The 115,343-nt window shown below is 48.5% G+C and carries 89 protein-coding genes and 1 tRNA gene (1 of these 90 running past the window's edge); 52 read left to right on the forward strand and 38 right to left on the reverse strand.

All coding sequences use genetic code 11. The features are described 5' to 3' along the window. Window positions 1–78 precede the first annotated feature (78 nt). Both FD07_RS00620 and FD07_RS00625 read left to right on the forward strand, forming a co-directional pair. A complete protein-coding gene (locus tag FD07_RS00620; protein WP_020089086.1) occupies window positions 79–1,410 on the forward strand; it encodes a GHKL domain-containing protein in 1,332 nt (443 codons plus the stop codon). 4 nt (window positions 1,411–1,414) lie between these two features. Continuing rightward, a complete protein-coding gene (locus FD07_RS00625) occupies window positions 1,415–2,737 on the forward strand; it encodes a hypothetical protein (RefSeq protein ID WP_020089087.1) in 1,323 nt (440 codons plus the stop codon). A 1,412-nt stretch (window positions 2,738–4,149) separates the two neighbouring features. On the opposite strand, the gene FD07_RS00630 is transcribed toward FD07_RS00625, so the two are convergent. From FD07_RS00630 to FD07_RS00670, 9 genes are all read right to left on the reverse strand, one after another. After that, window positions 4,150–5,040: an RluA family pseudouridine synthase gene (locus tag FD07_RS00630; RefSeq protein WP_020089088.1), complete on the reverse strand. Its 891-nt coding sequence runs from the start codon at window positions 5,038–5,040 to the stop codon at window positions 4,150–4,152. Window positions 5,041–5,138: 98 nt separating this feature from the next. Next, window positions 5,139–5,594, reverse strand: a complete 456-nt coding sequence (locus FD07_RS00635) for a universal stress protein (RefSeq protein ID WP_020089089.1) — start codon at window positions 5,592–5,594, stop codon at window positions 5,139–5,141. A 155-nt stretch (window positions 5,595–5,749) separates the two neighbouring features. Beyond that, window positions 5,750–6,508: a CPBP family intramembrane glutamic endopeptidase gene (locus FD07_RS00640; protein ID WP_020089090.1), complete on the reverse strand. Its 759-nt coding sequence runs from the start codon at window positions 6,506–6,508 to the stop codon at window positions 5,750–5,752. Between the two features lie 26 nt (window positions 6,509–6,534). Then, entirely contained in the window at window positions 6,535–7,500 is a 966-nt protein-coding gene (locus tag FD07_RS00645) for a cation diffusion facilitator family transporter (RefSeq protein WP_020089091.1), read from the reverse strand. 672 nt (window positions 7,501–8,172) lie between these two features. Further along, window positions 8,173–9,999, reverse strand: a complete 1,827-nt coding sequence (locus FD07_RS00650; RefSeq protein ID WP_020089092.1) for an oligopeptide ABC transporter substrate-binding protein — start codon at window positions 9,997–9,999, stop codon at window positions 8,173–8,175. Between the two features lie 144 nt (window positions 10,000–10,143). Next, window positions 10,144–11,094 carry an ABC transporter permease gene (locus tag FD07_RS00655; RefSeq protein WP_020089093.1) on the reverse strand — a complete coding sequence of 317 codons (951 nt, stop codon included), beginning with the start codon at window positions 11,092–11,094 and terminating at the stop codon, window positions 10,144–10,146. A 16-nt stretch (window positions 11,095–11,110) separates the two neighbouring features. After that, window positions 11,111–12,070: an ABC transporter permease gene (locus FD07_RS00660; RefSeq protein WP_020089094.1), complete on the reverse strand. Its 960-nt coding sequence runs from the start codon at window positions 12,068–12,070 to the stop codon at window positions 11,111–11,113. Beyond that, entirely contained in the window at window positions 12,070–13,044 is a 975-nt protein-coding gene (locus FD07_RS00665) for an ATP-binding cassette domain-containing protein (protein ID WP_020089095.1), read from the reverse strand. Before FD07_RS00665 ends, FD07_RS00660 begins: the two co-directional genes overlap by 1 nt. Then, window positions 13,041–14,054, reverse strand: coding sequence for an ABC transporter ATP-binding protein (locus tag FD07_RS00670; RefSeq protein ID WP_020089096.1), 1,014 nt, complete (start codon window positions 14,052–14,054; stop codon window positions 13,041–13,043). The genes FD07_RS00665 and FD07_RS00670 overlap by 4 nt, the downstream gene beginning before the upstream one ends. A gap of 433 nt (window positions 14,055–14,487) precedes the next feature. On the opposite strand from FD07_RS00670, the gene FD07_RS00675 reads away from it, so the two are divergent. The 11 genes from FD07_RS00675 to FD07_RS00725 all read left to right on the forward strand — a co-directional run bounded on the left by FD07_RS00675 (window position 14,488) and on the right by FD07_RS00725 (window position 24,558). Further along, complete coding sequence (locus FD07_RS00675; protein ID WP_020089097.1) at window positions 14,488–14,949, forward strand: RrF2 family transcriptional regulator; 462 nt, start codon at window positions 14,488–14,490, stop codon at window positions 14,947–14,949. Between the two features lie 950 nt (window positions 14,950–15,899). Further along, entirely contained in the window at window positions 15,900–16,913 is a 1,014-nt protein-coding gene (locus tag FD07_RS00680; protein WP_020089098.1) for a lipoate--protein ligase, read from the forward strand. A 135-nt stretch (window positions 16,914–17,048) separates the two neighbouring features. Next, window positions 17,049–17,474 (forward strand): hypothetical protein, encoded by a 426-nt coding sequence (locus tag FD07_RS00685; RefSeq protein ID WP_020089099.1) that lies wholly within the window; start codon window positions 17,049–17,051, stop codon window positions 17,472–17,474. Beyond that, window positions 17,471–17,953, forward strand: a complete 483-nt coding sequence (locus tag FD07_RS00690) for a hypothetical protein (RefSeq protein WP_020089100.1) — start codon at window positions 17,471–17,473, stop codon at window positions 17,951–17,953. Before FD07_RS00685 ends, FD07_RS00690 begins: the two co-directional genes overlap by 4 nt. Before the next feature lie 550 nt (window positions 17,954–18,503). After that, window positions 18,504–18,938: a DUF5776 domain-containing protein gene (locus tag FD07_RS00695; protein ID WP_020089101.1), complete on the forward strand. Its 435-nt coding sequence runs from the start codon at window positions 18,504–18,506 to the stop codon at window positions 18,936–18,938. Between the two features lie 135 nt (window positions 18,939–19,073). Next, entirely contained in the window at window positions 19,074–19,628 is a 555-nt protein-coding gene (locus FD07_RS00700; protein WP_020089103.1) for a TetR-like C-terminal domain-containing protein, read from the forward strand. A gap of 190 nt (window positions 19,629–19,818) precedes the next feature. Then, on the forward strand, window positions 19,819–21,618 hold the full coding sequence (locus FD07_RS00705; RefSeq protein ID WP_020089104.1) for an oleate hydratase: 1,800 nt from the start codon (window positions 19,819–19,821) through the stop codon (window positions 21,616–21,618). A gap of 403 nt (window positions 21,619–22,021) precedes the next feature. Next, complete coding sequence (locus FD07_RS00710) at window positions 22,022–22,606, forward strand: TMEM175 family protein (RefSeq protein WP_235804770.1); 585 nt, start codon at window positions 22,022–22,024, stop codon at window positions 22,604–22,606. 94 nt (window positions 22,607–22,700) lie between these two features. After that, a complete protein-coding gene (locus tag FD07_RS00715) occupies window positions 22,701–22,991 on the forward strand; it encodes a type II toxin-antitoxin system RelB/DinJ family antitoxin (protein WP_020089106.1) in 291 nt (96 codons plus the stop codon). 160 nt (window positions 22,992–23,151) lie between these two features. Then, entirely contained in the window at window positions 23,152–24,219 is a 1,068-nt protein-coding gene (locus tag FD07_RS00720; RefSeq protein WP_020089107.1) for a YdcF family protein, read from the forward strand. A 69-nt stretch (window positions 24,220–24,288) separates the two neighbouring features. After that, window positions 24,289–24,558 (forward strand): hypothetical protein, encoded by a 270-nt coding sequence (locus FD07_RS00725; RefSeq protein WP_020089108.1) that lies wholly within the window; start codon window positions 24,289–24,291, stop codon window positions 24,556–24,558. Between the two features lie 335 nt (window positions 24,559–24,893). Here FD07_RS00725 and FD07_RS00730 read toward each other — a convergent pair whose 3' ends face one another. The 3 genes from FD07_RS00730 to FD07_RS00745 all read right to left on the reverse strand — a co-directional run bounded on the left by FD07_RS00730 (window position 24,894) and on the right by FD07_RS00745 (window position 28,541). Further along, a complete protein-coding gene (locus FD07_RS00730; RefSeq protein WP_020089110.1) occupies window positions 24,894–25,745 on the reverse strand; it encodes a hypothetical protein in 852 nt (283 codons plus the stop codon). A gap of 488 nt (window positions 25,746–26,233) precedes the next feature. After that, on the reverse strand, window positions 26,234–26,659 hold the full coding sequence (locus FD07_RS00740; RefSeq protein WP_020089112.1) for a helix-turn-helix domain-containing protein: 426 nt from the start codon (window positions 26,657–26,659) through the stop codon (window positions 26,234–26,236). A 73-nt stretch (window positions 26,660–26,732) separates the two neighbouring features. Continuing rightward, on the reverse strand, window positions 26,733–28,541 hold the full coding sequence (locus tag FD07_RS00745; protein WP_020089113.1) for a M3 family oligoendopeptidase: 1,809 nt from the start codon (window positions 28,539–28,541) through the stop codon (window positions 26,733–26,735). Window positions 28,542–28,743: 202 nt separating this feature from the next. Here FD07_RS00745 and FD07_RS00750 point away from each other — a divergent pair, with 202 nt between their 5' ends. The 3 genes from FD07_RS00750 (at window position 28,744) to rny (ending at window position 32,114) form a co-directional block, all read left to right on the forward strand. Next, the gene (locus tag FD07_RS00750) at window positions 28,744–29,688 is read left to right on the forward strand and encodes an alpha/beta hydrolase (protein ID WP_020089114.1); all 945 of its coding nucleotides are present in this window, start codon (window positions 28,744–28,746) and stop codon (window positions 29,686–29,688) included. Between the two features lie 30 nt (window positions 29,689–29,718). Continuing rightward, entirely contained in the window at window positions 29,719–30,411 is a 693-nt protein-coding gene (locus FD07_RS00755; RefSeq protein ID WP_020089115.1) for a YoaK family protein, read from the forward strand. 98 nt (window positions 30,412–30,509) lie between these two features. Beyond that, a complete protein-coding gene (gene rny / locus FD07_RS00760) occupies window positions 30,510–32,114 on the forward strand; it encodes a ribonuclease Y (protein WP_020089116.1) in 1,605 nt (534 codons plus the stop codon). Window positions 32,115–32,558: 444 nt separating this feature from the next. Here rny and FD07_RS00765 read toward each other — a convergent pair whose 3' ends face one another. Both FD07_RS00765 and FD07_RS00770 read right to left on the reverse strand, forming a co-directional pair. Then, a complete protein-coding gene (locus FD07_RS00765; RefSeq protein WP_020089117.1) occupies window positions 32,559–34,133 on the reverse strand; it encodes a bifunctional metallophosphatase/5'-nucleotidase in 1,575 nt (524 codons plus the stop codon). 1,004 nt (window positions 34,134–35,137) lie between these two features. Next, window positions 35,138–37,093 (reverse strand): Na+/H+ antiporter, encoded by a 1,956-nt coding sequence (locus tag FD07_RS00770; RefSeq protein ID WP_020089120.1) that lies wholly within the window; start codon window positions 37,091–37,093, stop codon window positions 35,138–35,140. Window positions 37,094–37,637: 544 nt separating this feature from the next. On the opposite strand from FD07_RS00770, the gene spx reads away from it, so the two are divergent. Next, entirely contained in the window at window positions 37,638–38,036 is a 399-nt protein-coding gene (gene spx, locus FD07_RS00775; RefSeq protein WP_020089121.1) for a transcriptional regulator Spx, read from the forward strand. 126 nt (window positions 38,037–38,162) lie between these two features. Here spx and FD07_RS00780 read toward each other — a convergent pair whose 3' ends face one another. The 3 genes from FD07_RS00780 to FD07_RS00790 form a co-directional block, all read right to left on the reverse strand. Next, window positions 38,163–39,023 carry a Fic family protein gene (locus FD07_RS00780; protein ID WP_020089122.1) on the reverse strand — a complete coding sequence of 287 codons (861 nt, stop codon included), beginning with the start codon at window positions 39,021–39,023 and terminating at the stop codon, window positions 38,163–38,165. Window positions 39,024–39,167: 144 nt separating this feature from the next. After that, on the reverse strand, window positions 39,168–39,455 hold the full coding sequence (locus FD07_RS00785) for a hypothetical protein (protein ID WP_020089123.1): 288 nt from the start codon (window positions 39,453–39,455) through the stop codon (window positions 39,168–39,170). Window positions 39,456–39,636: 181 nt separating this feature from the next. Then, window positions 39,637–40,569: a ketopantoate reductase family protein gene (locus tag FD07_RS00790; protein ID WP_020089124.1), complete on the reverse strand. Its 933-nt coding sequence runs from the start codon at window positions 40,567–40,569 to the stop codon at window positions 39,637–39,639. A gap of 171 nt (window positions 40,570–40,740) precedes the next feature. Here FD07_RS00790 and FD07_RS00795 point away from each other — a divergent pair, with 171 nt between their 5' ends. The 3 genes from FD07_RS00795 (at window position 40,741) to FD07_RS00805 (ending at window position 45,488) form a co-directional block, all read left to right on the forward strand. Beyond that, window positions 40,741–42,714, forward strand: coding sequence for a S9 family peptidase (locus FD07_RS00795; protein ID WP_020089125.1), 1,974 nt, complete (start codon window positions 40,741–40,743; stop codon window positions 42,712–42,714). 261 nt (window positions 42,715–42,975) lie between these two features. Then, window positions 42,976–44,586 (forward strand): oligosaccharide flippase family protein, encoded by a 1,611-nt coding sequence (locus tag FD07_RS00800; protein ID WP_020089126.1) that lies wholly within the window; start codon window positions 42,976–42,978, stop codon window positions 44,584–44,586. A 545-nt stretch (window positions 44,587–45,131) separates the two neighbouring features. After that, entirely contained in the window at window positions 45,132–45,488 is a 357-nt protein-coding gene (locus tag FD07_RS00805) for a helix-turn-helix domain-containing protein (protein WP_020089128.1), read from the forward strand. 507 nt (window positions 45,489–45,995) lie between these two features. Here FD07_RS00805 and FD07_RS00810 read toward each other — a convergent pair. Both FD07_RS00810 and FD07_RS00815 read right to left on the reverse strand, forming a co-directional pair. Continuing rightward, window positions 45,996–46,472 carry a C40 family peptidase gene (locus FD07_RS00810; RefSeq protein WP_020089129.1) on the reverse strand — a complete coding sequence of 159 codons (477 nt, stop codon included), beginning with the start codon at window positions 46,470–46,472 and terminating at the stop codon, window positions 45,996–45,998. Between the two features lie 158 nt (window positions 46,473–46,630). Continuing rightward, window positions 46,631–47,587 (reverse strand): linear amide C-N hydrolase, encoded by a 957-nt coding sequence (locus FD07_RS00815; RefSeq protein ID WP_020089130.1) that lies wholly within the window; start codon window positions 47,585–47,587, stop codon window positions 46,631–46,633. Window positions 47,588–47,824: 237 nt separating this feature from the next. Here FD07_RS00815 and FD07_RS00820 point away from each other — a divergent pair, with 237 nt between their 5' ends. Beyond that, window positions 47,825–48,469: an LVIS_2131 family protein gene (locus FD07_RS00820; RefSeq protein WP_020089131.1), complete on the forward strand. Its 645-nt coding sequence runs from the start codon at window positions 47,825–47,827 to the stop codon at window positions 48,467–48,469. A 122-nt stretch (window positions 48,470–48,591) separates the two neighbouring features. On the opposite strand, the gene FD07_RS00825 is transcribed toward FD07_RS00820, so the two are convergent. The 3 genes from FD07_RS00825 to FD07_RS00840 form a co-directional block, all read right to left on the reverse strand. Further along, on the reverse strand, window positions 48,592–49,164 hold the full coding sequence (locus FD07_RS00825; protein WP_020089132.1) for a M15 family metallopeptidase: 573 nt from the start codon (window positions 49,162–49,164) through the stop codon (window positions 48,592–48,594). 609 nt (window positions 49,165–49,773) lie between these two features. After that, complete coding sequence (locus FD07_RS00835; RefSeq protein ID WP_027825942.1) at window positions 49,774–50,424, reverse strand: NAD(P)H-hydrate epimerase; 651 nt, start codon at window positions 50,422–50,424, stop codon at window positions 49,774–49,776. A gap of 33 nt (window positions 50,425–50,457) precedes the next feature. Then, window positions 50,458–50,910: a MarR family winged helix-turn-helix transcriptional regulator gene (locus tag FD07_RS00840; protein WP_020089135.1), complete on the reverse strand. Its 453-nt coding sequence runs from the start codon at window positions 50,908–50,910 to the stop codon at window positions 50,458–50,460. A 136-nt stretch (window positions 50,911–51,046) separates the two neighbouring features. Here FD07_RS00840 and FD07_RS00845 point away from each other — a divergent pair, with 136 nt between their 5' ends. Both FD07_RS00845 and FD07_RS00850 read left to right on the forward strand, forming a co-directional pair. Next, window positions 51,047–51,373, forward strand: coding sequence for a hypothetical protein (locus tag FD07_RS00845; RefSeq protein WP_020089136.1), 327 nt, complete (start codon window positions 51,047–51,049; stop codon window positions 51,371–51,373). Window positions 51,374–51,419: 46 nt separating this feature from the next. Then, window positions 51,420–51,491: transfer RNA gene (locus FD07_RS00850), tRNA-Arg, on the forward strand. 114 nt (window positions 51,492–51,605) lie between these two features. On the opposite strand, the gene FD07_RS00855 is transcribed toward FD07_RS00850, so the two are convergent. Continuing rightward, window positions 51,606–52,787: a GGDEF domain-containing protein gene (locus FD07_RS00855; RefSeq protein WP_020089137.1), complete on the reverse strand. Its 1,182-nt coding sequence runs from the start codon at window positions 52,785–52,787 to the stop codon at window positions 51,606–51,608. 202 nt (window positions 52,788–52,989) lie between these two features. Then, on the reverse strand, window positions 52,990–53,259 hold the full coding sequence (locus tag FD07_RS00860; protein ID WP_020089138.1) for a type II toxin-antitoxin system HicB family antitoxin: 270 nt from the start codon (window positions 53,257–53,259) through the stop codon (window positions 52,990–52,992). 445 nt (window positions 53,260–53,704) lie between these two features. Between FD07_RS00860 and brnQ (FD07_RS00865) the strand changes: the two genes are divergently transcribed. After that, window positions 53,705–55,078: a branched-chain amino acid transport system II carrier protein gene (gene brnQ, locus FD07_RS00865; RefSeq protein ID WP_373879001.1), complete on the forward strand. Its 1,374-nt coding sequence runs from the start codon at window positions 53,705–53,707 to the stop codon at window positions 55,076–55,078. 186 nt (window positions 55,079–55,264) lie between these two features. Here brnQ (FD07_RS00865) and FD07_RS00870 read toward each other — a convergent pair whose 3' ends face one another. After that, on the reverse strand, window positions 55,265–56,188 hold the full coding sequence (locus tag FD07_RS00870) for an exonuclease domain-containing protein (RefSeq protein WP_020089140.1): 924 nt from the start codon (window positions 56,186–56,188) through the stop codon (window positions 55,265–55,267). Between the two features lie 478 nt (window positions 56,189–56,666). On the opposite strand from FD07_RS00870, the gene FD07_RS00875 reads away from it, so the two are divergent. Genes FD07_RS00875 through pglX (FD07_RS00890) form a run of 4 tightly spaced genes read left to right on the forward strand, consistent with a single transcriptional unit; the run spans window position 56,667 to window position 65,123 of the window. Then, a complete protein-coding gene (locus FD07_RS00875; protein ID WP_020089141.1) occupies window positions 56,667–57,260 on the forward strand; it encodes a DUF1819 family protein in 594 nt (197 codons plus the stop codon). Window position 57,261: 1 nt separating this feature from the next. Beyond that, window positions 57,262–57,840, forward strand: coding sequence for a DUF1788 domain-containing protein (locus FD07_RS00880; RefSeq protein WP_020089142.1), 579 nt, complete (start codon window positions 57,262–57,264; stop codon window positions 57,838–57,840). Window positions 57,841–57,852: 12 nt separating this feature from the next. Then, window positions 57,853–61,524 (forward strand): BREX system P-loop protein BrxC, encoded by a 3,672-nt coding sequence (gene brxC / locus FD07_RS00885; RefSeq protein WP_020089143.1) that lies wholly within the window; start codon window positions 57,853–57,855, stop codon window positions 61,522–61,524. Window positions 61,525–61,556: 32 nt separating this feature from the next. Beyond that, window positions 61,557–65,123, forward strand: coding sequence for a BREX-1 system adenine-specific DNA-methyltransferase PglX (gene pglX / locus FD07_RS00890; RefSeq protein ID WP_057161927.1), 3,567 nt, complete (start codon window positions 61,557–61,559; stop codon window positions 65,121–65,123). A gap of 58 nt (window positions 65,124–65,181) precedes the next feature. On the opposite strand, the gene FD07_RS00895 is transcribed toward pglX (FD07_RS00890), so the two are convergent. Both FD07_RS00895 and pglX (FD07_RS00900) read right to left on the reverse strand, forming a co-directional pair. After that, entirely contained in the window at window positions 65,182–66,270 is a 1,089-nt protein-coding gene (locus tag FD07_RS00895) for a tyrosine-type recombinase/integrase (RefSeq protein ID WP_020090501.1), read from the reverse strand. A 53-nt stretch (window positions 66,271–66,323) separates the two neighbouring features. Further along, window positions 66,324–68,471, reverse strand: a complete 2,148-nt coding sequence (pglX, locus tag FD07_RS00900) for a BREX-1 system adenine-specific DNA-methyltransferase PglX (protein ID WP_156403277.1) — start codon at window positions 68,469–68,471, stop codon at window positions 66,324–66,326. An 88-nt stretch (window positions 68,472–68,559) separates the two neighbouring features. Here pglX (FD07_RS00900) and pglZ point away from each other — a divergent pair, with 88 nt between their 5' ends. From pglZ to FD07_RS00925, 5 genes are all read left to right on the forward strand, one after another. Continuing rightward, window positions 68,560–71,100, forward strand: a complete 2,541-nt coding sequence (gene pglZ / locus FD07_RS00905; protein ID WP_020089478.1) for a BREX-1 system phosphatase PglZ type A — start codon at window positions 68,560–68,562, stop codon at window positions 71,098–71,100. Between the two features lie 43 nt (window positions 71,101–71,143). Next, on the forward strand, window positions 71,144–72,472 hold the full coding sequence (locus FD07_RS00910) for a replication-associated recombination protein A (RefSeq protein ID WP_020089477.1): 1,329 nt from the start codon (window positions 71,144–71,146) through the stop codon (window positions 72,470–72,472). An 812-nt stretch (window positions 72,473–73,284) separates the two neighbouring features. Continuing rightward, window positions 73,285–74,664: a branched-chain amino acid transport system II carrier protein gene (gene brnQ / locus FD07_RS00915; RefSeq protein ID WP_020089476.1), complete on the forward strand. Its 1,380-nt coding sequence runs from the start codon at window positions 73,285–73,287 to the stop codon at window positions 74,662–74,664. A gap of 212 nt (window positions 74,665–74,876) precedes the next feature. Next, complete coding sequence (gene arsC, locus FD07_RS00920; RefSeq protein ID WP_020089475.1) at window positions 74,877–75,290, forward strand: arsenate reductase (thioredoxin); 414 nt, start codon at window positions 74,877–74,879, stop codon at window positions 75,288–75,290. Between the two features lie 350 nt (window positions 75,291–75,640). Further along, complete coding sequence (locus tag FD07_RS00925) at window positions 75,641–76,840, forward strand: ROK family transcriptional regulator (RefSeq protein ID WP_020089474.1); 1,200 nt, start codon at window positions 75,641–75,643, stop codon at window positions 76,838–76,840. 79 nt (window positions 76,841–76,919) lie between these two features. Here the strand turns inward: FD07_RS00925 and FD07_RS00930 are convergent, their stop codons facing one another. Then, window positions 76,920–79,181, reverse strand: a complete 2,262-nt coding sequence (locus FD07_RS00930; RefSeq protein ID WP_020089473.1) for a MucBP domain-containing protein — start codon at window positions 79,179–79,181, stop codon at window positions 76,920–76,922. Window positions 79,182–79,818: 637 nt separating this feature from the next. Between FD07_RS00930 and xylA the strand changes: the two genes are divergently transcribed. The 8 genes from xylA to FD07_RS00970 all read left to right on the forward strand — a co-directional run bounded on the left by xylA (window position 79,819) and on the right by FD07_RS00970 (window position 93,874). Further along, the gene (gene xylA, locus FD07_RS00935) at window positions 79,819–81,168 is read left to right on the forward strand and encodes a xylose isomerase (protein WP_020089472.1); all 1,350 of its coding nucleotides are present in this window, start codon (window positions 79,819–79,821) and stop codon (window positions 81,166–81,168) included. Between the two features lie 423 nt (window positions 81,169–81,591). Then, window positions 81,592–83,100, forward strand: a complete 1,509-nt coding sequence (gene xylB, locus FD07_RS00940) for a xylulokinase (RefSeq protein ID WP_020089471.1) — start codon at window positions 81,592–81,594, stop codon at window positions 83,098–83,100. A gap of 399 nt (window positions 83,101–83,499) precedes the next feature. Beyond that, the gene (locus tag FD07_RS00945) at window positions 83,500–84,873 is read left to right on the forward strand and encodes a sugar porter family MFS transporter (protein ID WP_020089470.1); all 1,374 of its coding nucleotides are present in this window, start codon (window positions 83,500–83,502) and stop codon (window positions 84,871–84,873) included. Window positions 84,874–85,193: 320 nt separating this feature from the next. Further along, on the forward strand, window positions 85,194–87,227 hold the full coding sequence (locus FD07_RS00950; protein WP_020089469.1) for a right-handed parallel beta-helix repeat-containing protein: 2,034 nt from the start codon (window positions 85,194–85,196) through the stop codon (window positions 87,225–87,227). Window positions 87,228–87,398: 171 nt separating this feature from the next. Next, window positions 87,399–88,640 (forward strand): MFS transporter, encoded by a 1,242-nt coding sequence (locus FD07_RS00955; RefSeq protein ID WP_020089468.1) that lies wholly within the window; start codon window positions 87,399–87,401, stop codon window positions 88,638–88,640. A gap of 445 nt (window positions 88,641–89,085) precedes the next feature. After that, window positions 89,086–90,456, forward strand: coding sequence for a sugar porter family MFS transporter (locus FD07_RS00960; RefSeq protein ID WP_020089467.1), 1,371 nt, complete (start codon window positions 89,086–89,088; stop codon window positions 90,454–90,456). A 227-nt stretch (window positions 90,457–90,683) separates the two neighbouring features. Beyond that, window positions 90,684–91,058 carry an iron chaperone gene (locus FD07_RS00965; protein WP_020089466.1) on the forward strand — a complete coding sequence of 125 codons (375 nt, stop codon included), beginning with the start codon at window positions 90,684–90,686 and terminating at the stop codon, window positions 91,056–91,058. A gap of 254 nt (window positions 91,059–91,312) precedes the next feature. Next, a complete protein-coding gene (locus FD07_RS00970) occupies window positions 91,313–93,874 on the forward strand; it encodes a YfhO family protein (protein WP_020089465.1) in 2,562 nt (853 codons plus the stop codon). Window positions 93,875–93,973: 99 nt separating this feature from the next. On the opposite strand, the gene FD07_RS00975 is transcribed toward FD07_RS00970, so the two are convergent. Continuing rightward, window positions 93,974–94,486: a universal stress protein gene (locus FD07_RS00975; RefSeq protein ID WP_020089464.1), complete on the reverse strand. Its 513-nt coding sequence runs from the start codon at window positions 94,484–94,486 to the stop codon at window positions 93,974–93,976. Window positions 94,487–94,515: 29 nt separating this feature from the next. Beyond that, window positions 94,516–95,028, reverse strand: a complete 513-nt coding sequence (locus tag FD07_RS00980) for a YbhB/YbcL family Raf kinase inhibitor-like protein (RefSeq protein ID WP_020089463.1) — start codon at window positions 95,026–95,028, stop codon at window positions 94,516–94,518. 193 nt (window positions 95,029–95,221) lie between these two features. Here FD07_RS00980 and FD07_RS00985 point away from each other — a divergent pair, with 193 nt between their 5' ends. After that, the gene (locus FD07_RS00985) at window positions 95,222–96,394 is read left to right on the forward strand and encodes an ArgE/DapE family deacylase (protein WP_020089462.1); all 1,173 of its coding nucleotides are present in this window, start codon (window positions 95,222–95,224) and stop codon (window positions 96,392–96,394) included. 203 nt (window positions 96,395–96,597) lie between these two features. Next, a complete protein-coding gene (locus FD07_RS00990; protein ID WP_020089461.1) occupies window positions 96,598–97,356 on the forward strand; it encodes a potassium channel family protein in 759 nt (252 codons plus the stop codon). Between the two features lie 73 nt (window positions 97,357–97,429). Here the strand turns inward: FD07_RS00990 and FD07_RS00995 are convergent, their stop codons facing one another. Beyond that, the gene (locus FD07_RS00995; RefSeq protein WP_020089460.1) at window positions 97,430–98,044 is read right to left on the reverse strand and encodes a hypothetical protein; all 615 of its coding nucleotides are present in this window, start codon (window positions 98,042–98,044) and stop codon (window positions 97,430–97,432) included. Between the two features lie 206 nt (window positions 98,045–98,250). Between FD07_RS00995 and FD07_RS01000 the strand changes: the two genes are divergently transcribed. Continuing rightward, window positions 98,251–99,114 carry an aldo/keto reductase gene (locus FD07_RS01000; RefSeq protein WP_020089459.1) on the forward strand — a complete coding sequence of 288 codons (864 nt, stop codon included), beginning with the start codon at window positions 98,251–98,253 and terminating at the stop codon, window positions 99,112–99,114. On the opposite strand, the gene FD07_RS01005 is transcribed toward FD07_RS01000, so the two are convergent. Then, complete coding sequence (locus FD07_RS01005; protein ID WP_020089458.1) at window positions 99,115–99,504, reverse strand: hypothetical protein; 390 nt, start codon at window positions 99,502–99,504, stop codon at window positions 99,115–99,117. It lies immediately after the preceding gene. A gap of 550 nt (window positions 99,505–100,054) precedes the next feature. Here FD07_RS01005 and FD07_RS01010 point away from each other — a divergent pair. Both FD07_RS01010 and nhaC read left to right on the forward strand, forming a co-directional pair. Further along, the gene (locus FD07_RS01010; RefSeq protein ID WP_020089457.1) at window positions 100,055–100,585 is read left to right on the forward strand and encodes a GNAT family N-acetyltransferase; all 531 of its coding nucleotides are present in this window, start codon (window positions 100,055–100,057) and stop codon (window positions 100,583–100,585) included. 354 nt (window positions 100,586–100,939) lie between these two features. Next, entirely contained in the window at window positions 100,940–102,397 is a 1,458-nt protein-coding gene (gene nhaC, locus FD07_RS01015; protein WP_020089456.1) for a Na+/H+ antiporter NhaC, read from the forward strand. 476 nt (window positions 102,398–102,873) lie between these two features. On the opposite strand, the gene FD07_RS01020 is transcribed toward nhaC, so the two are convergent. Then, window positions 102,874–103,521, reverse strand: a complete 648-nt coding sequence (locus FD07_RS01020; RefSeq protein WP_020089455.1) for a metal-dependent transcriptional regulator — start codon at window positions 103,519–103,521, stop codon at window positions 102,874–102,876. Window positions 103,522–103,918: 397 nt separating this feature from the next. Here FD07_RS01020 and FD07_RS01025 point away from each other — a divergent pair, with 397 nt between their 5' ends. From FD07_RS01025 to FD07_RS01035, 3 genes are all read left to right on the forward strand, one after another. Beyond that, window positions 103,919–105,502, forward strand: a complete 1,584-nt coding sequence (locus FD07_RS01025; protein ID WP_020089454.1) for an Nramp family divalent metal transporter — start codon at window positions 103,919–103,921, stop codon at window positions 105,500–105,502. A gap of 3 nt (window positions 105,503–105,505) precedes the next feature. Beyond that, window positions 105,506–105,937: a universal stress protein gene (locus FD07_RS01030; protein WP_020089453.1), complete on the forward strand. Its 432-nt coding sequence runs from the start codon at window positions 105,506–105,508 to the stop codon at window positions 105,935–105,937. A 179-nt stretch (window positions 105,938–106,116) separates the two neighbouring features. After that, window positions 106,117–106,548: a universal stress protein gene (locus tag FD07_RS01035; RefSeq protein ID WP_020089452.1), complete on the forward strand. Its 432-nt coding sequence runs from the start codon at window positions 106,117–106,119 to the stop codon at window positions 106,546–106,548. Window positions 106,549–106,944: 396 nt separating this feature from the next. Here the strand turns inward: FD07_RS01035 and FD07_RS01040 are convergent, their stop codons facing one another. Further along, entirely contained in the window at window positions 106,945–107,931 is a 987-nt protein-coding gene (locus FD07_RS01040) for a GMP reductase (protein ID WP_020089451.1), read from the reverse strand. Window positions 107,932–107,955: 24 nt separating this feature from the next. Beyond that, a complete protein-coding gene (locus tag FD07_RS01045) occupies window positions 107,956–109,242 on the reverse strand; it encodes an adenylosuccinate synthase (RefSeq protein WP_020089450.1) in 1,287 nt (428 codons plus the stop codon). A 273-nt stretch (window positions 109,243–109,515) separates the two neighbouring features. Here FD07_RS01045 and purB point away from each other — a divergent pair, with 273 nt between their 5' ends. Both purB and FD07_RS01055 read left to right on the forward strand, forming a co-directional pair. Further along, window positions 109,516–110,811: an adenylosuccinate lyase gene (purB, locus tag FD07_RS01050; RefSeq protein WP_020089449.1), complete on the forward strand. Its 1,296-nt coding sequence runs from the start codon at window positions 109,516–109,518 to the stop codon at window positions 110,809–110,811. Window positions 110,812–110,837: 26 nt separating this feature from the next. Then, the gene (locus tag FD07_RS01055) at window positions 110,838–111,068 is read left to right on the forward strand and encodes a type II toxin-antitoxin system Phd/YefM family antitoxin (RefSeq protein WP_020089448.1); all 231 of its coding nucleotides are present in this window, start codon (window positions 110,838–110,840) and stop codon (window positions 111,066–111,068) included. A 318-nt stretch (window positions 111,069–111,386) separates the two neighbouring features. On the opposite strand, the gene FD07_RS01060 is transcribed toward FD07_RS01055, so the two are convergent. Together FD07_RS01060 and FD07_RS01065 are read right to left on the reverse strand one after the other, a co-directional pair. Beyond that, window positions 111,387–112,328: an alpha/beta hydrolase gene (locus FD07_RS01060; protein ID WP_020089447.1), complete on the reverse strand. Its 942-nt coding sequence runs from the start codon at window positions 112,326–112,328 to the stop codon at window positions 111,387–111,389. Between the two features lie 214 nt (window positions 112,329–112,542). Beyond that, window positions 112,543–113,337 (reverse strand): tyrosine-protein phosphatase, encoded by a 795-nt coding sequence (locus tag FD07_RS01065; protein WP_020089446.1) that lies wholly within the window; start codon window positions 113,335–113,337, stop codon window positions 112,543–112,545. A gap of 163 nt (window positions 113,338–113,500) precedes the next feature. Between FD07_RS01065 and FD07_RS01070 the strand changes: the two genes are divergently transcribed. Beyond that, window positions 113,501–114,388, forward strand: a complete 888-nt coding sequence (locus tag FD07_RS01070; protein ID WP_020089445.1) for an alpha/beta hydrolase fold domain-containing protein — start codon at window positions 113,501–113,503, stop codon at window positions 114,386–114,388. Window positions 114,389–114,499: 111 nt separating this feature from the next. On the opposite strand, the gene FD07_RS01075 is transcribed toward FD07_RS01070, so the two are convergent. Then, window positions 114,500–115,343, reverse strand: partial view of a DUF5776 domain-containing protein gene (locus tag FD07_RS01075; protein ID WP_162254214.1) — the final stretch only. It continues 980 nt past the right edge of the window; the window shows 844 of its 1,824 coding nt (coding positions 981–1,824); its start codon lies beyond the right edge, outside the window; it ends in the stop codon at window positions 114,500–114,502.

Below are 115,343 nucleotides of genomic sequence, written 5' to 3' on the forward strand. Positions count from 1 at the left end.
CATGCTATGGAGTGTGGTTCTCACAGGCGTCTGTTTTTAAACGGGCGTGGTTGACAGTCCTAAGAAGGTGCACAAAAAATGATGGTGGACTTACTTCAAATATTTGGTCGGCATTTCTGGGTAAACTTAGTCTTGGCCGTGGCCATGCAGTGGTTCATCACGCTGTGGGTCGGGGTCATTCGGCCACAGAACTGGAAACTGCCACTCAAGTGGATCGGGTGGGGGCTGATTCCAGCCTTCATCGGGGAGTTGTGGGCGCTGCTGATTCCACCAATTAGTGCGCTAACGTACCTGATTCGTCACCGCCGCAAATCAACGCTGATTTTCGTCAACGCCACCATCGTTATCTTCCTCGTGGTGGTATTGATCAACGACGTGTGCCGTCAGGTCTTCATTGAGTTGTGGGGTCTGACCTTTACGGATAGCGTTTCCGGTGTAGCGGCACGCCTGATTTTTCAATTCTTTATTTACTTATTAGTCTCGGTCGGGGTCTCCGGGATGCGAATCCAACCCGGGAATCTGGACGCACTGGAATTCAGCCGCAAAGAACAGTGGACCGTAATGGCGCTACTGGGTAGCCTTGCCGTGTTGGCTGAAATGTCCTCACTGATCATTCACCACCTGCAGATTACGCACGCCATGCTGACCTTTGCCCTGAGTATTGAGCTGGTGATGATCCTGCTAATTACGGTCAGCTTATTTGCCTTTTTACAGAGTTTCTTTCACCGTCAACGGGTGCGCGCCAACTATCAAGAGAGCCTGCTTAAGACGCGCTATGACCGGCGCATGTCTAATCAGGTACGGGCCATTCGGCAATTTAAGCAAAACTATCAAGGGCAGATGCTACGACTCGGCGATTATCTGGAGGCTGAAGACTACGAGGGCTTGGCGGACTATTACCAAACGTTGAGTTCGCGCTGGTCGGCTACCCATCATTTGGTCGGTATCGAAGCCGATGGGTTGCAGCGGTTGAGTGATCCACCGTTAAAGAGTTTGTTGTTTCAGAAACTATTGGCAGCGCAAAATAAAGAGCGCGAAATTCGCCTGGAGATTCCCACGCCCATCAAAACGTTACCCATGAATAGTATTGAACTTTTGCGAATTATGGGAATTCTGCTGGATAACGCGATCGAAGCACCAATTGTTGGCGACAATCCCACAATTTACTGTGCCATTCTGGACTATCCCGATGCCGTCGAGTTGGCCGTTGCCAATCCTGTCTCGCAGGATAATCCGCCGCAGATCAATGCGTTCATGCGAGCGGGTTATACCACTAAGGGGGGCAGTCACGGTCTAGGATTGAGCACGGTCCACGAGATTATCGACCGTACGGAGAATGCCGCGCTACAGATTGCCATTAAGCGCGGTCGGTTGTATTTCACAGTGATTCTGACGAAGCCGGGGAGGTGAGCGCGTGATTACGGTAAATGCAGTTAGTTTTGGCTTGGCAGATTTCTCGCTAGTTTTTTGGTTTGTTTACTTTCAGTATTACTGGTTCCCGCGGTTACACGTGAAGAACTTCCTGCTTTACTGTTCAGTGATGGCTTTAGGCTTCACGGCGATTGATCTGTTGAATCCCTTCACGGCGACTAGTAAAATTCTTGGCATGTTGCCGATCATCGTGCTCTTGGTCTTAGAGGTCGGCCTACTGGCTTTTCAGAATAATTGGCAGTTTTTGCCCGCATTCATTGACGTTTCGATTCTGGCCTATTTATTGACGGAATTCGTGGATATGCTGGTCATTGCCGGCACCATTCGATTGACCAGCGTCCGGTTTGCGGCTAGCGTCTGGGGAACTCTCACGGAAATGACCATCGACAGCGTGATTTTTACGATGGTGGCAATGGGGATCTTGCTCACGCGGGCGCCGATGGAAAACTTGATTCAGTCCATGCTGGGGCGCACCCCAGAGTACCTCTTCCTCATTTTTATGACGGTCCTGGGACTGATATACATTCTCTTCGAATATTCCCTACAGAGTCTAGCGGATTCCGATCATTACCTAATTTTTCTGGCGGGAATTTCTGGGACGCTGCTGGTTGGCTTAACATTGAGTACATACATGCTGATGCAGACCCATTTGCAAGAGGAGCACACACAGCTTCAGACGCAGCAACAGGCCTTTCGGGAGCAGTATACGACCGAACTCAACCGGCAATTGGCCACCGTACGTAAATTCAGTCACGACTACCAAAACATGCTGCTGGGATTGGGCGGCTACTTGGAGGATAAGGACTATGAGGGTTTTCGCCAGCTCTATATCGATATTCGCTCGGGGTGGGAAACCAGCAATGCGGCCGAATTGACGATTGATGACTTGTCCAACATTCCCAGTTCGAGCCTTCGCTACGGACTTTATCACAATTACCTAATGGCACGTGACCAGGGAGTGCAGCTCTTCGTGAAGGTCCCGGAACCGCTGACGGCCACTGTGGCAACGCTTAAGGAAATGACCGCGGCGATCGACAAAACATTGCCACCGATTATTCCGTCGATTAGCCACATCACGCCGTCAATGATCACGTTAGAGTTGGCGGAGACTACGCAGTCGTTGCACCTATCACTGACGTTTCCAGTCCCATTGGACGCCAAGGTCGATGGTAAGAACCGCGTAGTTGCCGAGCGGGGGATGCTAGATTTCTCCAAACTTCAGCGCTCGTTACCGCAAGCCGCGACCTGTACGTTAAAAACCAAGTTGCACTGGGGTCAGTTGCTTATTGCGTTGCCGAAAGGGTAGTTCAACCATTGGAAGTTTCACAAAGTTTGTTTGATGAAAAAATTAACTAAAAAGTAATGTTAGTAATAAGGCTCGTCCTGAAAACGCTTGCAATTCTACTGCCATCTGATATACTGGGACATGTAATACCAATCAATCTTTCAGAGAAGCCCGAATAATCCGGCAGTTTGACGGGTTCTCGACTTTGTGAAAGTAGCTCTTATCGTAAGGATTAGAGTTACCTTTACAGACTGAGCTGGTGTCCAAAACTGGCCCAATCAGGTTGCTCAATAACTACATATTGAGATTATGGCTAAGCTGAGTGAACAGCGTTTTCCTGACTACACCTCGAGGATGTTGCAAAACTCAATGATGCTAGTGGGAACCGGAGTTGGTTACTCCGGTTTTTTTGTATAGAGAGTGGAGCAAACCGTTTAGACTCTGAGCATTAGGGAGCTAAGGGGCTTCTGTTCGGCTTCGCCGGACAGGAGTCACTTAGCTTTCTAAGCGCAGGAGTCTGGTTTGCGGAACTCGTTTCCAAGGCTGCAAATTTCCGGATATTAGGGCGAGAGAAAATCTAGTGAACTAAACCAAAGTGGTAATTAACAAGCTTCGCCGGACAGAAGGCCTTAGATTTCTAAGCGGAAGAACCTGCCTTGCGGAACTCGTTTCCAATCAGAGTGTGAAAGAGGGCGATAGGTCCTGAGCATTAACGTAGATAAGCTCCCGCTTGGCGGAGCCGAGCCGGTGCTTANAATCAGAGTGTGAAAGAGGGCGATAGGTCCTGAGCATTAACGTAGATAAGCTCCCGCTTGGCGGAGCCGAGCCGGTGCTTATCTGGGTTAAGCGCAGGGACCTGCCCGACTGAACACGTTTCGGAGGCCGCAAGTTTTCGGACATCTTGGCGAGAGCCAATTCAATGCTCCAAACTAGAGTGATCACTAGTAGTTACACCAAAATAGTCAGTAATCTCAGTAGTCCCGGTCAACAGGTTTTCAATCCGCAAAGTCAAATCCATGCTGTACGTGTCAACTCCCGCTAACGGAGAACATCCCTACACTTACTACTAATGTAAAAATCCCCAAATGAGTCGCACAAATCCGCCAAATCCAATAAAATCTTAAACATTCCCAATAGTCTCAACCAGCTTACACATCTCTAGGCAAAAAACATCGCGTAACCCCGGCCGCATCCGGAGTTACGCGATGTTTAACTTTATCAAACAATACTAACTTAAGTTGACTACTCCCCAAATCAATAAGATGGCCAACATCCCCGCAAGAATGATTAGGGCTAGTTTTTGTTGCCAGCGCATCAAATCCCCCCTAGCCATATCAACTGACTACAGTATAGCTGGATTCAATGATTAACAACCACAATCGTCCTTATCGTGGAAAAATTGACGTTTACGATTTTGACGATTTAAGGAAGGGTTACTTCCCTGAGAACACGCCGAAATCGGCCGGTATAGGAGCCGTCACGGTCGTTAAAGGGCCATCCATGGCAAATGGCTGTGGGAAGGTCAAACGCCAACAGTGAAGCCGTAAGCGGTCCTGACTGATGGCGGCGTACAGCGGGTCGCCAATCAAGGGATGTCCCGCGGCCGCCAGGTGGACGCGCAGCTGGTGCGTTCGGCCAGTTTCCAGCCAGAGTTTGACCAGTGTGGCGTTGGCTTGGTGATCGACGGCTTCGTAGTGGGTTACGGCGGATTGGGCGTTCAGTCCGTTCACTTGGCGCTTGCGTTTATCCTGAGGATCACGGCCGATGGGGTCGGTAAAGGTGCCACTCCCAGTGAGCTGACCGTGAACCCAGGCCAGATAGGTCCGTTGCACGCGCTTCTCAGCAATGTTACGGACCATGATGGGAACCACGGCAGGCGTCTTGGTCATCATCAGCGCGCCAGTGGTCTCCTGGTCCAATCGACTCAGAATGTAAGGCCCCGGCTGATCATCGCCCAGGTAAGCGGCCACGTGATTCAGGGTGGTTCCGCGCTCACCGGGTTGATTGGGATGGGTCTTACTGCCGCGAGTCTTATTGATGATGAGCAGGTCGGTTGTCTCATAGAGAACCGCGACCGTCGCCGCACTATCTGGGTCTACATCGGGGAAAGGCTCGGCGAAGTCGGCCGGTAGAAAGGTCAGGTGAACGGTGTCGCCGGCTGTGACCAGTTGATTCATCGAGCGGTAGGCACCGTTCACCAGCACGCGTTGGCTGATTCGCAGGTCGTGAATCAAGTGTTTGGGAATCAGCCATGTGCTCAGGAGCTGTCGCAGGGGTAGTGGTGCTTGACTGCTGGGAATGGTGATGGTATAAGTCCAGTCCATGGAAAGCTCCTTTCCAAAAAGTAGGGGTGACTTGAAAATACAGCCTGACCAGACAAAATGACCCACCGCAAAAGCGGCGGGCCATTTTAAGTTAGCTGTTATTTCGTAAGTTCTGGTTTGACAATCAGCACGTCGCAGATAGCGGAACGGCTGACGTAGTTGGTAACTGAGCCGACCATTAACCGTTCAACGGCGGTCAGACCAGTTGAGCCGATCACGATTAATTCTGAACCGTGGTCCGCAGGAAATTCCCGCGCAATAACTGGCTTAGGGTTTCCGAAACGCACGTGAATGCTGACATCGGGAACACCGGCGTTGATGGCCTGTTGCTTCAAGCTTTCCAGCCGGTCTTGAACGTCTTGTGAGAGCTTGTAAATGACATCGCCGCTCACAGCGCCACCATAAGTATCGCTGAATTGGTTAACTTCGAGGACGTTTAAGATATCAAGATGTGTTTGGTTACGTTTAGCGACTTCGATTGCTTTTTCTAAAACTGGTTGGGTTGCCTTAGAACCGTCAACGGGAACCAGAATGTTCTTGTATTGTTGTAACATAAAGAATGCCACCCCTTCACGAGACATGTTGATACTTTACCTATACTATATCATTTATTGGCGAATGTGTAAGCACTTAATTGCACGTCCCGCAGTTAAAGGACGTGAAAAAGCCGCAATTAAGGGGGTTGACGGATTGTAAAAAAATCTGCCGCTCACAATTGAAAATGCGTGGCGATACTTTTTCGCTGATTTGGCCGTAATAGCCAGAAGACGGTAGCCAGTTCGGTGAGGAATTCGATGGTACTAAAACTGATAGTAAATAGGTTGGGTGCAGCCTGAACAACAGAGCCCGTTCCAGCTATGACGATGAAATCATTAGCAAAATGAAGGACAATCGGCCACCATAAGCTACCCGTCCGTAAGTAGATGGCTGCGTACAGGGCACCGAGGGCAAAGGTAAAGCCAACTTGATACAGCGTGGTGGGGAGATCTTGCCGGGCAAGATTCATCAGGTGAGAGAGCCCAAAGAGTAGGCTACTCCAGAAGACGGCGGGTAGGACGTTACCGAATTTGCTCAGGCGAAGGAAACTTTCCAGAATGTAACCACGAATGAGTGTTTCCTCGAAAAGAGCCACGACGGGGGCAACGGCGAGGTCCGTCAGCGTGTGTTGTAGAGACAAGGGCCCCCTGAGCGAGACGGCAAGGGCTAAAAAAGCGAGGTAGAACAACGGCAGGAGGCTGACGCGTAACTGACGGGGAAAGGGTATCCGTGGTCGCCAGAAGAGAGGAGTGTCCAGCCAGAATTGAAGGAGGCCCGCCAATACGAGTAGTGAGAGGCCATCCTCCAGAACATTCTGGAGGTTCGTGTTGAGGTGGTAGGATACCAGGATTCGACGCATAAGCAACATGAAGCCTAGCATACCGATCCATACAAGGAGCGTGGTGAAAATTGACGCACGTTTTATCTTCATCCGGGACAGCTTCTTTCGTTACAGAGTTAGACGCGGTCACGTGGTACGACCATCAGGGCCGTTGCGGCTACGTTGAAGCGGTGTTGCATGACACTGTCGATCTGGCGGGTCAGGTCGTAAATCGTAGCGGCCGTCATCTGCGGATCAACGGCGACAGTGACACTGACCATGATGAGGTTACCGTCGTAGTAGGCTTTAAGGAAGACTACCGAGCGGACTCCTGGGAAGGCGGCAATCTGTTGGCGGTAGCGGTGTTCCAGCTGGGGATCAAAGTAATCGACGAGGTTTAGGCTGCTAGTCCGAAAGATTTTGATCCCGGTATAGAGAATGTAGCAGCCTAGAATCAGACTGGCCAGGCCATCGAGCCAGGTCGCCCGCAACCAAGCTACGCTAATGATGGTCAGAACGGTCACGGCGCTAGTCAACGCATCCGTCAGGGAGTCCCGCGCGGCCGCAGTCAGCGCGGTATTGGCGAGCACCTTAGCCCAGTGGCGGTTGGAGAGCCACAACCCGGTCAGAAGAAACCCGGAAATCAGGGCGCCAACGACAGCAACGCCTTGTTCCAGGTGATAGGTCGGCCGCTGAATCAGGACGAGCAGGGCCTTGTAGATGATATCGGCGGCGATGATCACCATAACCAGGCCGGCAATCAGCGTGTAGATCGTTTCAAAGCGAAAGCGGGATTGCTGGATGCGGGGCCCCAGGGTGGCCTGTTCCTCTTTGGAAATGGGCGCGCCCCAGAGGTCATCGTCCTTGGTTTTGGCGGCAATGTACAGCCCAGTCATGAGGAGACCCGTGGAAAAGATGCCGGAGAGGTTATTGAAGGCGTCGGCTTGGAGTACCTGTGAGTGGCCAACTTGTGCGCAGAAAAACTCCACGGTGAAGAGGCCGAGGTAAATGCTGACGTTTTCCCAGAGGTGATGGTGGGCGCGGCGTAAACGGTCAACGGCGGCGTGTTGAATTTGGTCCCAGTGGGGATTGGCAGTGGTCATGGTAACATCTCCCGTTTAGTTAAAAGTAGCCCTAGTATTGAGCCTAACGGGGGTTAGTGCCATTCTAACGACTAGGTTGGGGAGGTAGGTTAACCGATGGCAGGTGCTATAACAAAATAAATATCGGGGTGGTGTTTCAGCGAAGGAATTTGGTGTCTGGTGGCTAGTGTCCCATGACCTTCAGCGTTATTAAAATGCTTATAAAGGCTGATGTGGCGGGGATTTAATGCTTGGTGTTTGTCAGGCATTCGCGTATAGTGGCGAATACAGAAACTGAAATGGAAGAGAGGGTAGTTGTGGCAGCAGGTATGGCGATTGTGATAGCTGAGGGGGGGAGTGTATCGGCATAGAGATGGCCTGTGTGGTGCTGTTGTCTTACTTAGGGTTAAAGCTAGCGTAGCCGGAGGAGGTCAGGGATGCAGTCAGCTGTGGCGACGGTGTTAGGCCGGGCGGTTGGTTCTCCCCGGTCTTACAACATGGGATGACCTTGAAGACACGTGGGTTTTGCGTGGCTTCAAGGCAAGCCGGAAGCCCGTACTCTGGCTGAAGGCGGTCCCCACAGCAGACGGAATCCCTGGCAGCCGCAGGCGAAAGGCTTTTAACCGTAAGGACAACAAAACCGCCGCCTCCCGAAGGAAGCGACGGTTCCAGTGAACCTAACGCTACATCAGCTTACTTCATGCTTGAAGAAGTTAATGACAGGTTAGTCCAGAAGTTGTTGTTAGCAGCGCCCATGTCAAAGCCCTTAACCCGCTTGTTGACAGGACCCCAGTTGTAACTGAAGGAACCTGGGGCAACGGCAGCTTGTTCGTTCATGTACTTCTGCCATTGCTTGAAGGCCTTAGCACGGTAAGCATCGTTCCAAGCCTTGCTGTTGTTCATGTTAGCCATCAATTGCGTATTCTTCTTGGATACGAAGTGACCCATGTTGTAGGTAGCGTCTTCACCGTACATTTGCGTAGGGGTAGGTTCGGATGATAAGCCCCAGGCAGCGGCGTAGACATCAACCTTGCTTTGCTTTGGTGATTGCAGAGTGGAGTAGAAACTGTTCATTTCCATCGTCTTACCACCGGTAAACTTAACGTTCAAGCCAACCTTGTGCCATTGTTGCAGGTAGTCTTGGTATTCAGCGGCTTGGGCGGAAGTTCCGGTCATGGCACCGAAGTAGATGGTTAACTTCTTGCCATTAGGATCAGTACGCCACTTGCTACCGTCGCGCTTCTTGTAGCCGGCGTCAGTCAGTAACTTGTTAGCCTTCTTGATGTTCAGAGGGTAACCCTTGGCTGAAGAATCCCAGTACTTGCCGAAAATTGGTGGAATCAAGGTGTTGGCACGCCAAGTAACCCCGTTCCCGAACTTCTTGCTGATAGCATCGAGGTTCAAGGCGTACATCATAGCTTGACGCAAGCTCTTGTTGGCCATCTTGCTGTTCTTGTCCATGACGTTCTTTTGCGTCTTGGTGTCGTAGTGACCGACGTTAAAGCCAAAGTAGTCGTATGCCAAGGCTGGTTGACCGACAATCTTGTAGTTCTTGACGTTCTTCAATTGCTTGTAGTCGGTTCCGTGCATGACACTGTTAGGCACCGTGAAGTCGTACTTGTTGGATTGGATAGCCTTGTCGATGTTGTTGGAAGAAACCACGTTGATCGAGATGTGCTTGATTTGTGGTGTCTTGCCATAGTAGTACTTGTTAGGTGACCAAGTCGTGGATTCACCTTCGACCACCTTATCCAGCTTGTAAGGACCCGTGAAGAGGGGGTTCTTCCGAATTTGCTTGGATGAAGCTAACTTAGCAATTGGCACGTTCTTGATGTATTCATAAGGTTCAACAGAACTCCAGATAAATGAGTTACCAACGTACTTCATGGCAGGGGTAACCTTGGTTAAGTGAATAACGGCAGTCCGGCCCTTTTGACCGTCGGGGAAGGTGATCCCAGAGATGGTCTTGGCGTTACCAGTATGGTAGGCAGCCATCCCCTTGATGGCGTTGTAGTCAGCAGAATATTGTTGAGAAGTCGTGTTCTTGTTGGCAATAACTTCGTATGGATATTCAATATCCTTTGCGGTTACAGCGGAACCGTTTGACCACTTGGCATCTTTACGCAAAGTAATCGTAACGGTCTTAGCTTTCCGGTTGATGGTTTCGTTAGCTAACCCACCCTTGATAATCTTGAAGTTCTTGTCGGTATGGAACAGGCTGTTGGTGTTGCCGGGTTGGTCACCACCAGGTGAGAAGACGTCAGCATCTTCAGCGTTGGTCGACAGAACGGGATCGGCAATCCCTTGGAATGGCGCGTCGTTTGGTTCGGCAAGCTTTAATGTACTGTTCTTTGTCGCAGTCTTGTCGGTTGCCTTGGTGTTCTTGTAGGCAGCCTTTAATTGAACGGAAGCACCACTGGTTCCGCTCTTAGAACTGGATGAACTTTTGCTGGAACATGCTGCGAGACTAACGGTTGCGAGGACCGCCATCGCAGACAATGCGAGCTTTTTCTTATCCATACTATGTTTCCCCCTTGATTTTAAAAATCCTCTTATGAGACGGGCGGGTAATTCTCCTCAGGATCACTCGTCATTACTACGCTAGGCTGAAAAGCTACTGTTTGAGTGGCCACCATCTCCTCAAATGGGTTATGACTTTTAAGACTAGTTGACGGAACCTTGCCGTTGTGAGGAATCCGCAGCGCGACGCAGAACTTGGCCAACGTAACTAATTGATAAACAAAGAATAATGATTTCGAGTGCGGCCGGTAACCACGTCCACCAGTACTGCGTGATGTTGTTCGGGTCGTTGGCGTTGGCAATCATGGTCCCTAGGGAAGGCGTCTGACTTGGTAGCCCGAAGCCCAGGTAGGAAAGCCCAGTTTCAACCCCGATGTTCTCGGCGAAGGACAGGGTACAATCCACGATGATCAACGACGAAATGTTGGGCATGATTTCTCTAAAGATGATCTTCCAATGACTGGTCCCGGAAGCTTTAGAGGCGGCCACGTAATCCTTTTCCGACTCGGCTAAGGTCCGTGATCGAATCAGCCGTGATGTTCCTTCCCAGTAGAAGATGGAGAAGATGAACGTTAAGGTGACGGAGTTGTAGTGTGGGATGATGGTAACCAGAACAATGATCATCATGGTCATTGGTAACATCATCATGAAGTCGTAGATCCGTTGCATCCCCCAGTCGATGTAGCCGTTGAAGTACCCGGAAATCAGGCCCCAACAGATCCCGAAGGTGGATGAGATGACCGTCAAGCCAATGGCGATCCCAATTGAGTTCCGTGAACCGACAATCAATTGCTTAGCAACCGAACGGCCAGCGGAATCGGCACCGAGCCAGAAGTCTGCGGTAAAGGGTTGGTTGAAATAACCCATGATGTTGGTTTCCATCATTTTCGGGGTGTTGATGAACAAGGCCCCAATCATCACGAAGAGAATGAAACCGACGATAATAATGAGTGCTGCCATGGCGGGTTTGTCCGCCTTGAATTCACTCCAGATGATTTTAGCCGTCGAAGGGGTGGCTTCCGCCTGAGCCTCTTGAGTCAGCCGGGCTAAATCAGCTGCGGAAATGTCTGAGTGTTGTTCGAAATTTTCTGCCATTCTGTTTTAGCCTCCTTTACTGGATTCGAATTCGTGGATCGACAATGCTGAGAATAATATCTGAAAGTAACGTCCCAATCAGGTTCAAAATCCCGTAAATCAGGACCAGTGCGGTAATAACCGTGTAGTCCCGGAAGCTGATGGAATTCACAAAGAGTAAACCCATCCCGGGGTAAGAGAAGACCGTTTCGGTAAAGATCGATCCGTTTAACAAACCGGTGATCGAGTAACCAGCGAAAGCGGCGATTGGAAGCAAGGAGTTCCGGAAGATGTGGTGACGGTAGATGTCCTTGCTTGGGACCCCCTTGGAACGCGCCGTCCGCACATAGTCGGAATGCTTGGAATCAATCACTTCGGAACGTAAGTACTGGACGATGTTGACGGTCCCGAACAAGGCTCCGAGAAGACCAGGTAATAGAATATGGTAGAAACGCGACCCGAAGGTATGTAGCCAACCGCTTGCGTCTGACGATATTGATCCGGTCGTAGGGAACCAACCCAGAACGTAACCAAAGATCCAGATTCCGATAACTAAGATAACGAAGAAGGGAATACAGTAAGTGACGTAGGTGTAGACCCGGATGATAGTATCGGGTAATTTACCTTCATGCCGACCGGCGTAGACACCCATTGGTAAAGCGAAAGCGTAGGTCAGGATCATGGTGAAGAGGGCCAACCATAAGGTGTTGCCGGCCCGGCCACCGATCAGACGAGTAACGGGTTCCTGGTATTGGTAACTGTTCCCTAAGTCTCCGTGGAACAAGTGAACGACCCAGTTCCAATACTGTTGGTACCAAGGGTCGTACAACCCATTGATTTTCATTAAATGATGAATCTGTGCGGGGTCCGCCTTTGGGTTAATGGAGCCGGTAAACGGGTCACCGGGCATCGCCTTGGCCAAGAGGAAGACCAGAATACTTAGGATAATGACTTCCGGAATCATGATTAAGAAACGCCGTAGAATCGTTTTCCACATTAGGCCTGCACCTCCCCTTCCTGGCTAGCGAGTTGTTGCGCGATAGTTTGTGGTAGGGCCACGGCGTGCGTTGGGGTGACCTGCACCAGAGGGTAGGCCGCACCGTTCTCGTCGTAGTACTTACCCTGTTGGTCTTGGTAGACCTGTTCAACGGCTAACCGAGAAGCCCGGTGGGCCTCACGAGAGTTAACGTCGGTTTCAGGAATAGCAGCCAAGAGACGCTTGGTGTAGATGTGGAGAGGATGGTTATAAATATCATCCCGGGTCCCAATCTCGACCAGTCGACCACGGTTCATGATGGCGATGTTGTTACACATGTGCCGCACGACCCCTAAATCATGGGAAATGAATAAGTAGGAAATACCGAATTCCCGTTGAATCTTCTTCATGAAGTTCAATACCTGTGCTTGAACGGAAAGGTCCAGCGCAGAGACGGGTTCATCGGCGATAATCAGCTTAGGATTGGTAGCCACCGCGCGGGCGACCCCGATCCGTTGCCGCTGTCCACCGGAAAATTGGTGAGGATACTTATAGAGCGCATCGGCATCCAGCCCGACAATGTTTAATAATTGCAAAACCCGTAATTTTTCATCGTCCTTACTGAGATGCTCGAAGTTGCGGAGCGGTTCGGCGATGATGTCTTCGATTCGTTTCCGCGGATTCAAACTGGATAGGGAATCTTGGAAAATCATCTGAACATCGTGGTTGTAATCCAACTTACGCCGGTTCTCGGCTTGGGTGATGTCGAGGCCTTTGTACATAATGGAGCCACTCGTTACCTTTTCCAGCCCCACCACGGATTTCCCCGTGGTGGACTTGCCAGAACCAGATTCGCCAACCAGTCCGTAGGTTTCGCCGGCTTCAATGTTGAAGCTGACACCATCCACGGCCCGGACGGAATCGGTGATCCGATTCCAGAACCCGGAGCGAATGGGGTAGTGGACTTTTAAATCTTTGATTTCGATTAAGCTCATACCGTCACGCTCCCTTGCTCATCTGGAAATTGAAAATGTTTGTAGCAGGTGCAGCGGACTTCGTGGCCCGGTGCGACCTCGTGCATCGTTGGATTTTCTTCGTGAGCCTCGGCAGGGACCCAGGGAATTCGGGGAGCGAACCGGTCACCCTTGGCTGGCATCTTCTGTAAGGAAGGGACGTTACCCTTAATGACGTAGAGGTCATCGTTTTCGTTGTCCCGTTGTGGCATTGACCGCAGTAGGGACCGCGTGTAGGGATGTTCAGGCGTGTTGAAGACCTGTTCGGCTGTCCCTTGTTCGACGATTTGGCCAGCGTACATGACGGCAACTCGGTCGGCCGTTTCAGCAACGACGCCCAAATCATGTGTGATAAGAATGATACCAGCGTGGTTTTCCTTTTGAATGTCGCGTAGTACATCCAGAATCTGTGCTTGGATGGTAACATCCAGTGCCGTGGTGGGTTCATCGGCGATGATTAAGTCTGGCTTGCAGGCAATCGCGATGGCGATGATGACCCGTTGGCGCATCCCACCGGAAAGTTCATGGGGGAATTGACGCGCCGTTCGTTGAGGATTAACGATCCCAACCTGGTTTAACAGTTCAATGACGCGGTTGTGCTTGTCTTCAGCGGATAAGTCGGTGTGATAGTCCATGACTTCGCTGATTTGTTCTTCAATTCGCTTCAATGGATTCAAGGCTGACAGAGGATCTTGGAAGATCATTCCAATCTTAGCGCCTCGGAATTGGTTATAACCTTTTTCATCTAACTTGAGGAGGTCGGTGCCTTCGAAGTCTACTTCGCCGGAAATTTTAGTCTCTGCCGGATCATGGAGACCCATGATGGTAGTGGCCAGGGTACTTTTACCACAACCTGATTCACCAACGATGGCGAGAATTTCGTCGTGTTGGACCTGGAGGTTAATGTGGGAGATGGCGTCGTAGTACTGGCCATTAATTTTGAAAGCCGTGCTGACGTCCTTAATGTTTAGAAAGTTTGATGCGGTTTCCACGGAAATCCCTCCCAATGTTCTAATCTACCTCTCATTTGTAGATGAAGCCTGATGAATAAACGCATTTGCGTATTCAATTCGCTCCTGAACAATAATTGTTTTTGATTATAGTTAATCAAATTCTCATTTACAACCCCTTAATTCTTAAAAGTAGTCATAATTTATTCATAAAATCCTCATAAACTTTGTTATATCAATCTTCTCAGATAACTTATAAAATGATAAAAAATTTAACTTAAATGGTGTAAGTTGGGTAATTTGCTTGCTGAACCAATGATTAACAGGGCTAATGTATACAAACTTTTGAAAAGTTATGCATGTATATTCGAGATGAGAATTTGCTCATTGATTGTCAGAGAACGAGATGTTACGTCACGGAATGTGGTATGATACCAGTATTGATTACAGACTTTTTGAAAGCGATGGCTAGACGATGAGATTAGACTTTTCCGTTGCCGTGCACAGCCTGCTCTACCTGGACGAAAATCGTCCCCGGAAGATTGCGAGCCGCGAACTAGCAACGTCACTACAATTAAATGCGGTGATGATCCGCAATATTCTCTCCGTGTTGCACAAGCAAGGCTACATTGAGGGTTCCGTTGGGAAAAATGGCGGGTACCAATTAATTCGGAGCCTTGATGAAATCAACGTGGGGGAACTTTACGACCTGACGATTCCACCGACAATTAGCTACGCACGGTTCATTACGGGCGATTCTAAGGGCACGAAGGCCACGGACACGACCGACATTTCTGCCAATATTTCGCAAACACTGACGGATCTGTTCACGTTAGCCGATGAGGATTACCGGAAGTTCTATCATCAATTCACGATGACTGACCTCAAACAAGACCTCCACGCTCACGGTTATTTCCGGCGTCTAATTAACGACTAGTTTGTGAGCTAAATGCTACTAAACTTTAGTTAGCGGCGTTATAATAAGGGTACAAACTCGAATGGTGACTAAGGCCACCATTAATAACAGTCATAACCGCCAGGGGTGAACTCTGACGGGGGCTGGATCCACACTATGTTGGGTGTGGATCTTTTTTATAAAAAAGAGTGCGGACCAAGGCGGTTAGACTCTGAGCATTAACGTCAATAAGGATAAAAGCCCGGGTTTGGCTTTTTCCTTATTGGGGTTAAGCGCAGGAGTCTGCCTTGTGGAGCACGTTTCAGCAGTGTAAGGTTGGAGAGAAAGGTTCTGAACCAGTAAAATAGTAGTCTGGATTTTTGGCTTAGTGGGGTTAAGCGCAACCAGCTGCTTTGTGGAGCACGTTTCAGCAATGTGAGATTAGAGGGAAAAGCGCCGAACCAGTGAAAAGTAGTAATCTGGCTTTTTCCTTATTGGGGTTAAGCGCAGGAGTCCGCTTTGTGGAGCACGTTTCGGCAATATGAGGTTGGAGAGAAAGGTTCTGAACCAGTAAAAAATAGTAGTCTGGATTTTTGGCTTAGTGGGGTTAAGCGCAACCAGCTGCCTTGTGGAGCACGTTTCAGCAATATGAGGTTGGAGAGAAAGGTTCTGAACCAGTAAAAAATAGCAGCCTGGCTTCTCGACTCAAATAAAGCACCCCTGAACCAGCGAAAATTTCCACAGAGATAGTTAACCTACCATCCAAATTTCGATGAAAGTAAAATCAACAGTTTCACATAATATAAGTAACTTCATAAATCCCTGCATTACCCAGTCCTTAAGCCGTTTTCACTGCATTAAGATGAGGCAGTTTGCACACTCTTTTCCATTATATTGGCACTAAATTGTAATCGGTTCCAATGCGTGCTATCATTTATCGTAGCCGGGGTCGTTACCCGGCGGTTGGTTAATTCGAAAGGGGTTTTTGAGTTATGTATTGGTATGCCATGAAGTCACATGATATTCGTCACAACTTAGCAACCGAGCAGTACTTAATGAACAATAAGAAGTTCGATGAGCCACTGGTTTTGTTCTACTACGAAGGACCTTGCATCATCGTTGGGCGGAATCAAAACACGTTGGAAGAAATCAATCAAAAATACGTGGAGGAAAATGACATCACGGTCACCCGTCGGTTATCGGGTGGTGGTGCGGTCTATCAAGATCTCGGCAATCTTTGCTTTAGCTTCGTGGTTGATAGCGACAGTGAAGAATTTGGCGATTTCAAATCCTTTGTTCAACCCATCGTGGACGCCTTGCACGCCATGGGGGCCAAGACGGCGGAAGTTTCCGGCCGAAATGACATCTTAGTTGATGGCAAGAAGTTCTCGGGGAACGCGATGTACTCACACAGCGGTAAGACCTTCTCTCATGGGACGTTGATGCTCGACGTGGACCAAAATGTGATTGCTCACACGCTGAATGTGCCAGAAGACAAGATGAAGTCGAAGGGCATCAAGTCTGTTCGTTCACGGGTCACGAACCTAAAGCCTTACTTGGCACCAGAATATCAAAATCTGACGGTACCCGAATTCAGAGATACCTTGCTGAAAGAATTGTTCCACGTGGACAGTCTCGATGCGATTGCTGACAAGGAAGTTCAGATTGCCGACAGCGAAAAGGCAGCTATCGATAAAATCTTTAACGAGTACTACGCTAACTGGGATTGGGTCTACGGCAATTCTCCTGAATTTACGGTCAAGAAGCGGCAACACTTCACGGCTGGGACCATCGATGCACGGTTGTTGGTCGACAATGGGAAGATTGAAAATATCAAATTCTACGGTGACTTCTTTGGGCCAAGTGATGCCACGGAATTGGCAGATCAACTCAAGGGTGTGCGCTACGACCGCGAACATGTGGGGGCTGTCTTGAACAGCGTCAACACGCAGTTGTACTTCAACGGGATTGATACCAAGGACGTGCTGGACCTGTTAGTCGATTAATTATCGTCTAAGATTAGTGGATTTGCTGATTTTATAGGCTAGATACGTTAGAATAGAAAATGAAATTGACGAAAGCGTGGTCGATTGGGGCCACGCTTTTAATTACTTAGCACTTATTGAGGAGTTTAATTCTAAATGAAAGATCGTAACGTGATTTCCTGGGCCATCATCTCGATGTTTGGTTTCCTAGTGATTAATTTTCTGATGTCCCGGACGTTTGTCGGTTTGGCCACGTCCATGAGTGAGTTTTGGCGGTCCACCTTCTTGGCAATCGCCCTGTATGCGGTGACCATTGTGTTGGCAGCATTGGACTGGAAGCCTTCGTTTTACCTGATGGGGCTGGTCATTGCGCTCTACACGCTGTCTCTGATTAGCGTGCTGATCACGATGTGGAGCTACGACAAGGCAACCTTCATGATTCGGGTGTTGATGTCGGCGGGGAGTATCGCCGTGATGGTGATCAACGCCTACTGGTTAGTTCTTGCGCTACGGTTACGGAAGCGCGAGCGAGATAAACGCGACCGGGAAAGATTTCGGCATCAAAACGAGGTGGATAAATGAAGCGAGAAGTACAGACGTTTATTGACGCAGTAGCGGATGATAAACTGGAACATTTCACAGCGGAGACCACGCAAGCGAAGTTCTTTGCGGATCCAGATGGCGTGATGGTTCCGTTGGCGGATTTCATCCGGCAACAGATCAGTGCGGACAAGTTGGCGCAAGCTGAGTTAAACGTGACCGATACGGAGGTTTCCGTGCGGTTGGAACTGAGCGTGATTAACTTGCCATTGCAGGATACCAAGACCATCGGTAAGATCATGGAAACGGACGAAGAACGTGAGCTCAACGTCTATGCTGTGATTGAAACGCCAGACATCAACGTTTCTGGTCTGCGAATTGATGCATTGGCACCGGCCGCGACCTATGTGGATCAGGCTGCTACGGCTGATCAAAGTCTGCATGACTGGTTAGGTCTGCAGATTGAAAAGCTTCAAGCCGCTGCGACCAATAAAGAAGAGACTGATGTAAAGAAGAAATAACCTTGCGTTGGGACAATGGCTGTGGTAGTATTGTCTCTATGCGATGAGTCGAGAAATCACGCGTTCCTTGCTTGCAAGGGGCGTCCGCGCAAGCGGCTAGGTGAATTTGTCAGCAGGGCACATATGTCACCGTATTGTGACGTGTCTGATTTTGAGGGAATGTGGATTCCGAGATAAATCCATTCGTTTCGACGAATGCTGTGTGAAAAACGTCTGATTGGCCTTTGGCCGATTGGGCGTTTTTTTTGCGCTCATGGCAGTAGTTATTTTGTAAGAAATAAGTTTATGGGTGCGGACCTAATCGCTTTGATTTTAGTTTTTCCAAATTGTAAGCGGTTAATTTTATAGTGTTAACGAAATACTTCGAAATTATATAATCTCTTTGATAGAGCGCCCCTTCTATATTGCTGGCTAATTTAATAGCCATATAAATTAAGGCTATTGACCACATTGATAAATATGTGGTATCTTTTATCATTAAATTAATGTTATAGTTTTTACATAGAAAAAACTAATAAATGAAGGCGATAAATAAAGGGGAAAATAATTTATGAAGAAGTGGTATAAAGGACTCTTGGCTTTAGCGGTTGTATTGAGCGTTGGCGTGGGTTGGAACCTCATTTGGTCGATGAGTAGCCACCAAAAGAACACGTTGTCACCGAGTACATCAGTTAGGGCGGCTGTGGTGAAACGCGTCAAGACCAGTGAGATGACCCATGTTAGGACAACGTCTCAGGCCAATCCTGCCGATAATCAGCTTGATTATCAGGTACAGTCTAAGCCGATTAAATACGTTCGGGCGAAGACCATGATTCGCCGCTACGAAGACGTTAACCTGACGAAGGTTGTGCAGGCTTACCAGCAGGGGACGGTCTTCACGGTTAAGGGCTGGGACTATGCCCACACGGCTTCTGGTACCAAGCGCTACAAGGTGGTTGGTGGCTACATTACTGCCAACAGTAAATACGTCACGGCGATTCAATAGATTTCCCCGGAGGCTGCCAGCAATGGTGGCTTTTGATTTCCCACAATTGCCCACGAAAACCCGTCGGTAACACCGTTCAGCCATTGTTCCCACTGGCTAATCATTATATACTAGCCTTGTGAGGGGCGATGACCTATGGGAAAGAATACCAAGCAACGGCTTTCGGCGGCGCTCGTGACCCAGTTACAGCGGACGCCGGTCGACAAGATTACGATCAAATCGATCGTTGATGCCTGTGACCTGACACGGCAGACCTTTTATAATCATTTCAGTGACATCTACGAGCTAGTTGAGTGGACGGCTAAGGAGGCCACGGCGGAATCACTCAAGAACGTCGCGGATTATGACAATTGGCAACACGGCTTCTACAATGTGATGGTGACCATCAAGGCCAATCGTTATCTGGTGGAGAATACCTATCAGTCGGCGTACCGTGACCTGCTGGAGAAGTACATCTACGCCGTGCTTTACCGGTACATCATAGCCGTTGTTGAGCGCCAAGCAGTGGGCATGCAAGTGGCGCAGAAGCACAAGGACTTTATTGCACATTTCTATAGTCTGGCCTTCATTGCGTTGATCTTCGAGTGGGTCAAGGACGGACTCAAAGAGGATCCCGGCGACATCGTTGAACAGACCGGCGTGCTGATTCAGGGAGACTTTAAAAAGGCATTACATAAATACGCGGAGTAGGCGTCGGACTCAATCTTTGAAATCACGTTGCCGCCAACTTATCTGGTGAAGAACAAACTAAACTGAATTTTTACATTCCCAGCGAGCTGTCAAAATCTTGACAACCCGCTTTTTCTGTCAATTGTTTCCGCTTTCTTCTGGCCTTATCGTTGAGACAAGCAAGAAATCCAAAACGAAGAAGGTCATCTCCATGAATATCTATCAAACGATGTATCGGCCGCTAAAACCGGCTGGAATTGACGATCGACGTGCCAATATTGTTGGTGGTGGGATTGCTGGACTGGCAACTGCGGTATTTCTGATTGACGACGCACAGATGCCAGCGCGTAACATTACGATTTTCGAGAAGAAGCCCGTTATGGGGGGCTCGATGGATGGAACCAAGGATAGCCAAGGTTACCTGTGTCGGGCCGAACGTGAGCTGGAACCCTACATGGAATGTCTGTGGTACCTCTGCAGTAAGATTCCATCACTGGAGAATCTCGGGCGGACAGTGTTGGATGACGTGGTCGACTTTAACCGTGATGAACCCATTCACAGTGAAGCGCGGGTCATCATCAACCAAGGTGAAATCGACAGTCACTACCACGATTACAAATTAAAGCCAGAATATGCGGCAACCATGCAACTAATCGTGAACTCGACGGAAGAGGAGTTGGCCGACAAACGGTTGGACGAATTCTTCGATCCCGATTTCTTCCGCACAAACTTCTGGACTTGTTTCCACAGTCAATTGGCTTTCAAACACTACCACAGTGCGATCGAATGTCGGCGTTACTGGCAACGGTTCACCTTCATTTCTCGGCACGAGTATTTGGAAGGCTTCGTGCACACGAAGTACAACGAATACGATGCCATCATCTTGCCAATCGAACGTTGGTTGATCGATCAGGGTGTCCGCTTTGAAAATAACTTTAACGTGACCGACTTGGGCTTCTCCGACGCCAACAACACGGTCAATGAAATTATTGCAACCCGTGATGGCAACGCTGCCAACGTTCATGTGAACCGGCAGGACTTGGTCTTCGTCACGACTGGTTCCATCAGTGAAAATAGTACCTTTGGGGACAACCACACCGTGGCCCCAACGAACCGCGATACTGAGGACATGGGAACCTTCACGATTTGGCAGAACTTAGCAAAGAAGGATGCGAAGTTTGGTCATCCTGAGAAGTTCTTAGGGCAGATCGACAAGACCAAGTGGATCTCATTCTTCCCAACGGTTAAGGATTACCCTGAATTCTTCAAACGGATCGAAGAGATGTCTGGTAGTCCGGCTGGTACGGGTGGTCTGATGACGTTCAAGGATTCCAACTGGGACCTGTCGTTTGAAATTCACCACAAGCCATTCTTCCCGTATCAAGCTGACGATGAAGAAGTTGGCTGGGGCTACGGCTTGTATGGTGAAAACGAAGGGAATTACATCAAGAAACGGATGTGGGACTGTACCGGGGATGAAATCCTAACGGAACTGCTCTACCATCTGGGAATGCTCGACATCAAGGATGAAGTTCTCGCCCACACCTACATGTCGACGGCGATGATGCCATACTGTACCAGCCAGTTCATGCCACGTAAGGCGGGCGATCGTCCGCTGGGTGTGCCAGCTGGATGCACCAACTTGGGCCTGTTAGGGCAGTTTGTGGAAATTGACGATGACGTGGTCTTCACGGTAGAAACTTCCGTACGGACCGGGTTAGAGGCCGTCTATCAACTGCTGAACTTCGACAAGAAGCCGCTGGAAGTCAACCCCTCGCGTTACGACATCCGGTACCTCTTGGAACGGCTCAAGCGATTCCAAGGTATCCATGGCGATGTGACGGTCGCGGACTTGCCACAGGTTGAACCCGCAGAGTTGCCCGCTCTGACGGAGAAACTCCTGAAGGTTGTCAACGCCGTACCACCGTACTACCAGATGTATCTTGGCCGTGACCAAACAATCCCCCAAAAGGCCGCGGTGCTCCATCCTAAGGCACCACACAGCAAATAATCGACCCTTTACCCCCGTAGATTCTGTGTGATGTTTGTGAAAAAGGCTGCCGTCATGGTGGCCTTTTTTGCGTTGTTAAGTGATCAAGATGACTCCTATCCGTATTGTAATATGGGGTGAGAATGATGGTCAGAGCAAGTGAATTTGAGCTATAAGGTTAGTCGGAGAATTCAGATGGTTTGCGTAGTATACGGGACTGCCGGAAGTTTGGCTAGCCCCCTAAAATAAGGGGATTTATAAAAGGCCGATGCGCGACCGGAGCTATCGGCTTTCAAATTTCTAAAAGAATTTTCTTGGGTTAGAGATTCCACTAATGTCCGCCCAACACCATGTGAGACCTTATCTACCCCGCCTATAAACAGTTATGCTATTCTAAAACTATCATAATGTTTTGAGGGGGATTTTGGATGAACAAAGGACGCGTGGAGGCTTTCACGGATGCGGTGATCTAACCATCATGGTGCTGGAGTTTAAGACACCGGAGGAACCAACGTTTACGGCGCTAATGGCGAACTGGAGCTATCTCGTGGCGTATTTGATTAGTTTTCTATTTATCGGCGTGGCTTGGTACAACCATCACTACATGTTCAGTCTGACCAAACGGGTGACGAAGAAAATCTATTGGGTCAATAACCCCTGGATTCTGACCATGAGTATGTTGCCGGTCTCAACGGCTTGGGCTGGGCGGTTTATTAACGATGTCCACCCGGAGTTATTCTATTTCTTTATTTTCACGCTGTGGGCCTTGGCCTACGCGGCATTGTCCTATACCGTTATGCGAACCAACCGGAAGGACCATCCGGAAATCGCCGAGAAAATTCGAAAAATGCCGGCTTACCGACTACACGCGAATGTTTGGTTCTGGCTGATCTGGGCGGGTGTGATTGCTCTCATCTTTTACTGGCCACCAATATCGTTGGTTTTCACCTTGGCGGAGTTGGTGCTGATGGCCGTTTTGACACCGGCAGATAGTGATAAATTGTTTTAGGTATTTGAATACTGTATTTTTGGAAAGGTGACTTATTATTTCGTGTTGTTGTACACCTTGTCGATAATATTAGGCCGCTGGGAGGAAGAAATTCATGGGCACAAAAAAGTCTGTCACCAAGAAAGTTCAAATTAGTATTGATAAAAAATTAGCCAATGATGCTGAAGCCATCTTTGAAGATATTGGGCTAAATCAAGCGACTGCACTGACAGTATTTTATAAAAAAGTGGTGGCGGAGGGTGGACTACCCTTTGATTTAAAGCAAACACCAGAGCAACGGAGAAATTGTCGACTGCATGAAGCTTTGACAGGTATTCCGGTCCAGAAGTTAGAGAGTCGTGGACAAATTGAAACGTGGTTTAAAGATGAGACTCAAGATTATTAGGCACGAGGCTAGGCTTCCAAATTGAATTGAGTTAGACTGAAATGCATTATTTGAAATTCGCAGACGTTAAAGAGACCCATCAAAACATACAGATGGGCCTTTTTGGCGCAACCGGCCGGACGTGGTATCCTAAACGTATCAATTGTTTTGGAGGAGTCTCATGCAAGATGAATTATTTAGTATTCCGCCAGTCGTTTATTGGGGCTGGTTGGTGCCGCTCTTATTCGGCGCCATCTTCTTTACCAGTTATGCTATCGAGAAACGGCGACTGAGCAATGGTATTTGGTTTTCACTATTTTTCTACAGCACCATGGTCATGCTAGCCATCTCGATTATGGGATATGGCAACAAGCTCCTGTTTGGTTTTAGTCTGATTGCCTTCATCGTGGTGATCCTACTGATTGGGCTGGCGTTCGCGCTCCAAGCCTTTCTCTTGCTGTGGAATGCGTGGATCGTTTGGCGCCGCGAGAGTCATACCCTGGCCAACATGCTGACGTTATTCCTAGGGATTGCAATTCTGCTGACCCCGTTTATCGTGCGGCTGACCTCGCTCTACCTGCCATTACCGCTGGCAACGTTCATTAATCTATTTCCTGCTATGGTGATTATTTACGTGCTCTTTTGGTTCTACAACTACTTAACGATGCTGGTGATTTATCAGTTCAACCATCCGCGCTACCGGCAGGATTACCTGATTGTCCTGGGGGCAGGGCTGTTAAATGGGGATGAGGTTTCCCCGTTACTGGGCCAACGGATCGATCGCGCCTTGAAATTTTACCGTAAGCAGCTGCGTAAGATTGGCCAAGGCCCCGTGATCATTTTCTCCGGAGGCCAGGGTGCCGACGAAACGGTGTCGGAGGGGGTGGCTATGCGTCAGTATGCTATTGACCATGGCTTGCCGCCTGAACAGGCGATTGCTGAAGATCAGTCGAAGACCACCTATGAGAACATGGTCTTTTCCAAGAAGATCATCGCGGCCCGGGGTAATGTTCAACCACGAATAACGTTTGTGACCAACGGCTACCACACCTTCCGCGCGGGGATGATTGCCCGCAAGGCTGGTCTGAAAGCCAACGGTATCGGCGCCCATACGGCGAAGTTCTTCCTACCCAACGCCATCATTCGCGAATACATCGCCATTTTCGTTGGCAATAAGCGCTGGCACGCCATCGCCATTGGGCTGATGTTCGTGCTGAGCCTGGTTCTGGTTTGGGCGGAATATCAATAAGATTATAATGCGTTTTGATTGTATCTCCTCAAGGGTTCCTGTAGTGTTGATCCCTGAGAGGTGAGAGCCGTGGAATCTTTGAACCTACACCAAGTCGAGCAGCCAATCCGTTCGTTGGCAACGTATCAAGATGTTCTGACACGGGTAACGCCAGAGAATATGGTGATTTTGACCGAGAATCAGGCACCTAGGTTTGTCATGATGACAGCGGTGGATTTTGAACGTCAGCAGAAACGGTTGGCGACTTATGAACTACTAGCTATGCTTATCAAATCTAAATCAGGCAAGGAGTATTCCTTAGCCGACCTTAAACGAGAGTTCTTAAGTGGCAAAGATTAAAAGTAAAGAACTATGGTTGTCTTTCATTTACCATTCTCTTACGTATAGCAACTAATTTTAATCCGTAACAAAACAGGAATTTCAGGTTTCTCCACAATAGAGAAAGTTTGAAATTCCTGCTTTTAGTTACTCATCACGATGAGCCTGATAGCTTGCGAACACCGCGTAACCTAGTGCGATGGCCAGCAAAGTTCCCAGACCGTAAAATAAGATATTCCCCAGTGCTACCATAAATGGAGCCCTCCCTACGTCGATTAACCTCTAATATAATATCAAAAGGTTAATATCGGGTAAACCGGTAGCGGCTGGTTTGTTAATTTGTAATATTTGGAGGGCTATTTCACGAGGTAAACGTGGTCCTTGACCAAGTCAATCGGCGTGAAGTGGTGGTTCAGCGCGCGGGTATCCTTGTTTTCTAGGAGCTCGGCGTGATTCCAGAAGTCCTCGGATCCGGTTGCGCCGTGGGGTTCGCCAATGACGACGAAGTCTACGTCCTTATTCGCGGCCCGGATGGCCTGTAGCAAGTCCCAATCCAGCGGTAAGCCGTCGGGAGACCAGGACATGACGACCACGCCAACCTCATCCTGATACTTTTCCCAGGCAGCGACGGCGGCGAGTGGTTCAATGGCTGTCAGCGGATGCCGACCCGTTTCGTTTTCACTGGTCCACGCCTGACTATCCGTGGCGTAGACCGTCTTGTGGGCGTCGCGGAGTCCTTTAGAAATGTAGCCATTGCCGGCCATTACTTCCAACACGGCCCGGTCACCCACGAATTTCGCGAGATCGGTCACAAAGGGTGCGGATGTATAGGCCCACATTCCGTAGTGATTCTCTAGGTAATCGCGGAAGGACCGCAAGTCGTGGTCCAAATCGGGCAGAGCGGCAGTCAACTCATTCCAGAGTTTATCCCCGGTTGCATCGCCAGCGGGGTACTTTTCACCCAACTTCTTAAAGATCTGATCCTGCACGTCATCGGGTAGCTGAAGGAGGGGCACTTGTTGTGGCAAATCGCCAGCAGCCAGCATCCGGTCGGCCAGCAGGATATTACTGATCAGAATCTTAACGGCAGGAAAGTCATTGAATTGATGATAATAGTCCGTCATCCGCGCGATGTAGGCGGTTTTTCGCTGATTTAAGGGTTGATGGCGAATCTTTTTCTTGAGCTTTTTGAGTTTTTTAGGATTCAAGGGAGAGGGTCCTTTCGAAAGTGAATTTGAGTTTTTATAATGTTAATTCAAGGTTTTAATAACTATAAGAAAAGATTGTAATTGGGTCTATGGGGCTAAATCTGTGTTAGCCGTGAGAATTATCTTAGTGGCTGGACATCAACTTTAAGATGAAGTTAGTGGCGACCTGTTTTTTGATTCTGGGGGTGGCCACTGGAGTTGACTGACGGTAGACCATAGCCGGAGGAGGCCAGGATGGAGCCAGCTGTGTCGGTGGCGTTAGAGCGGGTGTTAGGTTTTCCCCGGTCTTACGGCACGGGACGAGCTTGGAGATGCGCGACTTGGGCGCAGCTTCAAGTCGAGCTGGAAGCCCGGACTTTGGCTGGAAGCGACCCCACAGCAGGTGGAATTCTGGCAGCCGCAGGCGGGGTAAGGCGGACTATAAACACAAGTTTAGCTCCCAGAACCAATAAAAGAGTCGACCGGCGAGAACCGGCCGACTCATCGTATTAATGGTCGTCTAAATGCAGATCCAATTCTTCCTGCTGGTTGGTATCCTGCGGCGTAGCCCGGTTTTCCCGGCCGTGCAGGTAGCCATCGATCAGTTGGTAAATTTCGTAACGATCGCGGCCACTCAACAGTTCCCGGTTGAAGCTAAGCTGCTTACCAGAGAGAAACAACCGTCCGAGGTCGTACTCATCGCGTTCGGCCTTCCCAGTGAGGTAGTCCATGGTGACGTCGAAGTATTCCGCGAGCTTACGAACTTCAACGAATGAAGGCGTCCGGATACCCCGTTCCCAATTTCCAATCTGTGAAGCCGTATTTTTGGAATGATCATCCGGCCCCACGGACTGTTGTTCGTTTAAGGCCGTTGCCAGTTGTTCCAATGTAATGTGTTGACCGCGCCGTAAAGCCCGAAGTCGTTCAGAAAACATTCAACTCACCCGTTTCTTTCGATAGTCTTTACGCTTATTATACCACTTAGCGTTGTTTTTAACCGAAAGTTGACTATTTCACCAGTGAATCGGTTAGCCGCATAAATTCTGCGACGTCCTGCTTGATCAGTTTGACACCAGCCAACCAGAAGTCCGGCTTGGTCAGGTCGACCCCGAGGTGCTTCTGCGCCAGTTCCTCGGTGGACATGTTCGCCGTGTCCCGGAGGAGGGCGATGTAGCTATCCTCGAAGTCACCTTCCTGCTGGGCCTTGGCGTAGATCCCCAGACTGAACAGGTAACCGAAGACGTAAGGGAAGTTGTAGAAGGCGGGTTCGTCGATGTAGAAATGCAGCTTGCTAGCCCACAGATGAGGCGAGTAGGTCGAAAGGTCGTGACCGAAGGCTTCCTTCTGGGCGTTTAACATCAGCTCGTTCAGCTCAGCTGGGGTGACCAGCTTCTTCTGCCGGAGTTGGTAGAAATGCGTTTCAAAGAGGAACCGCGCGCGGATGTTCAGGAACATTGCCAGTGGATTATCCATCTTGGCGTTGATCAGCGTGATCTTCTCCGCATCGGTCTTAGCGGCTTTCACGTTGGCATCCGCCACGATCAATTCGCCAAAGGTTGAGGCCGTTTCCGCTACGTTCATGGCGTAATCTTGCCGCAACTGAGGTAAGTCCTCCATGACACTGGAGTGAAAGGCGTGGCCCAACTCATGTGCTAGCGTGGAGACATCGTTTGGCGAGCCGGTAAAGGTCATGAAGATCCGAGATTCATTGGTCTCCGGAGCACTTTCCATCCAGCCACCCGGTGCTTTGCCCGCCCGGTCTTCGGCTTCGATCCAACGGTTTTCAAAGGCCTGTTGTGCGAGGGCGGCCATCTTCGGAGAGAATTCACCGTAGTGCTTGATAATGAAGGCTGCGGCCTCGTCGTAAGTGAAGTGGTGGAGTTGGCTACCTGGCAAATTCAGGGGCGCTTCCACGTCCTGCCAGCCGGCGTGTTTCTTACCTAACAGTGCCGCTTTACGGTCGAGATAGTCGAGCAGAAATTGCTTGTTATTGTCGACCACTTGCCAAATGGTGTTCAGGGTTTCGGCGCTTAACCGGTTGTCCTTTAAAGGTTCACGCAGAAAATCAGTCGTTCCGTGAGCAGCGTACTCGGTCAATCGGAAGCCGGCCAAATGGTTCAACGTGTCGGCAAAGAGTTGTTCCTTGTCCGTCCAAGCCTGTTCCCACGCGGGTAAGAGGTCGGCCCGGTACTGCGGATCGGCGTTTCCCAGCAGATTGTTGTCGGCTTGCCCGGCAGATAGCGTGGCGGGGTTACCGTCCGCATCGTGGAAGGGCACGGTGACCGTGGCAACTAGGGAGTCGTAGTGAGAACTCCAAGCGGCCTTGCCGTCGAGGTTGAGCCGGCTGATGAGGGCCTCGGTCTTGTCGTCCAGTAATTCCTTGCCATCTTCGCGCATTTCCTTCAAATTGAAGGCGATGGGTTTGAGGTCAGGTTGGGCCAACATCTCGGCGAAGTTAACGTCGGGAACCTGAACCAGAACTTTTTTGAGCTTACCACTCACGTTGTCGGCCTGGGTTCCAAGGTCTCGTAGTTGGGCTTCCATCGGGGCAACGTCGGGATTATTAACGTCCGCGGAACCCACGGCAGTGATGAAGATCCCCGCCTGGCCGATGGCGTTGTTGATGGCCTGAAGTTGGGTGATCAGTTTTAAAAATTGCTGATACTGTGGGGCGTCACTGGCCGCATCCCAGCGGTCCAGGAGATCACCGAGGGCCGCAATGGCAGTCTTGGTCTGTGCCAATTTCGTTTTCAACTGGGCGGAGTTGATGCCGCCACTAAAGAGTGAATCGAGATCCCAATTCAAAGAATATTTCATAAGCAGGCCCTCCTAGGCAGTATTTTAACTTGAATGAAGCGGGTGTAACCCGGTGAAATCGCATGTCGACGGCGCATGTTGTGCCTATTATAGCAAATTTCGTATCGATTGCGCTGGAAGAAAGAACTCCGTATACTAACGGAAGAGAGAAATTGTGCGCAGGCCCATCGTGGCGGGCGCGGAGAATTGGGAGGCAACAATTGTGAGTAAACGAAAGAAATGGGGACTAATCAGTCTCGGCGTGATCGTTGTGCTGATTGCGGGGGGCTTGCTGGGTGCGAGCCTGTACTTCTACAACATGACGGTGGCTAGCGGTAAGAAAGATTTTGTCGCGAGTGGGGCAACCCTGAAGAAGAGCGACCCGATGTATAGCCAGAAGAAGTGGTATCAGGATGTGAAGAAGCAACGGTGGACGGAAAAGGCTGCTGGGGCCAATTTAAAATTAGTCGCGGACTACATTCCAGCGGTAAAAGCCACCAAGAAGACAGTGGTGCTGGTCCACGGCTTCGGCTCCAATAAGGAAGCTATGGGCGGCTATGTCGCCATGTTCCATCAACTGGGCTACAACACGCTGATTCCGGATACCCGTGGCCAGGGACAGAGTCAGGGGAAAGTTATCAGTTATGGTTACTATGAGAGTAAGGATTATTTGAAATGGGTCAATCAGGTCATCGCCAAGCAGGGAAAACAGTCGCAGGTCGTCTTATTTGGGGTCTCCATGGGGGGCGCCACGACGATGATGACCAGCGGCTTGAAGACACCGAGCCAGCTGAAAGCCTACATTGAAGACTGTGGGTACACCGATGCCCAGGCGGAAATCACCTACCAGGCCAAGCAGATGTACAACGTTCCTTATTGGCCGTTGGTGCCGTTAACCAGCACGGTAGCACGGGTCAAAGCCGGCTTCCACTTCAAGGATGCCAACGCCGTAGCCGCGGTCAAGAAGAATCATAAGCCGATGCTGTTCATTCACGGTGGGGCGGATACCTTCGTGCCAACGCGGATGGTCTACCAAGTTTACCGCGCCGACAGCGGCCCTAAGCAACTGCTGATCGTGCCGGGCGCTAAGCATGCTGCGGCGCTATCTCATAGCCCAGCCCTGTACGAACGTAAGGTTAAGGCCTTTTTGGCGGAATATGTGAAGTAGTTAAGGTTAGTTGGGAGGTAGGTGATTCACATGGAAATCGAGACAACGCGGCAATTTCGGCCGGTGACCGATACGGTGCTGGGCCTGGGTGCGACCCTTTTGATGGGGGCTATCGATGCCGATACCTTTCTTAAACACGGCGAAGTCCTGGTCAGCGCACAGACGGGAAACTTAATCGTGGGCGTGGTCAAGCTGGTCACGAGTGGCTGGCAGGCTGCGTGGGTCAACGGGTTCGTGTGGGTCGGTTACTTTCTGGGTTGCTTTGTGGCACAGGGGCTGAGCGAACACGTGGGTGAGCATAATCATCGCCGGCAAATGCGGTGGCTAATGCTGATTGATGTGGTAGCTTACGCCGCGCTGGCGGGGCTACAGCGTAGTCTGCCGGAGCAGTGGCTGTTGTTTTTCCTTGGGATTATGGCTGGTTTTGAGCTGACGACTTTTCGGCAGGTTGGCGGGATTGCCATCAACAATGGTATCATGACCGGGAATACAAAAAATATGGCAACGAGTGCCTACCAGGCATTGATCGATGGTAATCGGGCCGCTCGCAACCGCTTCTTCCGCTTCATCCTAGTCCTGGTCACCTTCCTATTAGGGTGTGCTGTGGGTGTTAGACTCGCCAATTTGGCGGCGCTCGATGTTTTATGGATAGCGAGTGGTTTCAAGCTGGCGCTACTGTGCTGGCTGTTTGTGCCGATGGCTATGGAAAAACCGCGCACGTGAACGGTTGGGTTGTGACCGTAAATAGCGTATAATTAACGAGATAAGTGACCAACCCACCCGAGAGCCTTTCGGGACTGAAAACTAAGGAGCACAGCATATTGTTAATAACAGGACTAATTATCGGTCTGTTGTTGATCGGGCTGGTGCTCGGCTACCTCATCAGACGGCGACAACACCGCGCAGAATTAATGGCGGTGCAAGCAGAAGCCCGCGAGATTATTGCCCAGGCGACCGAGCAGACCAAAGCAAAGGTGGACCAGCTTAACCAAAAGAGCCGGCGCGATACCTTGGCCTATCAACAATCCGTAAAAGATGAACTGACCGAACAGCAGAGTGACATTCAGGTAAGAGAACAACGGCGTCAACAACGTGAACAGCTTATGGGGCAGATGGCCGTCCGCTTAGACGACCAGACGGCCATGCTGGATGAGCGTAGCCAGGCTAACCGAGATCAACGGCAAGCGATTCATTTGCGCCGCGACCAGGCAGGAGAATTACGTGAGAAGCGTGAGGAAACGCTGGTCGAACAGGCGGGGATGGACGTAAAGGCCGCGCAAGACACGGTGGTTCAAAACACCGAGTTGGAATTAAAGCGTGATCGTGACGTTGAAGTCAAGGCACTGAACGACAACGCCGTGGCGAGTGCCGAACGCTGGGCCAAGGACGTGGTGCTTTCCGCCACCGAGAGTGGGCCGCAGGATTTGCCGAAGGAACATTTGGAACACACCGTCACCGTCCCTAATGGTGAGATTCGCAGCAAGATCATCGGTCGCGAGGGCCAGCACATTCGCCTTCTCGAGACGTTGACCGGGACTGATTTGATTTTTGTGCCAGACGATAACACCACGTTATTTATCAGCACGCACGATCCGATTCGCCGTGAAGTGGCCCGGGTGGCTCTGACCAATCTGGTCGCTAGTCGGCGGATCTCCGCAACGCAGATTGAAACGCAGGTCGAAAATGCCCAGCGTGACGTCAACCACAGCCTGTGGGAGACCGGGGAACAGACCGTTAGCCTGCTCCACGTGGGCTGGATGCATCCCGATCTGATGAAGCTGATTGGGCGTCTCAAGTACCGGACCAGTTACGGTCAAAACGTGTTGCTTCACTCGATTGAAGTGGCGCAGTTGACCGGTGCCATGGCCGCACGCTTGGGATATAACACGCGATTGGCCCGCCGTGCCGGCTTGCTCCATGACTTGGGGAAGGCCATCGACCATGAAGTCGAGGGGACCCACGTGGAAATCGGAACGGAATTTGCCCAGAAGTATGGCGAAGAGGACGTCGTGATCAATGCGATTGCGGCCCACCATGGCGACGTTGAGAAGACGTCACCACTGTCCGACCTAGTTGCCGCAGCCGATGCCATTTCTGGTGCCCGGCCCGGTGCCCGGAGCGAGTCAGTTGAAGATTATATCAACCGACTACGTGCGCTGGAACAGATTGCCAACGAGCAGTCTGGGGTCTCGGAAAGTTACGCCATCCAGGCCGGTCGGGAACTACGGATCATCGTCAAGCCACAAGAACTGGATGACAGCGCCTCAGCTGAGCTGACCCAAGAAGTGGCCAAGCAGGTTGAAGCCAAACTGACGTATCCCGGCAAGATCAAGGTCACCACGATTCGAACGTCCACGGCGGTCGAATACGTTGGCGATGAAAAGAAAAAGAAGAAGCACAAAAAGAAAAAAGCCGCTAACGCCTAGAGTGTTACGGGTGAATTGAGGTAGCCAACCGGTAGTGATCCGGAGTTGCTGCCTTTTTTGATGGATGTTTATTATTTGTGTTGGACAATTTGAGAATGAGATTGCTGGTTGCGGAGAAAGAGGCATGCAGATTAAATGTGAGGTGTGATAATGCTGGCGGGCTAGATTAATGTAAAGCCGTAGGGATGGTGAAAATGGGCCCAACTGTGGGAATTATCTTAGCGGTGGGTTACGCCGCTTAGATAATTGGTGCGGGTGAAACTCGGTTCTCAGAGGTTCATCCGCAAGCCTAAAGACCGTTCTATGGCTTTAGGCGTCCGCCCGCAGTGTCCCGGCCCATTTTCACCATCCCGAAGGCAATGGAATAAATTCAAAAAAGCAGTTATCACTAGTATCTCGGGAAAGGAGATAACAGTGATAACTGCTCTTTACGCAACGCAAAAATTATTCAGGATCGTAAACCACGGTAAAGTTCTTATTCGCTGTGGCATCAATAGTCGGGTGTTCTTGCAGGTAATCCGCAATGATTTCACTCATGGCACCCTGACTTTCAGCGCGAATCTTGTCGGCGCTGTACATCGGGTAGTGGCCACCGCCGACCGCACGATACTGGTTCAGTGCAATGCGGAGCCGTTGGTCGTCTTCGATTGGCTGACCGTGGTAGGTGAGGTTCTCGATGCGTTGGCCCATCGGCTTGGCCACGTTGATTCGGTAGTCAACGCCCTCATACATGTCGTAGTTGTATTGACGACGCTTGGGGTGAATAAATGCCGGATTGACAATGATTTCGCCGTCTTGAGAGCTGAAGTAGCGGGCGGTTACTTCCAGCGCGCCCTTCAGATCTGCCCCGGTAATGTTTAAGAGGGATAAGCCGTTTGGGTAGACGTAGTTGGTCATAATATTTCGCATGGTGATGGGGTTTTCAAATCCACGGGCTTCATCGTTAAATAGCGCCGTTGCGGAGATGTCTGCGCCCATCGTGGCCATTTGAACTTTTTGAATAAATTCGATGTAAGGTGTCTCGTCGATACGAGCTGCGAAGGGATCGGTGAAGGTCATGTCACCCTTGATGTGGCCTAACGGTTGATCTAGCCAGTGGCCGACCTCATCGTTTAAACCATTTGCGGCTTTTAAAACTTTTTCGTCCAGTGGGGCTTCGGCTGCGGAGACCAATTCGGAGCCGTGGTTGACGACGATGACCTTGCCGTTGGCGTCCCGGTCGAGGTCCAACGTAATCTTACCGATGGCTTGGCCTCGGAAACCGGGTTGCGTGGTCGGAATGTCAAAGACATCTGTCGCCAGTTGCCGGTGTTGGTGGCCGGTGACCAGAGCATCGATGCCAGGAATGGCCTCTAAGATATGGTAGGCTTCGTTTTCGCCGACGTGAATGTCATTAGGCTTACCCGTGGTTAAATCGCGTTCAAAGCCACCGTGATAGCACACAACGACGATGTCGGCTTGTTCACGAATGATGGGCACATATTTTTTAGCAGCAATGTAGGCCGATTCGAATTGTAGGCCACTGATGTTGGTGGCCTTTTCCCACTTGTAGACGGCTTGGGTGGTGAGCCCCAGCACGCCGATCTTGATGCCTGCCTTTTCGATGATTCGGTAAGGTTGGCCGTATTCGGGGTCCCCATTACTATCTAAAATGTTGGCGCACAAAATGGTTCGCTTGGCGTCGCGAATCGCAGCTTGTAAGTACTTTTGACCGTAGTTAAATTCGTGGTTACCGAGAATCCCACAGTCGTAATCGATTTGGTTATAAATGTTCATCAAGGGTTGAGGATCGCGGTCGGGATTCACCCGAGCTACGTAATAGGCGAGGGGTGATCCCTCGAGAAAATCCCCATTCTCAATGGTGACGACCGGACCCTGTTCCTTGGCGGCGGCTTGCTCTTGGGCAATGACCGTGGCCGCACGGGCCAGTCCGAAGCCCAGTTGGGTCCCCTTCTTCACGTAGTTCGTGGGGAAGACGTACCCGTGGGTATCGCTTGTCGATAAAATTGTCAGCTTCATTAGATCTCACCCTCCAATAACGTCTAACAGATCACTAGCGAACAGCCGCCGAATCTATAACGTGTTAAAGAAATTATAAGCTAGTTTGTACCGAGTGTAAATTTACGATGGCAAATTCTCTTAAATTATGAGGAGTTTTCTCACAATTGGGTGGGGAAAGGGAGCGGGAAACGGTTTCTTTTGACTGTGGGGATCTGTCTGGGATGTTTTTTGTTGGAAAGTTTGGAGATAAGGTAGTTTTTAGTGGGGTGCGGGGGATTCTGTTGGTAGGGTAATTTTGGAAATATATGATTTTTAGGAGATGTGGGTTGGGAAGAGGAGTGATGACTGTCCAAAGAAGCCGTTGTTGACTATTTTAGTTTGGTTCGATGGGTTTTCTCTCGCCAGAACACTTGGGAAATATGCGGCCTCTGAAACGAGTTGTGCGAGGTAGACTCTTCCGCTTAGGCAAATAAGAGATTTCTGGTCGGCGAAGGTTGTTAGTGGCTACTTTAGTTTGGTTCGTTAGATTTTCTCTCGCCCGGAAACTGGGGAAATATGCGGCCTTTGAAACGAGTTTCGCAAGGCAGGTTCTTCCGCTTAGAAAGCTAAGTCCTCCTGTCCGGCGAAGGTTGTTTGTTTCGTTAGATTTTCTCTCGCCAGAACACTGGGGAAATATGCGGCCTCTGAAACGAGTTCCGCAAGCCAGATTCTTCCGCTTAGCAAAATAAGTGACTCCTGCCCGGCAGAGCCGAACAGAAGCCCCTTATTTCCCTAATGCTCGGAATCTAAACGGCTTGCTTCACTCTCTTTAACAAAAAAACAGCGACCGGACCAAATTGTCCGCATCGCTGCTTGAAGAAAAAACGTTTATTACGTTTGGAGTTGGTCGATACCATAGCGGGTCGACCGTAATTTTTACTTTGGAGGAGTAAAATTATTAACTTATTCGTTCGTAAATTCGTAAGTTATGAGGACAACTATAACAGGTAATTGTGAAGAAAATATGACGGTGGGAAAATAATCTAGTCAGCACCGGCAAATTCTTGGGTGTAGAGCATCTGGTCGGTTGAAACTTGTTGGTAGAGTTCGTCTGCCAGTTCTGAGGGGATTGCGCCGGCCGTTCGTCGTTGTTGAATGTAAGTGTATTCGTATTGGAAAGCTTGAATAAATAATTCATTTTGTTGGTCCGTTGACTTGTTGGCTACGAAGCGGCTGTGACGGGCGTTGTAGTAGTTGCGGACGGCATTTACTTCAGTCTGATTATCTACTGTAGAAATTTCGGTTAAAAAGTTAATGACGTTTGTGTAAATGTCAGCTTCAATTTTTAAATAGTTTTCACGTTGCTGTTTTCTAGCAACATGTTTAACGCGACGCCAATTATGGCTGAACATGAACGTTATCCGGTGGCTAATGAACCGGAACCACAATGACAAGTTGACGAAAGGATTATGACTGCTCATTTGTGATTTCATCACCAGTATCCGCACGTAGCGGTTGGCAAAGCCATTAGAAATGACATGATTATCAGCTAGGCTCTGGACAGTCTTGACCTCTACCTGAGCCGCTTGATTGATCAGAGCTCGAACCTTTTTACGATCGGGTCGGATGTCGGTAGCTTGGCTGCTCAGGGTTTCAATTACGGATTGGGCAGCTGCGGTGTTATCCGGATTTTCTTGGGCGAGTCGTTCTGCAGCGTAGGCGACTAGCGCTTTACGTTCTTGAATAACGGTATCGGGGTCTACAACGGTTGTTTTCTTAGGCAGGATAAACGGCAAGACAATAGTTGGAACCAATAGGCTCAAGATGATAACAATGGCAGCCACGAAGATCAGTGTATTTCTAAAGGGAAAGGCGGCGCCGTGGAGGGTTAATGGTAGTGAAAAGGCCATGGCTAGTGTAATGGTTCCGTGGACGCCAGAGAGGGCGCCAATCAAGGCGTTTCGCGATCGGTCTTTTTTACCAGAACGAATCATTGCCCAGTCGAAGCGAATCCAAAGGTAACGTAAGGCTAACATGACCAAGTAAAGGATAACGGCCAGCAGAAGGAAACTAGGCAACGATTTGGTGCCATCGCGTTGAATATTTACCCATACGGTTGGTAGGGAGACACCCAGCAGGACAAAGACAAATCCATTTAAAATACTGGTAAAGAAATCCCATGTGGAGCGTGAGACGAGTTGTAATTGCGTACTAGATAGGCGTAGTTGATTGCTGGAAGCACTATAGATCAGCCCAGCGGCAACAACGGCTAGAATACCAGATAGTTCAAGGTGCTCTGCGGCCAGGTAGATTAGAAATGGCATGATTAAATCATAAGGGATAATCACACTAGAGGAATCCTTTCCGCTCTGGACCAGGAAGACACGGATGATAACGGAGACAAGTCCTAAGACGACCCCGATTAATAGACCGCCAAGGAAGACCACAAAGAAGTGTTTGATGCCGTCACCTAGGGAAAATTGACCAGTAGTGAAAGCAGTAAGGGCAAGATTGAAGGCAACCAAGCCGGAAGCATCGTTGAAGAGTGATTCGCGTTCTAGCATGCCCATAACGCGCTCCGGCACAGCCATGTTACTGGTAATGGAGGAGACGGCAACGGCATCGGTTGGTGTGACGATAGCTGCGAGTGCGAAGGCTAAGGCTAGGGGAATCCCAACGATAACAGCGTGACTCAGGTAGCCCATGCCGACCACTGTTAATACCGCTAGAACGATGGCCATTGAGATGATTGACCCCATATTTTTGCGGAGCTCACGGGCATTCGCGTTTTTTCCGTCATAGAACATAAGGGGCGCAATGATAATGAGCATAAACATCTCGGGTTCAAGGACGAAGTGGTGGTACATCGGCACCAGAGAAAGAATGGCACCAGCAAAGATTTGATAGAAGGCTTTCGGAATTAACGGAAAATAGGGATAGACTGTATTGGCAACGATGGTCGCAACAATCAGTAAGACAACAGCGTAAAAGGCTAACAAAACGGGTTCCTCCCGACAAAAACGTAATTTATGATGTCCCTATTTTACGCTTCTAGGAAATAAATGTGGGGAGAAATCGCTTGTCAAAGAAAAGGTTTAGCCATTTTGGTTAGTTTGAGTAAGCGCTTTTATGAACTAAAGGAAGATCTGAATGAATATTAAAACATTTAATATGAATATTAATGCATTTTAGATAAAAAGAGACGCCGGGACCGTTTTTAGTCATAAATTTAGGTCATATCATGAGATAGTTGACTAACTGCCCTAACTTTGTGGGAGCTTTAGTGGCGATGCTTTCAAGGATTTTTGCGAGTTATCACAAGTGGATAAATGATTGCGAAAATAGTTGGGAAAGACAACCAACCCACCAAAAAATGTTGACCGTTATTTAGAAAGTTTCCAAAAAGGGTTGATTATTCATTCAATTGTGGTAACATATAAGTTGGTTCTACTAGATAGTTCAGTGAAATATTCGGGGGGAACCAGAACAAGTCAGTTGTTTTTTCTATCGTTACTCAATCCAACGATAAGGAAGTGCTTAGATATGATCAATTTGTATATTGCGCCAAGTAGCGCATCCAGTCGGAAGGCACGGGCATGGCTGAAGGATCACGACATTGCGTTCAATGAACGGAATATCAAGTCCAAGCCGTTAAATGCCGCCGAAGTTAAGCAGATTCTACGCTTAACGGAGAATGGCAGTGAGGACATCATCTCAACGCGGTCTAATGTATTTAAGGAATTGCACGTTGATTTAGATAGTCTCTCAGTTAGCCAGCTTGTTGACTTAGTTGTTAAGTACCCAGACTTAATTAAGCGGCCCATCATCTTTGATGACAAGCGACTTGAAGTGGGTTACAACGAAGAGGAAATTCGTCGGTTCTTACCACGTGAAGTGCGGACAGCCGAATTACACCACTTAGAATCACAATTAAGCTCATAGACCGGATCGATCAGTTCTCGGGGGAGTGCTGATCGGTTTTTTGTGGAGAACACTAAATATAAACGAATAAATAAAGCGATTGCCAGATCAACTTTTGAGTTGAAAGGGTGATCGCTTTTTTCGTGATTAACTGGATTGGTCAGAATTGTTCTGATCCAATAACTTTCGTAGTTTGGGGCTGATATCATTCGCGGCGTCCTTTTGATTCTGTTCATTAAGCGCCAACGTCTGAATGCGTCGTTTGAGTTCAGCAATGGTATAGTTCGTAATCAGTTTTTCAAAAACCAATCGGGGGCCCTGAGCCTCTTGAGAGGCCTCGAGAGCGGTCATATAGGCCTGGCGAGCTGCTTTGTCGGGTTGCACATTGATAACGGGATAGCCTGCTTGCGTTAAGGCCATATTCATGAGTAGTCGTGCGGTTCGGCCGTTGCCGTCTAGAAAAGGATGAATCGTGACAAATCTTTGGTGAAAATCGGCCGCATAGATAATGGGATGTTGCATCGCCTGGGCCTGGTTTGCCCAAGAAATCAGGGCGTCAACCGCTGGCTGGATATCTAAGGGACTGGTATAAGGACGATGTTCAGAGCCGTAGGGCCACACATCAATCGTCCGGTAAGTCCCGGCTTCGCTGACGTCATTTGCTGTTTTTAACGTGACGATCCGGTTGAGGTCTCGAATAATGGTGGTGCTTAGAGGAATGTGCTCCGTAGCTAGAGTGGTCATATATTCATAAGCGGCGTTAAGATCCAACGTCTCCAGGACATCCTTGATGGGGACGTTGTGAATGGTCATTCCAGTATCTAGAATTGACGCAGTTTCATAGCGATTGAGTGTATTTCCCTCGATGGCATTGGATGACCAGACGTGTTCAATTCGGATGTTTTTTTCGAGCTGAGCGACTGCAGCTTCGGATAGCGGTCGATAAGCAGCCATCTTAGTTTTTAACTGACTAGCTTGCTCTAAAAGTTGATTGAGTTCAGTATCCATGAGGAAAATCCCCCTTTCTGTTGTTTTCAATTTTAGCAGAGTTCTCTTGCCGAAGATAAAAAAAGTACTGGGCCATCTGCTCAGTACTTTTTCAAATACAGTCGATTTAAGAATTAGTGATACCAGTAACCAGGTTTCAGCTACCTAAGCGTGTTGCTGCTTCCGGTAGCTTTGCGCCATGTTGGCGTAACCGAGCTGTTCCAGGGTGTCAACCACGGTGGCCTCAATCGTTCCAGTTGCAACGACGTCAAAGCCGGCTAATTGGGCCACAATGAGGCTTTCTACGCGGTGGACAACGGTGGGATCGTTGGTCAGCGCCGTTAGTGCTGCATGGATCTGACGGGAATTGAACGGAACGTGCTCCCCAGCCAAATTTTCCACGGTTAGGCCACCTGGATACATCGTAGTCTGTGATCTTCTTAAAACGTCCATCGTCTCTAGCCCTCCTAGGTTTGCCGAACCCGTTAAACGAAAATACTAACGACCGGTTAAAATGAGTATAGGTCTATGTTACGATGAATTTCAGAAAAATACAACTAGATATAGTACGAATATGTGAGACTTTTCTACATATGGTAGTAAAACCACAGAGTGTGGTGTATCGAATTTTCTGTTACTTGATTCCCTTTAGACTTTCCTGACTGTGAATCAATTGGGCGAGCAGCGCATTGGTTGGGGCAGGAACGTTGAGCTTAGCGCCAAGTTTGGCAACGTAGCCGTTAAGAAAGTCAATTTCGGTTGGCCGCTTCTTAGCCATATCTTGGTGCATCGACGGGTAGTGCCCCCCATTTTTACTAGGGTCGAACTGTGCGGCAATCAGGGCCGTTACATCGGCCGCACTGAATTGGATCTTGGCTGCGGTGGCGACGGCTTCGAACTCGTTGAGGACGGCATCGTTCAATGTCCGCCAGTTAGGGAGACTACCGAATTCGGCGATGTTGCAGTCGAACAGGGTGCAGTAAGTGTTGAGGACGCTGTTCAGACCAGCCTTTTTCCAGATGGCGGCCAGGACATTTTCGGCCGGGCTAGCGTTGAGACCAGCCCCATTTAAGGTCGCAATTAGTCCGGGCAAGTCTGGGAACTTTTCGGGGACAATGGCCTGTAGGGAAATGCTCCCGGTTCCCGTGACCGTGATGTGGCCGGGTCCCGTGAGGCTAGAAGACCAGACCGTGGTCCCAGCGACGACGTGATCCTTAGGCACGTGGCGTTCGATGGTCTCGACGTTACCGATGCCGTTGGCTAGCGTCAACACAGTTGGCTGATTACCCAGTACACCGCTGAGTTGTTGGAGCATCTGATCCATCTGCATGGCTTTAGTAAAGAGGATGACGAGGTCAAACTGTTCGGTGACCTCTTCAGGCCGCTTAGCCGTCATGTGGTAGACGTGGTCAGTACCATCATCGGTCGTGACAGTCAGGCCTTGCTGTTGAATGGTCGTGACATGCTCGTCCCAGTTATCAATCAAGGTGACCTGGTTACCAGCTGATTGAAGCTTTACGCCAAAGCGGCTACCCATGGCACCCGCACCAGCAATTGCAATTTTCATTTCAAGCTCACTCCTTCTGTCTGCGTTACTCCCAGTGTAGCAGGTTTCAGTGGAAGTGGCGTAATGTGGGGGTTGATAATTGACATCGCACCGGAGCTGGCTTAACATTAAAAACAATTATTTGATGAGAAAATAATGAGAAAATTTATAAATAGCTAGGAGCGATGCGGTATGTCCCAAGGGGTCAGTGCACAAGATCTTTATCGATTAAAATCTGTGTCCCAAGCGTCAGCGGCGAATCAGCAGGTTTTCTTCGTCGAAAATAGTATTGATGAGGCTAACAATCAGTATTTGGCCCGCATTAAGCGCGTTGACCAAGCTGGTCACACACAAGATGTGGCGGTCAATGGCCAGTTGAACTTACAACCCGCCGTTGCCGGTGACCAATTATTTTACGCAGCTAAAGTTGGTACGGCAAAGCCACAACTATTTGCGGTGGCTGTAAATGATGGTGAATCGACGCTGATAACCACGACGACACCGAATGAAGCTGTGAATACGGTGATGGCTGCGGCCGATGGTCAAAGTGTTTATTTCAAAACGACCGAGACTGCCGAGCGCCCCAAGTTACCTAACCAAGAAAAGTTTCCTAAGACCCGGCACGTCACCCGGTTAGTCAATAAGGCCGATGGCTACGGTTGGCTACCACAGGACGTGACGTATCGGTTACGACGCTACTTACCGGCAACTGGAGTTGTGGAGGAAATCTGCCAACAGGGTGCCGACTTCAGTTTGACCTCGGTTAGCCAGGACGGGCGCTACGTCACCATTCTTCAGGATGATCATCCCGATGACGACCGTAATTTTGCCCACGGTGCGTATTGCCTGGACACCCAAACGGGACAGATGGTAGATTTGACGGCGAATTTGATCCACGGCCATTTTGCGGATGCCACGCTGTCACCCGATGGCCAACAGGTCGCGTTAGTTGGGGACAACGGCGCGGCTGGCCGCCACACTGTGGCCAACGTCTACCTCGTTGCCGCAACTGGTGGTGATCTGACCAGTCTGACTGATGACTTAGATGCCGACCCGAATCCCGAATTTGCTGGGGACTTTGTGCAGCAGGCTGGGAGTAAACTCGTGCGCTGGTTGGATGCCGACCGAGTCGTCTTTGTCACGGCCTTTCACGGGCACAGCCAACTCTACGTGGGCGATGCTCGAGGAATTACGTTAATCGATGATACGGCTCGCCAAATCGTGGACTTTGACGTGGTGGATGCCGAGACACTAGCGCTAAGTGTTTCCTATCAGGATCAGCCGAGTCAGTTGCGGGCATTCAAGGTGGCCGACGGTGCTGAAACCGTCAGCTATGATCCCAACGCGGCCTACGAGAATACCCACGAATTCGCCCATCCCCAACGTTTTGACTACACGTCAGTGGACGGTCAAGCGCTAGAAGGCTGGTACTTGCCAGCGCAAACCAACGCGCCGAAGCAGCCAGTCTTACTTTACGTTCACGGGGGACCACACGCCAACTATGGCGAGGCCTTCTTCTATGAATTCCAGGTCCACGCGAGTCGTGGTTACGGGGTGGTCTTCTTCAATCCGCGAGGTTCAACCAGTTACGGTCAGGCCTTCGAAAGCAACGTGAACGGGCACTACGGTGAGGATGACTACGATGACGTCATGACGGGGTTGGACGTGGCGTTAGCCAAATTCCCCCAGCTTGATGCGGACCGTCAGTACATTGCCGGTGGCTCGTATGGTGGCTTCATGACCACGTGGGCGGTTGGCCACACGAAGCGGTTTGCGGCGGCTGTCTCACAGCGGTCGGTGACGAACTGGATCAGCCTCTTTGGAATCAGTGATATTGGTTTCTACTTCAATCCGGAAGAACTGGCCATCGACTTGTTTGCAGACGGTGGGGTCGAATCCTACTGGAAACAGTCCCCGTTGGCCTACGCCCAGAACGTGACGACACCGATTCGTCTGCTCCACGGGGAGTGGGATATGCGCTGTCCAATCAGTCAGTCGGAGGAATTTTTTACAGCTGTTAAACGTAACGGGGTCGACGCGGACTTTATTCGCTACCCACAGAGTTTCCACGGTGTTTCGCGGAACGGGTTACCTAGCTTACGTATTCAGCGGATCGATGACATGACGGAGTGGTTCACGGCGCACCCTTCAGTGAAACGGGATTAGTTTGATTGAAAACTTCAAATTAGATGATGTAAGAAAAATTTAACCTTAATTGAGAGGGTCGGGGTCCGTAAAGGGCGTCGGCCTTTTTGGCGGGGGTGATGCGTACGTGATATGGCAGGGGGCTGTCCTGTTTGTTGGGAGGCTAAATAATAGGTTAGAATCCCCCGGTGTTGCCGCATTGCCCATGTACAGCGGCCTAGCAGAGGAGTATCCTTGCGAGTGGTGCTTTGGCACTAGACTAAATTGGTGTGTGTAAATTTAATGGATAAAAAAATTATTTCAGGATCATTTTGGCTCTCGTTTGGGAGTATCTTTTCACGAATCTTAGGCGTCGTTTACCTGATCCCGTGGCTGGCGATGATTGGTTCGCCCCAGCATCAGACCGTGGCTCAGGCGCTGTTTAATACAGCCTACACGCCGTATGCGTTGTTCATTGCGCTCGGGACGGCAGGTTTTCCGTCCGCCATTGCTCGGCGGGTGGCGTTCTTTAACGGGGAAGATAGCTTCATCAACTCTAAACACATTGCGTATGCGGGTTTTGGTTTCATGCTGGTGTCCGGCGTGATCTGTGGGGCTTTACTCTATGGGCTTGCGCCAATCTTGGCCGCTAACAGTCCCGTTAGCTCGGTGGCCAACGCCACGTTTGCCATTCGTTGCCTGGTTCCGGCCATCGTAATCCTGCCATCGATGAGCATTCTGCGGGGCTGGTTTCAGGGAAATGGGGACCTCAAACCGTTTGGGATTTCCCAACTTTGGGAACAGTTTATCCGGATCATTGTGATTCTTGGTGGGACCTACTGGTTGATTGAAATTAGTCACCAAGGCTATGTACAGGCAGTCTTCGTAAGTGTCGCGGCGGCCTTTGTTGGTGCCGTGGCCAGTTACCTCTACTTATTGGGCCATTTATGGCGTCAGCGCGGCGTTTATCGGCAAATGACGGCCAAGAGCCAGACGGGTAAGCAACATGCCGCGGGTAAGCTCCTGCGGATGATTGGCTATGAGTCGATTCCGTTTGTCATTGTGGGCTCAGGAATTACCCTGAGTCAGCTGATTGACCAGCTCTTCTTCAAGCAGATCATGCAGGGCCTCTTGCATCAGTCGGCAGAGGCCACACAGTATGTCTTCACAATCTTCTCGGCCAACCCTAACAAGATTACCACGGTGATCGTGTCGTTAGCGATGGCGGTGGCAGAGACGTCGCTGCCGTTGTTGGCGGGGAAGCTAGCCGACATCAAAAAGAATCGTCAAGAGATTGGCGCACTGTTGACCAACAACGTTCAGCTACTGACATTTGTTCTCTTACCGCTGGTGGTGTTGGTGAGCACCTTTGCCTACCCCATCTACGGGATCTTCTTCAACTTTGACGGGGCTGGGGCAACCTATCTGGTGGCCAACGTCTGGCAAAGCTTGATTCTGGCACTGGCGCTGGACTTGTTGACGGTGCTCCAGGCGTTACGGATGAGTAAGAAGGCCACGACGTACCTGTTGACTGGGTTAGGGATTAAACTAGTGCTGCAATTGCCGTTGGTCTACTTGTTCCAAGGTTATGGGGCGCTGTTGACCACGGGGATTGCCTTTGGCTGGATTACCATCGTCAGCTGGCGTCTGATCCGCCGGAGTTATGCGGTAGCTCTGGGTGGCATTCGGCCAATTATCCGGCTGAATCTGGTCTTTGCGGTACTAGCAACGATTCTGGTGGATGGCTGTCAGTGGCTCTTCGGTAGTGTCTTCTTCACGGGGAAACTGCTTACGATGGGTTACGCAGCCGTTCTTGGGTTGATTGCGGTCGGCCTATACGTTTGGCTGGCTAATCGATTAGGTGTGGCCCAGTTGATCTTCAAACGACCACTTAAATTAGAAATTCGGCGTTAAGGTATTGAAGTCTAGGCAAATTGCCTGGGCTTTTTATTTTTGTTAGACTTGGTAGGTATTAGGGGATAACTAGCTATAGGAAATAGAAGAAGTTAACCTAAGGAGTTATCAGAAGAGTTCTGGAGAGGAAGAATGGGGGATTGGATGCGATTTGAAAATCTGTTTTATCTTTGCTTTTTTGGCGGATTTGTTGTTTTCATGGCGTTTTCGGTACCTAAGTGGTTTGTCGTAATATACGCTATTTTAGGCGTTGTTGGAATTCTCTATTTTGATAGAAAACACAGGCAACATTAGAAAAATGGCGCTTATTTAGGTTGCGTTTTAAGAATAGGTCTAGGCAAACTGCCTGGACTTTTTATTTTGGAAATAAATCTTCAGAATGATTAGCTATGTAGGACTAAGGCTTGACGCCTGGGCGTTCGCAACCTATTATGCAACCATGACGGGCGCAACTAGCCCGGGCAAAGTGCATGATGTTCGGCTTTGTTCGCTAGGAAGCCCGGGACACATCGGGTATGATAAATTTAATCAAAGGGGATGAGAGCATGGAGAATGTGTTTAGTCAGCAGTTGGTAAAATTGCGGCGTCGGCAGAATTTGTCACAGGAACAACTCGCTCACGAGCTATTTGTGTCACGACAGTCGATTTCAAAGTGGGAGCAGGGTGAGACGTCACCGGATTTGGACACGGTTGTGAAGCTTGCCAATCTCTTACAGGTGGATCTGAATGAACTGGTCGGGGGCCAAGTAGCAGAAGCTAAAGAACAGTCTTACAAGGCAGTCAAGACTTTGCCAGAGGGACAACGACCGATGAATGGCTGGGAGTTCCTTTCGAAGAATTGGTGGATGATTTTTCCGCTACTGGTTGCGCTCAGCTGGGTTGTTGGGATGTTTCAACATTAATTTGATTGTCAGACTGATTAAGTTAAAATGTAAATAATTGTGAAGCGGTCGCCTCATCTTCGTCGTGAGGCGACCGCTTTATGTGACTACAGATTCTGATAGGTCGGTAACGAGGGCTTTGCAGGGCGCACTTAACTGAAAAGGTAGAAGTTTGTGGGATTCAATATTTGAAATGGGGGATAACAATTTTAGCCGGAGGAGGCCAGGGACGGATCCGGCCGTGAAAGTGGTGTTAACTGGTGTTTTGGGCCAGTTTACAGCACGGGCAGTTTTGAAGACACGGTTTTTTCGTGGCTTCAAATTGAGTCGGAAGCCCGTTTCTCAGGCTGAAGCGTCCCCACAGCAGGTGGAATCCCTGGCAGCCGTAGTGCGAATATTAACTTAGTCTAGTGGCGATAGTGCATGCCAATTCGTCTACATCAAAGCCTTAGTGCAAAACAAAAACCCTCGCTGCGACGTAACAGCGAGGGTTAGAATTCATTTCATTTATGAAGGTTAGACGAGATGTTACTTAACGTTTGCGACCCGTGCGTAACCAACGGCGTGCCACCAAGGTGCGTGGACGGCTTCAGTAACGACCCCACGGTTCTGGGAATCGATCATCCGACCATGACCAACGTACATACCAACGTGGGAGATAGAACGCTTAGACCCACCGAAGAAGACCAAGTCACCCTTCTTGATGTGCTTGTAGCTAACGTGCTTGTACTTGTTGTATTGTGCTTGAGCGGTACGAGGGATCTTCTTAGAAGCACCCTTCTTGTAAACGTAACCGGTAAAGCCAGAGCAATCAAAACGGGAAGGACCAGTAGAACCCCAACCGTAAGGCTTACCTAATTGGGCCTTTGCGACCTTATGTAACTTGCTGTAGGAAACCGTCTTAGCAGCGGATGCACTGACGGGTTGGTTAACGGCGATGCCGGCAACCGTGAAAGCCACCATAGCGATTAATGATAATACAATTTTAGTCAACGTCTTCTTCATAAATGTAAACAAACTCCTTTAATTTCAATTATTTTTTAGTATTAAATGTTCTTTCGTTCGATTCAACATGATTAATACTATCAGGGAGTTGTTACAGAAATGTCTCAAACGAATATCAATCGGATTAAAGGTGAGATTGTCGTTTGCAACATTCCGAATTATTCAGGGGCATATGCATGTGGATAATGCCGGTGGGCCGCCATTTCTGGCGTTAATGTCATTTGTTGCAAACGGCCAGATTTTCGTGAAATAAAATTGTAAGTTGCCGTGGAAATATCGATGATAGCCCGGTAATGGGTGTAATTATGGTTCAATTCGGCACGTCGACTAGGGTCGTAGGGGAGGCTAACTTCGGCTAACCAGTGGAAGATTTGATGCAAACTGGCAGCTGTCGTAGTCATCGGCCGAGTGCCCCAACGCCGCAATGCCATGTGAATGAAGCGGGTTGTAGGGATGGTTCCGGTGGGTAGCGGTGCGCCACTCTGAAGATAGTCGCGTGCGGCTGTGACTGTTCGGCCCGTGAACTCTGACCCGGGGATTTTCAGAAAATCGTTCAAGTTCTGCAAATGCGTGGCTAGAATTGGAGTGTTCGTCAGGACGCCAACTGGATTTAACTGAGCTTTCAGCGGACCACCGGTAGGTTCAATTACCAAGGTCTGCCCGCTGCGGTCACTGAGAATCCAGTGAAAGGGGTAGACGTAGGGGTCATTCCCCCAACGACGGGCCACCAGCGTGACTTGAGGAAGATCGGCCACAACCTCGGCCAACGTCGCGTGTTCGCCTAGAACCCAGTTGATAAAGTCCTGGGGTGTGAGGTTAATGCTGTCGGCAACGGGATCACTGGCATAGCTGACGACGCCGGGTAGGTAGAGTTCGGCGCAGGTGATGCCGCCCTCGTTGATGCCATCTGCCATGAGATAGGTTGAAAAGTCCGCGGCTGGCCGGCCCCCACCGAGAAAGGCATAGCGGGTCGTTCGTGGGGTGTGGAGCGCGGTTTGCCAGTGATAGTTGCGGGGTAAGAAGACGGGCCGCCAGGACGTGGTCGTAGGAAAGTCCATGGTGCGGGCGAAAAAGTGGTGTTCAGCGGCTGACGTATAGGTTAGACTAGTACACACGAGACATTCCTCCTCATAATAAAAGAATTAATTTTAGTATAGCTTAGGTCTGAGGAGAGTTAAACCCGCGCACGATGAAAATGGCGGCAACAATCCGTGAGTTGGTGGCGGTGTGCCGCAGCGTTAACGTCAGAATTTTCAGGAAGTAGCGCTTGTATTCCCGGCGTGAATCTCGTAAGCTAATAGAGAACAGAAATACCCGTAAGAGGTTTGTTTCTTGGAAGGGAATTGGGAACTATGAAATCAGCATGGAACTTAGTGGGGATGGGCCTATGGTTGGTCGTCCTCGTGACACTCGTGTGGATGGTCCATGACATGCGGGTCCGGCGCATTCGGTTGATCGTGAAGGAACACCGCAGCTTTTCGTGGCAGAACTTGACGCTCTCAACGATTGAGTTGGTGGTGTGGCTACTGTTCTTTGGTGGGATGAGTTACACGACCTTCTTCCAAAACGTGAATCAGTTAGGGAGCAATCGGATCAGTCAAACGACTCGCTATGAACCACTGGTCATCAATACGGGCGCGTCGTCCGGCTCAGCTTACTACGTTGAAGTCGACAACAGTGATGGCAAGAAGCCAGTGCAACACTATACGTACTTGACCGAAGGCGAGAAGTACCAGGTCAGCAGCACGGACGCCACCGTTTCGGATGGCAAGAAACCCATCAACTTGCCGGCTTCGGCCTATAAGTGGGATGAACAAAAGGTCGCCAAGTATGACCAGCGCCATCAAAAGGCGTGGGTCGGCGTCATCGAAACCACCTATAAGAAGTCATTCGTCAACGGTCTCGGGTTACACGCCGGTCGACTGGCGAACCGCTTCACGTTGATTCGGATTCCGGATCATTCCTTTATGTTGAAGGATTCGGGTTACACCAATTAATTGAGAAGTTTATGAGGGGTTCTGAGCGGATGCTTGGGGCCTCTTTTTTAGGCAAAGCCTCATAAATTAAAGACAATTAAAAATGGAACCGACTCGCTCAGCGAGTCAGTTCCATTTTTAAGTTATGCGTGTTCAGCAATTTGGAAATCGTTAGGGTCGGCTGTTGCTGGTGGATAATCATCCATTTGGGTGTCGCGGTAGTCCCACCACTCGTTCTCGTAGCCAAAGAATCCGGCTGAGTGCATGGCTTCATCGAGAATTTGGTAATGTTTTTCCTGAAGCGGTGTCCGCGTGAAGTCCCGGTGAGCGGCCACTGAGAAGTCGTCGAATTCCGTCTGCATTTCTAATTCCCTGCCAGCGGCGTCACACAGCGTGACATCGAAGGTAACGCCTTTTTGGTGGGAGAAGTTCGGGTTGGGTTTGGCGACGAACGAAGGATCGGGGTAGACATCATAGAGCCGTTCTTGTGCGGAGACGGGGCGGTAGGCATCCCAGACTTTCAGCCGATAGCCCTGTGACCGTAGTAGTTCGCTCGCTTTGGCTAACTTCTTCGCGGTTCCCGTTCGGGCGATGGCAGTGGCAAAATCGTAAATAACTTGATGCGTAAAATTATCCGTGGTGGCGTAGCGCAGGTCGACAATAATGCTGGGGTCCAGCGCTTGGACGTTGGTGAAGCCAGTTTCTAGTTGTGACATGTGGGGCACCTCCCAATTATAGTTAGTGCTAGTATACCGGGTTTGTGGGGAGAAAGCTTGTGAAGTGGCTTGAGGGGGTGGGGATGGTTTGAGCCTTTCTCTAATTATGTGGCGGAAACGTTGTCCGTGGGGCGGCTGGGTGAGTTTAACCATAGATTATGGGTGGGGCTAAGCCTTGGATTCTTTTTTTGGTTTGGGGCGCTCTTTGATTTTTATATAGCCGAAACGTGCTCCACAAAGCAGGTCCCTGCGCTTAACCCCATTAAGCCCAAAAGCCAGGCCCGGGCTGTTGACTTAATGACGTTAATGCTCAGGACCTAATCGCTTTGTTCCGCCCTCTTTTCTGAAACGTGCTCCACAAGGCAGACTCCTGCGCTTAACCCCAATAAGGAAAAAGCCAAGCCCGGGCTTTTACCCTTATTGACGTTAATGCTCAGAGTCTAACCGCTTTGTTCCGCACTCTTTTTACAAAAAACGACCAGAGCCTCAGGAGGGGTTCTGGTCGCAGTCAAGAAACACGAAAGTCACTCTAGCTTTCGCGCCTTTTAGTTTACGCTTTGATGGGGCGCGGGTTGTAGCGAGATGGCATGGTTGGTTCGGTCACCACGCTTAACGGGCGTGCTCGAGGTGGTCTTGCGCGTAGATACCGATGTCGGCTACGTGGACGGTCCCGCTGTGTTGCTTACCAGTGATCGTCAGAAGACCAATCTTGTTGTAGGCCATGGTGGTCGTGCTGTCGGCAACGACCGCAACCCCCATGACTTCACCGGTGTCGGCGTTGATGCCGGATGGAACGTCGATGGCGACCGTCTTTGCGTCGGCCGCATTAATCGCGTTGATGGCGTCGGCAAATTTACCAGTGATATCACGCGACAGACCCACACCGAAAATGGCATCGACAATCAGCGTGGCGTTGACTACGTGATTGAGGTCGGTCGTGAACGGAATGTGATAGTAGTTGGCAATCTTAAGTTGTTGGCTCGTCTGCGGGGTGGCCTTGGCCGGATCGCCCAGCAGATAAATTTCAACGTCGATACCGCGAATGTGCAACAGCCGGGCGACAGCAATCCCATCGCCACCGTTGTTGCCGGTCGCAGCCACAACCACGACACGGCTCAAATCAAAATCATCATTTAACAGGTTATTAAACGTTGCCAAGGCGGCGCGCTCCATGAGAACTAATGCGGGAATACCGATCTCGTTGATGGTATGCGCGTCATAACGTTGGGCTTCGGCAATGGTAATGGCTTTACTCATCATGAATCCCTCCTTAGATGGGGAAAACAAAGTTAATTATGAATGTTCCGTTTGCTGATCCTGCAGGACGCTACTGGAAAGTAATTGCAGTTGGGCGGTGATACTGGCGTAGTCAAAGTCGGCATCGGTTGGCGTGGCTTGTTGCCACCAATCGTGGAGGACCTCAATGGCTTGTTTTACCAAACGTTTACCATCGGTGGTTAGCTTCAAACGACGGTTACGACGATCACGCGGGTCCGTTTCCTTTTGCAATAGGGACAGCTTAACCAGGTGCTGCACCATCCGGGCCATGAGACCTTCGTCTACAGCCATCGTCCAGGCAGCTTTCCGCTGGTTCAGGTGGCTGGTCTCAGAGACCAGCACTAACAAATAAAATTCAGTGATGTTTACCGGCATTTCATCGGCTTCAAGAATCTGATTCATTGCCCGCTGGAATTGCCGGTGGAGAATGGCCAGGTTCGTAGTAAAGTCTAGTATCGAGTCTTCCATGAGCCACCTCCTAGGTAGTCAGAATGTTTGCATACCCCTAGTTTACACCAGATTTGAATAGAGGATAACATTCGCACTCGTTTCTTTGTCAGGAAGTGCTAGAATAGCAGTAAAACTAATTATGGGAGGCATTCCAATGTTTATTCAGATACCAACCGATATGGACGAGGTGCAGTTGCGCCAGTTACAATTAAAACAGCACGGTGAAGACAAGACCGAGGATGAAATTATTAATCAAGCAGTCTTGGACATTTTTCAGGGATTCCTAGACCAAGTGGAGGACGGTCACTATGACACCGCCAGTTGGCAGGGTGAAACACTGATCGTGACGGATATTGATGGTGTACAAACGGCTACGGTAACCGCACAAGGCGCCAGCTTCGGTGCTGACTTCCGGGAGAGTGCCGAAAAGCTCGAGTTACATTTGGAACAAGAGGCGGTTCGAGCATCGGGGGCGCGCTAAATTATTTGGTGTTATAACTAGTTTTGGATTACACTAAGGATGTTAAGCGTCCTTAGTGTAATGGATAGCACGAGAGATTTCGGTCCTTTCGATCGGGGTTCGACTCCCCGGGGACGCATCATATCAATCGGATTGTGTGAGACGCTATGATTACGTGGCGTCTTTTCTTTTTTCCAAAATACAGGTAGGTCCGTAAAATCGGGACCTACCTGTATTTAGCATAAAAAGTTATTTATTGAAATTCTTGGGCTTCACCCTCAACGGTAATTCGGTCACGACCAGCCTCCTTTGCGAGGTAGAGGTAGTGATCGACCCGTTTGAACCAGCTGTTGAAGTCGGCATCATCCGGTTGTAAGGCGGAGATACCAATGGAGACAGTCACGACGAGTTGTTGGCCGTTGATCTTTACCGGATGTTGTTGGAGCGTATCGCGAATCGATGTGACGATACGCTGGGCATCTGTGGGGGCGGTATCTTTAAAGATGATGACAAACTCCTCGCCACCGTAACGGAAGATTTCACCGTTATTCGTTTGCTGGGCCAATTCTTCGTTGAAGTGGTGGGCTACGTGCTTGAGTACGGCATCACCAGTCAAGTGGCCATATTTATCGTTGAATTGTTTGAAGTGGTCGATGTCGAACATCGCCATGGTAATCGGTGTCGTGGGGTGCTGCCGGTAAACGCCGAAGACCCCAACTGTGGTCGTATCAAAGTTGGCGCGGTTGCGCACACCGGTCAGTTCATCGTAGTTAGCTTCTTGATCTAACCGTGCAAAGTGACTGATGACGCGATTAACCCGCGTGACGAAGAACCGAATGATCCACATGTATATGATAAAGACCACGAGGACGTTGACCGTGTAGATGAGATGAAATGGCCGTACGGACCAGATGACCATACACCAGGCGAAGCCATATAGGAGCTGTAAGAGTAAGAAACGCCACTCGGAGTCCAACGCCAGTGCCTGATGATGGCTGATGTAAAGGATGACACTAATCAAAATGACTAATGCGATGGCGGAGACCCACCAGTATTGGAGGCTGGCGCCGATGTAGAGGGCCTGACCATAGAAGAATAGTGGCATGATCAGGTTGACCAGAGCTACCGCGAAGTTTTGCATTGAATAGAGACTGAATAACAGGATCATTAACTGCGCAATGGCGTAGCCCCAGCTTAAGACGTTGCCATTATTTAGGACCCAGAAGGTTTGCCGGAGAATGATGACGCTGGCAATGACGATGGCGGCCTCAATTAAATCTAGAATGATGGTAGCGGTCCGTGACAGCCGGGCTATTCGCTGTGCGAGAAAGTAAGTCATGACCATCATAATGGCGATAAGGCCAACGGTGATCAGGGCCATAATAATTGACTTTATATCAAAGATGTCGTGAAGAAAATTTTCAAAGAGGTACATTGTTTCACCCGCTCATATTACGATTCTAAAGTACACAGATAAGCATACCATAAATGGGGGTAACGGTTTCATTGATTAATAAATAAATTCATAAAATGGCGGGGACAATGTTGATGGAGTGTGGGGGCAGTGAGTGGGGATGGGGCTGGAATTAACGATTTGGAGAAGCCCGGCGATTATTGCGATTCAATGGTGGAACGCTTTATTCGCGAGCAATCTTTAGGTCAACTGTAAGGAGGATGACCAGTTGCTGTGGCGTATGGGCAATGCTACCCGGGTCTGACGGTTGGGGCAATCTTTCGCGGTTTTCCTCAGCTGTGAGCAAGTAACCTGTGAGTGCGTCGTTTGCCATGTGTAGGGTGTCGGGCATATCTTTGCCAAATGTGGCAGCGTGGGGTGCCAAGTCGGGAAAAGTAACTTCTACTTGCCCGTTTGAATTTTGTGAAAAGAGTGCAGCATATCGGTATTTCATGAGTGAGCCCTCCAATTATAGATACCTTATGTAACTGGACTGAGCTTACCACGTCTAAAGGCAATTCGTTAGGTTTAAGCTCTCTCATCTTTTTTTAATTTACCCATTGATTTCTAATGATTGGCAGTCTATAATACACAACAATACTTATAAAACGTTGAAGAAAGTAGTAACGAATCCGTTGGTGCCTAGGGAGTCACGTGAAGTGGAAAGTGACCGCCGCGCGTTCGTGAAGGTTAATTCTGAGTTCGGCAGTTGCTAAGGCTGTCGTGGTCGCCACCATTACCTGGCTAGCGGATGTTTGTCCGCGATGAGTGTGGTAGGTGACTGTCGCAAAAAGGTGGTACCGTTCTACTTGTAGAGCCCTTTTCCCGTATGGGAGAGGGCTCTTTTTCACGTTTACGGGTAAAAAAATTAAGTTCAGGAGGAATTGAAGATGGAAGAAATTAACGCAACACCACGGAAAAATTTGGGGCAATTGTTAGTCGTCAGTTCGTTGATCTTTGGGATGTTCTTTGGTTCTGGGAACTTGATTTTTCCCGTTCACTTGGGTCAGATGGCTGGATCGAATTGGTTTTTAGCAGCGTTGGGATTTGCGATTTCCGGGTCGCTGTTCCCGCTACTGGCGATTCTCGCCGTTGTTGTGACCAAGAGCGATGGCCTGCTCGACTTCGCACGACCACTGGGACGTCACTTCGCAGCCATTTTTCTCATACTGGTTCACTTGACGATTGGTCCGTTCTTCGCCACGCCACGGACGGCCGCCACGGCTTATCAAATGGCGGTGGCATCCTTTATTCCCAAGCATTTTTCGACACTGGGCATGTTGCTCTTTACCGGTTTATTCTTTGCGGTGACCTACCTGGCTGCGACCCATCAGAACAGTTTATTGAAGATTGTGGGTAAGTACCTGAACGCCGGTTTTCTAACGTTATTGGCCATCGTCTTCCTAGTGGCTTTTATCAAACCAATGGGTAACCTCAGTCAGGCGCCGACCGCTACCTACCAGGCAAATGCCACGATCGGTGGGTTGCTGGAAGGCTACAATACATTGGACGCCGTCGCTTTGTTGGCGCTGAGTGTCACGCTGATTCATGCCATTCGTGGCTTGGGTTACCGGGGCCGGGCGTTGACGAAACTGACGGCCAAGGCTGGACTAATCAGCATCTCGCTAGAGGTCTTGATTTACTTTGGATTGGTCATGTTGGGCGCATTGAGCATGAATCAGTTTAAACTTTCCGCAAATGGGGGGATCGCGCTTTCTCAAATCGTGGGGCATTACTTTAGCAGCGTGGGAACGTTGTTGCTGGGGGCTCTGGTCACGTTGGGTGTGCTGACGACTGCCATCGGTTTAGTTTGTTCGTTTGCCCAGGATTTCCACAAGTTATTCCCAAAGGTCAGCTACCGGGCCTGGTTACGAACGACGACGATCCTGTCCTTCCTGGTGGCCAACGCGGGCCTCGACACCATCATTTCCTGGTCGTTACCCATTCTGATGCTGATGTACCCGTTGGCCTTGGCGCTGATTCTGTTGTCACTGACTGTTTCGCAACGACCTTACGCTGGTACCGTCTACAAGGTCACGATTGCGTTCACCATTTTACCGGCAATCTTGGATATGTTGGCCAATACACCGGCCACCATCTCTGGCTTAGCCCCCATTCAACGTTTATTGACGCTGTATCACACGGCAATTCCATTTGCGAGTCTTGGCTTGGGGTGGCTGGTACCCACGCTGATTGGCTTTACCATCGGCATCATCTGGGGCCGTTTGCGCTGGGTCGGCCAACGCGGGACGCTGCCTGAGAGCAATCGTTAAAATGTGGGATAAGGGGCGGTTAGCCGGTGAGCGTTAAGGCTGATGACCGAATAGTCCTGGTTTTGGCTGGTTTAGTTATCAGGTTTAAACGGAACTGACTGCCTTTTGGCACATGTCTCTACCATATAAGATTGGATAACAACAGAGTCTGGAATTTGCCGCCAGACTCTGTTTTAGTGACTAAGTTTATTGGGCGATGGCCTTGAGAAAGTCGGATTCGCCGATGATGGTGATGACCGGAAAGATGCGGTTAAGCTCCTCGGCCTTGCGAATCTTGGGTGATTTGCCATCGTTGCCGACGACCTGTGGATTGGTGTGGCCGACTACAAGAAAATTGGTCGTTGCCGTTAAGGTGTGTTGTGGGGTGCCGCCGACTGCGGTGATTTTTTGAAAGGCAGTAGCACGCGTCATGAGCTGCAAGTTACCAGTGAGTACCACGTTGCGTTGGTAGAAGAGTGCGGCGGGCGTGAATTTTTCAAAAGTTGCCGTTTTTACATCGTGCGAGATATCCATCAGGTCGAGTACGCTGGTCTTTTGAAATTTTTTCTGTTCTAGTTGTGAGGAGACTCCCAGCTGATGAAAGCCGGCCGCGTTGAGGAGACTGTTGAGCGTGGGGACTTCGAGTTGCGCAACCAGGGACGCGATAATGTGGCCGCAGGTTTGCGCGTCGCTGAGGGCGTGATGTTCGTGGGCGTTGTGGATGCCGAAGTAGGCGGCCATATCGGCCAGACGGTGATGGGGATAGGCGATGAGTTGTTGGCAGACAATATAACTATCGAAGTATTTAAAAGGAAGCTGCGGCTGGCCGTGTTTCGCTAACGTTTGGCGTAACGCCGAGATGTCAAAATTAGTGTGGGAGACGATCAGTTGATGATCGAGCCAGCGGTGGAGGAGTGGCAACAGATCGCTAAAGGTCGGTGCGGTGGCGACTAGGTTGGCGTCGATTCCATGAATGGCGGTGTTACGGTCGGCAAACGGTTCGTGTGGGTTGATGAGGCTGTAGAAACTATTGGTCAGCTCACCGCGTTTGAATTGGGCGATCCCGATGGCACAGATTGAGGCGCGCGAGGCGTTCGCCGTTTCGACATCGATTGCAACGTAGTCTTCCATAGTTGTGAGGCTCCTTTGATTGGCCAGCAAATGTAACCCACAGTTAGCAGATTCGGACTGGACATTTTCTCCATCATACGGTATAAAGTTAAGAAATACTAGACAATTCACTATGGCCTTATTGGATAATATGGTTGCCCGATTAGGAGGTATGGGACGGTAGTGAATTTGGAAGTGCTGGTGGGGCGTGATGGACGACAGGGTGTGTTGTTTTAAATCATTTTCCGAAGAAATTGTTTGCCTTTTTGATGTCTAATTAAAATTAATGCGACAAATTTCGCTATTTTTACATTAGTAGTAAGTGTAGGTTCTTTTTGAACTCACCGGCAATTGCTATACTTATCAATAAGTGAATTTATAATAAATTGGGGCGACGGTCGGCTAATTCTACTGAAAGTCTCGCGCTGACTGCGATTATCTTATATACTTAGAACGTGATAAGGACAAGCATTCCGATGATAGAAAGCTGGTATAAATAATGGCACAATACAGTGCTTCAATGATTACGCATTCGTTCTGGTTTAACGAATTTTCCCAGTACCTAGAACTTCGTGAGCAAGGCATCAGTGATGATGATATTCGCGAGATGAGCGTTGATGAGAACTACTTTCAACAACAATCTAAGGCACGGTCTTTGGACATGGTGCGGGTCGTTAAACAACGTGTGGATACATTGGATGATGATTATTTTGATCTTTTTCCATCATTGGATATGGCCAATCAGAAACTGGTTAATCTCGTCGCTAGTGTGAAGTGTAACCAGCTATTTGACGACTTCATGTATGAGGTCTACCGGAGTGAATTGCTCCTGGGGGATGCTAAGTTACATAGTTATGAAGTAGAAGCTTTTTTTAATCAGAAGCAAGTTGATAGTCTGCAAATTGCAGCTTGGACGGAGCAGACTGTTCGGCGCTTGTCTGGGACGTTTAAGACTTTTCTCCGTGAGGCTGATTTACTCGAGGACCAGGGGGACTATGACTTGGTAAAACGACCGTTGTTGGATACACGATTAGAATTTTTATTGCAAACAAAGGGAGCTACTCGGCAACTGGCAGCTCTTTTGGGGAGATAGTATGACAAATACGACAGAAAAATTGAAGCATTTACGTGAAAAGGTTGCGGATCCCGATTTTCAGCAAAGTCGGGGACTATCCAATGAAGTTTCCTACTATATTTTAGCTTTTGCACCACAGGATCAGCCATTGGTAACCGAAGAGATTCACAGCATGGAACAGCAATTGAATCGGGAAACGATTGGCATGGACATTGTTGAGTTTAATTTATACAACATCATGTGGGAATTGTTAGATGATATGGGCATTCGCGAAGATGTCATAGCGATGGAAGCGTCTGATGGGATTGATTATCTAACAGAGCAATTGAATAACGCGCTGGAAATGACAAGTTCTGATAATCTGTTCGTTCAATACATGCAGCGACACTTACCTAAGGATCCGGTGATTGTGTTTGTCACTGGAATTGGCGAAATCTTCCCATTAATCCGCGCACACAAGGTGCTTAACACCATGCATCAGATCGTAAATAGCGTCCCGGTAGTCTTCTTTTATCCCGGGACGTATGATAGTTTAAGTCTCAGTATGCTTGGTGAGTCCAAAGAGGATAACTACTACCGAGCATTTCAGATCAATTAGGGGAGAGCCGCAATGAAAATTAAAGATATTTTTGCCAAATCGATTGACCGAGATATTAAAGGGGTCATTACGATTGGCGATGAGCAAGATGCAAACGTTAAACAGGAATTAGAAGAATACGTGGTGACCAAGGAACTGGATAACCACTTCAAGGACTTCTTCGCGGCCTATGCGGAGGGCATTCACCACGATACGACTAATATGGGTGTCTGGATCTCCGGGTTCTTTGGATCTGGGAAATCTCATTTCTTGAAAATTCTAGCTTATTTATTGGAAAACCGAGAAGTTGCTGGGAAGAAGGCCCTCGATTACTTCGTTGATGATCAGAAGATTCACGATCAGGGAACCTTAGCTGACATGAAGTTGGCGACCACGGTGCCGAACGAGGTCATGCTGTTCAACATTGATTCCAAGGCCAAGAATGGTAATAAGTCGCAAAAGGATGCCATCCTTAATGTTTTCCTCCAGGTTTTTAACGAACAGTTGGGCTTGTTTGGCGCTGACTTTTGGATTGCTGATTTGGAACGTGATCTGATTGCACAAGGAAAATATGACGAATTTCAAGCGAAATTTCAGGAATTGGATCGGCAACATCGCGAGTGGAAGGACGCACGTAATGCCTATGCCTTCTTGAAGGGAACCATTCGTGATACGTTGGTTGGTATTGGCTTTATGTCGACGGATGATGCCAATGGTTTTATCGACCAACTGAAGAAGGAATATCCGGTTAGCGTGGAGAGCTTTGCCAAATTAGTCAATCAATACATTGAAAAGCAAGAGCCTAACTATCACATGGTTTTTCTAGTAGATGAAGTTGGGCAATACATCGGATCTAGTCAACAGCGGATGCTTAATCTGCAGAGTATTGTTGAAGATCTAGGGACTTACACGCATGGTAAGGCGTGGGTTATTGTCACAAGTCAACAGGCGATTGATAAGGTGACCACCAACATTAATGGTCAAGATTTCTCCAAGATTCAGGGCCGGTTCAAGACACGGATTGCGATGTCTTCAGCAAACGTTGATGAGGTGATTCAAAAGCGACTGCTTGCAAAGACGGACAGTAGCGAGCGGTTGTTGGAAGCCACCTTTGGAGACAATCAGCACGTCATTAATAACTTAATCAGCTTTGATGGCAAAGAAGAACGGAAGCGTTACGACAACGCGAAGATGTTTGCTGATCTTTATCCGTTTGTCCCTTACCAAATCTTCCTACTGCAAGATACATTGACGGCGATTCGGGAGAATGGGTCTGATGGAAAGCATTTGGCCAACGGTGAACGATCAATGTTGGCTGTGTTCCAGGAATCGGCACGACGTTTAGAGAATCGCGATACAAAAGTTTTAGTTCCATTTAGCATTTTCTTCCAGGGACTGAGTCACTTCTTGGATCATACCCATATGATTGTGATTCAGCGGGCACAGAACAATGAATTGATCAATCCAACGGGGGAAGATAATCCCTTCGCTGTTCAGGTTCTGGAAACTTTGTTCATGGTAAAGTACGTTCAAGACTTTGACGCCACTTTGAATAATTTGGTGACGCTGATGATTGATTCGATCGATACGGACCGGATTGAATTGGAAGCCAAGGTTAAACAAGCCTTGCAGGTACTGCAAGAACAAAATATTGTTGAAAAGACCAGTAAGGGCTATGAGTTCTTAACCGATGCGGAACAGGACATCAGTAAGCAGATTCAACGGCAAAACGTGGATTCTGGAGATATCTCACAGGCGATTGGGGAGTACCTCTTCAGCAGTGCTGCAATTTCAAAGCGCTACACCTATCCAAAGCTGAAGCAGCAGTATACCTTCGTCTTTAATCAGTGGGTGGATGATCGTCCAGTTGGTCAGACTAATCAAGATATTAACCTGAAGATTTCTACAGTTGAAAATGTAGATAATCATGAGGATATCGAATTACGACGGCAATCGAGTTCGCCAGAACAGCCGCAGATTATTATCGATCTGCCACAGGAACGACAATATGCCGATGACCAGCAGCAAGTATTGCGGATTCAGAAGTTCATTTTAAATCCTCAGGAGCAGTCGCAGGATGCCCGTTCACAACGAATCGTGGACTTAAAGAAGACGGAGCTATCTTCGTTGAAGGCTACTGTGGCTCAGGAACTCTTGGAGGTGCTCCAACGCGCGGACATTTACGTGCAAGGTGAGCGAATTGACGCTGGGACAAAGGATTTCTTTGCCCGGTTAGCACAGGCGCAGGAGCAGTTGATTAACGAAATCTATCGTAACTTAGACTACATTAGTGTGGTTAAGCAAGAAAGTGACGTTGTCGCGCTCTTCAAAGACACCAATGAATTAGTCAAGACCGATGAAAATGCGCGGGCCGTTCAAGCCGTCTTGGAACGGATTAACCGCGAGTATTCGGGCCATAATAAGATCTCCTACAAGTCCATTTTAGAACGATTCAGTAAAGTGCCTTATGGATATCGTGAGATTGATACCAAATGGTTAGTTGCCAGACTTTTCGCTGATGCTAAGCTAAAAGTTTATGTGAACGGTGAAGCACTCAGTCTACGTGCAGAATCGTCGGCCAACGAGTTGGCCAAATACTTCCTTAAGCGGCAGTATATTGATGCTGTTCAAGTGGAACCACGCCAAGCGATTAGCGAACAGAAGAAGAAAGATCTACGAAAGGTGGCAAAGGAGGTCTTTGGCAAGGAGTCGTTTAGCGATGCCGAGGATGACACTTTGATGCACGAGTTGCAGGATGCGGTGACTCATGAACGTGATGCTGTGGCAGTTTATGCCAATAAGGATGGATTCTATCCGGGCCACGACGTTTTGCAAGACGGAATTGATCTGATGAACAAATTGTTGGTACAGCATGATACCGATAAGTTCTATGATCTGATTAGCCAAAGACGAGAAGACCTGCTGTACTGGCATGACGAGATGGAAGACGATGGTATCAATGAATTCTATCACAGTGCAACGCAACAGAAAATTTGGCAGGATGCGCATTTCCAACAGAATGTTTTCGCGCATTCCAAAGAATTTGTCACTAGTCCACAGGTCAAAGACTTGATTGCGCAAATTGATAAGATTATGCGTCAACGGCCACAGGGTAAAACTAAAAAGCTTAACGACTTGGTAGAAGCCTTTCGGACAGCATTTAGTACCGAATTCGATGCAGGCTTGGGTGACACTCAGAGTAAAATTGAGGATGAACAGGCTGCCACGGAGAGTTATGCGGAGGAGCACCAGCTAACGCGTGAATTTGAAAGCAGGATTAAGCAAGACTTTATGCACCTGTTGGAAAACGCACGGGATGCGACCACTTTAAACGAACTCTTTGTCGTGCCGCAACAAGCGCAGAAGCGACGGGAAGCTTTGACCAAAGAAATGGATCGGTTGTTGGCTATGCGGGCTGAAGCAGCAGATCGGGCGAGTCACGAGAAAGATGATAATACAGGTAACGGTCGAAACACATTGTCTAGAGTTACACCAGGTTTAGGTTCAGGACCCGATCCTGAATCAGGCTCGACTGGTAAGGTAGTGGTAGAGAAGGAACCTAAGAATGTTAGCGCCAAAACCTTGCCGATGGATCAGACCTGGCGTTTGAGCAACTCTCAGGACATTGACGTTAAAGTTGAACAACTGAGAACAATCCTCAAACAACAACTAAAGGATAATGGCAAAATTGATTTTGAACTGTAGTCAAGATTTGAGATGGAGTGAAGGAAAAGTATATGGATAAAACAGCAATTAAAAAGTTTGCGGTTGCGGCACGTAATTCACTCATCGAAAGTATCAGGTTGAAGGCGGCAACGCTGGGAATTACTGAAACGGGTGCCAGTGACAAGCTGTCAGTCTCAACATCAGAAATTGAATATTACGTAGATGATCAACACGGAATCACAGGGCATGATATCGTGAAACGTCAAAAGCTTGTTGACGAGCTGAATCAACGGTCACGTAAGAATGACTTTGCCACAGCATTCAATGATTTGGTCGAAGAGGTCGCCTACACGTGGTTCAACCGAATCATTGCCATTCGCTTTATGGAAGTTAACGACTATTTGCCTAGTGGTATCCGGGTGTTATCAAGCACCGAGAACCGTAATGTTCCAGATATTATGGTAAATACAGGGGATGCCGAAGAGGATTTGGGTGGATTTACATTCAAAGAACATGCATTAATTGATCGGGCAATGGACACGGAAAAACCGAGCGACATGGACGCAGAGTACCAGATGTTATTCATCAAACAGGCGAACGCTTTACACAAGAATCTGCCTTATTTATTCGAAACAACGAATGATTATGCAGAATTATTGTTCACTCCAAGCTATCACGATGGCGTTATTCAGCATTTAATTACCGACGTCAGCGAGGATGATTTCAATGTGGCCGTGGGCGGTCAGGTCGAGATTATTGGGTGGCTGTATCAGTACTATAATACGGAACCACATGATCAAGTTGTGAATATTACTGGTGGCCCTGTCAAAAAGAATGACATTCCAGCCGCTACCCAATTGTTCACCACGGATTGGGTTGTTAAATACATGGTAGATAATTCGTTGGGAAAGTATTGGCTAGAGCGACACTCCGAGAGCAATCTTAAAGATAAGCTGAAGTTTCTACTTCCCGGCGATATTGAAGTGATTAGTGACGACGAATCAGTTGAAGATCTAAAAATCATTGATAATGCCTTGGGATCAGGCCATATTCTGGTATATGCCTTTGATGTTTTGATGGAGATCTATCAAGAACAAGGTTACTCTGTCAGAGATGCCGCTACTCTAATTATCAAGAATAATTTATTTGGACTGGAAATTGACCAGCGGGCGTATCAATTATCGTATTTTGCGTTGATGATGAAGGCTCGTCAATTTAATCGTCGCGCACTGCGTAAGGGCAGCTTTGAACCGAACGTTTTTGTTTTTGAAGATACCGACGATATTCCAGAAGAATTCATGACGCGGATACCTAAGGAGTCTCAAGCTGATTTGGCGGACATTATTGACAGATTCAGTAATGCACGTGAACTAGGATCAATTATCGATTTTGATAATAAAGACTATAATTTTGAAGCTTTGCGGGATGCTATCAAATCGGTAGAGGTCGAGGGACTGGATGTTTTTGGTCTACAAGAGACGAAAGATAAGCTATTACGAGTTCTATCGATTGCTGAAATTTTGACTAAACATTATGAAGTGGTCGTAACGAATCCACCTTACATGAACAAAATGGATGCAGCACTGAAAAAGTACGTCAAAAAGCACTATGCAGATTATTCTGGTGATCTATTCTCGGTATTTATTTTCAATAACAGTAATTTAGCTAAAGTTGGTGGCTATTCCGCCTTCATGACGCCATTCGTTTGGATGTTCATCAAGACTTATGAAAAGCTGCGGAAGTACTTAATTGAAACGAAGAAGATTGATAGTCTCATTCAGATGGAATACTCTGCATTTGAAGAAGCAACGGTACCGATTAATACGTTTGTGATGAAGAATGTGACAAACGAGGCTGTGGGCACTTACGTGAAACTTTCAGCGTTCAAGGGTGGCATGGATGTCCAGAAGGATAAGGTTCTTGAGGCGATAGCTAACCCTGATACTAGCTACCTTTATCGAACTAACCAAGCGAACTTTGCTAAGATTCCGGGAATGCCAATTGCTTATTGGGCTAGTGCTAACTTGATTCATGACTTTGAAGTTGGTACGCGCATGGGTGAACTAGTAGACGCTCGACAAGGTATTGCGACGACAGACAACAAAAGATTTTTACGCATGTGGTTTGAAATACAGAAGTCGGCGATTAATTTTAATGCCACATCTACTCAGGACGCATTGTCATCAGGAATGAAGTGGTTTCCTTGCAATAAGGGAGGCGCATATCGAAAATGGTATGGAAACTATGACTATGTAATCAATTATCAAAATGATGGTTCGGAAATTAAAAATAATGTACTCAGAAAATATCCTTATTTAAAGACTCCTGACTTTGTAGTAAAAAACACTAGTTATTACTTTCGTGAAGCGATAACTTGGCCCAAAATAACTTCAGGTCAATTTAGTGTACTGTATAGGGAAAATGGTTCTATACCGGAAACAGCTGGAAATGAAGCTTTCTCCACAGATAAGAATCAGCTGCTGTATATTCTCGCGTTTTTAGGCACGAAAGTAACGAATAAAATTATGCGTACGTTAAACCCAACAATAAACTCTCAAGTCGGTGACTTCAATAACGTTCCTGTTCTTTTAAGTAATGGTCTGAAGCCCATACGCATAGTAAAAGAACTTATTAACATTGCAAAAGATGATTGGGATTGCTTTGAGATCTCCTGGGACTTCAACACTCATCCACTCCTAATCCACATCGCTGACGATAAGCGAAACGAAGTGAATGGCAAGCTTAAAAATGCGTTTAATTTATGGCAAAATGAAGCTCAAGATCGGTTTGATCAGCTCAAGGCGAATGAAGAAGAGTTAAATCGAATCTTCATTGATTTGTATGGCCTGAACGATGAACTAACACCAGAAGTAGCTGATAAGGATGTTTCTGTAAGGCTGGCTGACGAAGAACGCGACATTAAGTCTTTCCTGTCGTATTTCGTGGGTGTTGTGCTTGGTCGTTATTCATTAGATGTTGAAGGGTTGGCCTTTGCTGGTGGTGAATGGGATTCGAGCAAGTACCGGTCATTTGTGCCAAACGAAGATAATCTATTGATGCTAAACGATACCGACTACTTTGATGATTCACGTGATATTATTTATCGTTTGAAGGAATTTTTAACGGCTACTTTTGGGCCAGAAACGGTTGATGAGAATATTACTTATATTGCCTCAGTGATTGGGAAAAAGGCTGATTCAGATGAAGCGGCCATTCGTCGGTACTTTGTGGAAGACTTCTTTAAGGATCACAAGAAGATCTATCAAAAGCGGCCAATATATTGGGAGTATAGCAGTGGCAAGAACAATGGGTTCAAGGCATTGATGTACCTCCATCGCTACGATTCTGATGAATTGGCCATGATTCGGACAAACTATCTGCATCCGTTGCAGGGCAAGTACGAATTACGAATTGGTCAATTGACTCAGCTAGCAAGTAATGAGACGGTAACGAGTCAAAAGAAGCGCTATGAAAAGGAACTCAAGCATTTAAACCAGCAGTTAGCTGAAATCATTAAGTATGATCCGGTGATTCAGCATATTGCTAACCAGAAAATTGAACTTGATTTAGATGATGGAGTTGTTGTGAATTACGACAAGCTTCAAGATGGTAGCACCATTTTGTCTAAGTTAAAATAAGCCAAAGGGGACTTCTCAAACCGATGAGAAGCCCCCTTTGTGCCAAGTTATGTGCCAACTATTTTGAGATATTATTCAGGATTGAAATGATCTTGTCTTGATCCTGAGATTCAAGTTCTTTGATGATGTGTAGGTATGTTGATTGGGTGGTTGTGATGTTACTGTGTCCCAATCTACGAGAGACTGATAAGACACTAACCCCTTTGTAGAGCAGGATTGAAGCGTGTGTATGTCGTAAACCATGAAAAGTGATTCGAGGAATGTTGAGCTGCTCTAGCTTTTCTGTCAGGATCTTATTGATTTCGGCGCTAACCAAGATATGACCGGTTGCGTTCATGAAAATGGGACGATTTGAACTCAGAAAGTGCAGATCAAGAAATTCTTGAAGTTTCTGACTAGTTTGTTGGTCAATGGCAATGTCTCGGACCGAGGACTGGGTCTTGGTCTTCATAAAACCGGTCTTATACTTGTAATCCCAAGCTTTGTTCACAGCAATTAGATTGTTTTTTAGATCGATATCGCTTGGCGTGAGCCCTACGATTTCACCATAACGCATGCCAGTGACAGCAGCTAAATACACGATCATTTCGCCAATTTGTGATGTATCGAGATTGAGTAGTAGTTTTTTCCAATCATCGTAGTTCAGAGTCTTAGAAACTTTAGGTCGTTCACAACCTGTGATCACAGCCTTTCTGGTCGGGTCAGTGGTAATTATTTTTTCATCTAAGGCTTCTAGAATGCAGGCACGAAGCTGTTTGTGGAAACACGAAACCGTTCTCTTGGCATGACTTTCGGCAAATTTATTTAGCTGTTCTTGGTAGATAAGTTTGGTTAAATCTTTCAATTTGAGGTCGCCAAAAAGCTCGTTGGCATGTTTGGCGGTATTTTGGTATTTGTTATAGGTAATTGGTGTTACGGCGTTTTGTTTGTAAACTTGAATCCACCGCCGATAGTAGGAGACTAAGGATTCACTACCAGACTGGACAGTTGTGAGGTTGGGATGCTCCGTTTGAACTTTACTAGCAGCTAAAATAGCCTCAGATTTGAGCAGAAAGCCTGATTTACGAAGCTTCTTGTACTTTCCATTTTGGTCCTTATAGGAGATTTCGTATTGCCAAGCATTACCACGTTTACGATAACTTACCATGTTTTTCCCTCCATTATGTGTCTATTGGCACAATTTTGTCACAGATTGACTAGTTAGCCAACGGGAGAACGACAGTATGATAGGTTATCGTCAGCGATGTGGGTTAGGAGTGGATGAGTGGTGAAGTCCCAAGCGGTTTCATATAGATTCCAATCTGTTTGGGCAATATCTATACATTTCTTCACCAAAGTAAGATCAATGTCTTTTGTCAGCAAAACTGGAAAATTAACAAAGTTACCGGTTTTTAAATGAATTGTCGGATTTAGTAAATTGAATATATGTCCAGCAACCTTCGTATTCAATAATGCCATCAAATATAGTAGATCCATCTTTTTATAGAAAGCAGACATGCCTGTAGTTTCAGGTATGAAGCCATTATCGACTAATCTTGCACCAAATTCACCACTCGTAATATCAGACCAAGTTATCGCTTCACGAAAGTAATAATCGGTGTTTTGTGGTCGTGACCGTACTTTACCATTTTTATCAGTAAAATTACGAATTTCATGACCGTTATTTTTCCAGTTTACAACATAATCATAGTTTCCAAACCATTTTCGATAAGCGCCACCTTTGTTACAAGGAAACCATTTTTTTTGAGACTTAACTGACTCAGATATACTAACAGATCTGAAGCTTATTTTCTTATTATCTACTTCATACCAAATCCGTAAAAACTTATTATTATCCCCCGTCTGAAGACCAACCTTGGCATCAACCAATTCACCCATGCGCGTACCAACTTCAAAGTCATGAATCAAGTTAGCACTAGCCCAATAAGCAATTGGCATTCCCGGAATCTTAGCAAAGTTCGCTTGGTTAGTTCGATAAAGGTAGCCCACATCGGTATTCTTAACTGCCGATAAATAAGCTTGTTCCTTTTTCTGCTGCGAATCAAAGTTAACCAGTCGTTCGTAAGTCCCAATGAAATTAGCAATAGTCTGGTGTCTGAAGATGAATGTTGTAGATTGAACAACCTCTCCACCAATTTCTTCAAACGCGCGTGTTCCCAGGTGTGCCATATTAATCAACGTATCTGCTTTCAGAACTGAGCGTAATTTTTCAAAACTCGAAAGGAACATCCAAGCATGTTGCGTAATCATAGCATAATAACCATTCGTATCAGTTAAACTTCGTAGGCGTTCCATGAATACCGCGAAGAGATCCGACTTACTATTTGGAAAATGCTTTTTAACGTATTTTCCAAGGATCGAATCCATCTTACCAGAACCCATATAGGGCGGGTTCATCGCGCCAATAGTGAATTGTCGTGACAGTATTTTCCCAACAGCACAGATTTCACGCAATTTATCTTGGCTCTCTGTCAGTACGATAGAACTCAACGACAGCTGGCCTTCATCTAGTTCTTGGTTGCTAATCCGCGTTATCATTGACCAATCTACAGACTTATCCAACTGGATTAAAGATCCATACTCGTTTCCATAACGAAATTGATCCAGCAAATAGTCTAACTGTTTTGACTCGTCTTCAGACTGGAGTAATTCCTGGAAGTCTGCACTCGTTAATTCGCCGGATTCAGGAACATCAAACACATTTGGTCGAATATCCAAAGTTAGAAAACGACGATTAGCGCCACGAGCCTTCATCATTAACGAAAAGTAAGCTAATTGGAAGGCACGAGTATCGATGTCTAGTCCATAGATGTTCTTCTGAACGATTAACTTTGCTGCATCTCTGTGAGAATAGCCTTCTCGCTCGTAAATCTGCATAAAGACTTCGAAGGCATAAATTAAGATATGTCCTGATCCCATAGCCGCATCAATCAAAGTCACATCTTCAATGTCCGCCTGTGAGAGACTGTCAACATTAGTCTGTATACTAATTTGATCCGACTGTTCAGCTTCAGGCATAAAGTATTGCCAGCCAAAATCTTCAGCAATTTCCCTACTAGAACGTGGATCTCCCTTAGCTTGCAGCACATCAACCCAATAACGTCCCAAGGAATTTTCAACCATGTATTTAACAATCCAGTCGGGCGTAAATAATTGTGTAACAGCTGGAATATCAGATTCGAGGTATTTCTTTTTCTTGAATGCCCGGTCTTTCGGTTCCGTATTATAGTACTGATACAGCCACCCAATAATCTCGACCTGACCACCCACGGCCACATTGAAATCATCCTCGCTAACGTCGGTAATTAAATGCTGAATAACGCCATCGTGATAGCTTGGAGTGAACAATAAATTTCACAAATTATACTGCAGGTCGTAGCAGTTTACGTTATGATTAACCTAGACATTAAAACGGATTATAAAGGGAGCAGAAACCATGGCAGACGTGGATATCAATCAAATCATTACCACACTTAAAAAGCGGTTTACCGCACAAAATCAATTTGTCTTTTGGTATGACGACAATGGCGACTTTGCCGACAGCATTACGGAGATTCAGGCGGCATTGGCGGATATCGCCGAAGTTGTGGTGATGGAGCCCGGTCAACAGTTGGCAACGAAGCAACATCTACTCACGTTGCCCCGCCAGCAGAAGGCCTTGGTCTATTCACCAGCTGCCGAACCTGCGCTTGAGGAGGATCATCTCCGAAGTATCGTCTGGTACTCAGGGACGTTCAGTGCCGACTCTAAAGAAATTTTGCGTAAAGAGCTTGGATTACCGGATGACTTGAAGCCATTTATCAAAGAGTATGCCAACTTTTTTGCTAGCATTCAACGGCGGAAGAGTCTTGGACGCTACGACGTTGCAAGTTATCAGAAGAAGCCAGAGCTGGCCATCATGGCTGTCTTGGTTCACTTAGATCAACCCATCGTTGATTTTTTTGACTTGCTACAGGAATTGTTAGCTAAAGGGGTTAAGGACAATTCGGTGCTGGCAGACTTTGAAAAATTCGGTGTTTTACAGGTGTTCTGGTCAGAAATCGCTGAACGTTTTGGATACATTAGTCAGCAGCCACAGCTTGAAGAACTGATGACGAGCATGTATTTAACAGTAGTGTACCAACAGATGGACAAGCCACTGCCAAAGAGTCTCACACAGTATGATTTGAGCGCGCATGGCGCGAACGTGCGGACCTTAGTGCAACAGTTTAGTAACCGGAGAGAGAGTACCACGGCTCAGGGCGAAGATAGCTTTGATAGTATCGCCGATGTAGTTTGGCGTGACGTCGATGGTGATCGGTTGTTCAGGAATACAAAAATTGATGATTTGGCGAAGTCTGATGTTTTCCCCCGGTTTGATCAGCGGATTCTACTGTGGATTCAAGAGAGATTGCAAATTGAGGACTTGGACAGTCGTCTAAATGGCAAGACAGTGGTCGAAACGACGCATCAGCGGCTAGAAACACACTACGGCAGTAAGCCACGTTTTGCGCGGCTCTACCGAATGATGCGCAAGGCCTGGTATATTGTCCGCAATGCCCACCAACAGCCTAAGGATAACCTGCAAGGGATGATAGACGATTACATCAGTACGGGCTACAAGATGGACACAGACTATCGGAAATTTACGTATTATTATCAACAGGCTGGAATGCCAGAACAGTTTGCGCAAACTAAAAAGTTGATTGAGTCCATCTATGTTAACAATTATCTTGATAACTCCATTTATGCCTGGAATCAGGAACTGGATTATTCTGAAATTAAGCCCAAGCATCTACAACGGAACTTTTATCGATTCCATGTTTCACCAGAAAAGAATCGGGTCGTCGTGATCATCTCCGATGCATTTCGGTTTGAAGCTGCTAAGGAGCTTCAAAAACGACTGAGCCATGAAGATCAAGTGACTGGTTTAGATATGAATTATATGATTACTGGATTACCATCAGTAACGTATCTTGGGATGCCATTGTTGCTACCAAATCGTAAACTGAGTTTGGATAGTAAGAATAAAAAGATGACAGTCGATGGGCAATTAGCTGACAGTTTGGAACATCGTCAAGAGATCTTGAAACGCTACAATCCGAAGAGTGCGGCATACGCTTTGGATGAGTTAAAGGGTGCAACAGCTAAGGGTATCCGTTCCAAGTTCACAGGGCAGGAAGTCGTCTATATTTATCATAACCAAGTTGATGCAATTGGCGATAACAAGAAGACAGAGGATGACGTTTTTAAGGCAACTGAAGAAGCAATTGACGAGATTCAGCAGCTGATTACGCGTTTGCGTACGCAGGGTATTGTCCAAATCTACGTTACGGCTGATCATGGTTACATTTACAGAAATGATCGGCTTAAAGAAACGGATAAAATTGAAATTACCAAGGAAGATGGGGATGAGAAGTCGCAACGGTATTTAATCTCATCTCGAAAATTTGAGACGCCAGGTATTGGCCATCAGAAGTTGAGTACAATTCTTGCAAATGATGATTCTAAAAATGTGTACTATCCGAAGACGGCTAATATTTTTAAGGCTGTTGGTTCATTTAACTACGTTCACGGTGGTGCCTCTTTGCAAGAAATGTTAGTGCCTTTGCTAGAAGTGAGAACGACGTCTAGTCGCTCCGCTGCTCATGATGTTGAGTTGGAGTTATTCAGTATGAATCGCCAGATCACCTCGCTGACGGTCCCCCTGGTTGTTCGCCAATCCGCGGCCATCAGTTCAACGGTTATTCCAGCCGAATTCAAGCTGTACTTTATCAATGACCAAGATCAACAGATCTCTGGCCAGACGATGGTTAATGCCAATAGCCGATCAGTTTCTGTGAAGGATCGGATGCAAAATGTGCAGGTCGTTTTAGCAGATCACGATTATGATAAGCAGAAGAACTATTACTTGGTTATTGAAAATATGAATAATGGTGAGAAGACGGAAACGCCGTTTACAATGGATATTGCAGATTTGAATGATTTTGATTTCTAAATGATTTTGGCGGTATGATTGACTTAAAAGGGTGGTGATTCTCGTGGAGCAGGAGTCGTTATTTGCCAATCAACAGAATAGACCGTTGGCCAGTCGGGTGCGGCCGCAGTCGCTTGCGGATTTCGTGGGCCAGGCGCATTTACTGGGACCCGGCAAGATTCTTCGCGAGCTGATTGAAAATGATGAGGTTTCGTCGATGATTTTCTGGGGACCACCCGGTGTCGGGAAGACCACGCTGGCAGAGATTATTGCGCGGCAAACGCAGGCGAAGTTTCTGCGGTTCAGTGCCGTCGACAGTAGCATTAGTCAGATCAAGAAAATCATGAAGCAGGCGGCAAGTGACATGGCGATCGGCGAGAAGACCATCGTGTTTGTCGATGAAATCCACCGCTTCAACAAGGCTCAACAGGACGCCTTTCTCCCGTACGTGGAACGCGGCAGTATCGTGCTGATCGGGGCGACAACTGAAAATCCTTCGTTTGAAATTAACTCGGCGCTTTTATCTCGTTGCAAGGTTTTCGTGCTCAAGGCGTTGGAAACCAAGGATATCGAGCAGCTCCTGACCAATGCGCTGGCAAGTCCGGATGGATTCAAGGGTAACGTTAAAATTGGTGATGATGAGCTGCGAGCGATTGCTGAATTTGCTAACGGCGATGCGCGAAGTGCCCTGAATACGCTAGAAATGGCGGTACTCAATGGCAATAAGCAGGGCGACCAGGTGACCGTCAACATGGCGGATCTGAAGCAGCTGATTTCGCAGAAGTTCGTGCTTTACGACAAGACTGGCGAGGAGCACTACAACATTATTTCCGCGCTGCATAAATCCATGCGCAACAGTGATCCGGACGCCGCCATTTACTGGCTGTCACGGATGCTAGAGGGTGGCGAGGACCCGCTGTACATTGCACGACGGGTGGTGCGGTTCGCTAGTGAGGACATTGGTCTGGCCGATACGAATGCCCTGAACGTAGCGGTCAACGTCTTTCAGGCGTGCCAGTTCTTAGGGATGCCGGAGTGTGACGTGCATCTGACGGAGGCTGTGACCTATCTCGCGCTGGCGCCGAAGTCTAACGCCATTTACAAGGCTCGGCAAGCGGCCAAGCAGGACGTCAAGGAGACACGCGATGAACCGGTGCCGCTACAGATTCGCAATGCCCCGACCAAGCTGATGAAGGACCTGGACTATGGGAAGGATTACCAGTACGCCCACGATACCAAAGATAAGTTGACCACGATGCAGACGTTGCCGGACTCACTGGTGGGCCATGAATATTATCAGCCTACGAATCAGGGTAGAGAGGACCTGTTCAAGAAGCGCCTGGACTATGTGAAGCAGTGGCGACGCGAGCATGCGGATGATGGTAAAGAGTAAACTAGCTGGTAAATGCTGTTTATTGAAATCTAAGCGATATTTGAATAAATAGCATCGCTTTGCTAGATGTTTATTGAAAATTAAGCGATATTTGAATAAACAATGTCACTTTGCGAGCTGTTTATTGAAAATCAGGCGATATTTGAATAAACAACGCCATTTTGAGAGCTGTTTATTGAAAATTAAGCGATATTTGAATAAACAATGTCACTTTGCGAGCTGTTTATTGAAAATCAGGCGATATTTGAATAAACAACGCCATTTTGAGAGCTGTTTATTGAAAATTAAGCGATATTTGAATAAACAGTGCCACTTTGCGAGCTGTTTATTGAAAATCAGGCGATATTTGAATAAACAATGCCATTCGGTGAGCTGTTTATTCAAATATCGTCTTTTTTTAAGATTAGAATTGAATTCCACTGGTAGCTTTTAAGAGCCAAATAAATATACCAAAAAATAAAATGAGAAAATAATTAAAATTACCATTGCATTTTCATTTCCACCCACCTATAATACAATCAATACTTAAAAAACGTTGAGGAAAAAAGTAGTTCTCGTAGCGATGCGCAGTGAGTCACGGTCAGTGGAAAGTGACCATCAAGCGGGGACGAAAATCATTTCCGAGTTCGATGCTGATATGTAGGTAATCGTGGTGGCCACCATTATTTGGCTAGCGGATGTTAGTCCGCGATGAGTGTGATGGATAACCGTCACAAAAAGGTGGTACCGTTCTACTTGTAGAGCCCTTTTCCCGTAGTGGGAGAAGGGCTCTTTTGACGTTTAAAACTAAATTAGGTTGTGGAGGAATCAATATGGATAAGACAGTAACTAGCAAACCGCGCAGAAATCTTGGGCAACTATTAGTGGTAAGTTCCCTGATTTTTGGGATGTTCTTTGGTTCCGGCAACTTAATCTTCCCAGTGCACCTGGGGCAAATGGCAGGGGGCCACTGGTTCACCGCAGCCCTGGGGTTCGCCATCTCTGGGTCGTTATTCCCGTTGTTAGCAATTCTGGCGGTCGTAGTTACCAAGAGTGACGGGCTCTATGATCTGGCCAAGCCGGTGGGCCGGCATTACGCCGCGCTGTTCTTGATTTTGGTTCACCTGACCATCGGGCCCTTCTTCGGAACGCCCCGGACGGCCGCTACGGCGTATGAAATGGCGTTACAACCATTCTTGCCTAAGCGGTTCGACACGGTGGGAATGTTAGTCTTTACCGGCTTGTTCTTCGGTGCGGCTTACTTGCTAGCGACGCACCAAAATAATCTGGTCAAGGTTGTCGGCAAGTATCTGAATGCCGGCTTCCTAACCATGTTGGCGATCATTTTTGTGGTCGCGTTCATCAATCCGATGGGTGGTTTGGATCATGCGGCCACGACGGCTTACCAGAGTAATGCGACGATCAGTGGGTTCTTGGAAGGCTACAACACGGTGGATGCCGTGGCATTATTGGCTTTGAGTGTTACGTTTGTCCATGCCGTCCGTGGTTTGGGGTACCACGACCGTGAGCTGACTAAGTTAACAGCGAAGGCCGGGACACTGAGTATTGTTTTGGAAATCTTGATCTACTTCGGTTTAGTTTTGCTAGGGGCATTCAGTTTGAGCAAATTGACGCTGTCCGCCAATGGTGCGGTGGCCCTCTCACAAATTGTCGGTCACTACTTCACGCGGTTCGGGACGGCCTTCCTGGGTGTCCTGGTCACGTTAGGGGTCTTCACCACGGCGTTGGGCTTGGTTACATCCTTTGCCCAAGACTTCCACAAACTATTTCCGAAAGTCAGCTACCTTAATTGGTTGCGAGTAACCACGTTTGTTTCCTTCTTGGTTGCTAATGCGGGGTTGAATACCATCATTGCCTGGTCATTGCCCGTATTGATGTTGCTATACCCGCTGTCCTTGGCATTGATCCTTGTGTCGTTGACCGTTGCTAAGCGGCCGTATGCTGGGATTGTTTACAAGCTGACGATTGCCTTTACGGTGGTACCAGCTGTGTTAGATATGTTGGCCAATTCACCACAGGTGGTGACCAGTTTTGGTCCGGTTGCCAGCGTCCTGAACTTCTATCATCAGGTCGTAACATTTGCTAGTCTAGGACTTGGCTGGTTGGTGCCAACGTTTGTCGGCTTCGTGCTGGGTATCGTCTGGGGCCATCTCCGCTGGGCGAGTGAACAGTCTACGGTGGTTGAAAAGTAATTGATTTGAATAGAAATTTAGACATCGCACGGATTAATTTCCGGTGCGATGTTTTAGTTTTCCTAAAGACTGCGAAAAACGTGAGACCATTTTACGGAACTTTACATTAGTAGTAAGTGTAGGGGCGATTTGGAGCAGTTTGATATTTGTTTGGTGGCTAACATGGTATACTTTCAAGGATATGATTATCAGCATTAAGGGAGGTTTCACCCATGACCCAACTCTATTTTCTCTGTACCGGAAACTCATGTCGTAGCCAAATGGCAGAAGGCTTTGCCCGGCAGATGGCGCCACAGGATTGGCAAATTGCCAGCGCCGGTGTCGAACGGCACGGTCTAAATCCATTAGCTGTCAAGGTGATGGCGGAACGGGGTGTCGACATCAGTCAGCATCACTCCAAACTGATCGATAATGATTATTTACAGCACAGCGATATGGTCGTGACGCTGTGTGGGGATGCCCGCGACAAGTGTCCAATGACCCCGCCAACGGTTGCCAAGCGCCACTGGCCGTTACCGGACCCCGCTCAAGCGACCGGGACCGATGAAGAAGTTCTCGCTGTTTTCCGGCAGGTTCGAGATGACATTGAGGGCCGAGTTAAAGAACTGATTCAGACACTAAGCTAAGCCGATCGTTGTTGCTAAAATAGTGAAGTTAAGTGATTGCGTCGTGGTTAGGTGAGAGAGATGACCTAGCCACGATTTTTATTTTTAAGGCGGCGATACTCCCCCCCAGTAACCTAATCACGCCACTAATCAGAAAAAATATGAACAAATTACCAACAAACAGTTGATATTTCACAAGGTGTGGGCGATACTGGGGTTAGTTGGTTCACTGAACCATGATGTTAGTTTCTGTTATCGCTTCCAATCGAATTATCAATGAGTCAGCTCGATATCACAGTTAGTTGGTATTATTGCTGCACTAACAGTAACGACTTGAGAAGTGGTGCAAGAACGACCTAAGGAGGGATTGGATGGTTCGTCGTAGTATGAATCGTAATCAGTTGCATGATCAGAACTTGAAGTTCGTTCTGCAGCAGATTTTTAATAACCATCCCACCTCGCGGATCGAAATTTCTCACCAGCTTCACCTAAATAAGTCAACGGTCTCATCTCTGTATAACACCCTGATGGCCGAAGGTTACTTGACAGAATTAGGCCTGGGGGAGGCTTCCACTGCAGGTGGGCGTAAGCCGACGTTAGTTGAAATTAACCAGAATTATGGGTACACGTTGACGTTTGATTTGGGGTACCGGCACTTACATGCGCTGGCAACACGTTTAGACGGTCACGTTTGGCAGTACGACCGGATTGAAACCAAGGATCAATCGATCCATGAAATGGTCACGCGTATTCAGCGATATATTGCGGACACGCAGGCGGCGGATACCAGTAGTAACGGTTTGCTGGGTATCTGCTTCTCCATTCACGGAATCGTTATGAATAATAAAGTCGTCACGTCGCCCTTCATTAAGATGGATGGCGTTGACCTGGAACAGGTCTTCACGGACGCATACCAGGTGCCCGTGGTTTTGGAAAACGAAGCCAACCTGTCTGCCGTCTATGAACGTGACTTTAACGGCGCCCGGAATCTGAACAGTGCCGTTACCATCAGTATTCACCGTGGGATTGGGGCCGGGGTCATCTTGCACCGGGACCTCTTCCGTGGTGAACACGGGGATGCCGGTGAAATTGGGCGCACGGTTGCCAGCTTGCAATTTGACGATGCGGGTAACGCCCGGCCAATTCACGCCGAAGATATCTGCTCGGAAGATGCCATCATCCAACAGGTCGAGGAGCACAAGCAATTGCGTGATCTTGACCGAGATGACATCGTTCGCCTGTACAAAGATGGTGATCCGGAAACAGCTCGAATTCTGAAGACTTTCGTGACCGGAATTGCCGGTCTGATCTACAACACGATGCGGACGCTGGATCCCGATGCTTTCTTTATCAACTCGCCATTAATCGAGGAGTTGCCTGGAATTTTAGATGACATTCGGATCGCTTACCGGAAATTGTCCGAAAACGATGACCGGGGTATCGAGCTGACCAACAATGCGCGACTGGCCACGGTTTTGGGTGGGTGTTCGCTGATTACCCACCGTGTGTTGAACCTGAATGGTTACGAGTTGAACTTTGACCGGCCGAAGGCAAAAGATACTGAAATTTAATTGTAAATTACGTACAAGAAAAGCAATGACCGACACGATGAATTTCGCGTCGACCATTGCTTTTTGCATTGTTGTGAAGTTAGTTCCGTTTGCGGAAGCGAGTAGTGATCCCGATGAGACTAGCCAGCAGGAGTCCCAGACCAATCAGCGGTGATGTGCGGTGCTCATTGGTTTGGGGAAGAACAGTCTTGGCTTGCTTGTCTAACGGTGTTGCTTGATTAGTGGCGACACGGGTTGCAGTTCTTACTGGCGTAGTCAGGCGTTGGGGATGGCTCGCCACTGTTGCAACTTTTGCGGCGTTACCACTGTGTGTCGTTAAGTCTTGTTGTGTTGGCTTAGCTGGTGTGACCATGTCGGGTTGTTGCTTAACTTTGTTGATGCCTGGCGTAATCGTTGCGCCATCACCACCTGAAGTGACTTTGTGGTAGGTTACGGTGACGGTTTGGTCGGCCGGACCAAATGTACCAGTTGGGTTGCTGGCTGAGTCCAATTGATAACCCTTGATGACCGGCGTCTTTACCTGATAAGCGGTTCCCGACTGACCAGTTAACAGTGCGTCTGGCAATAAGGAATTACCTTGGTTGTCTTGGTAGTGGACGGTGACGGTTACCGTACTGGTTGGGGTCACGGGTGGTGTTACAACCGGTGGCGTCACCGGTTTGGTGGCATTCTTCGTGTAATACAAGGTGATGGTCTGAGCCTGATTGGAGAGGGTTCCCGTGATGGCGGCGCTTTGATTGCGGACGTCATCGTAGGTGTAACCGTCAACGGCCAATTGATCTGGTGTCAGTGCGTAGGGGTCGCCGGTCATTTTGTCAGTTCCAAAGCTCAGATCGGATTTGATAGTGGCGGTGTCGTCGGCTTCATCCCGGTATTGAACGGTAATGGCCGCCGCTTTTTCTGCGTTGTCGTAGGGGATGAGAACGGTGAAATTATCCATCCGACTACTCGTCAGGTCAGCACGCAGGTAAAACTTGTGGTTGCCAGGCGTTGCGACCCCCACTGAATCAGCATATTCTCCATAGGTGCCACCGTAGTAGTAGGTACTTTGTGGTTTAATGTTGGTGAACTGGATACTGCCGTCAGTGTTGACGGTGTAGTCATCTGATGTCATCCCAGAATAGTAGAGTGAGAAGATTTGATGACCCTGAAATGGGTTGCCAGCGACATGGATTTGCTGGAGCTGCGTTTCAACAAGTTTAAAATTTTCAGAGTTAATTAAAAATGGTCTGGCCAAAGTGGCATTGTAATTTTGCGGTAACTGAATCAATGGGGCGACCGTAATGGCGTGCGTCGTTTGGTCTACAAATTTTTGCTGAGCGTAGTCGACGACAAAGTTTTGGTGACTGATTTTAAGCGATGCGATCTGCTTAGCATCAAGCATTGAGAAATCACCGATCCAGTTATACATGACGTTCAAGGTCGTCAGCTTTTTAAGGCCTTCAAGTGGTTTGAGGTTGACAATTTTGTTGCGAGAAACGTTTAAGGTCGTCAAGTTTGTGAGGCTAGCCAGAGGCGTCAAGTCAACGATATCTCCGTAAGCCCCAGATCCAGTCGGTAAGGTTTGCAGGTTCATGTAATCTATACCATTGTCATAAGAAAGATCGAGTGAAGTCAAGCCAGTCGCGTACTGCAAGCCTTCCAGAGAAAATGGTGTTTGCCCATCGATATAAACGGTGCTGTCAATGGTATGAGCAGTTGCGAGACTCGTCAAACCAGTTGCGATATTGTCCTTGGTAATTTGAGAAACATCGATACCCATGGCCTTGGCAACCATCTTTTGAAGGATCTTGTTGGGCATCCAAACGTCAATTGATTCGTTGACCGGAGCCGAAAGTGGGGCCGCGGTGGCAACCGGAGTTACTGGTGCAGTAGGTGCGGTGGAAGCTGGAGCTGGATTGGTCGGTGGTGTTGGCTCGTTTTGGTGTGGTGTTGGTGCCTGGAGACGTTTGGCTGGTTTATGTACAGCGGGACTTTCCGTTACTGAGGGGTCACCAGCGGGGTTGGCAGGTTCCTCTGATGACTTGGGTTCTGCCGGTTGATTAGTTGGTGCAGGGGGAGTCGTTGGTTCTGTCGGCCCGTCCGCGGGTACTGGTTTAGGTGCAGTTGGTGTATTTGGAGCAACTGGTGCAGCTGGTGTGGGTACAGTCGGCGCTACTGGGGTTGGCGCTTTTTCTTCAGTAGTCGTGGTGGGATCAGTGGCCGTGTTTGTCGTGTCCGCTTGGGCAACGGTTCCACCGAAGGCGAAGACTAAACCAGCCGAAACGATACCGGCGAAAACCCAGGATTTCCCACTCTTATACATTTTGTAGCGTAATGTGACGTTAGTTGACTTTGACATGAGGCTCCTCCTTTGGCGCGGTTCCTTACTAGCATTATGAGTACTTAATTATTAACCTCAGTATAGGAGGTTTAGCTAGAATAGTCTATAAGATACCTCATAATATTTAGGGTCCTAACTACAGGGGAATGTCAGCTGAAATTTGACTGAAATGCTTATATGTCAAGGAATCTGAGAAGGATAATTGAGCTGAAATGAAGCAAATAAAGACTAAAAAATATTTTCTCATAAATAAAATTGTGGATAATTTGACTATTACTTAAATATTACGGCAAATTTTCAGTCACATGCGGATGGCTTCTTTCTGAAGCTGGGACGGGTGGTTTCATTGAAGACGGACCAACAGTAAGTGTGTGGGACCTAACTGTATTGTTGAAGAATTACTGACTTATGTTAAAAGACCACGGTATTAAAAAGTTAGTAATTTCGGTCCTTATATAAAGGAAAAGAAACAGATCCGTCCAAATCGTTACGCCCCGTAAGCATTTCCCGAAAGCCCCGATTACCGCCTTTAGAAATCGCTAACAATTTTTTAAATCTTTTTCTCGAAAACGCTTGCATTAACACAGAAACCTTGTATAATTGAATTTGTAAGTTGGTTGTCGCAACGAACTAACTAGGAGGGTTTTTATAAATTATGGCAGAAGAATATTGGAAAGGTATCGACAAGATTCAATACGTCGGTCATTCAGATAAAAAATCAGGTTTAGGCTTCCAGTACTACAATCCAGATGAAGTTATTGGTGGCAAGAAGATGCGCGATTGGTTACGGTTTGCCGTAGCTTACTGGCACACTTTCGATCAACGTTTAGTTGACCCATTTGGTGATGGTACCGCTCAACGTCCTTACGACAAGTACACTGATCCTATGGACTTGGCTTTAGCCAAGGTTGATGCTGCATTCGAATTTTACGACAAATTAGGTGTAGATTACCTTTGCTTCCACGATCGTGACTTAGCTCCAGAAGGCGACACTTTACGTGAAACCAACGCTAACCTGGACAAAGTTGTTGACAAGATCGTTGAATACCAAAAGACGAGTGGCATGAAGGTTCTGTGGAACACGTCAAACATGTTCACCAACCCTCGGTTTGTTGAAGGTGCTGCAACCTCACCATACGCTGACGTCTTTGCATACTGTGCCGCTCAATTGAAGCACAGTTTGGAAATTGGTAAGCGTGTCGGTTCTGAAAACTATGTCTTCTGGGGTGGCCGTGAAGGTTACGAATCACTCTGGAACACTAACATGAAGGAAGAACAAGAACATGCTGCTAAGTTCTTCCACATGGCTAAAGACTACGCTAATGAAATTGGTTTCGATGCACAAATGTTGCTCGAACCAAAGCCAAAGGAACCAACGACTCACCAATACGACTTCGATGCTGCAACCACTATCGCATTCATGAAGGAATACGGTTTGGACAAAGACTTCAAGTTGAACTTGGAAGGTAACCATGCTAACTTGGCTGGCCACACTTACCAACACGAAATCCGTGTTGCTCGTGAAGCAGGCTTGTTAGGTTCATTGGATGCTAACCAAGGTGACAAGTTGATCGGCTGGGATATTGATGAATACCCATCTAACTTGTACGAAACGACTGCTGCTATGTCAGAAGTTGTTGATAACGGGAGTATCGGCCCTCGCGGTGGTTTGAACTTCGATGCTAAGCCTCGTCGTTCATCATTCGCCCCAGAAGACCTCTTCTACGGTCACATTGTAGGTATGGATAGCTTTGCTGCCGGCTTACGTGTTGCCGTTGCTATGAAGGAAGACGGCTTCTTGGACAACTTACGTAAGAACCGTTACAGCTCATACGAATCAGGTATCGGTGCTGATATCGAAAGTGGCAAGGCTGACTTCAAGTCCCTTGAAAAGTACGCTATCGACATGCCACAATCTAAGTTGATTGCTGCTACGCACTCAGATCACTTGGAAGAAGTCAAGGATACGATCAACCATTACATCATTGACACTTTGAGCAAGTAATCTTGCGCTCTGCGAAATAAAATATCAATAGAATGGCGGACGGACGGTGTGTTCGTCCGCCATTTTTATAACCAACGGGTTTGATACGGCTTGAATCTAACCGCCTTACCGGGTGGCGAAAATAAGCCGGAACGCTGGGGCGGACGCCTGGAGCCAAAGAACGGTCTCCAGGCTTGCTTTGAACCTCTGAGAACCGAGTTTCAAAGACACCAATTCTCTAAGCAGCAAAATAACGCTACTAAGAGAATTCCCACGGCTGAGCTTATTTTCACCACCCTCACGGCTAACTTAGATCGACCAAGTAAATACGTTGGTTAGTCAAGTCTAGGTTGTGTGGATTATGAAATGGTCTACTGATCAATCAGCTTGCTGATAGTATGACATTAATAAAATAGACGAAACGACAATTAGGAGGAATGACCGATGGGGAAGTACGTTCTCGGTGTTGACCTAGGAACGAGTGCCGTTAAGGTTTCCGCACTAGATCACAGTGGGCAGATTGTCGCCCAAGAGAGTTTTGATTATGATTTGATTCAGAAGAAGCCCGGCTATAACGAACAGAATCCAGAGGACTGGGTTTCTGGCACGACCGTTGCGATTGTTCGGTTGATTTTAAACGACCATCTGAGCGCCAGCGACATTGAAGGTCTGAGCTTCTCTGGGCAAATGCACGGGTTGGTTCTGCTGGACAAGGACAAGAAGGTTCTACGGCCATCAATTCTGTGGAACGATACGCGGAGCACGCCACAACGTGAAGAAATCGAAGCCAAAATGGGCGACGAATTCGTTGATATTACGCGGAATCAACCACTGGAAGGTTTCACGTTAACTAAACTGCTGTGGGTTAAGGAAAACGAACCAGATATCTGGGCTCAGGCCAAATACTTTGTCCTGCCTAAGGATTACGTGCGTTACCGCATGACTGGCAACCTGGCGATGGATTATTCCGATGCCACTGGGACCGTTCTGCTCGACGTTGCTAAGGGCGAATGGAGCAAGAAGATCTGCGAGACCTTCGATATTCCTTTGAGCATGTGCCCACCGTTGATCAAGTCCGTTGACTTCGCTGGGACGGTTACGCCGGCCTATGCTGAATTCTCCGGTTTGACCACGGATACCAAGGTCTTTGGTGGGGCTGCCGACAACGCTGCTGGGGCCGTTGGTGCCGGGATTTTACACCCGAACATGGTCTTATCCAGTATTGGGACGTCTGGTGTTGTCCTGAAGTACGAAGACACGCCTGACGTTAACTATCATGGTGTCGTTCAATTCGAAGACCACGCTATTCCTGACAAGTATTACTCCATGGGGGTTACACTGGCCGCTGGGTATTCACTCAGCTGGTTCAAGAAGACCTTTGCACCGAGTGAAGACTTTACGGACTTCGTATCGAGCGCTGCTAAGTCAACGGTTGGGGCAAATGGATTGCTCTACACCCCTTACATTGTGGGTGAACGGGCACCTTACGCCGACGCTGATATCCGGGGGAGCTTTACCGGAGTTGATGGCACGCACAAACGCTACGACTTCGTTCGGGCCGTTCTGGAAGGCATCGTCTTCTCCTTCAGAGATTTGTTCGATATCTATGAAGAAAACGGTGGGGACTTCGATACGGTCGTTTCCATCGGTGGTGGGGCTAAGAGCCCACTCTGGTTACAGATCCAAGCCGACATCTTTAACCGTAAAGTTGTCAGCTTGAAGAACGAACAGGGTCCTGGTATGGGGGCAGCGATGATTGCTGCCACTGGCTTGGGCTGGTTCGATTCCTTACAGGACTGTGCTGAAACCTTCGTTCACTTCGGCAAGGCTTACGAGCCAAACCCAGAGAACGTGGCTAAATATGCCAAAATGCACAAGATTTACAAGCAGGTTTACCAACAAACGAAGAGCATCAGTGCTCAGTTGTTGGACTACCGGCGTGAAGAACTCTAGGGCAGATAACGAGAAGGTGTGGGAGAAATCCCGCGCCTTTTTTGTCTGATGATGCAAGTAGATTATCTCACTTTTTGGCGGATTGCCTACTAAGCGTAAGTTTCACCATAGAATTGGCTGGTTCGCTGAGCTTTCAAAATAGTAAATGTGAATGATAATCGCGGGCTGTTTACTAAACAATCAGGCGGGGAAACTGGGCGATTACTAAAACATACCCTAATTTAATCATTTGTTTAGAAAACGCTTTCATTTTGATAAACAGCGTGCTATGATAGGTTCATGGTTGGTTGGGGTTATCAACCAACTGGTGTCAACCAACTTACATTTTTTCAGCTATACTTTCTCTACATACTGCCACTGCTGACATTACGGCGTTTGCCGTACTAAGGAGCGATATCTATGCGAAAAGTTTCGACCGGATTTGTTTACTTTTTCGGTGCATTAGGTGGATTGCTGTTTGGGTATGATACCGGGGTTATTTCCGGGGCCATTCTGTTCATCCAGAAACAAATGCACCTGGGTTCTTGGCAACAGGGTTGGGTCGTGAGTGCCGTGCTCTTGGGAGCTATCCTGGGGGCCGCCATCATTGGGCCATCGTCTGACCGGTATGGTCGGCGGAAATTGCTGTTATTATCTGCAATTATTTTCTTCGTTGGGGCGTTAGGTTCCGGGTTTGCTGCGGGATTCTGGACCCTGATTATCTCACGGGTGATCTTGGGGATGGCCGTTGGTGCCGCTTCCGCCTTGATCCCAACGTACCTGGCTGAATTGTCACCCGCCGATCAACGGGGGAAGATGTCCAGTCTGTTCCAACTGATGGTTATGACGGGGATTCTGTTTGCCTACATCACCAACTACGCCTGGGCCGGTGTTTACACTGGATGGCGTTGGATGTTAGGGTTCGCTGCAATTCCTGCCGCACTGCTATTCTTGGGTGGATTAATCCTTCCCGAAAGTCCCCGGTTCTTAGTGAAGATGGGGCACTCCGACCAAGCGCGTGAAGTTCTGGATACCATGAACAAGCACAACACGCCGGTCGTTGATAAGGAATTGTCTCAGATTGAAGAACAAGCCAAGATGAAGAATGGTGGTTGGAGCGAACTCTTCGGTAAAATGGTTCGTCCGTCACTCATCATTGGTTTAGGCTTAGCTATTTTCCAACAGGTCATGGGATGTAACACGGTGTTGTACTACGCGCCAACCATCTTTACCGATGTTGGTTTCGGGGTTAACGCCGCCTTACTGGCCCACATTGGGATTGGAATCTTTAACGTTATCGTGACGGCCGTGGCCGTGATGATCATGGATAAGATCGATCGAAAGAAGATGCTGATTGGTGGGGCCATCGGGATGGGGGTTTCCCTATTCGTTATGAGCTTCGGGATGAAGTTCTCCGGTGGATCCCATACCGCTGCTATTATCTCGGTAATCGCCTTGACCATCTATATTGCCTTCTTCTCCGCAACCTGGGGTCCCGTTATGTGGGTGATGATCGGGGAAGTCTTCCCATTGAACATTCGTGGACTGGGGAACTCCTTCTCCAGTGTGATTAACTGGTCCGCCAACATGGTTGTTTCCCTGACGTTCCCAGCATTACTGAACTTCTTTGGGACTGGGAGTCTGTTCATCGGTTACGGTGTCCTTTGCTTCCTGGCCATCTGGTTCGTTAAGGTTAAGGTCTTCGAAACGCGGAATCGTTCGCTGGAAGAAATTGAAGCAACTTTACGGGCAAAAGCGGGTACTGGTGCAAAAGATTTGAGTTCTGCTAAATAAGTCATTTAACTGAGGAGCCATTCCGGTGAGGGTGGTTCCTTTTTTGCTGGTTTCAGATAAATTTTTCAGAAAAATGTGACTGAATTTGGGCCAGTCATAAAGGCCGACTGGGCGGGTTTTCCAGGTGATTTAACCAACCATTCAGTAATAATTGTCCAAAAAATCGGATATTTTTTCAAACAGTTTGGTCCTGAGGCGACTACACTAATAAATGTAAGCGCTTCACTTAAACGTAATTTAGACGGCTGGCCAGCAACTAATTGCGTGATAGATATTATTGATGTCCATGTACATACTTAATATTGAGGAGGCATTCAATCGTGAAAATTTATGTTGATGCAAAGGCAGTCCATGATGGTAACGGGACCAAGAAAGCGCCGTTCAAGCAAATTAATGACGCCGCTCAGGTTGCCCAACCCGGTGATAAGGTGCTCGTCTTCCCCGGAACCTATCGGGAATACGTTAACCCTAAGAATGGTGGGACGGACGATGACCGGATTACCTACCGGAGTGTTGAACCCTTAAAGGCCATCATCACTGGTGCGGAAGCCGTTAAGAACTGGCAACAATACCAAGGTAACGTTTGGGTCGCACGGATCAATAACGGGCTGTTCGGCTCGTATAATCCATACACCGAATTTGTCATGGGTGACTGGTACTTCGGACCGGTGAACAAGCATACCGGTGCGGTCTACATGAACGATCGTCAATTCTACGAAACGACATCGCTGGAAGACTGTATTGAAGCGAAGGTTTATGGCCGCTCCTGGGAACGGAAGAACTCCGTTTACAAGTGGTATACCGAACAGGATACCGGCCGGAATGAAACGGTCATCTATGCCAACTTCCAAGGCAAGAATCCTAACAAAGAAACGGTTGAAATCAACGTTCGGCGTGAAGTCTTCATGCCACAAGAGACGGGAATCAATAACATTACGGTTAGCGGCTTTAACGTTAATAAAGCGGCCACGACTTGGGCGCCGCCTGCATCTTACCAAGATGGGATGATTGGGCCACACTGGTCTCGCGGCTGGATCATTGAAGATTGTGACATTAGCCACAGTCGGTGTGCCGGCATTTCCTTAGGGAAGTATGAAGATCCGGTCAACAACCAATACTTTACGTACAAACACGTGAAGAGTCCTACTCAAATGGAACGGGACGCTGTCTGCCGCGGTCAATACCATGGGTGGTTAAAGGAAAATATTGGGCATCACATTATCCGTCGTAACAACATTCACCACTGTGAACAAGACGGAATCGTCGGTCGTCAGGGTGGGGTCTTCAGTATTATTGAAGACAACCACATCCACGACATCAACAACATGCAAGAATTAGCTGGTGCTGAAATCGCCGGAATCAAGATGCACGCCGCTATCGACGTCATTATCCGTCGCAACCACATCAATGATTGCACGATGGGTATTTGGACCGACTGGGAAGCCCAAGGAACTCGAATCACGCAAAACCTGTTGGATCACAACTATGCGCCAACGGGGACTGCGGAACGGATCATCGGGGCGATGCAAAGCCAAGACATCTTCGTTGAAGTGGGTCATGGGCCAACCTTGATCGATAACAATTTGCTGTTGTCTAAAGCTTCATTGCGGCTGGCAACACAAGGGGTCGCCTGCGTGCACAACCTGATGTTGGGATCCATTACCTCTATCGGGGCCAATACGGACTTTACCGTAGACGGCAAGAACCAACCGCGGTTCACGCCTTATCACATTCAACACCGGACTGAAGTTGCTGGGTTCATGACGATTCTCCATGGGGACGACCGTTTCTACAACAACATCTTCGTTCAGAACTGGCCAGTTGAAAAGCCAGAAGAGGAAACGGTTGTTGATCGTGAACATGAAGATACGGAACAAGTGGGGACCAATGGTTTCGATGAGTATCCAACCTACGATGAATGGTATGCGCAATTCAAGAACGTCAACGGGACGTTTGCCAAGGAAACTGACATGAATGACTTGATGAGTGCACATTATGGTCATTTACCAGTCTGGGCTGCCGGAAATGTTTACTTCAACGGTGCTAAGGCTTGGAAGAAGGAAACTGATAACCTGGTTAATACCAGCGACAAAGTTTCTGTTGAATTGGTCGAAGATGGTGACAAGGTTGCCCTGAAGACGAACCTGTATGACCTGATTGGCGACTACTACGAGGGTGTGATTACGACCGACACCTTGGGTGAGGCCTTCGAGCCAGAGCAACGCTATGAAAAGCCAAACGGTGATGACATCATCTTCAACGAGGATTACTTTGGTAACCATCGTGGGGTTTCAACTGTTCCAGGACCATTCGTATCAGGTAAAGATGCGGATGCAGCGCTGTGGCAAGAATAAACCGAGAATAGAATAATTAGAGTATTCATATTCTAAAACGACACGAATCGGGTGTTGTGACGTGGATTCTTACTAGGAAGGGCAATTTGAGATGATATTTCTAGTAAGAATCTTTTTGTATACGCAAATTACGGTTGGATACATGGCATTTTCCTTATGAGGAGGATTATCATGGAAAACGAAAAGCAAGTGGCGCCTAAAGGCAAATTCCCATATCGCTTGGGTTTTGGGATTCTATTCGGACTGTTAGGGTGGCTGGTTCCTTACTTAGGGGTCAACTCGACCTTACTACCAGCTAAGATTCAGCAGATTGCACCAAACGAAAAGGTTCAGATTGTGGCCTTACTGGCAACGATTGCGATGATTGTCGCTACGATTGCCAATATCATTGAAGGGGCGTTGTCCGACAGAACGGTCAGTCGCTGGGGGAAGCGGAATCCGTGGATCTTCCTCGGGATGCTCAGTACGCTGATCTGTTTTTACTTCTTGACGAAGGTCACAACGGTGCCGGGAATCATTATCAACTGGTCGCTGTTCCAAGTCGCCTTGAATATGATGGTGGCACCATTGGTCGCGTTTATCGCGGATAAAGCACCAAAGAAGTACCGGGGGTCCATCTCCGCCTTCTACGGTGTGGGGATGAACATCGGGACACCAGTGGGGACGATGATTGCGTCGCATTACATTACCAACGTTAACAGTGGGATTTACATCTTCATGGTCTTCGAAATCATCTTTACGATTATTGGCCTGTTGTTAGTTGGTGACGGCAGTAACAAAGGTGAGCGGGTACCCAAGCTACATGGATCCGAACTCGTCGAAGCATTCTCCTTCCCGATTCACGGGGATGTGCGTGACTTTTACTTAGCGGTTGTTGGTAAATTGCTGTTCATTTCGGCGCAGTTTATCATCACCGGGTATCAACTGTACATTTTTACCGATTACATGAAACTCTCTTCGGCAAGTGCCACGAGCAACTTGTCGATCATGTCGCTGATCCTCTTGGTTGCGGGGGTATCCTTCGCGGTAATTGGGGGACCACTGGCTGATAAGTTCCACAGCTTGAAGTTGTTGGTAGCCCTGTCGACGGTTGCAATGGGGATTGGGGTTGCGATCCCAGCCATCGATCCGGCACCTTGGACCATGTTCGTCTACGCGGGCCTAAGTGGGGCTGCGATGGGGATGTACAACTCGGTTGACCAGGCGCTGAACGTCACGGTGCTGCCGAACCCCAATAGTGCTGCGAAGGACTTGGGTATCGTTAACTTGGCGAACTCATTGGGTCAGGTCTTCGGTCCAATTATGGCTTCCATGGTAATCGGATTCTCTGGTTACCGGATGATCTTCCCAATGGCCGGTGTGATGTGTTTAGTCGGTGCTGGGATGATCCTGATGATCAAGAAAGTTCATTGATTGTGGCACGCTAAGGTTTGAAATCAGCAAGCTAAAGGCGATGGTGAAAGGTGAGAAAGCTTCTCTTTTGGATGGGGGAGCTTTCTTTTTCGTCGATGCGTTAGAAATAGCTTAACCGACCTGTGTGTATTTTTGACAACCATTGTGTACAGAACTTGTAAAGGCCTGAATTGTTAGGCTAATCGTTGGCTGATGGGCAATCGAGCACAGTGAGTGATAGGGAATGAATCGTTTAACCAGTGAAATGGAAACTGCACAGTGATTTTCACGGTGACTAGCGGTGAGTGTAAATAATTTAGATTTTTCCGGTAAACGCTTTCAAAAATATAATGTAAGTGCTATCATAGATAACGTAGTTGGTTGCCGCAATCAACCAACGAGCAAACTACCAACTTACATATTGCATAATTCTGGCGGCGGAAACCGTGAAAAGGAAGTAATATTAATGCGAAAGGTTTCGACTGGTTTCGTTTACTTCTTCGGTGCCCTTGGGGGACTTCTCTTTGGGTATGATACCGGGGTAATTTCAGGAGCTATTCTCTTTATTCAGAAACAAATGCACTTGGGTTCTTGGCAACAAGGCTGGGTTGTAAGTGCCGTACTGTTGGGTGCCGTGTTGGGTGCCGCAATCATTGGACCATCTTCTGACCGTTTTGGTCGGCGGAAGCTCTTACTGCTATCTGCTATTATCTTCTTCGTTGGGGCTTTAGGGTCTGCGTTCTCACCAGAGTTCTGGACGCTGATTGTTTCACGGATCATCTTAGGGATGGCCGTTGGTGCTGCCTCTGCTTTGATTCCAACGTACTTGGCTGAATTGTCACCTGCCGATAAGCGGGGGACTATGTCCAGTCTGTTCCAGTTGATGGTTATGACTGGTATCCTGTTTGCCTACATCACCAACTACTCCTTCGCTGGCATGTACACTGGCTGGCGTTGGATGTTAGGGTTCGCTGCTATTCCAGCCGCACTGTTGTTCTTAGGTGGGTTGGTCTTACCAGAAAGTCCACGTTTCTTAGTCAAGATGGGTCATATTGACACCGCTCGTGAAGTCTTGGATACCATGAACAAGCATGATACCAAGGCCGTTGACAGAGAACTTACGCAAATTCAAGAACAAGCCAAAATCGTCAGTGGTGGCTGGACCGAACTCTTTAGTAAGATGGTTCGTCCTTCACTCATCATTGGGTTAGGCTTAGCTATTTTCCAACAAGTTATGGGTTGCAACACCGTGTTGTACTACGCACCAACCATCTTTACTGATGTTGGTTTCGGGGTCAACGCTGCCTTACTTGCCCACATTGGGATTGGGATCTTCAACGTTATCGTTACTGCCGTGGCCGTTATGATCATGGATAAAGTTGACCGTAAGAAGATGCTGATCTACGGGGCTATTGGGATGGCCGTTTCACTGTTCGTTATGAGCTTCGGGATGAAGTTCTCCGGTGGTTCTCATGCCGCTGCGATTATCTCCGTCATCGCCTTGACCATCTACATTGCTTTCTTCTCCGCAACTTGGGGTCCTGTTATGTGGGTTATGATTGGTGAAGTCTTCCCATTGAACATTCGTGGGTTAGGGAACTCCTTCTCCAGTGTTATCAACTGGGGTGCTAACATGGTCGTTTCCTTGACGTTCCCATCCTTACTGGATTTCTTCGGTACTGGGAGCTTGTTCATCGGTTACGGTGTGCTTTGCTTGTTCGCTATCTGGTTTGTTCATGCCAAGGTCTTCGAAACGCGGAACCGTTCTCTGGAAGAGATCGAAGCTACGTTACGTGCCAAGGCTGGTGAACCAGAAACCGCACACGCTACGAAATAATTAAATCACGTTTAAAATGAGGGTGTTCCTGAGAGGGCACCCTCTTTTTATTTATCCAAGTGAGTTAAGTCTACCGGACACGGATATTGTTTTGATAGTGATTCTGTACAGGTTGTGTAAAGGTCAATATAATTTTCACAATAGCGAAGCAATGGGGAGAACCGCCGCCAATCGTTAAAAAATGCTATACTGATTGAGACATAATCAAACCAATTAGGGGTGACATGATGATTGCAGAATTTGAAGACTATCTCGCTAAAATTGAGGACGCTGAACACCAGGCCCGCGTCCGTGAGGTTTTGAACTGGGTACAGACGTCCTTCCCACAGCTGGAACAGCGGTATGCGTGGAATCAGCCGATGTTTACTGACCACGGCACGTTCATTATTGGGTTTAGCGTTGCCAAGTCGCACATGGCCTTCGCGCCAGAGGGACCGGTCATGACACAGTTCGCTGATCAGATTGCTGCCGCCCACTATAATCCCGGCAAGAAATTTGGCCGCATCAAGTGGACGCAACCGGTCGACTATGACTTGCTCCACCAGATTATTGCCTTTAACATTGCTGACAAGGCTGATTGCGAGACCTTTTGGCGTAAATAGATGACTGTGGATCAAGCGTCCTTAAGGGGATGCTTGATCCATTTTTGTGTGATATTAATTTAATTTTGCAAGCGAAATTTACATTTTGGAGGACCCAATTATTAACTGGTAAATGGTACAATGAAAATTAAGACAGCTACCCGGTTGGATTTGGGTAGCGGATACGATGCAAGCGAGCCCAGTACAGGTTATCAGGGGACAGCTTTAGCAGGGCTTGCGACGGAGTAGTTTGAATTCGGGGAGATCTTAGAAAAATGCGACGAGAAAGATTGCGGTTTAACCACTGGCGCAATCCCGTTTTGACCGGGATCATTGCGCTGATTTTAGTGGCCAGTTTGTTTGCGATTCGTGGGGTGACGCCTTTTGGTGATCGCAACCTGTTGATTGGCGATTTGGGAACGCAGTACATTCCTTTTTTTACGGACTTTACACGATTGATTCATGGTCACGCCTGGGACCTATTTAACTTTCATCAGGCCCTAGGAACTAGTTGGGTGCCAACGATTGCGTACTATTTATTAAGTCCATTCAATCTAATGCTGGTCTTCTTTAAGGCGAGTCAGATTCCGATTGCTATGGCCGTGATTATCATGCTAAAGATTGCGACAATCGCTGGGACTATGACGTTTTATTTACAGGAACACTGGCGGACGCAGCAGCTCTTTACCGGTGCTTTTGGGTTGGCATTTGCATTCAGCGGATTTGTTGCTCTGAACTTTTTTAACCTAATGTGGTTGGACGCCTTGATCTTTCTGCCACTGGTTGCTTGGGGGATTGACCGCCTCGTGATTACCGGACGTACTGGCGGCTACTTTGGATGGCTGTTGGTTAGCGTTCTGACGGACTACTATCTGGGGTACATGACCTGCCTGTTTATCGTGGCGTACTTCGTGTACATGTTGACCGCAGAGTGGCCGGCTGGTCAGTCGGTACTGGAGTGGCTCCGGGAAAAGCGTCGTATTTGTTATCGCTTCATTGGGGCATCCTTGCTGAGTGTCGGGACGACGTTAGTGATTCTTCTGCCAACTGTTCTCGGGATGCTAGCGACGCCCAAAACACAGGGTCAAGCTGGCAACTTTCACTTAGTTCCGATGTTTGGGCTCGAATTCTTTAATCAACTAGGTGTGGGCGCGGGTGACTACCTGCAACGGCTGAGCCATGGCCCGGCGATTTTCTCATCGTCGTTAGTGATCTTGCTAGCGATTGCGTACTTCGGTTTGCCACAAATTAAGACGCGTGCTAAGGTTCGGGCGGCCGTGCTCCTTTTATTCCTATTTCTAGGTATGTGGTTGCGGGGGTTCAACACAGTCTGGCACCTGATGACGCCACCCTCCGGCTATCCGTTTCGGAATAGTTTCTTCTTTAGCTTCGTCCTGATTCTGATTGCCAGCAGTGCTTGGCAGGCGGGGTTATCACAGTTGTCTCGTCGCTGGCGGTGGGCCACATCGTTGATTCTAGGAATTCTGATGTTACTGGGGAGCTGGATGATTCCACTGATGCAGACGTGGACGCAGTCTGGTTATTACGCTAGCCTTCAGCCAATTAATTGGGCGGCTGTATGGACGAGCCTCGCTATTTTAGCAGTGACGACCGGACTCTTATGGTTGAAAGCCGTGCCGCCTGTCTGGTTGGGCGTGGTTGTCGTTATCGAACTGTTCGTCAACTTTAGCTTTGCGCTGGTTGGTATCGATTACGGGAGTCAACAGCGCTACGCCAAGGCTTATAATCAGTCCGTCCAGCGCCTCCAACCAGTGACTGCGACATCGAAGTTATATCGTATTCGTAACGATGCACCGACCGTGGCGCCGGGATTTCAGCACCATTACAATCCTTATAATGATGCGATGTGGCTGGGGTACAATGGGACCGGTGCGTACAGTTCGACGACCCCGGCCAACACAATGACCATGGTCAAACAACTCGGGCTCTACACACGAGATGCCCGACGCCTCAGTAATCAGGGCTTCACCCCGGGTACCGAGATGCTCTTCGGTGTGCGAAATAAATTAACGAAAAACGATAATGTTCGTGTGGGCAGTTACAGCGGAATGGGTTTTGCGGTGAGTTCACAGTTGCTCAAGGTGAAGCTGACAGCCAATGCGCTGACCAATCAGGAGAGTATTCTGCAGGCACTGCGGCCGAGTCAGCACGCTTACTTTGTGCCGGTGACGGCTGGTCATGATCAGGTCAAGGCCATTTGGCGGATCAACAACCATCCCACCAATTTCGTCTATAATCATGTTTGGCACGTGACCCCTCAAGCCACCGGCCGGATCTATCTCTTTGATCCGACTAGTGCCAGCAAGTATTCCACGATGAGTGTCAACGGCCATAATGTGGCACCGAAGATGCAGACGGACGGGAACACCAGCATGATTAATTTAGGTGAGTACCGGCAAGGCGAGGCGCTGACGATTAAATACGCCAGCAATCGGCCAACGCCGAAGGCCCTAGCGGTAGCAACTTTGCCGGCAAGTCGCATGGCAGCGGTCCATCAGGCCGTTAGCACCCATGCACTGCGGCTACGGCAGCACCGTGGACATTTACGGACCGACTACCAGGGAACCATCGCGGCCACGCCTAATAAGCGCTGGGGCTACCTGAGTCTGCCACAGGAGCGTGGATGGCGGATCACCGTGAATGAACGGACGGTCAAACCACGCACCGTGCTCGGCGACATGATGGCGGTACCGCTGACGCCGGGTCAGAACCGAGTCGTGATCAGCTATCACGTGCCAGGCGGTTGGATTGGATTAGCAGCCAGCGTTGTCTGCGCAGTGAGTTATGGGGCGTTGTGGTATCGAAAACAACTATAAAATGCAAATTGAAAAATAGTGACGCAAAAAGGATGGTGTCTCTCCAAAAAAATTTGGGGAGGCACCATCCTTTTATACAATCATTTGTAAAATATACAACTAGAGTTTCGGCTGATCTTGGTTCTTAGCGGCAACCTGCTTGGTATCAACGGGGTTGCCCGCCTCATCGGTCCGAATGACCATGACATCTACATCGGCCATCCGGCTGACGTAGGCGGTCACGGACCCTTCAACCATCCGGGCCACGGCACTCATCCCGGTGGCCCCCAGCATAATCAAGTCATTCTGGTGGTCGCGGATAAATTCATGAGCGATGACGGTCTTGGGATTACCGAACCGCACGTGAATGTCGAGGTCGGTGAAGCCGGTAGCGGCTTTGGTTGTTTCGACCAGCGAGGTCAGGTAAGAGGTCGCGTCCGTTGCCAATTCATGAATCACGCTGCCCGGCATGGAACCGCTGGCGTAGAAGCCATAGTGGTTGATCCGCAAGACGTTGAGCAGATCAATGTGGGCGTGGTTGCGTTGGGCCACGGTCACTGCTTTTTTTAGGGCCAGTTCCGCTTGAATGGAGCCGTCCACGGGCACTAAGATCTGTTGGTATTGTTGTCCCATAATTAGCCTTCTTCTTTGAGCTGAGTTGTCTAGACGCGACCACGTAAGGTGATAGTGGCAGTGTCGAGGACGTGGCCATTGATTTGATGGAGGAGGTCATTTAACCAGAAGCCATCGGCCAAGTCGAGTTTGGTATTTAATGCGTAGACGGTCAGACTGTAGTCATGATCCTCATTTGGTGGAAACGGCCCCGTGTAATTCTGATAAATGGCGGGATCAGTGTTTCCAACTAACGACCCACCATTACTGTTACGACCGTGAACGTGAGGAATGGCGTTGGTCCGGGAGACGTCCATTGGAATCTCGCGTGTCGTTCCGGGGAAGTTAGCGGCGACCCAGTGAATCCAGGGGAAGCCACTAACGGGAACGGCATCGAAATCAATGAGGTTCAGCGCTAGCGTTTGAGTCTTCTTCGGTATCTTATGAAGCTTGATGGGAAATGATTTGACGGGTTGCCCGCCATAGACGTCATCTCCCGTGGCGTACTTACTAAATTCATCGGCTAAGTAGCCATTTTCTTCGGTTGGCACAACGATTCGCATGAAATCCCTCCTAGATATATCTAACACTCTTCATTATACCGCAGTCATACGCCAGTCGCGAATATTCATGAATAATGTAAAAAAATACGAATAAATAGAATATAACTAATATAATTGCAAAAATAGCTTGATTTTTGCACGAAAGGGCGTATGCTAATAACAACTTAACGAAACGACGAAAGGATTGACGCGGATGACTCCTCAAGCAAAGATTGCCATTTTACAGCATTTGATTCAGATTCCTTCAGTAAACGACCACGAGTCCCAGGTAGCGGACTATATCGCGGGCCTGTTTGCTCCGTATCCCCAAGCAGAGATCAAGAAAGTAACTTACGCCGACGGTCGCGACAATCTGGTCGTCACTATCGGTCATGAGGGGCCCCAATTGGGACTTTCCGGGCACATGGACGTCGTTGCTGCCGGGGACGAATCCGCATGGACACACGCGCCATTTGCCGGTGAAGTGGTGGGCGACCAGCTCTTTGGCCGGGGGGCTTCCGACATGAAGAGTGGGCTTGCAGCAATTGTGATTACCATGCTGGAGTTCTTAGAACAGGGCACACAACTTCCTGGGAGCATTCGGCTGTTGGCGACGGTCGGCGAAGAGACGGGTGAGTATGGCGCGGCTCAGCTGACGGATGAAGGCTACGCAGACCACCTGGCCGGACTGGTCATTGCCGAACCCAGCGGCTTAGACAACGTGGTCTACACGGCGCGGGGCGTCATTGACTACAAGGTTGTTTCTACCGGGAAGGGGGTCCACAGTGCGCAACCGGAGAACGGCATCAACGCCATTGATAATTTGATGAAATTTTACAATGCCGTGGGTCCACTGATGGCCAAGCACACCCAGACCGATCCCGTCTTGGGTAGTCTCTTACACAACGTGGATCTGATCTCCGGGGGCGAGCAAATTAACTCGATTCCCGCTCATGCGGAATTGATGGCAAACATGCGGACGATTCCTGCTTATCCCAACCAAGTCATCTACGATGAGCTGGCGGGACTGATTGCGCAGTTGAATGCAGAAGATGGCGCGCAGCTCGATCTCAGCTATAGTTTCCCCGAAGAAGCGATCCCGGGCGATCCGCAGGCGCCACTGGTCCAACTGGCCAAGCAGATCAGTGATCAAGTTTGTGGGCACGATACGCAGGTCGTCGGTTCCGGTGGGGCTAACGATGGGGCGGAATTCTTGCGGGCCAAGGCTGACTTTACCAGTATTGAAATTGGTCCTGGAAGCAACACGTCCCATCAGATTGACGAGTACGTTTCCGTTAAGGAATATTTGCAGGCTATCGACTTCTATGAAGCCTTGGTACCAGCTTTCTTGCAACAAGTGCAAGAACCAGAGAGTATCACTGAATAATTGCGCAAAATTGGAGATGGTGATTGCCGCTAAATCAGGGTGAGCGCCATTTTTTGCGTGGTGACAATCGTGGAACATGCAGGTGACCAATTATTAAGTTTGCATATAGAAACTAGCAAACTGGTTAAATCTCGTTCGTGTGGCTGGTAATTCTAGAAGAAGCGCCTATATTAGTCTGTAATTGTAATGGGGAGGGAAAGAGCATGGCCAAACGAAAACCACAGCTGATTGCCTACCACGTGGGGGTTACGTTGTTAACGATGATCTCAGTTGGGACGGTCCTCTTGCTGTTAATGGGTGTGGGTAAAGCCACCATTGAGATAGCAATCATTAATGGCCTGTTGGTGGTGTTTGCCGTTGACTATGTTGCCCGGTTAGTGCTGGCTAAGAATCGTAAAATCTTTCTCATCCAGTCGGCATTTGATCTGCTGGGCATCATTCCCCTTCACCCGGTATTTGCGTTCTTTCGATTGGGCCGATTAGTCCGGCTGATTCGCTACCACCACTTGTTCTGGCGACTAAGACTCAATAGTAAATGGACACGGGCCTATCATCAGTTTATTTACAAGACCGGCTTCATTTACTTGTTTTCATTCAGTGTGACCATTATCGTCGTTAGTGCCTTTCTCTTCTCACTGACGGAGAAGCAAAGCCTGGCCAATGCCCTGTGGTGGGCCATCACAACGGCTACCACGGTGGGGTATGGGGATGAGACACCCCACACGGCCATTGGCAAAATCATTGCCAGCGTCTTGATGATTGGCGGAGTCGGTTTTATCGGGTTACTAACCAGTACCATTAGTGGGTTCTTCACGACTAGGGGCCAGCAAGTGGCGGCCAGTCAGGAGAAACACGAACAAGCCGATTTCGACCAGTTGTTGCTAAAGATTGAGGCGTTGACGACTAAGGTCGATGACTTGCAGCACCAGCTCGACACAACGTCACGTCACAAGCAGCGCTAGACCACTGTCATGCGAGTTAGAACCTGCGATTGTAGGCACAAAAAAAACGCGAACGCTCCTGTGAGCGCCGCGTTTAACGGACAAACTGTAAATTATAGTTTCCCTGACCGTCCGATGTAATCGTATAGGTCGTGTAGCCCGCCTGCAACCATTGATTCTTAGAAGCTTGGGCCCAACTTTGGGCGTCCGCAACGGAAGAGAAGGTGTGCACGGAATCAAACGATGTCGGGTTCTGATTACTTGCTGATGAACTCGACGTGCTTGTGTTGCTAGCGTTAGACGACTTGGTCTGCGCTTGATTGAGCAGTTTTTGTTCGCGTGCTTGGACGGCACTATTCGATTCATCATTGATAACATTCTGTAGCTTTTGTTTTTGCGAAACGGTAAGACCGTTATCATTGTAGCCATCGTACTTGTCTTTGAAACTTTCGTAGGCGGACTGCTCGGAAACGGACGATGCCTTAGCTACGAGTGAGGCACTGTTGCTCGATGACGAGACGGTATTGGATGCGGAATTGTTATGGTGAGTGATACCTAAGACCAACAGGATAGCGATGGCCAACGTTAATAATGTCATAACCCATGGCCACCAGCGCCGCGGCTTACGAGGCCGTTGACGCATGGGGCGATTAGGATCTTGATTAAAATTATACCGTTGTACGCGTGATTTTGGTTCTTGGTTGTTCAACTGAAAAACCTCCATGTCAGAAACGGTGTGAAAAAACAAGTTTGCCGCCGTAACGACAAACTACCACACCTTCCATAGTAACGCAAAACGGGCGCAGAAGAAAATTTTAGCCCTAAATTTTACTTTTTATCCAGCTTTCTTACCGCGAAAACTGCCAGCATATTGTATGATGGTAGTGGAACTAAGTTTGAAAGGTGGTTTTTATTTTGCATAATGACATTCCTGAATTACCTCTAAATAATGGCAACCGGATTCCTCAACTCGGCCTGGGTGTTTTCCAAGTCGACAACGCCGAAGACACGAAGAACGCAGTCAAGTGGGCCTTGGCAGCTGGCTACCGGCACATTGATACGGCGGCTTACTACGGTAACGAGCAGTGGGTCGGCGCAGCGATTCGCGAGAGTGATGTGAAGCGTGAGGATATTTTCGTCACTTCCAAACTTTGGAACAGCGTCCGTGGCTACGACGAAACGAAGCAGGCCTTCCAGGAGACGTTGGACAAGTTGGGATTCGACTATCTCGACATGTTCCTGATTCACTGGCCAGCTCCCGGCTACGCTGAAAGTTGGCGGGCCATGGAAGACCTGTACAAGGCTGGCAAGATCAAGAACATCGGGGTTTCCAACTTCAATCAAGCACAACTTGAGAAGTTAATGGAAACGGCCACGGTTAAGCCCGTCGTCGACCAGATTGAAACGCACCCGTACTTCCAGGAAGATGATCTGCACGCCTACCTGGAAACACAAGGTATCCTGCACGAAGCCTGGAGTCCATTGGGTGGGGGCAACAACAATGCGTTGACTGACCCCGTCATCAATGAATTGGCTGCGGCCCACGATGTGAGCGCCGCCCAGATCATTTTGCGCTGGCACATTCAACGCGAAGAGATCGTGATTCCTAAGTCCATTCATGAGGCACGGATTCAACAGAACCGCGATGTTTTTGCCTTTGGCCTGGATGAGGATGAGATGCGGGCGATTAGCGACCTGGATGCCGGCAAACGCGTGGGTCCAGATCCAGCCGATGAAGCCTGGCTCAAGAAATCGCAGACGTACTCAAGCCGTAAGTAATTAGCGGTAGGGTGGAATGTTCTGATCCTTAGCGAGCACCTCTAACTGGTCAGTCAGCTGATTGACGACGGTGAGGGGGACTTTCGCAAAGGGACTGAAGATACGGGGATGGTCCGGATCGGGCACATCCTGAGTTTCCTTTAATTTAGATACCATCGAGACTAGGTCATCCTTGTGATAGCCTAGTTTTTTGGCGTAATAAATAACTTCGCGGTAACTGACGTTTTTAAAGTAAAAGTAATAACAAAGCCCGGCCACGGTAAAGTACCAGAAGATCGTCCACTCCAGGCCAACCTGACTAGGAGCGATGAAGCCGGTAAAGATCGCGATGAGGACAAAAGCCACGTAGATTAATACGGAGAGGCCAGCCCAACGCTGTTTGGACGTCATAAGATTCAGCTCGATTCTTGAATGATTGCGTTTAGTTTACGGGGTTATGGGATAGATTTCAAGTTATTTTCGGTGATAAGTTAGTGAGAGTTCAAACAGCTAGCTTCACTAGTAGGTATTTAGATGACTGTTATATAGAAAATAGTTCTCGCAAGGCTTTTTCAAAGTGGAGAGATACTTGAGAGCGAGTGATTGAAATTCATAACTTGGTTAAGAACATACTTAGCCGGAGGAGGTCAGGGATGGAGCCAGCTGTGACGGCGGTGTTAGTCCGGGTGTTTGTTTCTTCCCGGGCTTACAGCGTGGGACGACCTCGGAGACGCAGGGTCTTTGCGGCTTCGAGGCGAGCCGGAAGCCAGATCTTTGGCTGCAGGCGGTCCCCACAGTAGGTGGAATCCCTGACAGCCGCAGGCGAGGATTTTTGACCAGGTTAGTTAAATTTCAGTAAACAAAACCATCAATACCAAACGAAAATTTCGCATTTAATGGTGAGTCGTGTATAATAACACAGTATTGTTGCAGACCGCTTTGGAAATGAGAGGTAGACGAATTGAATTTGAGTTTTGAAACCATTCAACCGGAAGATTTTAAACAGGTAGACCAATTGGTTGCGGCGGCGTTCACACCCGCTCAAGCCAGTGCCGGTACCGAGGGAAATCTGATTCACCGGCTACGGACGACCTACGATTATCAACCAAGCCTAGAAGTTGTGGCTAAGCCAGAGATTGACACAGTCGTGGGCCACGGTCTATTGAGTCCCGTGACGATTCGTGGTAACCGCCACACGACTACGATTCTTGGGCTGGCTTCACTGGCCGTTGCGCCGGAGTGGCAGGGCCAAGCTATTGGTAGTCAACTCTTAAGTGAATTGGAAGCTCGCGCTCGGCTGGCTGGCTTTGCGGCCGTCAGCGTGGTAGGGGACATGAACTTCTTTGGTGGCCGTGGCTATGTGATGGCAGAAGATTTTTCAATTCATAATAGTTTGGCAGTACCGATGGGCAGTCACCTTATCAAACCGTTGACGGCTGGGGCGTTAGCTCATGTTGGCGGGATGTTGGAATACCCAACCTCACTAAAATAAATTTTTGATTAGAGGTTGACGACACTTTCTCATCGTGCTATTATCAAATCAATCAAACAACGAACGCTAATTTCCATTACCAAGTAGCGTGTCATCTGTGTGTCAGAAAGTCGGTGGTTGCTGCGAACCGATCAGGGTGATTACGACGAAATACAGTGGAATGTCCTGCTCCGGCAGGCGGATAATAACTAGAGCCGTTACCATCTAGTGAGTGGAGTTACTGGGTCTAGAACCAGTGGCTCAAGCTGGGTGGTACCACGGTTGAAGTCTAAATCGTCCCTGTTGCAATGTTGATTGCAGCGGGGGCGATTTTTTTATACATAAACTAGGCATAAACAAAGAGGAGCGATTTCTATGAAAGAACAAAACAAGCGAGCATGGAAGCCAGTTAGTTTTGGCGAAGCAATGATTATTCTGTTAGCAATGTTACTGATTATGGGTTTGGGCGTCATCAAATTTGGTTTATCACCAATGACACCAGTGTTACTGGTCATCGCCTTAGTTATCCTGTGGGCCAAGATTCGTGGAGCCGAATGGGATGATATTCATAGCGGAATTATCGAAGGTATTAAGACCGGGATTATTCCAATCTTTATTTTCATCCTGATTGGGGCGTTGATCAGTGTTTGGATCGCCGCTGGGATTATTCCATCCATGATGGTCTTCGGGTTCCATTTGATTTCAGCACAGTGGTTTGTACCATCCGTTTTCTTAGTTTGTGCTATTGTTGGGACGTCCATCGGGAGTGCCTTTACCATTATCTCCACGATTGGGATTGCCCTGTTCGGGATGGGAACCACGATGGGCTTTAACCCCGCATTAGTTGCTGGGGCCATCATCTCCGGTGCGATCTTCGGTGATAAGACATCACCACTGTCCGACTCGACCAACTTGGCTTCTGCCATTGCCGAATCCGAATTGTTCGCCCACATCAAGAACTTAATGTGGTCCACGATTCCAGCCTTCCTGGTATCGCTGGTGTTGTACTTTATCATGGGTACCGGTTCATCTGACGCCAATGCGTTGGGCAAGATTAACAAGACCATCGCAACTTTGTCCGCTAACTTTTCTATCACTTGGTGGGCTGCTTTACCAATCGTTGTCATGTTCGTCTGTGCATGGCGGAAGATTCCAGCCATTGCCACGTTGCTGTTAAACGTTGGGTTAGGGATCGTCATGTTATTCATCGAAAAGCCTGCAACGTCATTGAGCAGTGTTGCGACGATGATCGAATCTGGTTTCGTTTCTAAGACTGGTAATGCCAGTGTTGACGCTTTACTTTCTCGTGGTGGGATTAGCGCCATGATGTCTACGGTTTCTCTGATTATCCTGACGCTGACCTTAGGTGGTCTGTTGATGAAGTTCAATATTATTCAAACGGCAATGGTGCCATTGGCCCAACGTCTGAAGAATACGGGTTCAGTGGTCACTGCTGCTATCCTTTCTGGAATCGGCGTGAACGTGTTCGTTGGGGAACAGTACCTCTCTGTTATCTTACCTGGGAAAGCCTTTAAGCAAACCTTTAACGATCGTGGCTTGGACAACTTGGCCTTGAGCCGGGTTCTTGAAGATGGTGGGACTGTGATCAACTACTTGGTTCCATGGGGGGTTGCCGCCGTCTTCGCCGCTAACACGCTGGGTGTTTCCACGTTGGCATACCTGCCATTCTGTTTCTTCAGTCTTCTGTCACCCGTCTTCTCCATCCTCAGTGGGTTCACTGGTGTTGGGTTGAAGCGTCTGCCATCATCTGATGACAGCAGTGCCACTGCCGCAACCGTTGCGACGCAAGCACGCGAAGGTCAAGGGGCCTAAGCGACAAGTTGCGCTATGGTCGCCTGCGGCTGTCAGGGATTCTGCCACTGTGGGGACCGCCTGCAGCCAAAGAACTGGCTTCCGGCTCGGTTTGAAACCTCACCAAATTGCGGGTGAGTTTCCAAACACGTCCCACGCTGTAAGTCCGGGGAGAACCAAGCGCCCGGTCTAACACCGTCGTCACGGTTGGCGCCATCCCTGCCATCCTCCGGCTAAGATAGTAGCGCGACCTGAACACTTGGTAGGCTACGAAGACTCACTTGGCGTTCTCATCTGGTCATCTAATAGTCGATGATAGTGGTACTGGTAGTAGTCAATCCTGTCGTATCAGGTCGGTGTTATTGGAATTTTAAGTAAATTGTATCATTAACGTATTGTCACATGTGTGGGCCATCCGTGAACGACTAGACGTCACGGGTAGGCAATGCGTCAATAATAATTGAATCGTATCCTCTGGAAGGCGTGAGCAAGTTAGCTCACGCCTTTTTCGTGTAGATGTAGTCCGCGGCCTGGTCGTTGAGCGTGTATTCTCGCTGCTGGGCGTCCTCTAAGTAGAGCAGGTTAAGACTGGCGTCGACCTTGGTGACCTGTAGCGGTACGCCAAAGGGAAGGCCCAGATGCTGCAGGTAGTCGACCAGCGCGGCTGACTCCAAGTAGCTGGTGAGAACCACGGTTGTTGGCACGCTGACGGCGCTTAGCCGCGTGATGGGGGAATCATCAAGTATTTGAGTAGGGTTGAGGCTACCGCCAAATGGGCTGTGTTGTGGCGCGCCTAGGTAGTGATTGAGGGCCAGCGCCGTCTCAGCGGTCAAGTCGGCCGCCATGCCCCAAGCCTGACCTGGGACCGCAATCAGTGGTAGATGAAGCTTTTGTACCAGAAAGGTCTCACAGAGCCGGTAATGGCGTAGAAGCTGGCAAGCGAGCTGTTCACCAGTTGGCGTGAGGGTGACGCCGGTATAGCGCCGCCGGTTGACGAGACCGGCGTGTTCTAGTGAACGGGTCATTTCGGTCACGGTGGCGGGTGAGACGTTGGCAAAGTGAATGATTTGTTTATTGCTGACACGTGGCCGGGCAAAGTTACACTCGGCAATGATCTTTATGTAGGTATTTCGATGGTTCAACATCCAATCAGCTCCCTGGTAAAGTTAAAATAGTTAAGTATCCCTAAAAAATATATTCTCCAAATAAAATTTTAAGGCTTCTGTGGTGTGGACGCAACTTTTTCTAGTCGTCATAACAAACGGGTAATGAAAGTTCACTTTATTTTATAGACAAAGCGCTGGATAATGGGCATTTAAGTGGTGCGTTGTTTGGGACGCCCAAAAAATATTTGTTGAACGATTAGGTTAACTTGTGAATCTGGAAAATGGGGACTGACTGGGAATGAAACCGCTTAATAACCATACTATTATCTTAATATATCTTTATATTAAAGTTAAGGTGACCTAAAAAAGTATTTGCAAAGGTTAACTTTTACGTTACAATGAACCCGTTGGAAATTTTAAGGAGGAGGCTTTTAACATGAGTGACACTGTTAAAAAGCACAAGTTGATCGAATATGCCAACGGCCGTTCATTGGAAGAAATAAACGGTACCGTGGCTGTTCCTAAGAATATTAGTTTTTGGAAGGCGTTGTTCATGTATTCGGGGCCTGGCGCACTGGTTGCGGTGGGATACATGGATCCCGGGAACTGGTCCACGTCGATTACCGGTGGGCAAAACTTCCAATACCTGCTGATGTCCATCATCTTGATCTCAAGTTTGATCGCGATGTTATTACAATACATGGCGGCTAAACTTGGTATCGTGAGTCAAATGGACTTGGCGCAGGCGATTCGGGCACGTACGAGTAAATCACTCGGTATCGTGCTCTGGATCATGACCGAATTTGCTATCATGGCGACGGATATTGCCGAAGTCATCGGGGCAGCGATTGCCTTGTACCTGTTATTCCACATTCCATTGGTCATTTCAGTGTTTATCACCGTATTTGATGTCTTGCTATTATTACTGTTGACCAAGATTGGATTTCGGAAAATCGAAGCAATTGTTGTGTGCTTGATTCTGGTGATTCTGTTAGTCTTCGCCTATCAAGTGGCCTTATCCAAGCCTGACTGGGCAGGAGTCTTTGCTGGGTTAGTTCCTAACGTTAAGACGATTTCATCCTCACCAACAGTTGGTGGTCAAACGCCAATTAGTGGGGCCTTGGGTATCATTGGGGCGACGGTTATGCCACATAACCTCTACCTGCACTCCGCAATTTCACAAACGCGGCAGATCAACCACAAGGATGAAAATGACGTTGCTCGGACAGTGAAGTTTGCCAGCTTGGATTCTAACATTCAACTGACACTGGCTTTCTTCGTCAACGCTTTGCTCCTAATCATGGGGGTTGCCGTCTTCAAGAGCGGTGCCGTCAAGGATCCTTCCTTCTTCGGGTTGTTCCAAGCATTGTCTGACACCAACACCATGAGTAATGGTTTGCTAGCTGGTGTTGCCAAGACGGGTGTGCTTTCCACTTTGTTTGCGGTTGCTTTACTGGCTTCTGGGCAAAACTCCACGATTACCGGGACCTTAACCGGTCAAGTTATCATGGAAGGATTCGTCCACATGCGGATGCCACTGTGGTTACGGCGACTGGTTACCCGGTTGATTTCCGTTATTCCAGTGTTGATCTGTGTCATGTTGACCAGTGGCAAGAGTGCCATTGACGAACACACGGCACTCAATGACTTGATGAACAATTCGCAAGTCTTCCTGGCGTTTGCCTTGCCATTCTCAATGCTACCGTTGTTGATGATGACGGATAGCAAGTTGGAAATGGGTAAGCGGTTCAAGAACTCCTGGTGGATCAAGGGACTGGGCTGGTTCTCAGTACTCTTGCTGACTGGTTTGAACCTGTACAACATGCCCGCTTCAATCGTGGCTTTCTTTGGCAATACGCCATCTGCTAGTCAGACGACTATGGCCAATGTGATTGCTTGGGCGCTGAACCTGGCAATCATTGCATTGCTGGCTTGGACCGTTTGGGAGCTACATCGCAGTGCCAAGCGGATGGCCCTTGAAGCCGCTACCGATTCTCAGCCACTACACAAGGAGGACTAACTCATGGCAAAAACGTTTGAACGGATTTTGGTTGGGGTCGATGACTCCGCAGATGCGCTGTTAGCCTTTAACTATGCGACGCATCAGGCGAAGCGAGACGATGCGGAATTGATCATCGTTTCCGTATTGGAAAGTGACGATATGAATGTCTATCAGGCATTGGACTCCGATTATGTTCATGGTGAGCACCGCGAATTAGAGGAACACGTTGCCACGTATCAACAGCGGGCTTTCGATGCCGGCGTCGCCCGGGTACGAATGGTCGTCGCCGAGGGTGATCCCGGTGAAACCATCGTCAAGGACGTGATTCCTCACGTGAAGCCGGATCTGTTAATTGTGGGGTCCGAGTCCAAGAAGGGCGTCCGGCGTCATTTTGGGAGTCAGGCCGCCTACATGGCAAAATACGCGCCAATCTCAGTGTTAGTGATCCGCTAATAAGTTGAATTATCGAAGTCGCTATACCGGTAACACCCGGTATAGCGGCTTTTTTCATGACTAGTGGTGATGATGCCCCGCAACGATATCCCTAAAATGAGTCACTTAATGGTAAATGCGCGTACACTAGCGGCGATAAGAGAGTTAGTCGTGAAATTGATTTGAGGGAGGGATGGCTGATGGCAACCACGTTTAAACGAATTCTAGTTGGTGTCGATGATTCCAAGGACGCGCTGTTAGCATTTGATTACGCCATTTATTTAGCAAAACGCGATGACGCGGAATTGGTGATTGTCTCGGTATTGGAGAACCAACAGATGAATATTTATCAGACGTTGGACACGGACTTTATCCATGGTGAGTATGCTGACCTGGAAGAACATGTGCGGGAATACAAGAAGCAGGCGCGGGAGGCTGGTGTCGCGGACGTCCGCATGATGGTGGCTGAGGGTGAACCCGGCGAGACCATCGTTAAGGATGTAATTCCGGCGGTGGACCCGGACCTGTTGATTGTGGGGTCGTTGGCAAAGAAGGGTGTCAGTCGCCACTTCGGTAGCCAAGCGGCTTACATGGCGAAGTACTCGCCGGTATCAGTATTAGTGGTTCGATAGACTTACCACCTGCGACCCAATTGGCTAAAAGTGTCGCCTATGGCTGCCAGAGATTCCACCTGCTGTGGGGACCAGTCCAAGCCAAAGAGCGGTCTTGAACCTCGACTTGAAACCTCGCCAAAATCGCGAGTTTCCAAGCGCGTCCCATAGTGTAAGAACGGGAAGAACCAAGCACCCGTCCTAACACCATTTGCACGGCTGGTTCCATCTCTGGCCGCCTTCGGCTAGCGTTTGTCGCTGATGGTCATGAGGATTGTAATGTATCGTCAATAACAACAATGGCTACTATAAAAGCTACCCCTGAAAATCAGTTAGATGCTGGTCTTCAGGGGTAGCTTTGTGTGTGATTTTAGAGTATTTCAATGGGGCACTGGGTTAAGTGAGACACGACGATGACTAGTAGCTATCGCCGTTCATGATGGAACTCTTGACGATGACGTAGTCCACGGTCCGAATGTCCAGTAAGTTACGGCCACCGGCGTAGGAGATTGAGGACTGGAGGTCTTCCTGCATCGCATTGAGTGTGTCAGCGATGTCGCCACGGAATGGGACTAACATCTGCTTGCCTTCAACGTTTCGGTAGGCACCCTTTTGCTTTTCGGATGCGGAACCCCAGTATTGTTTGAAGGTCCGGCCGTCGATGGTCAGCAGGCTACCAGGTGATTGTTGGTGTCCGGCGAGCATTGAACCAATCATGACCATGCTAGCGCCGAAACGCACGGACTTGGCGATATCACCGTTGTAACGAATTCCGCCATCAGCAATGATCGGCTTCCGAGCAGCCTTGGCACAGAGCCGAAGGGCGGCTAGTTGCCAGCCCCCGGTCCCAAAGCCAGTCTTGAGCTTGGTGATGCAGGCCTTACCGGGACCGATGCCGACCTTGGTAGCATCAGCACCAGCATTCTCGAGTTCACGGACGGCTTCGGGCGTCCCCACGTTGCCGGCAATAACGAAGCTATCAGGGAGCTTGTCCTTGATCTGCTTGATCATCCGAATGACGGCGTCACTGTGACCGTGGGCAATATCGATTGTGATGTATTCGGGCACTAAATCAGCAGCGGCTAGTTCGTCGATAAAGGCGTGTTCGTCAGCCTTGACACCGACACTAATGGAAGCAAACAGTGACTTTTCGTGCATCCGTTCGACGAACCCCCGTCGTTCCTGGGGTTGGAAACGGTGCATGACGTAGAAGTAGTCGTTTTGCGCAAGCCAAATGGCTAGTGGTTCGTTAATGACGGTTTCCATGTTGGCAGGGACCACGGGAATCTTGAAGCGGTGGGGGCCAAATTCAATACTGGTATCGGCCTCGTGACGGCTTTCAATAATACATTTGTTGGGAATTAATTGGATATCTTCGTAATCAAATACTTCGGCAGGATGCATGTAAGGTCACTCCTTGTTCGTGAATTAGGCGTTCCAGACGTCTTGTAAAATATTCGTTTGTTCGCGGTCGGGACCGACGGAAAGGGTCGCAATGTCAACGCCGACCAATTCAGCCAAGCGCTTGACGTAGTTCTGTGCGTTAACGGGCAGGTCTTCTACGGAATGGCAATTGGTGATGTCTTCGGTCCACCCTGGAAGTTCATCGTAAATGGGTTGGCAAGCGTCCAGGTCAACCAGACTAGCTGGGTAATGATAGATAGTTTCGCCGTTGAGTTCGTAGGCCTTACAAATTTTGACGGTCTTCAAGCCAGTCAGGACGTCCAGGCAGTTCAAGGACAGACTAGTCAGACCGGAAACGCGCTTGGCGTGGCGAAGAACAACGCTGTCGAACCAGCCAATTCGACGAGGACGCTTGGTTACAGTCCCGTATTCGTGGCCGGTTTCGCGGATGGTGTTACCAATCTCATCAAATAATTCAGTTGGGAATGGGCCATCGCCGACCCGAGATGTGTAAGCTTTGCAGACACCGACAACGTGGTCGATCTTAGTTGGGCCCACACCAGCACCGATGGTTACCCCACCAGCAACTGGGTTTGAAGACGTGACGAAGGGATACGTTCCGTGATCGATATCTAACATGACCCCTTGAGCGCCTTCAAACAGCACGTTCTTGCCGGCGTCTAACGCGTCGTTGATGACAACGGACGTATCGGTCACGTGGCCTTTGATTTGTTGACCGAGAGCATAATATTTTTCAAAAATTTCGGTAAAGTCTAACGGTTCTTCATTGTAGAGTTTCGTTAAGACGTTGTTTTTTTCAATTAAGTTTTGCCGGAGCTTATCGGCAAAGATGTCGTGATCGAGCAGATCAGCCACGCGAATACCAATTCGTTCGGCCTTATCCATGTAGGCGGGGCCGATACCCTTGTTGGTCGTCCCAATTTTATTTTCCTTCATCTTCTCTTGCGCTTGATCCAACAAGATGTGGTAAGGCAGAATCACGTGAGCTCGGTCGGAAATCCGGAGATTATCCGTAGATACGCCGTTTTCGTGCAGGTATTCGAGTTCTTGAACCAGTGATTGGGGGTTCAAAACAACACCGTTACCGATAACACTAGTCTTGTCGGCGTAGAAGATCCCTGAGGGAATCAGTCGCAGTTTAAACGTTTGACCATTGAAAACAATAGTATGACCGGCGTTGTCACCACCTTGGTAGCGGGCAATGACATCAGCCTTCTCACTTAGAAAATCCGTGATCTTTCCTTTACCTTCGTCGCCCCATTGGCTACCAACTACTACTGTTGATGACATAACAACACCTCATTACTTTATTTTGCTAGGCCGAACACCCAGCAAGAACAAGTGTAACAAGTTCGGAATTAAAAAGCAACCGAAAAGCGAACTATTTTTATATTTATATCCAATAAAGTTCTATTTATTTCGATATAAAACTAATTATCCCGTAGTTCCATTCAAAATAACTAGCTAAAATAGGATAATCTATGGTATTATTACTACTGGAGCATCATGAGCTATTAATAAAATAATGTTCGGGTTTTAGTCCGTATTTATAGGAGGAAACGCATGTTAGAACGTTATACCCGACCAGAAATGGGTCAGATCTGGTCATTGGAAAATCAGTATAAATCCTGGCTGGCAGTCGAGATCGCCATTGACGAAGCTTGGGCGCAACTGGGCGAGGTCCCAGAAGAAGACGCCCGGAAGATTCGGGCCAACGCGACTTTTGACGTGGAGCGCATTGCCGAGATTGAAGCAGTGACCCATCACGACATGGTCGCTTTTACGCGAAACGTCTCAGAATCACTCGGTTCCGAACGGAAATGGATTCACTTTGGCGTGACGAGTACCGACGTAGTGGACACAGCACAGGGCTACCGACTCAAGCAGGCCAATGTCGTGATTCGCCAAAGCCTAACCGACTTGATTGCGACATTGAAGACCCTGGCGCTGCAATATAAGACGACCGTCATGATTGGCCGGACTCACGGGGTTCAGGCTGAGCCCACCACATTTGGACTGAAGATGGCCCGCTTCTATGAAGAGATGCAACGTAACCTGAAGCGTTTTGACCAAGCTGCGGCCGAAGTTGAGACGGGGAAAATCAGTGGGGCCGTTGGAACCTTTGCCAACGTGCCGCCCGAGGTAGAAGCATTTGTGTGCGACCAACTCGGTATCACGCCACAGCCCATCGCAACGCAGGTGCTTCCGCGGGATCTACATGCGAACTATGTGGCGACGCTAGCCTTGATTGGCACCAGTGTGGAAAACATTGCTACCGAGATTCGCGGGTTACAGCGTTCGGAAATTCATGAAGTCGAAGAACACTTTAATCCCGGGCAGAAAGGGTCTTCGGCAATGCCGCACAAGCGAAACCCAATTGGTTCGGAGAATGTGACCGGGTTGGCGCGAGTCTTGCGCGGGACGATGGTTACGGCGTACGAAGACGTCAGTCTATGGCACGAACGGGATATTTCCCACTCCTCGGCCGAACGGATGATTTTACCAGAAAGTACGACGTTGCTGGATTATATGTTGCACCGAATCAACCGGATTTTAAGCAATCTGGATGTCTTCCCAGAAACAATGAAGGCGAACATGAACCGGACGTACGGCCTGATTTATAGCCAACGGTTACTGTTGAAACTGATTGAATCAGGACTTAGTCGAGAAGACGCCTACGATCTGGTGCAGCCGCTAACGGCACAGGCTTGGGACCAACAGATTCAGTTCCGACCATTGGTAAAAGCTAATTCCGAAATTACGGCGCGCTTAACGCCGGATCAAATCGAAGATGCCTTTGACTATCACTATCACTTACGTCGGGTGGACTATATTTTCCACCGTTTAGGCTTAGACTAGCGCACATTCTAGGGGGAACGGATACCATGAAGACGACTTATTCAGTGACTGACGCACAGCAGAATTTGCCAGCACTCATGCAGGCAGCCAGCACAGGGACGCCCGTTAAGATTGAAACCACGGCGGGCAAGCAACAGGGCGCCGTTCTCCTGAGTGAGGCGCGTTGGACGGCCATTCAACAGCAACTTGCCGGTCAAGAACCAGAAGACGAACTGCACCACCGTCAGGATTTCTACCGGGCGTGGGGGCGACTATAAGGTGACGCAAACGAAAAGAACCGCACCGTCTCGGGGAGAGAACAGTGCGGTTCTTTTTTATGAGGAGTGAGGTCACTTAGGGGGAGTGACACTCAGTTTAGAGGAGTCGGTTAGGTTTGAGGGAACCTAACCAGAATGCGATTCTCTTAAGGGGGAGAGAATCTTAAAGGGATTGAGGTAAATAGAATTTGACTAGTAACAGTTACTGGCTAATTACTATGGTTATTACTATACCTGGAGATTGTGAATAGAAACGGGGGAAACCTGTGACGACTTTTTGACAATTTGTTAAAGGAATTCTAAACGTGTGAAGTTTCCTTAATCTTGCGCATCAAAGTAGGTCTCTAGAAACTCCTCTACGTGAGCTTGATAGCGCGTAGGGTTGATCCAAAAGCTTTCAGCGTGCGAGGCGTTCTTCACGATCCACAACCGCTTGGCCGCATGGGTCGCCGCGTAATTTTCGTAGGCCATACCAACTGGCACGTAAACGTCTTTTTCGCCGTGGATAAAGAGAATTGGTCGTTTATTTTTCTTGAGCTGTTCGGTTGCCGTCACATCACCCAGATAATAGCCCAGTCGTCGCTTGGAAATGGTGCTGACGAGGGGTTCAATCGGGTATTTCGGTAAATGAAATTGGCGCTTGAGGAGATAGGTCAGCTCAGCCTCGATACTCGAGTAACCACAGTCGGCGATGATGGCCTTGACCTGTGGTGGCAAGCTTTCACCGGATAACATTTCCATCGTGGCACCACCCATGCTAACCCCGAACATTAAAATTTTCACGTCGGCGTTAGACCGGTCGATGACCTGCTGAATCCATTGAAGGTAGTCTAGCCGGTCCAGCCAGCCAAAGCTGATGTATTTGCCGGCACTCTCGCCGTGACCACGATCGTCGGGCAAGAGGACGTTGAAGCCTAACCGGTGATACATCTGCGCGAAGTTGGCCATGGTTTCGCCGTTGCCCTTGTAGCCGTGAGAAATGATGACGGTCTTGTTGCTCGGCGTCTCAGCGGGAATATATTCCGCGACCATCCGGTTCTTGGGGTCGTGCTCATGAAGGTACCACTTCTCCTTAGAAACGGCTTGATACCAGTCCACGTAGGCGTAATAGGCATCGGCATATTTCTGCTTATCGGCAGAAGTTTCGGGAACGTAATTGACCCGCTTAAAAGCGAAGTTAAAGAGCCGTTCGCTGGCAAACAGCGAGGTCGCTGCGATACCAATTAGGGGGAGGGTCCAGGTCAACGTTTTCTTCTTCAATTAATCAGGTCCTTTCGTATTTTGAGGTCGATTGAATCTTGTTTCTTTAACATAACTGTCCCAGTCGCGTTTAAAAGATAATCTACTATAAGAGGCGATTGGATGTTAACCGTAATGAACTTTGAAAATAATCCCAACAGTTCGCTGTGGTTAAAAACCAGACTAACCGATAAGCGATTAGTCTGGCAGTCATTCCGTGATTTGTCAATTAATTTCAATCCAAGTACAGCCGCTTCAAGTCGGTGATGTCACGACCAGAGAGGCCCAACACATCATGCAAATAGTCCTGGGCACCACCGTATTGGGTGTTCACGATCTTAGTGGCGGCCGCAAAGTAATCCGGACTGACCGTGTAGAGGGCACGCATGTTGGTGATAAACGTTTGGCTCAGCCCGCGTTCCTTGGCCGCCGCGCTTTGCTGGGCAATCTTGGGGGCAATCACATCGTTAGTCATCAGATAATCCTGACGAATCACCTGTGGGTCGACACCTAGGGCGCTCAACGCAAAGTAGGCGCCCATCCCAGTCCGGTCTTTACCAGCCGTACAGTGGAACAGCACAGCCTTATCCGGTTGGTCGTTTGCCAGTAACGTTTCAAAGAAGTCGTGATAGGCGACCTGGGCAGAGCGCAGCGTCATCATTTGCCGGTAGACATCCAGCATGTGATTGTGGCCGGATTGGTCATCAGTTGAGAAGCGTTCTTCCAATTGTTCCTGTGAAGCAGAGGCATCCGTCTCGTCATCGGCAGGGAAGACGGGGAGAAAATGATAGTTCACGCCAGCGGGCACCTTGTCGGGTGATTGAAGCTGTTCGTCCTTGGAACGAAAGTCCACATCAGCCACGACACCATAATCAGTGAGGTGCTGTTGATCGGCGGGGGTGAGATCAGCCAGGCCAGCAGTCCGAATCAATTTATGCCATTTGACTGTGTGCCCGTCGATCGTGGGATAACCCCCTAATTCTCTGAAGTTGAGGCCCCCAGTCACGGCGATAATTCGGTTGTTTGTCATTACTATTTCCACCCTTTCCTATCAGTTACTACGCGTTCTATTTTAACGGTTTTTGCAAAAATTACCTAGTAATTGCTTCTGGAGGAAGCTCTTTTTCGTGAAACGCTGTATACTGGCATAAGGGCAAAGAGAATGAAGAAGGCAAAAAGATAGGGTGATAGTCGTGAGTTTGCGTGGGAAATGGTTACTCTTCAAGACCCAGCATAGTCAGCTCAAGCAGCAGATGCAGCAAGCATTTTTACAACCCAGTCGGCAGAACCGCGCCGTGGTACCCCAAAAATTTCCAGAATCCATCGTCACTAAAGAACGCGAAGTCTTTGGCGGTCGGATTCTCACCGCGGGTTCCGGTGCGCCGCTGCCCCAGCACGTGATTTTATTTCACGGCGGGGCCTACACCATGCAAGGGACGACGGGTCACCGGAAGCTAATGGTGACCATGATTCAGCAAGCCAATCTGCGTGTATCCTATGTTGATTACCCGTTAGTTCCCGAAGCCACCGTCGATCAAACGGTGACGTTTGCAATGAATGCCTATGAATATTTGCGGGCACAGTACCCAGACGACCAATTCTTCTTAATGGGGGATTCCGCTGGTGGTGGCTTGGCGCTGACCGTACTCCAACAATTGCAGGAGCACCAAGAGCCGATGCCAGCTGGGACCGTCCTCGTCTCACCGTGGACCGATCTCAGTATGATGAATCCCGACCTCAACGTGGCCGCTAAGCACGACCCGTTCCTCACACTGGCGACGCTGAAGAAAATCGGTTTCAAATACGCCGGCAATCATCCGGTGACGGACCCCATTGTCAGTCCCATCTATGGTAACTTTGACGACCTGGGACCAGTCATGTTGTACTACGGCACCAATGAATTGTTGCGGGCCGATGACCAACGGTTGCTGCAGAAGTTGGAGACCGCCAGTGGCACGCCGTTCACGGCCCACGTGATGAAGTCGATGCTGCATGACTACATTCTGTGGCCGGAATTGCCAGAATCAAAAAAGACTTTCAAAGAAATCAAACAGTTTATCTTAACCGGTGAGCTAGAATAGCTATCGAGATGGCTCATTTAGTAATTACTGACAAAAAACAATCAATTTAAAGCTAACCAAAAAGAACCGCCTTCCACTTCATCTGGGAGGCGGTTCTTCATATCTAAACTGCTATTTAATCACGCGAACTAATTGCTTGTTCCCTGTGATATAGCCACCGGCAACTTGGTAACGCAACGTGTCATTCTTGTTAAAGTTATTGGCGTTGGCGTAAGTCCAACCGGTCACCTTGAGAATCGCGTGAGCGGAGAAGTGCTTGTTCTGCTTCGTCAGGTTAGCTGTACCGTAACGATTCAATGCAGTCTTGGCTTGAACGCGCTTAGGCATGGTTTGTTTGCCAGACTGAACGAGCGTCTTGTTAGCGGTAATGTAGCGACCGTTGCTCAGGACAAACCGGGTCGTTAAGTTCTGGTTCACGATCTTCTTAACTTTTAGAACTTGGCCTTGCTTGTAGTGGGCCTTCTTGTGGGTCAAACTCTTCTTGCTGTAGGCGTTAACGCCCTTAGGATTGATGACGGTAATCGTCTTGTGCTTAGCGGCGTAGTAAACGCGGCTGGTGTACTTGGCGTTGGCCGTGACGTAACCGGTCTTACCGTTGGTCTTGCTGTGGTGATTGACGTCCTTGACTTGGTAACGTTTGACGCCGTTCTTAGATTTGGCGTAGCCGGTTACGACAAACATCGGCCGGTTGATCCGCGCTTTCTTAGCGTACCACTGTTTGCGCGCCTTGTTGGTGAAGGTAGCGTGCTTGTAAAGGCCAATCTTCTTCGTGGCGTAAATGACAGTGCCTTCGGGGGCAATAGTAGCGCCATCACCGCCGCTGATAATAACGGGAGCGTACGTGTAAGTCACGGATTTGGCAGTACTGCTAAAGGTTCCCGTCTCGTCACCGGTCGTATCGGTCAGACCGTAGCCATTGATGTCGAGGGGCGCGGTCTTGTAGCTGTCACCGAGC

It is taken from the genome of Levilactobacillus parabrevis ATCC 53295 (assembly GCF_001434055.1).
GTDB classification, from domain to species: Bacteria; Bacillota; Bacilli; order Lactobacillales; family Lactobacillaceae; genus Levilactobacillus; species Levilactobacillus parabrevis.

What these genes read in the sequence shown, in the direction of transcription:
- FD07_RS00695 (WP_020089101.1), top strand. Translation starts at nt 18,504, where the DNA reads ATGAAGAAGTGGTATAAAGGACTCTTGGCTTTAGCGGTTGTATTGAGC.
- FD07_RS00635 (WP_020089089.1), bottom strand. Translation starts at nt 5,594, where the DNA reads ATGTTACAACAATACAAGAACATTCTGGTTCCCGTTGACGGTTCTAAG.
- FD07_RS00740 (WP_020089112.1), bottom strand. Translation starts at nt 26,659, where the DNA reads ATGTTTTCTGAACGACTTCGGGCTTTACGGCGCGGTCAACACATTACA.
- FD07_RS00870 (WP_020089140.1), bottom strand. Translation starts at nt 56,188, where the DNA reads ATGGAAGACTACGTTGCAATCGATGTCGAAACGGCGAACGCCTCGCGC.
- FD07_RS00630 (WP_020089088.1), bottom strand. Translation starts at nt 5,040, where the DNA reads ATGGACTGGACTTATACCATCACCATTCCCAGCAGTCAAGCACCACTA.
- FD07_RS01040 (WP_020089451.1), bottom strand. Translation starts at nt 107,931, where the DNA reads ATGCATCCTGCCGAAGTATTTGATTACGAAGATATCCAATTAATTCCC.
- FD07_RS00840 (WP_020089135.1), bottom strand. Translation starts at nt 50,910, where the DNA reads ATGGAAGACTCGATACTAGACTTTACTACGAACCTGGCCATTCTCCAC.
- FD07_RS00715 (WP_020089106.1), top strand. Translation starts at nt 22,701, where the DNA reads ATGGGCACAAAAAAGTCTGTCACCAAGAAAGTTCAAATTAGTATTGAT.
- FD07_RS00975 (WP_020089464.1), bottom strand. Translation starts at nt 94,486, where the DNA reads ATGGGACAACAATACCAACAGATCTTAGTGCCCGTGGACGGCTCCATT.
- FD07_RS00970 (WP_020089465.1), top strand. Translation starts at nt 91,313, where the DNA reads ATGCGACGAGAAAGATTGCGGTTTAACCACTGGCGCAATCCCGTTTTG.
- FD07_RS00650 (WP_020089092.1), bottom strand. Translation starts at nt 9,999, where the DNA reads ATGGATAAGAAAAAGCTCGCATTGTCTGCGATGGCGGTCCTCGCAACC.
- xylB (WP_020089471.1), top strand. Translation starts at nt 81,592, where the DNA reads ATGGGGAAGTACGTTCTCGGTGTTGACCTAGGAACGAGTGCCGTTAAG.
- FD07_RS00640 (WP_020089090.1), bottom strand. Translation starts at nt 6,508, where the DNA reads ATGAAGATAAAACGTGCGTCAATTTTCACCACGCTCCTTGTATGGATC.
- FD07_RS00945 (WP_020089470.1), top strand. Translation starts at nt 83,500, where the DNA reads ATGCGAAAAGTTTCGACCGGATTTGTTTACTTTTTCGGTGCATTAGGT.
- FD07_RS00755 (WP_020089115.1), top strand. Translation starts at nt 29,719, where the DNA reads ATGGAAATCGAGACAACGCGGCAATTTCGGCCGGTGACCGATACGGTG.
- FD07_RS01065 (WP_020089446.1), bottom strand. Translation starts at nt 113,337, where the DNA reads ATGACAAACAACCGAATTATCGCCGTGACTGGGGGCCTCAACTTCAGA.
- brxC (WP_020089143.1), top strand. Translation starts at nt 57,853, where the DNA reads ATGAAAATTAAAGATATTTTTGCCAAATCGATTGACCGAGATATTAAA.
- FD07_RS00660 (WP_020089094.1), bottom strand. Translation starts at nt 12,070, where the DNA reads ATGTGGAAAACGATTCTACGGCGTTTCTTAATCATGATTCCGGAAGTC.
- FD07_RS00800 (WP_020089126.1), top strand. Translation starts at nt 42,976, where the DNA reads ATGGATAAAAAAATTATTTCAGGATCATTTTGGCTCTCGTTTGGGAGT.
- FD07_RS00835 (WP_027825942.1), bottom strand. Translation starts at nt 50,424, where the DNA reads ATGATGAGTAAAGCCATTACCATTGCCGAAGCCCAACGTTATGACGCG.
- FD07_RS00860 (WP_020089138.1), bottom strand. Translation starts at nt 53,259, where the DNA reads ATGAAATACCGATATGCTGCACTCTTTTCACAAAATTCAAACGGGCAA.
- FD07_RS00780 (WP_020089122.1), bottom strand. Translation starts at nt 39,023, where the DNA reads ATGGATACTGAACTCAATCAACTTTTAGAGCAAGCTAGTCAGTTAAAA.
- FD07_RS00880 (WP_020089142.1), top strand. Translation starts at nt 57,262, where the DNA reads ATGACAAATACGACAGAAAAATTGAAGCATTTACGTGAAAAGGTTGCG.
- FD07_RS01045 (WP_020089450.1), bottom strand. Translation starts at nt 109,242, where the DNA reads ATGTCATCAACAGTAGTAGTTGGTAGCCAATGGGGCGACGAAGGTAAA.
- FD07_RS00855 (WP_020089137.1), bottom strand. Translation starts at nt 52,787, where the DNA reads ATGTACCTCTTTGAAAATTTTCTTCACGACATCTTTGATATAAAGTCA.
- FD07_RS00690 (WP_020089100.1), top strand. Translation starts at nt 17,471, where the DNA reads ATGAAGCGAGAAGTACAGACGTTTATTGACGCAGTAGCGGATGATAAA.
- FD07_RS00680 (WP_020089098.1), top strand. Translation starts at nt 15,900, where the DNA reads ATGTATTGGTATGCCATGAAGTCACATGATATTCGTCACAACTTAGCA.
- xylA (WP_020089472.1), top strand. Translation starts at nt 79,819, where the DNA reads ATGGCAGAAGAATATTGGAAAGGTATCGACAAGATTCAATACGTCGGT.
- pglZ (WP_020089478.1), top strand. Translation starts at nt 68,560, where the DNA reads ATGGCAGACGTGGATATCAATCAAATCATTACCACACTTAAAAAGCGG.
- FD07_RS00790 (WP_020089124.1), bottom strand. Translation starts at nt 40,569, where the DNA reads ATGAAAATTGCAATTGCTGGTGCGGGTGCCATGGGTAGCCGCTTTGGC.
- FD07_RS00675 (WP_020089097.1), top strand. Translation starts at nt 14,488, where the DNA reads ATGAGATTAGACTTTTCCGTTGCCGTGCACAGCCTGCTCTACCTGGAC.
- FD07_RS00620 (WP_020089086.1), top strand. Translation starts at nt 79, where the DNA reads ATGATGGTGGACTTACTTCAAATATTTGGTCGGCATTTCTGGGTAAAC.
- FD07_RS00720 (WP_020089107.1), top strand. Translation starts at nt 23,152, where the DNA reads ATGCAAGATGAATTATTTAGTATTCCGCCAGTCGTTTATTGGGGCTGG.
- FD07_RS00875 (WP_020089141.1), top strand. Translation starts at nt 56,667, where the DNA reads ATGGCACAATACAGTGCTTCAATGATTACGCATTCGTTCTGGTTTAAC.
- purB (WP_020089449.1), top strand. Translation starts at nt 109,516, where the DNA reads ATGTTAGAACGTTATACCCGACCAGAAATGGGTCAGATCTGGTCATTG.
- FD07_RS00955 (WP_020089468.1), top strand. Translation starts at nt 87,399, where the DNA reads ATGGAAAACGAAAAGCAAGTGGCGCCTAAAGGCAAATTCCCATATCGC.
- FD07_RS00805 (WP_020089128.1), top strand. Translation starts at nt 45,132, where the DNA reads ATGGAGAATGTGTTTAGTCAGCAGTTGGTAAAATTGCGGCGTCGGCAG.
- FD07_RS01055 (WP_020089448.1), top strand. Translation starts at nt 110,838, where the DNA reads ATGAAGACGACTTATTCAGTGACTGACGCACAGCAGAATTTGCCAGCA.
- FD07_RS00825 (WP_020089132.1), bottom strand. Translation starts at nt 49,164, where the DNA reads ATGTCACAACTAGAAACTGGCTTCACCAACGTCCAAGCGCTGGACCCC.
- FD07_RS01030 (WP_020089453.1), top strand. Translation starts at nt 105,506, where the DNA reads ATGGCAAAAACGTTTGAACGGATTTTGGTTGGGGTCGATGACTCCGCA.
- arsC (WP_020089475.1), top strand. Translation starts at nt 74,877, where the DNA reads ATGACCCAACTCTATTTTCTCTGTACCGGAAACTCATGTCGTAGCCAA.
- FD07_RS00745 (WP_020089113.1), bottom strand. Translation starts at nt 28,541, where the DNA reads ATGAAATATTCTTTGAATTGGGATCTCGATTCACTCTTTAGTGGCGGC.
- FD07_RS01035 (WP_020089452.1), top strand. Translation starts at nt 106,117, where the DNA reads ATGGCAACCACGTTTAAACGAATTCTAGTTGGTGTCGATGATTCCAAG.
- FD07_RS01005 (WP_020089458.1), bottom strand. Translation starts at nt 99,504, where the DNA reads ATGACGTCCAAACAGCGTTGGGCTGGCCTCTCCGTATTAATCTACGTG.
- FD07_RS00980 (WP_020089463.1), bottom strand. Translation starts at nt 95,028, where the DNA reads ATGCGAATCGTTGTGCCAACCGAAGAAAATGGCTACTTAGCCGATGAA.
- FD07_RS00645 (WP_020089091.1), bottom strand. Translation starts at nt 7,500, where the DNA reads ATGACCACTGCCAATCCCCACTGGGACCAAATTCAACACGCCGCCGTT.
- FD07_RS00960 (WP_020089467.1), top strand. Translation starts at nt 89,086, where the DNA reads ATGCGAAAGGTTTCGACTGGTTTCGTTTACTTCTTCGGTGCCCTTGGG.
- FD07_RS00685 (WP_020089099.1), top strand. Translation starts at nt 17,049, where the DNA reads ATGAAAGATCGTAACGTGATTTCCTGGGCCATCATCTCGATGTTTGGT.
- FD07_RS01025 (WP_020089454.1), top strand. Translation starts at nt 103,919, where the DNA reads ATGAGTGACACTGTTAAAAAGCACAAGTTGATCGAATATGCCAACGGC.
- FD07_RS00810 (WP_020089129.1), bottom strand. Translation starts at nt 46,472, where the DNA reads ATGAAGAAGACGTTGACTAAAATTGTATTATCATTAATCGCTATGGTG.
- FD07_RS00665 (WP_020089095.1), bottom strand. Translation starts at nt 13,044, where the DNA reads ATGAGCTTAATCGAAATCAAAGATTTAAAAGTCCACTACCCCATTCGC.
- FD07_RS00785 (WP_020089123.1), bottom strand. Translation starts at nt 39,455, where the DNA reads ATGGACGTTTTAAGAAGATCACAGACTACGATGTATCCAGGTGGCCTA.
- FD07_RS00990 (WP_020089461.1), top strand. Translation starts at nt 96,598, where the DNA reads ATGGCCAAACGAAAACCACAGCTGATTGCCTACCACGTGGGGGTTACG.
- pglX (WP_057161927.1), top strand. Translation starts at nt 61,557, where the DNA reads ATGGATAAAACAGCAATTAAAAAGTTTGCGGTTGCGGCACGTAATTCA.
- FD07_RS00925 (WP_020089474.1), top strand. Translation starts at nt 75,641, where the DNA reads ATGGTTCGTCGTAGTATGAATCGTAATCAGTTGCATGATCAGAACTTG.
- FD07_RS00895 (WP_020090501.1), bottom strand. Translation starts at nt 66,270, where the DNA reads ATGGTAAGTTATCGTAAACGTGGTAATGCTTGGCAATACGAAATCTCC.
- FD07_RS00930 (WP_020089473.1), bottom strand. Translation starts at nt 79,181, where the DNA reads ATGTCAAAGTCAACTAACGTCACATTACGCTACAAAATGTATAAGAGT.
- FD07_RS00820 (WP_020089131.1), top strand. Translation starts at nt 47,825, where the DNA reads ATGAAATCAGCATGGAACTTAGTGGGGATGGGCCTATGGTTGGTCGTC.
- FD07_RS00845 (WP_020089136.1), top strand. Translation starts at nt 51,047, where the DNA reads ATGTTTATTCAGATACCAACCGATATGGACGAGGTGCAGTTGCGCCAG.
- spx (WP_020089121.1), top strand. Translation starts at nt 37,638, where the DNA reads ATGATCAATTTGTATATTGCGCCAAGTAGCGCATCCAGTCGGAAGGCA.
- FD07_RS00965 (WP_020089466.1), top strand. Translation starts at nt 90,684, where the DNA reads ATGATTGCAGAATTTGAAGACTATCTCGCTAAAATTGAGGACGCTGAA.
- FD07_RS00700 (WP_020089103.1), top strand. Translation starts at nt 19,074, where the DNA reads ATGGGAAAGAATACCAAGCAACGGCTTTCGGCGGCGCTCGTGACCCAG.
- FD07_RS00795 (WP_020089125.1), top strand. Translation starts at nt 40,741, where the DNA reads ATGTCCCAAGGGGTCAGTGCACAAGATCTTTATCGATTAAAATCTGTG.
- FD07_RS00655 (WP_020089093.1), bottom strand. Translation starts at nt 11,094, where the DNA reads ATGGCAGAAAATTTCGAACAACACTCAGACATTTCCGCAGCTGATTTA.
- brnQ (WP_020089476.1), top strand. Translation starts at nt 73,285, where the DNA reads ATGGATAAGACAGTAACTAGCAAACCGCGCAGAAATCTTGGGCAACTA.
- FD07_RS01020 (WP_020089455.1), bottom strand. Translation starts at nt 103,521, where the DNA reads ATGTTGAACCATCGAAATACCTACATAAAGATCATTGCCGAGTGTAAC.
- nhaC (WP_020089456.1), top strand. Translation starts at nt 100,940, where the DNA reads ATGAAAGAACAAAACAAGCGAGCATGGAAGCCAGTTAGTTTTGGCGAA.
- FD07_RS00765 (WP_020089117.1), bottom strand. Translation starts at nt 34,133, where the DNA reads ATGAAGCTGACAATTTTATCGACAAGCGATACCCACGGGTACGTCTTC.
- FD07_RS00705 (WP_020089104.1), top strand. Translation starts at nt 19,819, where the DNA reads ATGAATATCTATCAAACGATGTATCGGCCGCTAAAACCGGCTGGAATT.
- FD07_RS00985 (WP_020089462.1), top strand. Translation starts at nt 95,222, where the DNA reads ATGACTCCTCAAGCAAAGATTGCCATTTTACAGCATTTGATTCAGATT.